Raw genomic sequence first — 115,343 nt, forward strand, 5'->3', positions numbered from 1 at the left:
CGGACGCACGGCCCGGACCGCAACGCGTGCCCGCCCGCACCGAGCGGTCCGAATCCGTCGCGACCGCACAGCAGACCGAGGCCAAACCCGCGAGCGCGAATTCGCGGTTGCTCAGCGCCACCGGTTCGATCGCGATCGCCACGCTGATCAGCCGCATCACCGGATTCGGCAAGCAGGCGCTGGTGCTCATGGCGCTCGGCCCGGCGGTCGCGAGTGCGTACACGGTCTCCAGCCAGATCCCGACGATGATCGAGCAGCTGGTGCTGGGCGCGGTGCTGACCGCCTTCGTGGTCCCGACCCTGATCCGCGCGCAGAAAGAGGATCCCGATCACGGCGCGGCGTTCATGCGGCGGCTGTTCACCACGGCCGCCGCGCTGCTGGGCACCGCGGCGGTGGTGTGCACCGCCCTCGCCCCGGTACTGACCAAATACCTGTTCCTCACCCATGACGGCAAGGTCAGCACCGGACTGACCACCGCGCTGGCCTACATGCTGATACCGGCGGTGCTGTTCTACGGCATGTCGTCGCTGTTGATGGCGGTGCTCAACACCCACGAGATCTTCAAGCCGGGCGCCTGGGCCCCGGTGCTGAACAATCTGACCACGTTGGTCGTGCTGGGCCTGTACATGCTGTTGCCCGGCGAGATCTCGCTGGATCCGGTCCGGATGGGTCAGCCGAAACTGCTGGTACTGGGCTTGGGTATCACCTTCGGCGTCTTCGTACAGGTCGCGAGCATGGTCCCGGCGATCCGGCGAACCGGTATCGACCTGCGGCCGCTGTGGGGTATGGATGCCCGGCTCAAGCAGTTCGGCGGGATGGCCGCCGCCGTCGTGCTGTACGTACTGATCAGCCAGGCCGGATTCGTGTTCGCCACCCGGGTCTCCTCGCACTGGGATGTGGCCGGGCCCGCGATCGTCAACCAGGCGTGGCTGCTGTTGCAGCTGCCCTACGGCGTACTGGGCGTCACCGTGCTCACCGCGATCATGCCTCGGCTGAGTCGCAACGCCGCCGACGACGACACCCCCGCGGTCGTCGACGATCTCGGCGCCGCCACCCGTTTGACCATGATCGCCCTGGTCCCGGTGGTGCTGTTCCTGACCGTGGCCGGGCCGCAGGTCGGCGAGGTGCTGTACGGCTACGGCCATTTCGGTCACGACAACGCGCATCGCCTGGGCGAGGCGGTCAGCTGGTCGGCCTTCACCCTGATCCCGTACGCACTGGTACTGATCCATCTGCGCGTCTTCTATGCCCGCGAACAGGCCTGGACGCCGACCTGGATCATCCTGGGCATCACCGCGGTGAAGATCCTGGTGTGTGTGATCGCACCGCTGGTCGTCAGCCCGGACCAGGTGGTGATGGCGCTGAGCATGGCCACCGGGCTCGGCTTCCTCGCCGGCGCGATCATCGGCGGCTGGCTACTGCACCGCAGCCTGGGTGATCTGCGAATGTCGAACGTCGGCCGCACGGTGACCCGCGTGGTGCTGGCGTCGGTCGCCGGCGCGGCGGTCACGCTGATCGTCGATCAACTTCTGGGCCTGTCGCGGCTACATCACGGGATCGGCGCGCTGTTCCGGGTCGGCGTCGACGGCATCGTGATGTTCGGCGTCGCCTTCGGTCTGATGCGTCTGGTCGGTATTCCGGAGATCGTCGCGATCACGGTCGCGATCTCCCGCAAGCTGGGCTTCACTCCGCCCGCGCCCGACCTCGACCTCGACAGTCCGGCGGGCGACGACCACGCGACAACCCTGCTGCCGCGGCCCGAACTGGCACAGCCGTACTACTACCGGTACGACCCCTACACCGACGCGCAGACCATGGTCCTGCCGGTCATCCGGCCGGAAGCGGTTGACCGTACCGGCGGGGGTGAGTTCCCGTACCCTGTTCGGCAGAGAAACGCAAATGCCGATCCCGGCGGCCGCGGAGAAGCGAATGTCACTTCTTCCGCAGCTCACGGGCCCGGCCGGGTCGGCGACGGGCCAGGTGCGCCGCCGGCATATGGGACTTCGACACACCAGGGCGAAGGAGGAACGAGGGTGAGCGACGATGCGGCGGGCGGCGTCCCTGCCGCGCAAGCCGATGCCACCGCGGCGAGCGCGGTGCGCACCGAGGACGTCGTGCCCGGCGAGGTTCCCCCGGATGATCCGGGTGAGCAGGCGGAATCGGGCGAGGCGCAGAACTACGCCGAAGCTGCTTACGATTCCGCGGACGACGGGCATGCGCAGGACCAGCCGCCACATGATCAGACCTACGACACCGGCATGCTGCCGGTGGGTTCCCCCGAGATGCCGCCGATGCGCGTCGAATCGCCGTCCAAGCGGTCGCAGCGCGGTCCGAAGCTGATCCCGGGCGCCTCGGTGGCCGGTGGCCGCTACCGGCTGCTGGCCGACTGCGGCGGTGCCCGCGGTCTGCGGTTCTGGCAGGCGTTGGATGTGAAGCTGGACCGCGAGGTCGCGCTGACCTTCGTGGACGCCGATCAGAAGGCCGCGGACAATTCCGGGCACGACGGCCCCCAGGCCATCCTGTCCCGCACCCTGCGGCTGGGCCGGATCAACTCCCCGGGCCTGGCCCGCGTGCTCGACGTGGTGCGCGGCAGTTCCGGCGGCATCGTGGTGGCCGAGTGGACCCCCGGGCGGTCACTGCGCGAGATGGCCGAGACCAGGCCCTCGCCGATCGGCGCCGCGCGCGCGGTCCGTGCCCTGGCCGCCGCGGCCGAGCTGGCCCATCGCGGCGGCGGTTCGCTGTCCATCGACCATCCGGACCGGGTGCGGATCAGCGCGTCCGGGGACGCGGTGCTGGCCTTCCCCGGAACGCTCGGCGATTCGGACGCGCAGTCCGATGTGCGCGGTCTCGGCGCGATGCTGTACGCGCTGATCACCGCGCGCTGGCCGATCCGGACCGGTGGGGTGAGCGGTGCGGCCGCCACCGTGGGCGGGCTGAAACTGGCCGATTCCGGTCCCGACGGCACGCCCGTCGAGCCGCGGCAGATCCGCCCGGAGACCCCGTTCGAGATCTCCGCGGTCGCGGTCCGCTCGCTGGAGTCGAACAAGGGCGTGCGCACGGCAGCGACGGTTCAGCACGTGCTCGAACAGGCCTCGGTGGTCGATCAGAAGACCGATTTCATCCCGGTGCTGCGGTTGGGTCAGCGCGCGCAGGCGCTGCCCGACGAAACCCTGGCCGATCCGGAACTGCTGGCCGCGGAGAAGGAACGCTCGCAGCGGATGATGTGGATCCTGGTCGGGCTCGGTGTGCTGGCGGCACTGGTGGTCGGCGTGATCATCTGGTGGCTGCTGAGCGTCTTCGCACCGCCCACCTCCAACGCACCCCTGGACGACCAGCGCAAACTCGGCCTCACCACGGCGGCGGTGGCTCCGGCACCGTCGAACGCGGCCACCTCGGCGCCGGCGAGCAGCGGTCCCGCCGGCGCCGGGGTGCCGGTGCCGACGACCGCGGCCACGGTGTTCTCCCCCGAGGGCACCCCCGACGACCCGAGTCACGTCTCGGCGGTGCTGGACGGCAATCCGACCACGATGTGGCGCACCGACCAGTACTTCCAGCAGTTCCCGTCCCTGAAGAAGGGCGTGGGCATCCTGACCACGCTCGGCAGCCCCAGCAAGCTGACCAAGGCGACCATCAATTCACCGAGTGCGGGCACGGTCGTCGAGGTGCGCACCTCGCCGACCGCCTCGCCCACGCTCGATCAGACCCAGCTGATCGGCCAGGTCACCCTCGGCAACGGCGTGACCAACATTCCCTTGCACAGCGATCAGCCGGTCGGCTACGTCCTGATCTGGATCACCTCGCTGGCCCACACCGGTAACCAGTACCAGTCGCAGATCGCCGACATCCACTACGAGGCCGCCCGCTGATTCGCTCTGGTTGCCTGCCCTTCGAACCTGCCGATATGATTTCCACCGCGCTCTCAGCAGGGGAGCTTCCCGGGATCTGACGTCGCGGTTCCGGACGAGCGGTATGGGCAGATGTCCGATTCCGGGCATGTGTCGTCGAGAGCGCTGTGCCGAGGGGTATGTGTTGCCGTTTGAAGCGATCGAGCGATCCAGCGGGGGGACGTCGGAGGCGTCCGCTGTAGGCAGGCGCCCGATCGATCTGGACGCAGCCACCGATGTCGAACTCCTCGATGCCCACGTCGCGGGCGATCGCGACGCCTTCGGCGTCCTGTTCCGCCGCCACTACAACCACCTGTGGCAACTGGCCGTGCGAACCTGCCGGATCCAGGAGGATGCGGCGGATTCGCTACAGGATGCCCTGTGGTCCGCGCATCGAAACGCCGCCCGATTCCGCGGTGATGCGGAAGTGCGCAGCTGGCTGCATCGAATCGTGGTCAACGCCTGCCTGGATCGCATGCGGCGCAACAAGTCCCGCTACAGCGTGTCGCTGTCGGACGAGAGTATCGCCGAACCGGTCGTGGAACGCGACGACATCGCTCGGCTCGAGGTGTCGATGCTGGTCGACAGCGCGCTGATGCGGCTGCCCGACGATCAGCGCGCCGCGCTGGTGGCCATCGATATGGAAGGGTATAGCGTGGCGGAAGCGGCGCAGTTGCTGGGCGTCGCCGAGGGGACGATCAAGAGCCGGTGCGCGCGCGGCCGCAAACGACTCCAACAGGAGTTGGAATTCCTGCGGAATCCCGGGAACCGGATGTAGTCGAGATGCGTCATTACTAGTGACGGACAAATTCCGTCATACTGGCAGGCTCCGTCCGTTACGGGGCGGCGAGTACCACTGTTCACACGGCCCACCCCGGAGAGGCGATGGATGACAAGGGCGAAGCCGCCGACCATCGGCGTCGGCCCGGGGTGAGCGGTTCGGACGACCCTGGAGGTTCGATGGCGGCACGCTCAGCTCCGCAACCTCCGTTCTCCACGGATCTGCTGGCCGATCTCCATGCCGACAATGTCGCCCCCGATCTGTCCGACCAGCTCTGGCCACAAGTCCGGCGCGATCCGGAAGCTCTGCGATTCCTGTGCTCGCTCGACGATGTCACCACCGAACTGCGGAATCTGGGCCAGCAGCCCGCGATCCTGCATCCGATGCCCACCCAGGTCACCGCGCGGCTGGACGCATTACTCGATCAGCTCTCCTGCGGTAACGCGGCGATAGCCACCGACCCTGCCGCACCGGATGTCGAACCGGCCGAACACGTCGCCACCGTGCATCGCCTGCCGCTGGCCCGCCCGGCCCAGGGCCCCCCGAGAACGCATCCCCTGCCCGTCCTGGACGTCGAGGCCGACGACACCGAGGTCTCCGGCGACGAGACGGCACCCCTGCGAGCCGACCGCAGACGCTGGCGTTGGCTCGCCGCCGCGGCCGCGGCCGTCGTCGTCGTCGGGGCCTCCCTGATCGCGGTGGATGCCGTACGGAGCCAGCAGAGCCCGCCGACCGCGCTACCCACCCAGCAGCCCGGCGACAACGTCCAGATCTCCGACGATCTCCCGGTCTCCCAGCTGCTCGGCGCCATGGGCCGCCGCGATCTGAGCGGTCCGCTCGCCGACCACGCCGCCCTGGCAGGCTGTGTCACCGCTGCCGGTCTGGACCGGTCCGTGCTCGGCGCGATGAACGCCACCTACCACGGTCAGGCCGCGGTATTGATCCTGCTCACCGGCCCGAATTCGCCGAAGATCACTGCGCTCATCGTCGGCCGGGACTGCGGTCCGGGCAATCCGCACGTGCTGGTGACGCAGGACATCGGCTGAGCGAATCCGGCCGAGCACCCGCGGTGCGGTCCGGCTCACACCCGATGCGCTGGTCGTTCGGGGGCGGGAACAACAGCGTTTACCCTGTTGTTGACCGACACGCCTGTTGAAACATTTCTTCGGAAGGGCCTCATGAGTACGCAAGTTCGCGACCTGATCATCGTCGGCTCCGGCCCCGCCGGCTACACCGCCGCGGTCTACGCCGCACGCGCCGAGCTCGAACCGCTGGTGTTCGAGGGCACTCAGTTCGGCGGTGCGCTGATGACAACGACCGAGGTGGAGAACTTCCCCGGCTTCCGCGACGGCATCATGGGCCCCGACCTCATGGACGAGATGCGCGAGCAGGCCAAACGTTTCGGCGCGGACATCCGCACCGAGGACGTCGAGTCGCTGGACCTGTCCGGCCCGATCAAGAAGGTCACCGTCGGCGGTGAGACCTACGAGGCATACGCGGTCATCCTGGCCATGGGCTCGGCGGCCCGCTACCTGGACGTTCCGGGCGAGCAGCAGCTGCTGGGCCGCGGCGTGAGCGCCTGTGCCACCTGTGACGGATTCTTCTTCAAGGGCCAGGACATCGTCGTGGTCGGCGGTGGCGACTCGGCCATGGAGGAGGCGACGTTCCTCACGAAATTCGCCTCGAGCGTCACCATCGTGCACCGGCGCGAGGAGTTCCGCGCCTCGCGCATCATGCTCGAGCGCGCCCGCGCGAACGAGAAGATCCGCTTCGTGCTGAACTCCGAGGTCACGCAGGTGCACGGCGACAGCAGCGTCACCGGCCTGACCCTGCGCGACACACGCACCGGCGAAACCTCCGAGCTCGCCGCGACCGGCCTGTTCGTCGCGATCGGCCACGACCCGCGCAGCGAATTGGTCCGCGGCCAGGTCGATCTCGACCCCGAGGGCTACGTGCTGGTCAACGACCCGAACACCTACACCTCGCTGCCCGGTGTGTTCGCCGCGGGCGATCTGGTCGACCACACCTACCGTCAGGCCATCACCGCGGCCGGCACCGGCTGCCGCGCGGCGATCGACGCCGAGCGCTGGCTCGCCGAACAGGGCGATATCGCCAGCAACACGCTCGACAACGCCGGCCAGCCGGTCGAAGTCTCCGCCAACTGATTCACCGCTCGAGGAGTTCATCACGATGTCCGATTCCACGAAGACCGTCACCGACGCCACCTTCAAGCAGGACGTGCTGGGCAGCGACAAGCCCGTCCTGGTCGATTTCTGGGCGGATTGGTGCGGCCCGTGCAAGATGGTCGCCCCGGTGCTGGAGGAGATCGCGGCCGCGCACGGCGACAAGCTGACCATCGCCAAGGTCGACGCCGACGCCAACCCGACCACGTCGCGGGACTACGAAGTCATGTCGCTGCCCACGATGATCCTGTTCTCCGGCGGCAAGGAGACCAAGCGGATCATCGGCGCCAAGGGTAAGGCCGCTCTGCTGCGCGAGCTCGACGGCATCATCTGACACGCATTCACCTCACGGCGGCGGCGGCGCGGGTTAGGATTTCGTCGCCGTCCGCCGGCGGTGTGTACTGTTCGCACGGCCGGCGAGGCTCCGTGGTTACGCAAAGGCGCGCCATCTCCGGGGTACGATCCTCTGCACTCGCCAGAATTGCAGAAATTCGGTCCGGGTCTGAGACAATCGACCGACGTTCCGGACGTGCGCCCCGCGGGGATCGCGCCCTGGCACACCCCCGAAAGAGCTTCGGGAGTGGACGGTCCCAGAAATGGGTACCCGGGTTGGCGGAAGGAAAGGGCTCTCACGCATGCACCGACTTCGTCACGGCGATACCGGTCCAGCCGTAACAGAGGTTCGGAGCACCCTCGCAAGTCTCGGTTTCCTCCACATGCATCCGCACGGAGCAGACCGTTCCGACGGCCATGGTGAGTTCTGGAAAGAGACGGACGGCGTCTTCGACCACGATCTCGATTCCGCTGTGCGCGCTTTCCAACAGCATCGCGGCCTGCTCGTCGACGGCGTGGTGGGCCCGGCCACCTATCGCGCGCTCAAGGAGGCGTCCTACCGCCTCGGTGCGCGCACTCTGATCTATCAACTCTCCGCCCCGCTGTACGGCGACGATGTGGCCACGCTGCAGCGCCGTCTGCAGGATCTGGGCTTCTACGTGCATCGCGTCGACGGCTATTTCGGCCCGCAGACACACGATGCGCTGACCGCGTTCCAACGCGAGATCGGCCTGTCCGCGGACGGCATCTGCGGCCCCGACACGCTGCGTTCGCTGGATCTGCTGGGCGCGCGCGTCACCGGCGGCAATCCGCACCGGATCGCGGAGGAGGAGGTCGTCCACCGGGCCGGTCCGCAGTTGACCGGTAAGCGGATCGTCATCGATCCGGGGATGGGCGGCCCCGACAAGGGCGTCACCGTGCCCACCGAATTCGGCGACGTCTACGAGTCGGAAATTCTGTGGGACCTGGCAAGCCGGCTCGAGGGCCGGATGGCGGCGACCGGCATGGAGACGTTCCTGTCCCGGCCGTGGGGCGCGAATCCGACCGACGCCGAACGCGCGGAGATCTCCAACACCTTCGACGCGGATCTGATGATCTCGCTGCGTTGCGCGACCAACCCCAGCACCCTCGCCAGCGGCGTGGCCAGCTTCCACTTCGGCAATTCGCACGGTTCGGTATCGATGATCGGCCAGGTGCTGGCCGGATTCATCCAGCGCGAAATCGTCGCCCGCACATCACTGCAGGACTGCCGCACCCATTCGCGCACCTGGGATCTGCTGCGCCTCACCAAGATGCCGACCGTCCAGGTCGACATCGGCTATCTCACCAACGATTACGACGCATCCGTCCTGACCAACCCGCGGATGCGCGATGTGATCGCCGAGGCCATCCTCATCTCGGTGAAGCGCCTGTACCTGCTCGGCCAGGACGACCAGCCCACCGGCACATACACTTTCGCCGAACTCCTCGCCGAAGAACTGGCAGCAGCCGATTCCGCCACATAACCGCCTTCCCGCGACCTCAGCGTGTCGTTGAGTGCAGGGGAGACTGTTGCTTCTGGCCGACATTCGAGTGGTCGGCTACCTATTGCGCGTGCCCGGTGAGTTACCCGTGTGCATCCGAAATCAGTTGTCACGTTGGAGTGCCACGGAGAATACGCTGGCGGCCGGGCGTCGATGACACGATGAGATGTTATCCGAGTGCTTGCCAGATCAGTCGATGCGTTCGGGGTTGTCGTTCGCGGAGTCGGGGCGCCGCCTCCATCATCGGGAATGAGATGGCACCAGAGCGCGATCGGTACCGCGGGCTTGATGGCGACCGCCGGATACGTACTGCCTTGTGGCGGTACGTATCCGGGGCGTCCGTCTTATCGGCAGCCGACTCGGGTCGGGGTGGTGCTTGCCGCTGCGGCGGCCAGGAGTTGGTCGAGAGCGCGTTCGACGTCCTCTTTCCAGAGATGGTCGCTGTCGAGTTCGAGGCGCAGGCGGGGGAAGCGCTGGTGTGGGGCGACGACCGAGAAGCCGACGTCCTCGAGGAATTCGGCGTCGATCATGCAGCCCTCGGGGGAGCAGGCGCCATTGGCCCGCGAGGCCGAGGGCGTTCCGGCCGAAGGGGTTCCGCTGGCGGGGGTATCGATCCGCTCCATCAACAGCATCGAACTGATCGAACGGGTGGGCAGCATCGTGGCGGCGGGATCCTTGCGAATGCCGAACGCCTCGATCGCGCGAACACCACGTCGCATCAGATCGGCCACCACGGCCTGCATCAGCCGATGCGCGACACCGGTGTCCTGGTAGGGGGTTTCGGCGCCCAGCGTGGTCAGCAGGACCGCGTCCGGGCTCACCGGTGAGGTGGGGAACAGGCCCGCCCGCGGTACCGCACTCGGTGGTGAGTACAGCGCACATCCGGCGGGCAGGCCGTCGACGAGTGCGACCTGTCCGCACGAACCCCATTCGAGCATGACAGTGGACAGCCATGCTTCCTTCTCGAAGACCGGATCGCTGAATCCGCGAGAGTCTTCAGCCACGGCGGGGTCGATCTCCCAGAATACGCATCGGCGTGCGTGTGCCGGGAGTTTGTCGAGTCCGCCGAGGGTCAGTGCGGTCACGCTGGTCGACACCGCTCTGCTCAGCCTCCAGCTGTCGGATTCATCCACGCTCACGTGGCATCAATATCTACTCGCCAGCAAGAATAAGCGATCAACACGAACGGCCTCATTTCCGTCGCTGCGCTCGATGGCATACGCCGTCACTGTGACGTTTCAGCGTCAGGGCAATAGTCATCGGGTGCTCATGGATTTTCGCCCAAATATTTACGGTGTCAGACTACTGCTGCTGTTTTTCCATCAGTGTCACGATTCGCTCGAGATCTGCGAGATCCCCGAACTCGACGGTGATCTTGCCCTTCTTCTTACCCATGCTCACAGTGACACGGGTATCGAACGAATCGGCCAGGCGCTCGGCCAGACGATCCAGACCGGGGGCGTAGACAGGCTTGCGCTCCGGAGCGGGCTTGCGCTCCTGTTCCGGATACCGGTTCGCCAGTGTCACGGCCTCTTCGGTCGCACGGACCGAAAGTCCTTCCGCGACAATCCGTTCCGCCAGCTTCTCCTGTGCCTCGGCGCCCGCATCCAACCCCAGCAGCGCACGCGCATGGCCTGCCGACAGGACCCCGGCCGCGACCCGACGCTGCACCGGGATCGGCAGCTTGAGCAGACGGATCATATTGGTGACGACCGGTCGGGATCGGCCGATCCGATTCGCCAGTTCCTCGTGGGTGACGTCGAATTCCTCGAGCAGCTGCTGATAGGCGGCCGCCTCTTCCAGCGGATTGAGCTGCACGCGGTGGATGTTCTCCAGCAACGCGTCGCGCAGCATCGCATCGTCGGTGGTCTCCCGGACGATCGCCGGAATCGTCGCCAGCCCGGCGTCCTGGCAGGCACGCCAGCGACGCTCGCCCATGACGATCTGATAGCGGGCGGGGGAGCCGGATTCGGTCACAATGGGCTCGCTCAGCGCGCGCACCACGATCGGCTGCATCAGGCCGAATTCGCGAATCGAGTGGATCAGCTCATCCAGCGCGTCCTGTTCGAAGACCTGACGCGGCTGCTTGGGATTGGGCTGAATCTCCTCCGCCGGGATCTCGCGGTAGACGGCCCCGGCATCGGAGTCGGCAGCCGGATCGGGGACCCGGTGCAGATATGCCTCCGCAGGATGCGGTCCGATCGGATCGAGGCCGATAACAGCGTTCGCAGCGGCACTTCCGAGTCCCTGTACCTCGGCGGGACCGGTCGGGATCAGCGCGGCCAGCCCGCGCCCTAATCCACCCTTCTTCGCCTGACTCATCGGCTTATCGGCCCCTTTCCTCATTCACATCGCCGTCCTCGGCAACCGGCGTTGCCGTCACCGGACCCGGCGCATAGGTCGCACCGACGGCGCGAGCCGCCATTTCCCGACCGGCATCCAGATAGCTCATGGCACCACGAGAACCGGGATCGTAATCGAGAACCGTCATACCGTAGCCCGGCGCTTCGGACACCTTCACACTGCGTGGAATGACCGATCGCAGCACCACATCACCGAAGTGTCCGCGGACCTCTTCGGCGACCTGATCGGCCAGTTTGGTACGGCCGTCGTACATCGTGAGGACCACAGTCGAGACGTGCAGTTCCGGATTGAGATGCGACTGGACCAGGCCGATATTGCGCAGCAGCTGTCCCACACCCTCCAGCGCGTAGTACTCGCACTGGATGGGGATCAGGACCTCTTTCGCGGCCACCATGGCGTTGACCGTGAGCAGGCCGAGCGACGGCGGGCAGTCGATCATCACGTAATCGATCTCATAGCCGGCCAGATTCGCTTCCTGGATCGCGGTCTTGAGGCGGCCCTCCCGGGCCACCATGGAGACGAGTTCGATCTCGGCGCCAGCCAGGTCGATCGTGGCGGGAATGCACAGCAGGCGCTCGTTGTGCGGACTCTGCTGGATCGCGTCCTGGACAGGGATCTCGCCGATGAGGAGTTCGTAACTCGACGGGATACCGGAGTGATGGTCGACGCCGAGAGCGGTGCTGGCATTGCCCTGCGGATCGAGATCGATGACCAGGACGGTCATTCCCTGCAGGGCGAGCGCGGCGGCGAGATTGACCGCCGTGGTGGTCTTACCGACGCCGCCCTTCTGATTGGCGATGGTGATGATGCGTTGCTCGCGCGGCTTCGGAATGTTCATCGAACCAGGGTGCAGGACCTGACTCGCACGTTGCGCCTCCGCCGCGATCGGCGTGTCGGCGGAGATACTTCCGAAGGGCGTGCGGCTGAAGTCCTCCGAGTCGAAGGCGTTACCCTCCAGCATTCCGGGGACCCGCGAGGTTGTTTCCCGTGAAACTTTTGCCGGACCGTTCGACATGCAGGCTCCTAACCCGAGAACTTCAGACACGTGCCGGGCGTGGCTTCGGCGCCACGCGGCTCGAGTAGGCGGAGCGCCGCCATGTTGCGAGACCGATAGCCATCCGGCGAGCTGCCGGGCACCGATAAAATGCGCTCACACTCAACGACACTTAGCTTGCCAGTACCGGACGCAATACGGAAGTTGAACCGCGGCAATCCTTCTCCAACACGCCGATAATCGGACATTTCGTCTGCGCACTTCGCCCCCGCGCACACCCTTCGCGATGTTTCACATGAAACCAACACCCCCGAACCCCGCGTCCAGACACCCACCCACCCTCCACCACAAGACCTCTCACCCTTCCACTGCCGCACGGATAGGGGAGTGGCTTACCCATCAAGCCCAGTCGTCATCCCAGCCGGAATCGTCATCTACCGCTGCCCCTCGGGCACTGCCTCTTCGGCTCACTACCCCTCGCTCTCACTCACTCTCAGGCCCACTGACTCTCAGACCCACCGTCCGACTCGCGGGCCCACCGTCCTTCGGGTCCACCGACTCTCAGCCCCACCGACTCTCAGCCCCGCCGACTTTCGGGCCCGCCGACTTTCGGGCCCGCCGACTTTCGGGCCCGCCGACTTTCGGGCCCGCCGACTTTCGGGCCCGCCGACTTTCGGGCCCGCCGACTTTCGGGCCCGCCGACTTTCGGGCCCGCCGACTTTCGGGCCCACCGACTTTCAGCCCCACCGACTCTCGGGCCCGCTGTACCTCAGACCGGCTTACCTCCCGCCTACCGCCCCTCCCGCCTACCGCCCCTCCCGCCTACCGCCCCTCCCGCCTACCGCCCCTCGCGCCTCTCCGACCCACCCCCCTCGGGCCACTCACTCTCGGCCCCCCTGTCCCTCAGTCTCAATGCACCTCAGTCTCAATGCACCTCGGCCACACTCGCCCCCGTGCCCACTCACGCTCGAACGCCACTGGCGATCCGCTGCCCCTTAGAGGTCTCCTGACCATCGAACTGGCTGCGAGAAAAGTAACTCGCGTTCACTGCCGCGGGACAAGATCGCGATCCCGGCCAGCTATGGACCGCCGCCCTGTTCGTCCGCGGACAGTCCCATGGCCCCATAGACCATCCGAACCCAACCTGTCCGACCTGTCTGCCGGCCACCGGTCAGCCGACCCGATGCTCCTGACACCGACTTCCCTGTCCGCTCTGGGTCCAGCTGTCCTCGGTCCACTTGTCCCCGGTCCGGCCGCTCCCTCTCAGTCAGAGACACTCCCGCTCGACTGGTCCAAACCCCTGAAGCACCTGTCAGATCCGGCGCATTTCACCCCGGCACGTCCCCGGACGAACCTGCTCTCGGCCACGACATCTCATGCAGCACGTCCCCGCCCCCGCTCCGCCCGCTGTACCTCCATAAAGGCTCACAACTCCACCCACGGTCCAACCGATCCACCACAGCCCGCCCCTGCTACCCACCTTGCATCTCGGTCCACCACGACGTTCACAAGGAACACCCCCCTTCACGACGCACCTGGACCGACAGCACCAATTCCGATCGAACCCACCCACTGACCTACGCATCCCGCAGTCCGCCACCTCCGGCACCCCAACACCACACCGCCCCTTGCTGACATTCCGCCGCCGGTCCGCCACATCGTTCAATTCGCCACATCTCTCCGTCGGGCGCACCACTAGGCCCGACGCACCGCCCACTCCGACGCACCACTCGGTCCGGCGTATCACTCGGCCGGGCACACCACTCGGTCCGGCGCATCGCTCAGTCGGACGCATCGCTCAATCGGACGCATCGCTCGGTCCGGCGCATCGCTCAGTCGGACGCATCGCTCAATCGGACGCATCGCTCGGTCCGGCACACCGCCCAGTCCGGCGCACCGCTCGGCCCGGCGCATCGCTCAGTCCGGCGCATCGCTCAGTCCGGCGCATCGCTCAGTCCAGCGCATCGCTCAGTCCGGCGCATCGCTCAGTCCAGCGCATCGCTCAGTCCAGCACACCGCTCGGCCCGGCGCATCGCTCAGTCCAGCACACCGCTCAGTCCACCGCATCGCTCGGCCCGGCGCATCGCTCGGCCCGGCGCATCGCTCAGTCCGGCGCACCGCCCAGTCCAGCACACCGCTCGGCCCGGCACACCACTCAGTCGAGCGCATCGCCCAGTCCGACGCGATGCTCGGCTCGGCGCACCACTCGGCTCGGCGCACCACTCGGCTCGACGCACCACTCGGCTCGGCGCACCACTCGGCTCGGCGCACCACTCGGCTCGACGCACCACTCGGCTCGACGCACCACTCGGCTCGACGCACCACTCGGCTCGACGCACCACTCGGCTCGACGCACCACTCGGCCCGGCACACCACTCGGCCGACGCACCGCCAAGTCCGACGCGACGCTTGGCTAAACGCACCGTTAGGCCCCACAGATCGCTCGGCGTGGTCCGACACATCACTCGGCCTGGCCCGGCGCACCGCTCGACCCGGCGCACCGCTCGGCCCACACAATTCGGTCTCCCATACTCAGTCCAGCGCGGCGCGTCCTTCAGCAGGATGTGTCCCTCAGGACGGTCGGTGCTGGCCTCGACGCTTCTCTCGCACGACCCGTTCCTCGGCTCCATGCGCCCGTCGGCTCGACGCTAACCGATCCGGGTCAGCCTCGGCGCGTACGCACGATCCGGTGCCACGTGGTCCGAGTGCGTGCCCAGCCGACGCACCCATTCCGGTCGACGCCTCTCACCGTCCAGACGGATGCTTCTCGAATCAGCACGACCTCGGGGCTCGATGTTCGCAATCCGACACTGCCTCGATCAACGTGTGCTCGCGCGGCATCGATCCCCTTGGAATGAGCGCAGCCGCAAGTCCAGCGTCTCTGGATTATCAGTGCGCCGCTGGAGGCGCGTGCATAACCCCGCCTCGCGAATTTCGGCTCAGGGCGTCTCTTCCTGTTTCGGTTGGTGCCTCGGTGCCGGAGAACTTCGATGTGGGCGGTACGTGCCGGACAAATCGCGGGCAGGTGAGTCTTGTGGTTCGGCAATGCCGATCGGAGGCGTAAGGGTTATTCGTGTGGTCCTGTCGGCCCGGAGTCCGATCGCTTCGGCGATGACGAGCTCTCCAACCAGTTACTCGTGAAGCGTTGAGCGGTCTCGGTCCTCGACACGGCCGGGCCACAGCTGTTGTCGATTCGTCGTTCTTGTGGCGCAGCACATCCACACCGGCACGGCACGCGTTGCGGCCGACGCGCTTTACGCTTGGTCACCAGTCTGTCGGCAGCATCGAATAAAGCGGCCCGTTCTCGAGAACGATCCGATCGCTCAGCACATCCATCACAGAAGGCTGCCAATCATGCTCGCCACCAATCGATGCAGCCGAACCGGAATCCGTTGGCGGCCCACGCGACGGGTCGTCAATGGCTCCGCGTAGAGGTTGGTGCGGAATCAGACCTGAAAGAGATCTCGTACTCGACCAGTCCGGCGTGACCGGTTCGCAGCTTTCATTCGAACGCTCCGTTGTCGCCTTGCGCGCGGAGGCTTGTCACGATCACCGAGCGGGGGAGTGGTCACCCGAGGAAAGAAATCCGCGCGAACTCGAATGGTCGACCACCATCCCATCCCTCGATCCATCTTCGTCACGGTGACGGGAGGAAATGCGCCGGCGCACGCGCCACTCGCGCCGGATGGAGGACCGACAGCCGCCCTTGCGGAGTCGCAGTGCCGGATGCGTTGGTCAGGCCGGCATCCCGATCCAACTCGAGTAGCCGCCCGTCATGTTTCACATGAAACACCCGACCACCACATCGGTTCGGAACAAGATTCCCGCAATCCTCGACAGCAGCGCGGCCCTCGACCGCGGTGTCGAGTTTCGGAACTCTGCGACCACTCGAACCTCCGTCGGGATGGGCGCTCATGTACGTGGCAACGTCACCGCGCGCGATCCGATCCCAACCGAGCCGAGGTTGACTCCTCTCATCAACAACCGCTGAATCAGACAGAGTTCCTCGCGATCTCAGATCACCATCCGAAGCCCCTACAAGCGCCCACCCCACACACAGCAGCGAACCAGTTCGATCCAGACGCAATCGGTCAACAGATCCAAACTGGACTCAGGCTCGCAGGAGCGAGCCCGACTGATCGCCCCCAATGATTCACGTGAAACCGTGCAGTCGCCCTCGAAACCTGCGCGCAGACAGGGCAGCAGTCGCTCAGCAGAGGCGTAGCTCCAGATCGCGTCGCCTCACCCAACCACATTGCAGCGCAGCGTGATTGCCAGTCGCACGCTCCTGCCACTAGCCACAGCAAACAACGACTGCGGTCGCCGTCCCCAGCGACACCACCGACCGCACTCACCGACTGCGCCTGCGACGGTCAACCACAGTCGCCCTATCAGCGGCACAGTCGCTTACAGGTCACGGTTCCACCCGCGCAACAGCCACCAGGTACGGCCGCGGCGGCTGTTACGAGAGTAAGCAACCATCAGAGCCATCGACTACTGCCACGGCAACCCACCATAGGACTCAGGGCTCGCGGCTCAGGCCTCGTGGCTGAGGGCTCGTGGCTGAGGGCTCAGGGCTCAGGCCACGAGCCGGGAGCCGGGCTACGGCTACGGCTACGGCTACGGCTACGGCTACGGCTACGGCTACGGCTACGGCTACGGCTACGGCTACGGAGGTAGGGCCCCACGATGTTTCACATGAAACCCGGCTCAGCCACCAAAAAGCCGCCGAGCCCGGTCGCGCATCCGTGACAGCACGACAGCCCGCCCAGCGTTTCACATGAAACATCCGGACCGGGTTATCGCGCCCGACGCACCCGCACACCTCGACGCCCCGGACGCTCGGAGCGGGGGAGTCGCTCCACACTCAGAACGACCGTCGGCGGCGTGACGAGTCCGGCGCCGCATTCGAGAACCTGCGCATTGCCACCCCCGGCTCGAGTCAACTCCTCGCGATCGCGCTGCAGTTCCTCCGCGACGCTCGATCCCTTCAGCGCGAGCATGCGGCCGTGGTCATGCACCAGCGGCAGCGACCACTGCGCGAGTTTGGCGAGGGGCGCAACCGCACGAGAGGTCACGACGTCGGCGCCGCCTGCCTCTTTCCGGACGCCTGGCTGCTCCGCTCGGCCGCGAACCACCGTCACATCGAGCCCGGCCGCCTCGATGAATTCCGCGAGGAATATGGTCCGGCGCAGCAGTGGTTCGACGAGCGTGATTCGAAGATCGGGCCGGGCGATCGCCAAGGGAATCCCGGGCAGTCCGGCACCGCTGCCGACATCGACCACCGCGGCCCCTTCGGCGATGAGTTCCCCGAGAACGGCGCAGTTGAGAATGTGACGATCCCACAGCCGCGGTAGCTCGCGCGGCCCGATCAATCCGCGTTCGACCCCGGCGCCTGCCAAGGCCGCGCAATACTGCCGGGCCAGCGGTAGCCGATCTCCGAATACCAGCGCCGCCTCAGCGGGCGGCTCCTCGACACCGGAAGCGGGGGAGGGGTTCGGATCATCGCCGTCCGTGCCTCGTTCCACGTGAAACTTCCTTCCCGACCGATATGAATAGATATCGGGCGCCCATCGATCGGTCCGCCCGCACTGCGGCTGCGTCCGTACAAGGGTAGGGCCCCCGGTTCAGCGAACCGGGGGCCCTACCCTCACACGACACTTCTACGACGGCACAACCACCACGTGCCGATTGGGCTCCACGCCCTCGCTCTCACTCTCGACACCATCGACAGCGGCCACGGCATCGTGAACGATCTTCCGCTCGAACGGAGTCATCGCCGCGAGCGGCTCGGGCTTGCCCGACTCGAGCACCCGCTGCGCCGCCGCGGCGCCCAGGGCGCTCAATTCCTCACGGCGCTTGGCCCGCCACCCGGCGACGTCGAGCATCAAACGGCTGCGGACTCCGGTCGCCTGCTGCACGGCCAGCCGGGTCAGCTCCTGCAATGCATCGAGCACCTCACCGCGACGCCCCACCAGCTTCGACAGATCGCGTCCGCCATCGATGCTCACGACCGCTCGATCACCCTCGACGTCCAGATCGATATCACCGTCGAAATCGAGCACATCCAGCAACTGCTCGAGGTAGTCACCGGCGATCTCGCCCTCCTCGATCAGCTCCTCTTCGGCATCACCGGCCTCATCCGCGGCGGCAGAGTCGGAATCACGCGCGGCACCGGAATCGGCCGAGCGCTCCTGCGCGGCATCGGATTCCCGGGGCTCGGTGGTCTCCGCAGCGGCTTGCTCGATCGTGCCGTTCGCGCTCAGCGCCACAGTGGCGTCCCCTCCATCGGTCTCAACAGTCATTGTTGTCGTTTCCTTCACTCCTGCCGCGAGTTATCAGCGACGTCGCTTCTGATTCGGACGACCACGGTTACCGGATCGCTTGCGATTACCCTGTCCGGTCGACTTACCCGAGGACGCCGTCGACTTACCTGACTTCGCCGTCCCGTTCTTCGACGGTGCGGTGCCATTCTTCGACTGCCCGGTACCGTTCTTCGATGCGGTCGAATCGTCCGTTACAGCGGCATCGACAGGGGTATCGGAACCATCCGCGGTCGCATCGACCGAAGCATCGGTCACCGCCGGACCACGCTTACGACGGGTGTCGGGCTTGGCGCCCGGCTTGGGAGCATTCTGCGCGCGACGCTCGAGCGCCTCCTGCTTCTTGTGCTCGTCTTCCTTCTCGATCTGCTTGAACACGATGTGCTGCTGAGCGAAGGTCCAGATGTTGTTCGACACCCAGTAGAGCAGAATCGCGATCGGCAGGAACGGACCACCGACGATCACACCGAGCGGGAAGACGTACAGCGCCAGCTTGTTCATCAGCTCGGCCTGGTTCGGCCCCATCGGACTCGGCGACCCGCCGCCGCCCATACCGGTCGGATCCACCGAGACGCCGGTCGCCCGCTGACGGGCCACCGAAGCGCGTGCGTTGAAATGCGTCGCCAGACCCGCGATCAGCATCAGCGGGACCGCAACGGCGATCATGTGCGAAAGCTCGGGAATGCCGCCGTAATCGGCGAACGCCTCCATCTGAGATTTGGGAGTGGTGATCGCCGCGGAGATCGGCGCACCGAAGATCCGCGCCCGCAGGAACGACTGCACGTCGGCGACACCGAACGCGTAGTTCGCAGTATGCGCATTCGCATACGCGCTCATCCCGCCGCTGTGCCCGATACCGGCGAATCCACTGGTGCTGCCGACCCGGTTGAACGAGCGCAGCACGTGGTACAGGCCGATGAACACGGGCACCTGGGCGAGCACGGGCAGACAGCCCATGAGCGGATTGAAGCCGTGTTCCTTCTGCAGCTTCTGCATCTCGACCGCCATCTTCTGGCGATCGTTCTTGTACTTCTTCTGCAGTTCCTTGATCTTCGGCTGCAGCTGCTGCATCTGCCGGGTGGTGCGCACCTGCTTCACGAACGGCCAATACAGCACCAGACGGAGAGTGAACACCAGGAACACCACGGACAGCGCCCAGGCGAGCCCGTTGTCATTGCCCAGTGCCAGCCCGAAAGCTTTGTGCCAGAACCATAAGATCCAGGACACCGGGTAATAGATGAAATTGAGCACGGCTCTAAGTACTCCCGTCGGTCGTGTCGCCGGTCGCCGCGGGCGGCGACCCCTTCAAAGGCTCGTGTTCGGCCGCCGCGTCGGTCGCCGGGCTCGGCTCGGTCGCAGAGCTCTCGGGCGTTGCCGGATCGGCAGCAGCCCCTTTCCGTTTGCGCTCCGGAACGGGGTCCCACCCTCCAGGGTGCCAGGGCGCACATTTGGCCAAACGCACGGCCGTCAGTCCGAGACCGATGAAGAGCCCTCGGGTGCGCAACGCTGTCACCGCGTATTCACTGCAGGTGGGCGTGAATCGGCACACCGGCATCCGAGTCGGGGAGACATAGGTCCGGTACAGCTCGATCAGAAAGATGAGAAGTTTCGCCGGTAGTGCGGCCAATGTCCGCAGCCGGTTCATGAGGACCTGCCGTATTCCGGCACCCCATTGTCCGCCGAGGTCGGCGGCGGAAGAAGTTTGCGCAGCGCGGAACGCAGCTGCCGATCCAGTTCGGTGCTGTCGGCGTCGGCCGCGCCGGGCAGGGCGCGAATCACGACGTTCGCGGCGGTGGGCAGTTCATCGATCACACCGGCGCAGATATGACGCAGGCGGCGAGCCACACGGTGACGCACCACCGCGGGACCCACCGCCTTGCTGACGATCAGACCGAACCTCGGCCCGCCGTGCCGGACGGACGGTGTTCTGCCGTCCGCCTGCTGTGCGGGTGTGAGGTATATGTGCACGACAAGATCATGTCTCCCGATTCGTCGGCCGTGCCGCACCGTCCGGGAGAAATCGGCACGATGATGCAGCCGATACGGCTCAGGCAGCACCTGAGTGTCCGAGCACGTAACGGGTGGAAACGAGCGGACCGAACGGCGAACAGAGCATGACGCCGATACCGGTACCGATGGATCAGGCCGTGAGCTTGGCGCGGCCCTTGCCGCGACGCGCCGACACGATGGCGCGACCCGCGCGGGTCCGCATCCGGAGACGGAAGCCGTGGACCCGCGCCCGACGACGGTTGTTCGGCTGGAACGTCCGCTTGCCCTTGGCCACGGTCGACACTCCTCGAGTAGGTGGGCGCCCAGTGGCGCCCGAAGCTGGTGGGTGTAACTCTTGTGTGCTCGCGACGGCGGACGATGTCCGTGTCGGAACAACTCCCATCGGGGTGCGCCAGCCTCGCTACCAGGGCAGCAGGCATTCGACACCACGTCAATGGGTGACTGTACGAGGGTACTGATCAGCTCCGACAGGGTCAAACTCGGGTCCCTCGATGCGAGCTGCGCCACTTCGTGAGATCCGGGCGCCTGCGGTGCGGATCGGCCCCGCGGCAGAGGCCGGAACCGCCCTTGCCGGACGGTCGCCGCAGCATATAGGGTGCATAGCTAGCAGATTGCTACAGAAGCGCTGGTCTTGGCGCCGCAGGGGGAATGTGTACAGCGCGACTCACCCGGATAGGGTTTTCCACATCTGTGGATAATTGTGTGGAAAGACCAGTGGGGTGGCATATTCTTATGACCCCCAGCCACCCAGACGGCCACGTCGACGCTCATGCCACCGGGGGTTGCGGACGATGCCGACCGTCGACTCCTAGCGACCTGTATCGGGGAGGAAGTATACGTGGACGACGAGCAGAACGTGTTGACCGCCGTGTGGCCGGAGGTGGTCGCCGAGCTCACCACGGGATCCGGTGATGGTGCCATATCGCCGGTGTCCAATGCCCAGAAGGCATGGTTGGGCCTGGTCAAACCGCTGACGGTGGCACAGGGATTCGCGCTGCTCTCGGTGCCGTCCTCACTCGCTCAGGAGGCGATCGAACGCGATCTGCGCGAGCCAATCCTCCGATCGCTGGCCCGCCGGCTCGGCCCACAGGTGGAGGGACTCGGTGTGCGCATCGCCGCACCGGCCGCGCCACCGTCCGATCGCGCGGGCGGCCCGCCCCGACACGCCCGGCTCACTTCGCGTCCGGATCGGCTGCGCGAGCATCCGCGCGCTCCCCGCGAGCCTGTGAATTACCCCGCACCGACCGACTACCAACCGGCCCCCGACTATGCCGCGCCGCGCTATCACACCCCACCCGAATACCCGGGTCACGACGACTATCCCCAGCCCGAATACGTGACCGCGCCGATGGCCGGAGAATTGCCGAGCATCCCCAACCACGGTCAGGCAACCCCCCAACGACGTGATATCGATCTACCTCCGGTGCGGAACGTCCCCGTTCCGCCCGGACAGGAGTCGTTGTTCGCACCAGATCCCGAGTCCGCGCCGCAGCATCGTCCGATGCCGACCGAGCAGGAGGACGACGAACCCATCGTCAACGCGCACAACTCGTGGCCGACCTACTTCGCCAAATCGCCCGAACCGCCGGCCCCGGCGCCGGCCGCGTCGACGTCCTCGTCGGCGAGCCTGAACGCCAAGTACACCTTCGAGACGTTCGTCATCGGTGCGTCCAACCGGTTCGCACACGCGGCCGCGGTGGCGATCGCCGAGGCGCCCGCGCGGGCCTACAATCCGTTATTCGTCTGGGGCGCTTCGGGTTTGGGTAAGACGCACCTACTGCACGCGGCCGGTCACTACGCCCAGCGACTGTTCCCGGGCATGCGGGTGAAGTACGTCTCGACCGAGGAATTCACCAACGACTTCATCAACAGCCTGCGGGACGACCGCAAGGTCGCGTTCAAACGCCGCTATCGAGAGACCGACATCCTGCTGGTCGACGACATCCAGTTCATCGAGGGCAAGGAAGGTATCCAGGAGGAGTTCTTCCACACCTTCAACACCCTGCATAACGCGAACAAGCAGATCGTGGTGTCCTCGGACCGGCCGCCCAAGCAGCTCGCGACCCTGGAAGAGCGGCTACGCACCCGTTTCGAATGGGGGCTGATCACCGATGTGCAGCCGCCCGAACTCGAGACGCGCATCGCGATTCTGCGCAAGAAGGCGCGGATGGACCGGCTCGATGTCCCGCACGACGTGCTCGAACTCATCGCCAGCCGGGTCGAGCGCAATATCCGTGAGCTCGAGGGCGCGCTGATCCGGGTGACGGCGTTCGCCTCGCTCAACGGTCAGCCACTGGATCTGTCACTGGCCGAGGTGGTGCTGCGGGATCTGATGCCCGACACCACCACCCTGGAGATCACCGCCTCGACGATCATGGCCGTGACCGCGGAGTACTTCAACACCACGCTCGAGGAGCTGACCGGCCCGGGTAAGGCGCGCCCGCTGGCACAGGCCCGGCAGATCGCGATGTATCTGTGCCGCGAACTCACCGACCTGTCGTTGCCGAAGATCGGTCAGGCGTTCGGCCGGGACCACACCACGGTCATGTACGCGGAGAAGAAGGTCCGCAAGGAGATGACCGAACGTCGTCGCGTGTACGACCAGGTTCAGGAACTCACAGCCCGAATCAAACAGCGCTCCCGCTGATTCGCTCCACAGGCCCCTTCACCTCGTTGACCAGGGTGAAGGGGCCTTTTCGTGTGTGGAGTCCTCGAGGAATTCTTGTGGAGTCCTCGAGGATTCCACCGGCTGTCCACCGAGTTGCGCACAGCTCTGGGGAGGAATCTGTGCACGAGCTACTCACAGCGGTTAGTACACAGATTGCACACCCTGATTCATCCTCGAGGGCTGACCAGCGCAGATGTCCGATTCGGCTTGTGGATTCCTCGAGGACTCCATGTCAGGTCCTCGAGGAATCCACCCGTTCTACACCGGATGGTGCACATGTGTGCACAACAGGGTGATCGTCATGGAAGAACTCGAGGATGGCTCGAGGATGGGCCTGGGACAGATTCGCGGAGTCCACAACGACTCGATGTTCATCCTCGAGTCACCCGCTCGACATCCCCATGCCGCCACGCCTTCCCAGCAGGGGATTCGGCGGGAGTCCACAGAATCCACAGCGCCTACTACTACTTCAGTTCTTCTCCTTGAGATCTCTCTTTTAAAACAGGTGGTGTGGAAAGTCGGTTCGGGACGGATCGATGCGACGGAGCTTCGTCCCCAACCCGTATCGATGGCAGGGAGAAAGAGGAACCCGAACCGAACATCGGAGCCGAACATCGCTGACACCCCGGACGGCGTCGAGCCGCGCCCGAGTGCGCATCGACGTATCCGACGCACCGGGAGGGGTGGCGTAGTCGGTAGGCTCGTCCGCGGGTACGGTTTGGTGTCGGTCGCCTGTGTCACACTCCTGTGAGACGAATGCGGGCGACCGATCGAGCACCTCCTGCATGAACCCGCACTGCCGAGCCGAAGAAGATCACGACCGATCGAGACTGGGAAAGGAAATACCGGGCGATGGAGCTTGCAAGCATGAAGTTTCGGGTCGCTCGCGAGGATTTCGCCGAATCCGTCGCCTGGGTGGCCCGGAGTCTGCCCTCGCGGCCGCCGGTTCCCGTGCTCGGCGGCGTCCTGCTCGTCGCGAGCGAGGACGGGCTCACGGTGTCCGGTTTCGACTACGAAGTCTCCGCGCAGATGCGAGTGGCCGCCGAGGTCGCCGGTCCGGGTCAGGTCCTGGTTTCCGGCCGCCTGCTCGCCGACATCACCAAGGCCCTGTCCAACAAGCCGGTCGACGTCTCCGTCGACGGCACCCGCGTGCTGATCGCCTGCGGCAGCGCCAAGTTCTCCCTGCCGACCATGCCGGTCGAGGATTATCCCCAGCTTCCCGAACTGCCCCCGCAGACCGGTGAACTCGGTGTGGATGTATTCGGTTCGGCCGTCGGCCAGGTCGCCGTCGCCGCCGGCCGCGACGACACGCTCCCCATGCTCACCGGCATCCGGGTCGAGATCGAGGGCGACAAGGTCGTGCTCGCGGCCACCGACCGGTTCCGGCTCGCGGTTCGGCATCTGGAATGGCAGCCCGGTCGTCCCGATGTGGAGACCGCGGTGCTCGTCCCGGCGCGCACGCTGTCCGAGTCGGCCAAGACGCTCGGCGCTTCCGACGCCCCGGTGCAGCTCGCCTTCGGCACCGGCACCGACGGTCTGCTCGGCATCGTCAACGGCGGCCGCCGCACCACCACCCGGCTGCTCGATGCGGAATTCCCCAAGTTCCGCCAGTTGCTCCCCAAGGAGCACACCTCCATCGCCACCCTCGAGGTCGCGGCGCTGATCGAGGCCATCAAACGTGTTGCGCTGGTCGCCGAACGCGGTGCCCAGGTGCGTCTGGAATTCTCCGAGCAGGGCCTGCAGCTGTCGGCCGGCGGTGACGACGCGGGCCGCGCCGAGGAGTGGCTCGGGGCCGAGTTCCGCGGTGAGCCGCTGACCATCGCCTTCAACCCGGGCTACCTCAACGACGGCCTGTCCGCACTGCACTCGGACCGGGTGACCTTCGGGTTCACCACGCCGAGCCGTCCGGCGGTCCTCACCCCGACCGGTGAGGACGAGCCGGAGGTACTGGATTCCGGTGCGTTCGCCGCGCTGGCCACCGACTACATCTACCTGCTGATGCCGGTGCGCCTGCCGGGCTGAGTCCACACCGGCGATTGCCCGGATATCTGTGGATGAATGTTGACAAGGACTGAGCGATGTACGTGCGGACGTTGACGCTGCGTGATTTTCGCTCCTGGGATCAGGTCGATCTCGAATTATCCCCAGGCCGAACAGTTTTCCTGGGTGCGAACGGCAACGGCAAGACCAATCTGGTCGAGGCGGTCGGCTATCTGTCCACACTCGGCTCACACCGGGTGGCCGCGGACGCACCGCTGATTCGCCTGGGCGCGCAGCGGTCTCGGCTCGGGGCGACAGTGGTCAACTCCGGACGCGAACTGCGCATCGACGTGGAGCTGAATCAGGGGTCGGCCAACCGCGCGCAGATCAATCGCTCCCCGGTCCGGCGCACCCGGGAAATCCTCGGCATTCTGCAGACCGTGCTGTTCGCGCCGGAGGATCTGGCCCTGGTCCGCGGCGACCCGTCCGAGCGACGTCGCTTCCTCGACGAGTTGTGCACAGCTCGCCTGCCCCGCCTGGCCGGTGTCCGCTCGGATTACGACCGCGTGCTGCGGCAGCGTTCGGCGCTGTTGAAAACCGCTGGCAGACAAGCCCGTTCACGCTCGGGCCAGGCGACGGAACTGAGCACCCTGGACGTCTGGGACGGACACCTGGCCACCCACGGCGCCGAACTGCTGGCGCAGCGGCTGCGCCTGGTGAACGATCTGTATCCCCATCTGGAACAGTCGTATCGCTCGATCGCCCCGGAGTCGCGCACCGCGTCGATCCGCTACCGCAGCGGATATCTGCCGCCGGAATTCCTGGACCCCGCCCGCCCGCCCGAGGCACAGGACGTCGAGGTCCTGGAGGCGATCATGCTGCGCGAGCTGTCCGAGGCCCGCCCGAAGGAACTCGAGCGCGGGGTGTGCCTGGTCGGCCCGCATCGTGACGACCTGGAGCTCATGCTGGGCTCGGCGCCGGCGAAAGGCTTTGCCAGCCATGGGGAATCGTGGTCGTTCGCCCTGGCGCTGCGGTTGTCGGCCTTCGAGTTGCTGCGCGGTATGGGCACCGACCCGGTCCTCATGCTCGACGACGTCTTCGCCGAACTGGACCGTCATCGCCGCAGCGCCCTGGCCGCCGTCGCCGCTACCGCCGAGCAGGTGCTGATCACCGCCGCGGTCCCCGAGGACGTCCCCGCGGAACTCGAGGCGACCCCGTTGCGAGTGGAAACCGATGGCGCGGCCGATGAACGAACCTCACATATCGCGGATCAGGTGTCGCCCACCACATCCTGACCTTCCAGGGATGTCACAACCACGTCATGTGACACTCCCCGGCGTCGCGGCGTGTCTGTTCGCGGACCCGCTAGCCTACTTATCCACAGATCGACGAAAGGCAGCGCGATGACGGAAGAATCCGGATACGACGGGCCCGCCGCGTCGTCCGGTGACTCCGGCCCGGAGCTACGCGGAGTCGATCTGGCTCGCCGCGCGCTCGAGGAGGCGCGCGCCGCCGCCAAGGCCAGTGGCAAGGCGGTGGGGCAGGGGAGAGCCTCGCCGCGTAAGGGCGGCGTGCGGGCGCTGCGCCGGCGCGGCTGGTCGGGCGCTCGTCCGGACGAACGTGATCCACAACTGCTCTCCGCGGTCGCCGGTGCGCTGGCCAAGAGCCGGGGCTGGTCCGGGAAAGTCGCCGAGGGCATGGTGTTCGGCCGCTGGTCGAGTGTGGTCGGTGAGGATATCGCCACCCACGCGACGCCCATCTCGCTCACCGACGGCGTCCTGAGCATCCAGGCCGAATCGACCGCCTGGGCCACCCAGTTGCGCATGTTGCAGGCTCAACTGCTGGCCAAGATCAACGCGGCCGTGGGACAGGGTGTGGTCAAAACTCTCAAGATCAGCGGCCCGGCCGCGCCCAGCTGGCGTAAGGGCGCACGTCACGTCAAGGGGCTGGGCCCGCGCGACACCTACGGCTGATCCGTTTCACGTGGAACCGAGCGGTCCGGCGGGGAACAGCGAGTGCCGCAACCCATCCCGTGTCCGGTCCGTTCGAGTGATCGGCGACCCCGGGCGCACGGGCATCCGATCGGCCACGGAGGCTTACGGGACATTCGGACCTATAAACGGACCCGGTGCGGTTCGATTTATCCCACTCACGGCGCTGTCAGGGGTGTCATAGGTGCATCCTGTGCCGGGCGTACCAGTAGGATGGTGAGGTAACTAGCGGCGATACCCTCGGTGCGTACCGTGCTGCCGCCCGCTGGACCCATAATTCTCGAGCGGTTCGACATCTCGAGCAGAGACCATCTGGGGTCCGACGTGTGCCGTGGCCGTGCCGAGAGATCAGCAAGTAAGGAGAGCTACCGAGCAGTGGCTGCCAACGACTCCAATGCAAGCGGCTCGACCAACCCGAAGTCAGGTAAGCAGACCTACGGTGCCGACTCCATTACCGTTCTCGAGGGACTCGAGGCGGTACGCAAGCGCCCCGGTATGTACATCGGTTCCACCGGTGAGCGCGGTTTGCACCACCTGATCTGGGAGGTTGTCGACAACTCCGTCGACGAGGCGATGGCCGGCTACGCCACGCGCGTCGACGTCACTCTGCTGGCCGACGGCGGTGTCGAGGTCGTCGACGACGGCCGCGGTATTCCGACCAGCATGCACGCGCAGGGCATCCCCACCATCGAGGTGGTCATGACCCAGTTGCACGCGGGCGGCAAGTTCGACTCCGAGTCCTATGCGGTGTCCGGCGGTCTGCACGGTGTCGGTATCTCCGTGGTGAACGCGCTGTCCACTCGCCTGCAGGCCGAGATCGACTACGACGGACACCACTGGAGCCAGGAGTACAAGGACGCCAAGCCCGGCAAGCTGATCCAGGGCGAGTCGACCAAGCGCACGGGTACCACCATTCGCTTCTGGGCGGATCCCAACATTTTCGAGACCACCCTGTTCAACTTCGAGACCGTGTCTCGCCGCCTGCAGGAGATGGCCTTCCTCAACAAGGGCCTGACCATCACCCTGACCGATGAGCGCGTGACCGACTCCGAGGTCACCGAGGAAGTGGTCAGCGAGCACGCCGAGGCGCCCAAGCACGCCGAAGAGGCTCCGCCGGTCGAGCACAAGGTCAAGACCCGCACCTATCACTACCCGGGTGGCCTCGAGGATTTCGTCAAGCACATCAACCGGACCAAGCAGCCGATCCACAACACGGTGGTCGCGTTCACCGGTAAGGGCACGGGCCACGAGCTCGAGGTCGCGATGCAGTGGAATTCGGGTTATTCCGAATCCGTCCACACCTTCGCCAACACCATCAACACCCATGAGGGCGGTACGCACGAGGAGGGTTTCCGTGCGGCCCTGACCACGGTGGTGAACAAGTACGCCAAGGACAAGAAGCTGCTCAAGGAGAAGGACGGCAACCTCACCGGCGACGACATTCGCGAGGGCCTGGCCGCCATCGTCAGCGTGAAGGTCGGCGAGCCGCAGTTCGAGGGCCAGACCAAGACCAAACTGGGCAACACCGAGGTCAAGTCGTTCGTTCAGCGCACCTGCAACGAGCACCTGGCGCACTGGTTCGAGGCCAATCCGGCCGATGCGAAAACCATTGTGAACAAGGCGGTTTCCTCCGCACAGGCACGTGTCGCCGCACGCAAGGCCCGGGAGCTGGTGCGTCGCAAGAGCGCGACCGATCTGGGCGGACTGCCCGGCAAGCTGGCCGACTGCCGTTCGAAGGATCCGACGAAGTCCGAGATCTACATCGTGGAGGGTGACTCCGCCGGTGGTTCGGCCAAGTCCGGCCGCGACTCGATGTACCAGGCGATCCTGCCGCTGCGCGGAAAGATCATCAACGTCGAGAAGGCCCGCATCGACCGCGTGCTGAAGAACAACGAGGTGCAGTCGATCATCACCGCCTTCGGCACCGGCATCCACGACGAATTCGACATCGCCAAGCTGCGGTATCACAAGATCGTGCTGATGGCCGACGCCGACGTCGACGGCCAGCACATCTCGACCCTGCTGCTGACGCTGCTGTTCCGCTTCATGCGCCCGCTGGTCGAGCACGGTCACGTCTACCTGGCCCAGCCGCCGCTGTACAAGCTCAAGTGGCAGCGTTCGGATCCGGAGTTCGCCTACTCCGACCGCGAGCGCGACGGCCTGCTCGAGGCCGGTCTGGCCGCGGGCAAGAAGATCAACAAGGACGACGGCGTCCAGCGCTACAAGGGTCTGGGCGAGATGAACGCCAAGGAGCTGTGGGAGACCACGATGGACCCGGCGGTGCGTGTACTGCGCCTGGTCACCCTGGACGACGCCGCCGCTGCCGACGAGCTGTTCTCCATTCTGATGGGCGAGGACGTCGAGGCGCGTCGCAGCTTCATCACCCGCAATGCCAAGGACGTTCGCTTCCTCGACGTGTAGTCCGGTGCGAAACACACTGCCGCGCAACAGGACTACAAAGGAGACTTCATGACTGAGACGACACTGCCGCCCGGCGGTGGTGGCGACCGGATCGAGCCGGTCGACATCCAGAACGAAATGCAGAGCAGCTACATCGATTACGCGATGAGCGTCATCGTCGGTCGTGCGCTGCCCGAGGTCCGTGACGGCCTCAAGCCGGTGCACCGCCGCGTGCTGTACGCGATGTACGACAACGGGTATCGCCCCGATCGCGGTTATGTGAAATCCGCGCGACCGGTTGCCGAAACGATGGGTAACTACCACCCGCACGGCGACGCGTCGATCTACGACACCCTCGTCCGCATGGCGCAGCCCTGGTCGCTGCGGTATCCACTGGTCGACGGTCAGGGCAACTTCGGTTCTCGCGGTAACGACGGCGCGGCCGCCATGCGTTACACCGAGTGCCGCCTGACGCCGCTGGCCATGGAGCTGCTGCGCGAAATCGACCACGAGACAGTCGATTTCACGCCCAACTACGACGGTCGTTCGCAGGAACCGGTGGTTCTCCCCAGCCGGGTGCCGAACCTGTTGATGAACGGCAGCAACGGCATCGCGGTCGGAATGGCGACCAACATCCCGCCGCACAACCTGAACGAACTCGCCGAGGCGATCTACTGGGCGCTGGACAATTACGACGCCGACGAGGAAGCCACGCTCGCCGCGTGCATGGAGCGGGTCAAGGGCCCGGACTTCCCGACGCACGGTCTGATCGTCGGCACGCAGGGCATCCACGACGCCTACACCACCGGGCGCGGTTCGATCCGCATGCGCGGTGTGGTGGAGATCGAGGAGGACAATCGCGGCCGCACCACGATCGTCATCACCGAGCTGCCGTACCAGGTCAACACGGACAACTTCATCAACGCGATCGCCGAGCAGGTCAAGGACGGCAAGATCGCGGGCATCTCCGATATCCACGACGAGTCCTCGGATCGCGCGGGTATGCGGATCGTGATCACGGTCAAGCGCGACGCCGTGGCCAAGGTGGTGCTGAACAACCTCTACAAGCACACCCAGCTGCAGACCAGTTTCGGCGCCAACATGCTGTCCATCGTGGACGGCGTGCCGCGCACGCTGCGCCTGGATCAGATGATCCGGCTCTACGTCGAACACCAGTTGGACGTCATCGTCCGGCGCACCCGCTACCTGCTGCGCAAGGCCGAGGAACGCGCGCACATCCTGCGCGGACTGGTCAAGGCCCTGGACGCGTTGGACGAGGTCATCGCCCTGATCCGGCGTTCGGCCAATACCGACACCGCGCGCACCGGCCTGATGCAGCTGCTGGATATCGACGAGATCCAGGCCACGGCCATCCTCGATATGCAGCTGCGTCGCCTCTCGGCCCTGGAACGCCAGAAGATCATCGACGAGTTGGCCAAGATCGAGCTCGAGATCGCGGATCTGAAGGACATCCTGGAAAAGCCCGAGCGGCAGCGCGCGATCGTGCGCGACGAGCTGAAGGAGATCGTCGAGAAGTACGGCGACGACCGCCGCACCCGGATCATCTCCGCCGACGGCGACGTCGCCGACGAGGATCTCATCGCCCGCGAGGACGTGGTCGTCACGATCACCGAGACCGGGTACGCCAAGCGCACCAAGACCGATCTGTACCGCAGCCAGAAGCGCGGTGGCAAGGGTGTGCAGGGCGCCGGGCTCAAGCAGGACGACCTGGTCAAGCACTTCTTCGTCACTTCGACACATGATTGGCTGCTGTTCTTCACGAACCTCGGCCGGGTGTACCGGACCAAGGCGTACGAGCTGCCCGAGGCCGCCCGCACCGCGCGTGGTCAGCACGTGGCGAACCTGCTGGCCTTCCAGCCGGAGGAGAAGATCGCCCAGGTCATCCAGATCAAGACCTACGAGGACGCGCCGTATCTGGTGCTGGCCACGCGCAACGGTCTGGTGAAGAAGTCCAAACTGACCGATTTCGATTCCAACCGGACCGGCGGCATCGTCGCGGTGAATCTGCGCGACAGTGACGAACTGGTCGGCGCCGCACTGTGTTCGGCCGACGACGATCTGCTGCTGGTCTCCGCGCACGGTCAGTCGATCCGCTTCCCGGCCAACGACGAGGTGCTGCGCCCGATGGGCCGCGCCACCTCCGGCGTGCAGGGCATGCGGTTCAACACCGATGACGAACTGTTGTCGCTCAACGTGGTTCGCGACGACACGTATCTGCTGGTCGCCACGTCCGGCGGCTATTCCAAGCGAACCGCGATCGAGGAGTACACCGCACAGGGCCGTGGCGGAAAAGGTGTCCTGACTATCCAGTACGACCAGCGTCGTGGCAGTCTGGTGGGTGCGCTCATCGTCGATGATGAGGACGAGCTCTATGCGATTACTTCCGGTGGTGGTGTCATCCGGACCGCGGCGAAGCAGGTTCGCAAGGCAGGCCGCCAGACCAAGGGCGTGCGATTGATGAATCTCGGTGAGGGAGATACGTTGCTTGCGATCGCTCGTAACGCGGACGAGCCCGACGAGGTTCCCGGCGAAGACGACACCAGTGGTTCCGAGAAGAAGTAGTTTTAACCGAGCAGCGGCGGCACAACGGATCTAAGGAATCCCCATTGACCACTCCGAACCAGCCGAACGACGAGCGGCCCCACGCCAACGGTGTGACCGAGCGGATAGCATCATCACCCATTCCGCCGCGTCCCATTCCGCGGCCGGCGTCCACCGACGGCGGGTCGGGCAGTACGCCCGAAAACACCGAGCAGTCAGCCGATTTCGCGAGTGAGGAGAAATCGGGCGAGTCCGCTGAAGCGGACACCAACTCCCGATTCGAGGAGGGGTGGTCGCAGTTGCCGCAGCGCGAGCCACAGTCGAATCTGAGCCGTCCGGGCCATGCGCCCGTGACGGGTCGGCCTTCGGCGGTGGGCCTAGGCGGTTCGGGTAATGCCCGCACCACCGCGGATCTGGCGGCCAAGGCCGCGCGCAAGGAGGCGGCGATGGTGAAGTCCGTCGGCATCGACGGACCCACCCGCAGCATCGCCCGCCCGGAGTTGGTCAAGGACATGCCGGACCTGTCCGAGCTGCGTCATCCGCTGCCACCCTCGGAGCACATCGCCGCGCAGCAGCCCGTCTCGCCCGCTGCCCCGCAGGCCGTGGTCCAGGCCGCGGCCACCGGTCAGCCGCTGCGCGCGACCGTTCAGCTGCGGCACATCGACCCGTGGTCGACGTTGAAGATCTCGCTGGTGATCAGCGTGGCGATGTTCTTCGTCTGGATGCTCGCGGTGGGCTTCCTGTACATCGTGCTGTCCGGCATGGGTGTCTGGGACCGTCTGAACAGCACGTTCACCGATATGGTGTCCGACAACAACTCGAACTCCTCGGCTCTGATCGACGCCGGCACCGTCTTCGGCTACGCCGCCGTCATCGGCCTGATCAACGTCGTGCTGATGACGGCCCTGTCCACGGTCGGCGTCTTCATCTACAACCAGTGCACCGACCTCGTCGGCGGCATCCAGGTAACCCTGGCCGACCCCGACTGACCCTCTCCACCTCGAGGCCGGACCTGCTCAGCAGGTCCGGCCTTTCTTTATCTCCACCCCTCCTACCAGCAGTTTTGGTTGTTCCCGGCATGGTCGGGTAATCTTTGCTCTCGGTTCGGGACAACAACCCAGCCCCTACGGGCCTATAGCTCAGGCGGTTAGAGCGCTTCGCTGATAACGAAGAGGTCGGAGGTTCAAGTCCTCCTAGGCCCACACTCCACGAAAAGCCCTTGACCAGTGATTCGGTCGAGGGCTTTCGTCGTTCCTGAGGCCTTCCCGAGTCGATTTCACCGGATCAGGCAGCGAAAGGCAGCATCAGTTTTCGAATCTGGTTCGTGGCCGAGGGCTCGATATTTCGACTGTTCTGCCGCGTGGATGAAATCTATTGCGGCCCATCGGAATTCTGGTGCTCATCTGTTGGGGCCTCGCTGCTGGGCGAGCGGTAGGTTCGGAATCTTTCGGGTGGGTGGTCAGCGTGCCATGAGGGCTTTGTGTGCGGTGGTGACCAGTTGGTCGCGGTAGCGGCGGCCGAACAGCGCGACGTGTACCAGTAGCGGGTGCAGTTGGTGCAGGGGGATTCGTCGCCGCCAGCCGTCGGCCAGGGGTGCTGTCTCGTGGTACGTGGCGAGGATCCGGTTCAGGTGGGGTGCCCCGAACAGGCTGAGCATCGCGAGGTCGGTTTCGCGGTGGCCGCCGTGGGCGGCCGGATCGATCAGGGTGGCGTGGCCGCCGGTCCAGATGATGTTGCCGGACCACAGGTCGCCGTGGATTCGGCTGGGCGGTTCGGGTGGTCCGGCGAGCTCGTCGATGTGGGTCATGACGTTTTCCAGCAGTTTCACATCTGTCCCGTCGAGATGCGGTGCCGCGGCGCTCAGCGGCGGAAGCAGCCGTCGTTCGGCGTACCAGTGGGACCAGGGGCCGTCGGATCTGGTGTTGTCCAAGGGAAGGTCGGCGATGAATCCGGGCCACTCGGCACCGAAACGGTCCGGGGTTCGGGCGTGCACGGCGGCGAGTTCACGCCCGAACCGTTCGGCGGCGAAGACTCCCGGGCAGTCGCGCGCGGCCTTGACGAACAGGTCACGCCCATCGCGGAGAGCCACGCGGTGCAGTGTCCACGAGTGGTTCGCGCCGAGATCGTCGACCTGCGCCACCGGGGTACCGATCAAGTCGGACAAGTGATTTCGATCCAGCATCACCCCTCCTGCCGCTGGGGTCGGCATTTGTCTCGACAGTAGCGTCCGCGAAATTTGGGGATTCCCAGCACACTGCTGGCATCGATCCGGAGAACGGGTCCCATCCCGAGTGGATCGCGCGGTTCCACGCACTGCTCGACGAGATCGAGGCGCAGGACGGGCCGCGGGCGCTGGTGACGACCGGTGCGGGCAAGTACTGCTTTTCGCCCGGTTGCTGGTCGCGCCGCTGCCCACGGTCGCCGTACTGCAGGGGCATACGTTCGGTGCGGGTGCGTTTCTGGCGCTCGCCCACGATCGCGCCGTGATGCGGGCGGACCGCGGGTATTTCTGCCTGCCCGGTATCACCGTCGGCGCGTCGTACGCGCCCGGAACCGTGGCGCTGGCCTCGGCCCGGCTGGCGCCGCGCGCGGCGCACGAGGCGATGGTCAGCCGGGGGATATCTCAGAGCAACGCGAGGACGGCGCCGAGAACCACTCCCAAGGTTGCAACGGCGAAACCAGCGGCACTACCGACGCCTGGCAGAAGCACAATTCCTCCTGGTGACAACTGATGGTGATCTTGCGGGTGCGATCTTGCCCCGGATCGTGTCTTTCTCTTCGGGCCGTCTCGGCGGGTCGGAAAGTTGTTCAGCCGGAAATGTCCGGACGAATATCCCGGGAAAGACCGGCTCAGTATCGGTGGCAGGAATCGGCGATCCGCGACATCATCGAGCCTGCCGCCTGGTCCGCGCCCAACTCGGGGACGTTCACCCCGGCCATGTTCCGCTGTGCCGCGAGCTGTTCGAACATCGACGTGCGCTTTTCGGCCGGTTGGGAGAAGGCGAATCGCAGTGCGGCTTTCTGTACCGGTGCGGCATCCAGGCGGGCGGCCGATGTGGGGTCGACCTGGTGCCATGCGGCATCGATCTGATCGAAGGAGCAGGTCGAGGTCAGCAACGGACCGAAATCGTCGATCATGTCCGCGGCCGCGGCCGCCGATCCGAACAACGCGGCGCCCGCGGCGAATCCGCCCAGAGTGACGGTGACAATCGCGTACCGGGCGTTGAGCATCCTCATGAATTCACCCTTCGTGGAGTCCGATTGAATATCGGGGCCTTTACCCCGGCCGTGATCGTAGTCAACTATCGGCCGATGACGGCGACGCGCCGACCGCGCGCCGGGGTAAAACCCGTCCGCTCACCTACGGTGATGCCCGGATACGGCGAATCCCACGCTGTTTCGATATCGAATTCGCCGTCGTCAGCCATCGAATTTCGGGTGCCGGAACGCGCATGTGACCGGCCGGTCGGCGTATTGGGAGGCGAGGGATTCACGTGTTGCGGATCGAGGGTCTGTACAAACGGTACGGCGAGGTGGTCGCGTTGTCGGACATGACATTCGACGTGCGAGCCGGTGAGATATTCGGATTCGTGGGGGCCGACGGCGCGGGCAAGACGACCACCATGCGCATCGTGATGGGCGTGCTCGGCGCGGACGGCGGCGTGGTGCGCTGGTCGGGGCGGCCGATCGACCGGGACGTGCGGCGCCGCATCGGCTACCTGCCCGAGGAACGCGGTCTGTATCCGCGCATGCCGGTGGGCGGACAGCTGACGTATTTCGCTCGGCTGCACGGACTCTCGGCGTGGGAGGCGGAGAAATCCGCACGCCGCTGGATGCTGCGGCTCGGCATCGGTGCGCGCGCCCAGGACGATGTGCTCGAGCTGAGTCCGGGCGATCGACAACGGGTGCAGCTGGCAACCGCGCTGGTACACGACCCGGACATCCTGCTGCTGGACGAGCCGTTCGCCGACCTGGATCCGGTGGCTGCCGAGGTGTTGACCTCGGTGCTGCGCGAGCGTGCCGCGGCCGGGAACGGTCCCGTGATGTTCTCCTCCCATCAGCTCGACCTGGCGGAACGCCTGTGCGACCGGGTCGGCATCGTCCGCAACGGATCCGTGGTGGTCTGTGGAACGGTCGAGGAGCTGCGCAGTCTGGGCCCGGACCGGATCGCGATCGACGCGCCCGGTGTGAGCGGGGACTGGACCGCGCGGCTGCCCGGGGTACAGGTGGAACGGCGCGAGGGGACGCGCTGGATTCTGCGATTGGCCGACGGAGCCGACGATCAGTGGGTGCTGGGCGCGGCCGCGGCGGTGGGGCCGGTGCGCGAATTCATCAGGGTCAGGCCCACTTTGACCGAATTGTTCCATCCTGTGGTCGCCGACGAGGAACAGGGAGTCGTCGCATGAAAAGGATGTCGTCGGTCCGGGCGATCGAGTTGGTCGCCGAGCGGGAGATCGGTGCGCGGCTGCGGTCTCGGTCGTTCGTGGTGATCACGGTCGTCCTGGTGGCCGCGGTGGTGGGCACGGTGCTGCTGTGCCATCTTCTCGGCCGGACTCAGCGGTACTCGACGCAGACGGTCGGGGTGACCGCGCAGACCGCGCCCTACCGGCAGATGCTCGTCGGTGCGGGGCAGGCAGCGGGACAGCGCATCGAAACCGTGATGGTCGATCGCGCGTCGGGGGAGGGCCGGGTTCGGTCGGGCGATCTGGCGGCGCTGTTCACCGGCGTCTCGGACGGGCGGTTACAGGTGGTGGTGAAATCCGCGCTGCCGGACGGGCTGCGAGCCGGATTCGACCTGCTGGCCCGGCAGATCGCGTTGAACAAGCAGGTCAGTGCGATGGGCGGGGATCCCGCGGCGGTACGGCGCGCGATGTCCACCGCGACGGTGGACTCCCGCGTCCTGCGATCGGCCGACGACCATCGCGCCGAGCGGGCGGCTATCGCCGGCGTCATCGGCGCGCTGACCTGCATCATGTTGCTGATCGCCATTCAGCTCACCGGGCAGGGCGTGGTCGAGGAGAAGGCCGATCGCATTGCCGAACTGCTGCTGGCCGCTGTTCGGCCGTGGGAGTTGTTGATGGGCAGGGTGATCGGCGTCGGAGTCGTGACCATCGGGCTGGCGGCGGCGTCGGCCGTTGCGGGTGCCGGGGCGGCGAGCGTCCTGGGTGTGCTGCACATGTCGGCCGCCGTGTTCACGAGTGCGGTCGGCTGGGCGCTGCTGTGGTATTTGCTCGGCTGTTTCCTGTATGCGCTGGTGATCGCCGCGGCCGCATCGTCGGTGTCGCGGCGGAAGGACCTGGCCTCGGTGGCTGCGCCGGTCATCGTGATCGTCCTCGCGGCCTATCCGGTCGGCCAGGCCGTTGTGCCCGACCATCCGAATGGTCCTGCGGCGGTGGTGTTGTCGTTGATTCCGCCGCTGTCACCGGTGGTGATGCCGATGCGCGCGGTCTACGGCGTGCCCGGCCGGCAGATGGGGGTCGCGGTGGCGATCATGCTGGCGGCGATCGCGTTCACCGCGTGGTTCGCCGGGCGTTTATACGCGAATACATTGCTGCACAGAGGAAGTCGTTTCTCGCTGAGCACCGCATCGATGCGGGCGCGTGCGATGTCCGGTGGGCGTGCGGCGGCCTCGGCGAATCCCGATCGGGATATCCGGCGAGGCGGGGAATCTGCCGAAGATCACTCGAAAACAACTGCGGAACTGAGTATTTGATCGTTCACCTGGTCACCACACATTCGTCGCATTCGGTCAGGAGGCAGTTCGTGGAATCGGGATCTCGCGTACGCAACCTCGCGCTGGGATGTTGTGCGGCAGCGGTGGTGGCCGGTTCGGCGGTGGTGCCCGCCGCGGCCGCGCCCGGTATCGCCTCGCTGCCCCCGGCGCTGGTCGAGGCAGTGCGGCGCGATCTGGGGATCGATGTGGATGAATATCTCGCCCGGGCGAACGCGGCGCAACGCCTGTCCGGGTTCGCCGATCTGGCACGCCGCACACATCCGACCGTTTTCGCCGGGGCGCGCATGGATGGTGCGCGCCCCATCGTGCTGCTGTCCGCCGGGCCGGATGCGGCCGATGCGCGAAGTGCCGCCGAACAGGCCGGATTCGGTGTGCAGACGGTCGCGGCCAGCGAATCGACGCTGAACGAGCGGATCGCCGGGATCGAGCACTGGCTCGACGATCAGCCCCAGTCGGTCGGCGCGGCCGTGGTCGGATATGGAATCGACGTGCCACACAACAGTATTGCGATGCGGATAACTCGGAATGTGCGCCTGCCCGCCGATCTCGGGCCGGTCCGCTCGGTCGTGGAGGACATGCCCGAGGCGCTGCCGGAGGACTATTCGTCCGCGGGTCCTGGCGAGGATGCCGGAGAGATGGGCGATCGGATCGGTGGTGAGCCGTATGCCGTCGAGGGCGGCGGCCAGGGGCATCGGTGTTCGTTCGGGTTCAACGGCGTCGATGCCCAGGGCAATACGATCGATATCACCGCTGGGCATTGTGATCCGGACAATCTCGTCGCCCCGGCCGCGAAATCCGTTCATCAGCAACCTGTTTACGATCTTCGGAATCGCAAGATCGGCCGGCGGCTCGGATATTTCGAGGCCACGAGTTTCGGCCCGCACGACTATTCGATCATCCGAATCGACGATGCGGAAGCCGCGAGGTTCCGGAACAATCTGGTTTCCACACAGCGGCTCGGTTCGGCATCACCGGCCGTTGCGGGACGTTCGATCGCCGCCCGCGACAATGCGTTGCGCATCGATGGCACCGCGGAGCCGGTGGTCGGTGCCGCGGTGTGTAAATCGGGCTCCACCTCGGGATATGCCTGTGGGACCGTACTTTCCGTGCGTCAGCGGGGGCGCCTGGGCGGGGTGCCGGGACACGGCGATCGGCCCGTCACGATCGAGGATGTGTTCTACAGCAGTATCTGCGCCCAGCGCGGCGACAGCGGCGGACCGATCTTCGCCGGTACCAAGGCGATCGGCATCATCAGCGCCATCGTCACCGCCGACGCCCCGGCGGATCACGGCTGCGGCCACTCACCCGTACTGTTGGGACAACCGATCAGCACTGTGCTGGCGGACCATCCCGGGGTGCGGATATTCACCGAATAGATTGCAGCCCAGCACAATTCGTCGAGGCGCTAGCAATCCGGCTCGGCTGCGCGCTGGCGGACCATGCCGACCAGAACGCGCTGAACGGTTTCCAGATCACCGTTGACGACACCGGCGATGTCGTCGGCGGAACAGGGATGCCGCCGCGGCGGCAGGCCCAGCAGCGATCGCAGGACGGTCAGATCGTCGGTTCCCCGGGCGAGCTGTTCCAGGGCGGGCAGCATCTGTTCGAATGCGGCCGTCGCCGCGGTTCCCGGCCCGCGCACCGCGACCTCCAGTCGCACGGTCTCGGCGAGATCGGCGGAGATCCCGGTCAGCCGCTCGAGCAACCGATGCCAGTCGTCGGGGTCCACAGGCTAAAGCTTTGCCCGGCGTGCGGGCTTTGTCCAGCATCATTCGAGCAACATCGCGTGTCGCTACCCGCCATGATCACGGGTTCACCGTTTGATGCCGACGCCGCCGAGCCAGTCCAGATAGCGGGTCTCCTCCGGCGTGTCCGAATCAGGCCGCCACAGCGGAACCTGGACCACGCCCGGCTCCACGAGTTCGAATCCGTCGAACAGCGCGGTGATTTCGGCCGCCGACCGCGGACGGCCGGGCGTGGTCGTCGAGCGGGTCAGTTCGAGCAGTTCCTCCAGCCGATCCGCGGACCAGCCCTCGTTGGTGAAATGTGAGATCGCCAGATGGCTGCCGGGCGGCAGCGTGTCGCGCAGACGGCCGAGCACGCCGTGCGGATCCATCTCGTCACCGACCACGTGCAGGATCGAAAGTACCAGTACGGCAACCGGTTTCGTGAAGTCGATATGTTGTGCGACCGCCGGGGACCGCACGAGCGTGTCCAGGTCGCGGAAGTCGCCGCGGATCGCGGTCGCCCACGGGATGTCGGCCAGGATCCGGCGGCCCATCAGGAAGGCGACCGGATCGTTGTCCACGTACACGACCCGGCCGTCCACACCCAGCTCGGTCAGGATCTCGTGGATATTGCCCGCGGTCGGGATGCCCGAGCCGATATCGAGGAACTGGGTGATACCCGCCTGGACGCAATAGCCGATCACCCTGCGCAGAAAGGCGCGATTCGCCCACGTCGCCCGCGTGATGCCCGGCCACCGGCGCTCCAGATCGTCCGCCCACTCCCGGTCGACCGCGAAATTGTGCGACCCGCCCAGCAGATGGTCGTAGATGCGCGCGATACTCGGCACCCGAGGATCAATGTCATCGTCCGCCCAGTCGGGAAGCTGTGGCACAGTGGACATTTCAGCCTCGCTTCATAACTCGCCAGTTCGGTTCGGAATACCCCACCGGACCCGTGACGCTCCGTCAGACGTTCACCAACCGCGTTCGACGCACGATACCTCGACTCGGCTGCTGCCGATGCGGCGCGGAAAGGGTGGCACGAAATCCCCGTGGACAGTACGCTTCTCGAAATAGCGGCAGTGGTTCGGCGATCGAAAGCAGGGATGCGCTGAAGACCGCGTCCCCAGAACACACGAACATCTGGAGCTCCATTCTTGAGTACGCCACAGTCCCGACTGGCCTGTCCAGTCGTCCACGGCTCGCCCACGGCTACCAAAGGCCCGAGGGTGTCGTTGTACTCGTCGGAATTCGCCGCGGATCCGCACCGCGCTTACGACGAAATGCGCAGACAGTACGGCTCTTTGGCTCCGGTTGAGCTGGCGCCGGGCGTGTCGGCCACGTTGGTGGTCGGATATGACACCGCGCTGCGGATCCTCAACGATCCCGAGCACTTCCCTGTCGATCCACGCACCTGGCAGCAGAACATCCCGGCCGACTGCCCGGTCCTGCCGCTTATGGAGTGGCGTCCCACCGGGAGTCGAAGCGACGGAGCGGCCCTCCTGCGCTATCGGCAGGCAATCACCACGAGTATCAACGCCCTAGATCTATATGCTCTCGATGCCACTGTGGAGAAGATCGCCATCCCGCTGGTCAACACCTTTTGTCAGGCCGGTGCAGCCGATCTGATCAGCCAGTACGCGCTCCCGCTTGCATTCGCGGTCACCGATGCTCTGCTGGGCTGCCCGCCGAAGATCGGACAGCGGGTCGCCGCAGGCATGGCCGCGATGTTCGAGGGGATCGATGCCGAGGACGGCAACAAGATGATCGTCGAGGCGCTGCTGGAACTGGTGGCCCTCAAACGGACCCATCCTGGCAACGACATCACTTCGCTACTGCTGCGGCATCCGGCCGAACTCGATGAACTCGAGATGATCCACCAACTGAACAGCGTCTACGGCGCCGGGATCGAACTGCAACAGAACCTGATCGGCAACACCCTGCTGCTGATCCTCACCGACGAACGCTTCGGCGGAAGTGTCGTCGGCGGGAACCTGTCCACCCGAGACGCCTTGGACGAAGTCTTGTTCAACAACCCGCCGCTGGCGAATCTTCTCACCACCTACCCCCGTCAGCCGATCCTCATCGACGACGTCTGGCTGCCCGCGCACCAGCCGATCCTCATCAGCATGGCCGGCTGCAACAACGACCCCACGATCCGGACCGAGAATCGCACAGGCAATCGCTCGCATCTGGCGTGGGGCATCGGCCCACACGCCTGCCCCGCGCAGTCGCTGGCCTACCTGCTCGCTCAAAACGCGATCGATCAGCTTCTCGATGCGCTGCCCGAGATCCAGCTAGCCATACCGGCCGACGCACCGACCTGGCGGCCTGGCCCCTTCCACCGGTCCTTGGCGGCTCTACCGGTCACCTTTCCGCCTTCTGCTCCGTTGAACGGATTCTGAGAATCTCGCAATCTCCCACGCGCGTCGGAAGCGACCAGGCGACCATCGCGATCGCCCGCCGCCATGCCAGGCGACCTGAATTCGATATCGCGTGGAGCGCAGTTGGAAACGACTTGTCCTGCCGCGGCTCGGTGAGGTGATCCACCACTGATCCGCGTGGATGACAGAGATTGTGACGACGCACTCCGACCGTCCCACAGAATGCACCCAATTCGGCATGAGCGTGCGTCTACCCTCGCTACATGGGCCGCCTACCACAAAACAGCGAAGCCACAGGCCAATGACCTGTGGCTTCGCAGAATGTGGCCCACGAATGGCAGCGGGTCCGGATGCGCTCGGTATCCCCGACGACGTGACCGCCCACAGCTTCCAAGGTGCGGTCGCGACGATCCTGGACGATGCCGGGTTGTCGGCAAGGGGCACGGCAGACGTGCTCGGCCACGTTGACCCGGCCATGACGCAGAGGCACTACATGGCGCGTGGCCGGGTCCATACGGCTGCTGCCGAAGCGCTGGACAGGGCGGTCAGCAGTGGAGACTGACCGGGACGCACTGAGCGACTTAGTTGGAAGATCGGCCGACACGAAGTGGGATCGGAAAGCAAAAAGCCCAGCCTGAGCTGGGCTTATGGTGGAGCCTAGGGGAATCGAACCCCTAACCCCTGCCGTACGGCTGGAGGCCACTACTGCGGACAACTATGAACAGTCAAGACGGGCCGAAAAATGCCTTTGAACAGCTGGAATGTCAATTATCCACAACTTACGGCAATCGAACGTGCATTCGATATGCATTGATGGTCGGGGAATTTGTTGGGACATAGTTGGACGCCCTCAAGGCCCGCGCTCGGCGTGTTGCTGTGGTGACACGCCGGACAGATGGTGCCCGCAGCGATCCGTTGGCAATCGATTTGGTCGGCCCTCCTTGCGTCGTTCTCGACATGAACGTATGGGCGGGTGCTCGGTGGCAAGCCCCGAAGGGGTGCGGCAGCCCGTTGCCGGGGAGAAGGTCTCGGTCCGTTCCGATCGTTGTCTGCCGTGGGATGGGTGCTGGCTGTGGTGGGTTCGGCCCCCATCCTGGTTCTGCGCCGGGTGCCCGCCCGGGAGCGGAGCGGTAGGGCGGGCGCACCGGGCGGCGCGCGCATGCGCGCCGCTCTTGATTCTGTAGAGAGAAATTCGGCAAGTTCTTCTTGGGGGGTTACCGTTTCTTTTTTTCTTTTTCTTCTTTTCCGGGGGGCTCCCAACCTTTCTCCCCACAACTACATGAGTCATCAAGCTTGTGGCCCAACAGATTTCGCGGGAATGATCGGTAATCCCGCCTCACCCGCGACGTATCCCGGCAGGTACCCCCGTGCGCAGGGTTCCGGGAGTGGGGCGGCCGAATGCGCCGCAAGTTGGAGCCTGCGGCGGGGAGAATGACGAACGCCCTGCCCCCACGTATTGGGGTAGGGCGTTCGCGGATGGCTCTCCGGGCTCACAGCCTGGTAAGTGCTCGGTGCTGTTTGACCGCCTGCCCCAGGTGCCGGGTCCAGAAGACGGCTTCAGGAATGGTGTCGATCATCGGTTCGAAGGTTTCGAGGCTGTCTGTCGGCAACCAGAGATAGTCTGAATACTCCTCGTTGATCTCGATTTCCCCGCCGCCGTACTCGGCATAGAAGTGTGGCAACACCATGGAGTTACCGTCGTTCTTCCGAAACAGCACGTTGTACGAGACGTCCTCCGCGATCGAGATTTCAGCCTTCTTGCCGATCTCTTCGTCTTTCTCTCGACGGATTGCATCGAGAATGCTTCCGTCCGTGGTCTCCATCTTCCCGCCGATAAACGAGTACACCCCATCGTAGTCGGCTTCACCCTTACGCCGCGCCAGCAAGACACTGTTGGTCGCGGGGTTGATGACAACGAGTTTCTGGCAATACTGGAAATGAGTTGTATCGGTCATGACGCTACCTTTCGGTCGTTATGGGTAAGTTCTTTGGGCTGCGCCGGATTGGTGCCGTTGACGTAGACGGTAACACCGCTCAGACCCGCCTCGTAGCCAGCCAGGTACACGGTTCGGACATCATCAACCGTAGAACAACTGGGAAGGTTTATCGTCTTCGATATGGCTTCATCGGTGTACCGCTGTAGTGCCGACGCCATACCGATATGCCCAGAGACGCTGATTCTCGTCGCATCCTTGAAATGCGGCTCGATGCCAGTTGACGCGTCGATTATCAGAGCGCTCCGGCCGGTAGGTGGAAGCGCGATTGTCGAGACGTTCCGAAGCATTCCGGTATCGGCCACGTATCTCGACAGTTCGCACCAGTCATGGCCGGAAACTGTACTCGACTCCAGGTGCCCGTACATCCGTTGGATATGCCCCGGATTCTCGCGGTGACGGTTACCGGCTATCGTTGTCAGCATTGCGCCGAACGGCCCTCGCTGTTCCGCGAGCCGAATAGATTCCTCTTTCGATGTGATGTTGATAAATGAAAGAATATCCTCCATCAAGGATCGTGCGGCGTCGGAGTCATAGGCCAGGCCGACGAAATCGAGCGCGTCGGCAACCCCGCACAATCCTATGCCGATCTTGCGCTTCTGTGCGAGAACGTGCCCTGAGTGCGTCTTCGCGAAATTCTTGCCGCTGATCTCGAGGCAGTTGTCCAGAGCGCGGGTCAATATCTTGGTCGTATGCTCCAGCCAGGGGAGATTAACGGCCACGCGACCGGTGTCACTGGTGTACACGAATTCGCCGACGTTGATATATCCGAATTGGCAGGTCTCACCGGGAATAAGCCCTACTTCGGCACACGGAGCAGTTGTCTGATAGGCCCCCAACCCTGGAACCGGGTTGCGGGCATTCATCCGATCCAAGAAAACAATTCCCGGATCGGCGCAGAGCAGGGCGGCGCGACAGATCTGATCGAACAGTACACGAGCCTTTATTGTCTGCCCATTGTCGAGATGCACCACCGAACCGGCTTCGACCGCCGTCATGAAGGCCCGGTCTATATCGACCGAGATGTTGAACTTCCACTCAGCCGCGGACTCGACCTTGGCATTGACGAAGTTGTAGATCTGCGGGTGTCGCACGCCAAGTATCGCCATATTGCCCACGGGCCGATCTTCCCGGCCGCTGTTCGCGCTGTCTATTGCTACCTTGTTGAGGAAGTCGAGAGCCGAGACCGGATCGTCGGTCTCGTTGAGGTTAAATCCGGTGCCCATGCCTTGTTCATGAAGTGCAATGATATTTTGGCGCAGCTGCTTCAACCGCAAGGTGCTGAAGTCGAATGCTGGCATTGTGCAGGCAGTCAACGGCCTATCGGCATACCGGCCGATATTCGTCATAACCGGCGTGCTCATGATGATTTCTTTGTTGTCTAGCGCTTGCCCGAAGGCTTCGGCAAATTCTTCCGATTCCGTGATCGTCGAATACGTGAGTTCTTCGCGGTACAACGCATCGGTGACGCGCTCCACCATTGCTGCCGGAGCCTCGTCCGCGCCGATGATTCGACCCGTATTCATTACTTTCAGGGCCAACGGAGACGGCGCAAACCGAGATTTGTATACGCTCATTAGCTACTAACCCCTTTATTCAGTTCTCGTCTGGAACAGGATTAACCTGGTATGTCTTCCCCTGCTAAATATTGCGCCTAGCGAATTCGGCTTCTACCTCGGAAAGAAACGCGCCGTCGAGGACCGTTTCCGAGCCGAGTATCAAATTCCACCCAAACGGAGCCTTACCCTTGGGCTTAAGCTCGTATCCCGCCGATTGAGCCCGGGTTATCATTGCCATGACTTCCGGATTCCAATCCGAATTATCTCCGGATGTCTTCATAGACCGAAGCTTCCGGGGCATAGGTTGGTTCTCCATCTCGGCTAAACGCCCTCCCCCCACCAATCAAACGAACCTATGCGGATACGATCCGGCATCGGCTCATCCGAAGCCGCTGCACTCCTTTCGCGCTTCAGCCCTTCGAGAGCCCTATGCACCACCGCCAGAGGAACCGGCGCGAATTTCTCGCCCGTATTCAATTGCGGGACCATGTAGGAGCCTGGTTCATCGCGCTGCTCGAGGTTCATCGTGCGCTCGCTTCAGCCGGAAGCCACCGTTTCGCAGTCGGGTGCTCGCGCGTGAACTCGATAGGCACCGACAACACTCGACCCTCCTGCAAATCTAGGTCGGAATCGGCACCCGTTTCGCTTGAAATCATCTGCGTAGCAATGGATCTGATCTCTTGCTTCGTGATCGCGAATGACCACAGATCGATCGCTGGCACGTACACCAGCCACCGGGAGCCACAGCAGTGCACCCGCACCAGGTATTGCCGCATCTCGCCCTCTCTCGGTCTTGGAAGACATCCCCTGCCCTGCGGCCGGAGGCAGACCGCGGTGGGCTTGTCGGTGTCGGATTGGCCGGTATGCATCGGTTCCTTTCGACTCGGCGTGTGGTCTGGCACCCGCCGCCGAGGGATGCGGTACGACATCGACCAGGGCGTCATAGTCGGGTTCGTCGATGTACCAGCCGGTTGGGGCACTGCATCACGCCCCGGCGGCGGGGCCTACAGAAATATTTGCGCTGACCTACCGGACATTTCCGGACATGGGCCGGACAGAAATCGGTCATCGCGCCTACAGTTGAGTTCACCACTTCCGCAGCAGGGGGTTGCAATGGCTATTGTCGCGATATGGACCAAGCAAGATTGTGTTGCGCTCCGCTTCGCCTACGGAATGAAACAAGCCGCATTTGCCAGAGCACTAGGGGCCGCAGAGCGATCGGTAAGGCGCTGGGAAAAAGGCGAAACGGCGATCGGCGGCCTTGGACAGGTCAGCTATTCGACAATGCTCGCGAAAGCGCCAGCAGACGTCGTCGCACGTTTCGAGCAACTGCGGGAAAATGAGGACGACGTGAATCGGCGGCAGCTATTCAAGGGCGGTGCATTCGGCGTTGCCGCATTGGCGACCTTGGGGCTCGGTGGTGATGCGGCCGAGCGCGCTGCGTGGCTGGGATGCGGTGCTGGCCGTCCGGACTCGACAGCAGTGGCGCTGGTGCGGGCGACTCTGCATCAGGCGATGCAACTGGACGACGCACTCGGTTCGCCTGCGGCGCAAGGCATTGTCATAGCGCAGCAGCAGTTCACGGCCGCCATGCTGAGCAACTGCCCGACTGGTCTACGTTCCGATGTGTTGTCGCTGTATGCCGAGTGGACCGGACTGGCCGGGTCGTTGGCCTGGGACGCCCGCGATCACGCGACGTCGGCCCGCCTGTACACCGAAGCGCGGGAAAACGCGCACGAAGCGGAGGACTCCGATCTCGGCAGTTACATGCTCTGCCACCTTTCCCAGTTGGCTACGTGGCAACGGCGTCCGCGTGTCGCGGTGGACTACGCCGTCGCTGCACGCAGTTGGGTATCCCAGAGCGAGGATCGTCATCTACGCGCCTACGTCGCGATCCGCAATGCTGAAGCGCTCGCACTCGCCGGTCAACGCTCACCCTGTCTTGCCGCGCTCGATGAGGCCCAAGGCGCATTGGCGGGTCTGGAACCGTGCCACCCGTCTCAGTCTCGTGCGTACTTCATGGGCGAGGGCATCATGCACTCATATCGCGGAAACTGTTTGGCAGTCCAAGGTGACGCACGCCCGGCGGCCGAGGCATCGCGACAGGCGCTGGCAACAATGCCGGCCGCGTACACGCGAGACAGGGCGGTGACACTGTTGGAATTGGAACGTGCCCTGATTCAACTCGATGAGATCGAGGAAGCAGCCGACGCCGTCGCGCATGCTGCGGAACTGGCGGACCAGAACCGGTCTCCTCGGCTTGCCGCCGCCATCATCGGGAGCCGTCACCAACTCTCCCCTTGGGCCGATACTCGATCAGTACGCGAACTTGATCAGCGGCTCGCTGCTCGGGATATCGTGGTCGCATGAACACCGACCGCGTATCCGAGGTTCTGACGAGGATCGCGCGTGCCAACGCTGCAATTCACGCAACGGGCGAACTCAACGAGATCGGCAGGGAAGGTCGAGCGCCGTCCAGGTCGGAAGCATTCAGGTCGGCATCGGAAGAACTCCACGCCGCCAAGCAGGCACGTAACCGGCTATTCGTGGAGTTGGCAAGCGACTCCGAGACCGTGCCCTTGGAGCTGGCGGAACGCTTCGGGCTCACCGGCCGCGAGGCCGCGACTCTTGTTGAGGTTGCGCGCGGCGGACCGCGACGGCTCCGGGGACACCTGTTCGGCGAGCTGGACACCACGCAAGTGGTTTGGACCTCGGACAGTCACAACAGACCGTGATTTGCTTAGTCGATTGGAAGGCTGCTGCCGCAGATTGTCGCAGGGGCACATCTTCGCTGCGATGAACAAGATCTTCGTTGGAAGATGGACCAGGCGGAGGGGCCGTCCCCCGGGTGCCACGGTGTAGATTCCGGTGTTTCTGATGCACTGGCGCAAATTCGGCGTGCCATCGCGAACTTTTTCGAGTGATCTCTGTCACTAACCTTCGAAGATATGCTGATTGTCTATAGTCGATTTCGAGAATGCGGCGCATTGCAGCGGGGGCATATGACTTGTGACTGCTGATGCGATGCTGTGTACGTCTCGCGCATTTGTTGATGTGTATCGCAGCTGATGAGAAGGGTCTGCGCCGTGTGCCGAGTATTTGCTTGATGAAATGTACGTAATGATTCCGATCGTGCAAGATCGAATCACTCGCAGGTGTCAAGCTTGCCACGCCGAAAAATGCGGCGGACTTTATTGTTCAATCGCGACAGTTAGCCGTTCTGTGGCTGGATTGTGTCGACACGATAACGGCCGACGTTGATTGAGGGCGACTCAATTCGCGAGGATGATCGAGGTCATGGGGACTGATCAGTTTCATCGGTGAGCGTTCGGAGTGCTTCAAGTATGCCGAACGGGAAAGGATTCGCAGTCGTGTCAGAGTCCCCTGCGTTGGTTCGGATCGGTCGGGGAGTGCTCGGGATGCTCCCGGTTCGGGCTGGCGGTGGCCCTGCATCCGCGTCGCTGAGTGAGTCGTGGCGTGTGATCGTCGGATATCGGCGAGCCCCTGTGCCGGGTATGGCATTCGGTAATCCTGTACGCCCTCGGCGTCTTTCGATCGTCTCGGATGACGGCGGCGCGGAGGTTTACGGAACCGGTCGCCACTCCTGGTGGTGCCACACACCGTGGGTGTGCATCGGGGTTCCGGAACGCGGCGGCGCGTGATGTCATGGTGAAGACGGACAAGAAAGGACGGTGATCCGACAATGGTGACATGACCTGATCGCTCTGGATACATTTCGTGGTTGCCCCCTCGGTGCAACGAGGGGACAACCGAAACGAAATGAACTCCGTGGAATTACCGGGTTGGTAGCCCCCTCCACCAGAGTTTTGACCTTTCGCTAGCAGTGCCGCCTCGGCTCTGCTGTGTCCAGAGTAGTGCATAGTTTGCGCTGTGCACCACCGACGGTGTCATTGCTGTCGGTGTGCGCGGACTCGTCGATATGCCGTCCCCAAGGGATGTTCGGTATCAGTGTCGTGTCCGTCGCGGTGGGTATAGCCGTGCTGTTTCTGCTGGTTAGCGCTTGTGTTTAGACGTTCGTGGGGGCGTGATCCGGCCGATCCGCACTCGGAACGCCAGACGATTGCTGGCGTTGTGCGGGTTCTGAAAGTCACAGATACATGCAGCAAATGCACAGAAACAGGAGTACGGCACTCATGGCCGAAAACACCTCGGCAGAGGTTTCCCGCAAAGACTACCGATACAAGATCGTATTCGACGAGTTCTTTCCGCTTCCCTTGTATCAGACGGGGCCGGTGGTCCCGGATACCGAATATCTCGGCCCGAATCGTCAGGGGCCGCAACGGCGCGATCCGGTGACCGGGCTGTTGGTCTGGCGGATCGCGGTGACCGATCAGAACGAGCCGAACACCAAGCGGCGGGCGTATGACGTGCTGCTGTTGTCGGATACCGAACCGGTGCCGACCACTGAGGAGATCGCGGATGGGCTGCGGCCGATCCGGCTCGAGGGTGTGACCGTGCAACCGCGTGTCGGCGGCACGGGTGAGTTCAAGTACCTGGATCGCATTGTGCGCGCGACGGGCTACGCCCCGGCTCCGGCGGCATCGGGGCGCGGCAGCGGGTCGGCGGCGGGTTCGGGCTCGGGTAAGTCCGCGGGCTGATCCCGGCGCGGCATCTCCACCGGGCGGGTTCGGCCCGAGCTTGATCCGGGCTGAACCCGCCCCATCACCGGACTGTCTCGTAATCGTTTGCGAGACAGCACTATTCGTGACACCTGATGAAGGAAAATGATCATGGTTCGATCTGCGAACTATCAGAAGAATCAACCACCACAAGGCCAATCGGATTTTCTGGACCAGATCGCCGAGTTGCTGGGCGAACTGCTGCTCAAGGTGTGCTTCGGGCTGCTGGTGCTGGCGTGGCTGGCGCTGCTGTTCCCGATGCTGTCGCTGCCGGTCGCTGGATCGGTGGCGCTGGGCTGGTGGCTGGGCTGGCCGTACGGCGTGGCTGGCGGAGTGACCACCGTGACGTTGTGGGGTGTGTGGTATCTGTGTTGGCCGGGCTCGTTCGACCGCTGGGTGAGCGGGCGTATGCGGCAGATGTATTGGAAGTGGTGGCGCTACACACGCCGCTGGACCTCGCTCATGGCGCTGCAACAGTTGACCGCCGAACTCGATAACCGAGTCCTGACCCCGCCGTTGATGTCCGCACGCATCGGGCGGGTGGTCGACGTCCTGGAAATCGGGCTGGTGCACGGTCAGAAGGTCGAAACCTGGGAACAGCGCGCCGAAGAGCTGCGGCACTCGTTCCGGGCGTTGGGGCTGCGCGTGCGGCACACCGCCTCGGGGCGGGTGCGGGTGGAGGTCATCCACACCGACATCCTGCGTAAACCGATCCCGCTGCCCAGAGTCCCTGGTGGCCCGAATTCGGTTGACCTGCAAGCGGTTACGGTCGGGATCACCCAGTTGGGGCAGCCGTGGCAGCTGGAATTGCTGGGTACTCACGTCCTGTGTGGCGGCGAGACCGGTGCGGGCAAGGGGTCGGTGGCGTGGTCGATCATCGCGGGCCTGGGGCCTGCCATCGCGGCCGGCATCGTGGTGGTGTGGTGTATCGATCCTAAAGGTGGGGCTGAAATGGGGTACGGGATGGGCTGGTTCGACCGGTTCGCCTACGACAACAGCCAGGGGGCGTTGGAGCTGTTGCGGGAAGCGGCGCGGGTGATGCTGGCCCGGCTGGCGCGCATCCGCCCCAAGCCCGATCGCAAGGTGCATCCCTCGACCGACGAGCCGATGATTCTGCTCATCATCGATGAAGCGGCGTCGCTGACCGAGTATTACGCCGACCGGAAGGTCAAGGAAGAGATCGAGCGCCTGTTGGGGCTGATCTTGACCATGGGCCGCGCGGCGGGCGTGGTGGTCGTCGGGTTCGTGCAGGACCCCAGTAAGGAGGTAAATCGCCTCCGTCAGCTGTATCCGACCCGGCTCGCGATGCGCGTCGGTGAGGCTACCCAAGTCGCGATGCTGCTGGGGCAGACCGCCCGCGAGCGGGGCGCGCTGGCCGATCTGATCTCGCGGCGGACTCCTGGTGTGGCGTATGTCCAGATCACTCCGGGCGCTGACCTCACCGACCCCGGCCGCAACGAGACCGAGGAACTGACCGCCGAAATCGAACGGGTGCGCGCGTTCAACGTGACCGACGACGATATCGGCTGGATCATCGCCACCTACACCCCGCCGCGTCGCTACTCCGGCGACACGGTACCGGGTGAACCGGTCGTGATCGACCTGGACGATTACCTGTCCACGAGACGCGACGACGGCGGCGACGGGAACCGAAACCGCAAGGGCCGCACCGGATAACAGCAGAACTCACGGAACCGTCACCACCTTGACGGTTCCGTGAGGCGCGGCCCGTGATTGTGGGACGCGCGTGCAATAGTCGACGGTCGCTAGAGAACTGGAACACCGAATGGTATGCGGCCCCAGCGCGATACAGCGCCCTGATATGCAGGCACCGAGTCGGCGGTGTCGAAAAACTTCTAATCCTGTTCCGGCAGTTGATATCTCACTTCTCCACGCGACCCCGGCCCGAGGTGGGCGTGATCGTCGCTCGGCGGTCGGGGCTCGCGTGTTCGACTACGGGACAGGTGATGTCATGAGTATCTCTCTGCGTGATGATGCGCCGCTGCCGGGTGCCCCGGACAATGGGGAGGCTGGCGGGCGGGGGCCGTCGTTTCTGGATATCGCCGTGGCTGCCGCTGAGCGGTACGGGGTGTGCGTGCGGCCGGTGATTCTGCAACAAACCGACACCGTGACCGGAGGCAAGTCGTTCTTGCCGGTGCCCTGCGGGGCCACGCGGGAGTCGGTATGCGGGCCGTGCGCCCGCAAGTACAAGGCACTGCGCAAAGCTCAGTGCCGCGAGGGCTGGCATCTGACCGAAGAACCCCGAATCGCTGGCTCGGAACCGGGCGATGAGCAACAAGACCTGCTCGCTATTCGGGCCGACCTGCTGGCCAACAGAGCCCTGGCGCGTGAACAAGGGCGTGATGCCCAGGTGGCTGACTGCTCGGCGGAAATCGCGTGGCTCGATACCCGGCTGGCGGCGCTGGGCATGCGAGGGACCACGCCCGCGGTGACCGACGCGACCGCGGTGGACATCCAGGAGCCGGACGGTTCGGCGCCTGCGGCACGCCGTCGTTCGACCCGTCGCCGTCAGGACGCGCCGGACCTGCCTCGGCACACGGTCTCCGAACGGACGGTGGGCCGCGAGTTCGGCGGTTACTACTCCTCGATGTTCGTCACGCTCACCATGCCCTCGTATGGGGCGGTGTTCGGCGACGGGGCCGCACGCAAACCCGAGGAGTACGACTACGACCGGGCGGCGTGGGACGCGATCACGTGTGCCCGCCTGTTCTCGCGGTGGATACAGAACTTGCGGCGGGCGGTTGGCTGGAACGTGCAGTATTTCGCGGTCGTGGAACCTCAGAAACGCGGCGCTCCCCACCTGCACATCGCGATACGCGGGCACGTATCCCGCGCGGTGCTGCACCAGGTCACCGAGGCCACTTACCACCAAGTGTGGTGGCCTTCCACCGCGCAGATGCGGTATCCGGGCGCGGTGGTCCCGGTCTGGGACACCGGGCGTGAGACGTTCGTGGACCCGCGCACCCGCCGACCGTTGACCGGGTGGGATGAAGCCCTGGACGCGATCGGCCCCGACGACGCCCCGGCACATACGGCCCGGTTCGGAGCGCGCATCGACATCCAAGGCATCGCGGCGGGCAGCAAGAACGTGGCCGACGCGATCGGGTACCTGTGCAAGTACCTCACGAAATCGGTGACCGAGGTACTCCAGGCGAAAACCGCGCGGGCACATGACCATTACGACCGCCTGCACGGCGCGCTGTGCCGTACCCCGTGTGGCCCGCGCTGCGGTATCTGGCTGCTGTACGGCATCGTCCCGAAAGGCGCTACAGCGAAAACCATTGCCGGAGTGTGCAAGTCGCGTGCACATCGCCGAGACACCCTGGCACTACCGGGAAACCGCGTGCTCACCTCCGAGCGGTGGACCGGTAAAACGGTCGGCGACCACAAGGCCGAACGGCTGGAATTCGTCCGGCGACGCTTGGCGGCGGTCGGCATCGACAAACCCGCCCGAGATCCACGCCGCTACACCTGGGCCACGATCGCCCCCGGCACCCGGATGCCCTCGCGGGCGCAACTACTCATGGCCGCCATCGCCGAACGCATCACCTGGCGCGGGGAATACGACCGGGCCATGCTCGCGGCCGACCCTCCACACGAACCGGACACATCAGCAACCCGCACCCCAGCGAACGGAGAGCTATCAAATGGGCATTGATCTTGCGAACGATTCCGGATCTCCTGAACCCAGCACACCACACATGCGGCGGTGGGCCACCACGAAGGACGCTGCGGCGCACATCCGCGTACACCCGGAAGTGCTGCGGCGCTGGAACCGGCACCGAGACAAGTACCCGTGGCTACCCACGCCCAAGCGGGTCGGAAAGGATTTCCGTTGGGACCTGGACGCATTGGACGCGGCCCTGGACGCACAAGGCACCGACTGACGCACCCCGGACCGGTGGACCGATGACCCGGGGCAGACCGGCCCGTCCCATCGGTGTCCCCGGCAAGCCGATGCTGACCGAGCTGTCCCCAGGGCATTGGGCCGCACGCCTGTTGGTCCGTGATGCCTCTGGCCGTCGCCGAGACATCAAACGAGTCTCACCGGTCAAGCTCGATGCACGCGGACGGAGGATTCCGGACCGCAACGGGGCTCGGGCGCTGGATGCAGTGATGGCGGCGGTCTCGGCGGTCCGGGTGGACCTGGGCGGGGAACTGTCCGAGTCCACAACTGTTCGGCAACTGTGGGACCTGTACCGCAAGTACCTGGAAGAACAAGAACGGGCTCCGGGCACGCTCGAACGTTATGACCTGGTGGCAGAGCTGTTCAACAGTGCGTTCGGCGAGCGGCGATTGCTCGAGGTCACCACATCCTCGGTGGAGATATTCCTGACCGACCTCGGCAAGTCCAAGGGACCGGCGTTGATGCGGACAGCGCGGCATGTGCTGTCCGGCATGTTCCGGTATGCGGTCCGCAAGGATGCGCTGTCCGTGAATCCGGTCCGGGAGTCCCAGTTGGCCAAGAACATCGAGGCCAAGGGGCGGACAGGTGGTGCGCGGGACATCACTGTGGATGAGATGCGGTTCATCCTGGCCGCTGTCCGGACCTCACAGCTGCCCTGTCCGCGCAAGCTGTCCAAGGCTGAACGGACTCGGGGACGGCCGGTGAAGTCCTACACGCCGCCGACCGTCGCGGACTACTGCGAGAGCGCGGATCTGGCGGACTGGGTGACCCTGCTGGCCGCAACCGGACTGCGCCGCAGTCAGATTCTCGGGCTGCTGTGGTCGGACTTCGATCTGGGGGAACGGACATTGCGGCTGAGTGGGAAGGTCGTGCGGACCAAGAGCACGGGACTGGTCCGCACCGACAAGGACGATGATCCGAAGAACCGGAAAACGGTGATCGCGCTGCCGGAGTTCGCGGTGGAGATGTTGAAGCGTCGCAAGGCTGTGCTGGCGGCTCGTCGGTTGAAGTCTCCGCCCGACCCGACGGCCGATGTGTTGGATCTGGTGTTCCCCTCGGCTGCGTGGACACTGCGTGATCCTCAGAACGTCGGGCACGAGTGGCAGCGCGTACGGACCGCACTGGACATCCCCGATGACGTGACCGTCCACAGCTTCCGGGGTGCGGTCGCGACGATTCTGGATGATGCCGGGCTGTCGGCGCGGGTCACCGCTGACGTGCTCGGACATGCCGATCCTTCGATGACCCAACGGCGCTATATGGCTCGCGGGCGAACTCATCAGGCGGCGGCGGACGCGCTGAACGTCGCCGTGACCGGCGAGGCTCGTCAGAGCAATTAGTTGGGATTTAGTTGGAAGATCGGCCGCTCTCCTCGCTCGTACCCGATGAGAAAAGCGGCCCTGACCTGCCGTTGGAGTGGAGCCTAGGGGAATCGAACCCCTAACCCCTGCCTTGCAAAGGCAGTGCTCTGCCAATTGAGCTAAGGCCCCGGTTGGTTGGCGTCCGCGTGGACAACCTCGGAAACGGTACCCCTCGGCGGGGGGTGGGGTCAAAACGGGGACCGTGCGGCGATCATGGCTCGGATCAGGCCGTCTTGTGCCGATGCAGTGCGAACCCTTGCTCGGCCGAGTGCTCGCGACCGGAGCGCAGGCGCAGGGTCGGCATCTCGTAGTCGCCGCCGTTCTGCGAGCGGTAGGGGATCGGTGCGGTGTCCGCGAGGGTCAGCAGACGTTGTTCCCAGGTCTTCGCCGCGACCGAGAAGTCCTCCGGGGAAACACGATTCGTGCCGTACAGGACGAACGGCGGCAGGATGTCCATGCCCGTGTAGTACAGGATGCCGTGTTGGATGGGAAAGAGCAGATCCTCGATCGGGCCGTTGATGCCGCGGTCGCTGTAGTGCGTCTCCTTGCCGCCGATCGTCACCGACAGCAGCGCACGCTTGCCCGCGAGCGTCCCCTCGCCGTAGCGGTCGCCGTACCTGTGTTCATCGTGTTCGCCTACGCCGTAACCGAATCCGTCGGTGAACACGCGGTCCACCCAGCCCTTCATGATCGCGGGCATCGAATACCACCACAGCGGGAACTGCAGGATCACCGCGTCGGCCCAGCGGAGTTTGTCCTGCTCGGCTCGGATGTCGGCGGACAGCGTCCCGGTCCGGTACGCGCGGCGCGAACTGTGCCCGACGTGGAGCGGATGCGTTGCGGCGGAACCGAAATCGTTCGCGTCGACGGTGGCCTTCCAGCCCATCGCGTACAGATCGCTGACGCGGACCTCGTGTCCGGCCCCGGTCAGCGTGGAGACCGTGATCCCGGTCAACGCCCCGTTCAACGAGCCGGGTTCGGGATGCGCGTGGACGATGAACACCTTCATGACTGCCTCCTGGCGGATCGGATGTCCTCGATGGTGGCCGCCGGTGGGCGCGGTGTTCAGGGGCGCTCGAACCGTCGGACCGGAGTTCCTGGTATCGGCAGGACCACCCGGGCCGTCCGGCCGCGTGGTGATACTGGAGACATGGACGACCTCGCCGATTTCCTGCGCACCCGCAGATCCCGGGTCGATCCGGTGACGGTGGGCATCACGCCCGATGCGCGTCGGCGGGTCACCGGACTGCGGCGGGAGGAGATCGCGCATCTTTCCGGGGTCAGCGTGGATTACTACGTCCGGCTCGAGCAGGGACGTGCCCGTCAGCCGTCCGAACAGATCCTCGACGCACTGGCCCGGGTACTCGGCTTGGACCGGGTGGAACGCGCGCATCTGCATCGGCTCGCACATCGCCCGCGGCGCGCGCCCGACGCGGCCGACGGTGCGGCTCGGCAGCGCCCGGAACTGCTGCGGGTGGTCGAGCTCATTCCGGACAGTCCGGCCTTCATCGCCGATCAGCGCCTGAACGTGGTCGCGGCCAACCGGCTCGCCGAACTGCTCTACGGGCGGCGACCCATGTGCGGATTGAATATCGCCCGGCACATCTTCCTGGAATCCGACGGCCGCGACCTCTACGCGGATTGGGAGGCCTGCACCCGCGACACCGTGGGCCAATTGCGTCTGGCGGCCGGTAAGGATCCGGACGACCCGCAGCTCACCGCCCTGATCGGCGAACTCGCCGTGCACAGCGAACGGTTCCGCAAACTGTGGGCTCAGGCGGATGTGCGCTGCCGCTCGCACGGCCGCAAACCCTTCGCCCACCCGCTGGTCGGCGACCTGGAATTACATCAGGAGAATTTCATGGTCCCCGGCGACAGCGGCACCGAACTGGTCATCCTGTCCGCCCGACCCGGCAGCAACGCCCACGACGGTCTGCGACTGTTGGCCAGCATCGGCGCAACCGACGATCAGGACCGGTCGATCCCGGAATCCCGGCCCTCGGCCTGAATCGTTCCCCCGCCGCGCGACGCCGACGGGAGTGCTTGCGCCAGAGTGACTTCGGACCCTCCTGGGCGAGATTCGGCGATGACAGTAGGGTGGGTTTCATGAAACTTCTTCTCACTCTGGGTGTCGTCGTCGGTGTCATCTTCGCCATCAACAAATTCCGCCAGCGCGGCGATGCGGATCTGTGGCACGAGGTGACCACTCGCTGAGCGCAGCCACCTGGGCGCCGGTCGGGGCATGCGGTGTGACCTCGCGGGAGGCCGCGCCACCCGGCCGGCAGGGCGTGCGCGGGATCGGATCGGTCAACGGCACGTCAGGATAGCCCACTGTGCTTGTCGCACAGTGGAATTCACCGGAGTGCTTGTGTTCGGCGTGCGGTGACGACGGTTCCGTCCGGCCATCGCGGGCGCGGGCGTCGGGCCGTGGCGTTGTGACACAGCACTATCGGGTGGGGATCGGCCGTGTACGGCCGTATGGTCGTTGACCATGGACCGCGCGGAGTTGTCGACATTGGTGCAGTCGGTCGTGGAGCCGTATCTGCTGGGCGGCCCGCGACTCTACGACCGGGCCGAGGTGGTGCGGCAGTCCGGGGTGCCGCAGGAGGTGAGCGGGCGACTGTGGCTCGCGCTCGGGTTCGCCGCGGATCCGGACGGGACCGCGATCGAGTACACCGACGCGGATGTGGTTGCGGCACGGGACTTTCGGAGTCTGGACGCGTTCAGCGGCGCCGATATCCGGCGGCAGTCCGCGGCCGTGCGGACCATGGGGCAGTCGATGGCGCGGCTGGCCGAATGGCAGGTCGATCTGGTGGTCGAGGAGATCATCAATCGAATCGCCTCGATCACCGCGCAGGATCCGGAACTGGACCCCCAGACGGTCGCGATGGAGGCGACCGAGGAGGTCGTCACGACCCTGCAGCGATTGCAGGCGTACGCGTGGCGGCGGCATCTGGCCGCCGCGCTGGCCCGGTCTCTGGGCAGCGACGGGGCGGGGGAGAGCGTTCGCGACCTCGCGGTGGGATTCGCCGATATGGTCGGTTACACCCGGCTGACCCGGCATCTGGATCGCGACGAGCTCTCGGATCTGCTGGAGACGTTCGAGACCGTAACCACCGAGGCGATCACCGCCAACGGCGGATGGGTGATCAAGAACGTCGGCGACGAGGTGATGTTCGCCGCCGAGACGGCGGTGGTGGGCGCGCGGATCGCGCTGGACATCCAGACCGCCGCGGCCGCCCAGACCGGGCGCGGCGAATCCGATGCCACCACCATGCCCGAACTGCGCGTGGGCCTGGCCTTCGGGCAGGTGTTGCAGCGGTTCGGCGATCTGTACGGCTCGACGGTGAACGTCGCCGCACGGCTGACCGGTGTGGCGCGTCCGGGGACCGTGCTGATCGATGACGGCGTGGCCACGCAGCTGGCCGGAGAGCCGGAATTCGCGATGCGACATCTGCGCAGCGTGCGGGTCCGGGGAATCAACCTGCTGCGCTCACATGTGCTGCGGCGCAACGGACGTGGGTGATACGCACCCGATTCGTGAAGGCTGTTCACCGTGCGCGGCGGTCGGCGTGGGACGCGCTGCCGCCGCTGTACGGAACTAACCCGAAAATTAGGAGCGGGCCTCGGCGAAGGGGGGGAGTTTGCCGAGGCCCGCGTAGGGTCGGCCCGGGGGGGAGGGGCCGACGTGAATGATCCTACGCGACGATCGGCGATTGTGTGAGTATGAGGGCTGCCACTTTTGGAAAGTTTTTCGGGCGGGCGTGTCGGTGGGGCTGCTGAAGCGTCGCTGGAGGGCTCACCGAGCATCGTGGATATATTGAAACCTGTTGTTACTCAGTCGGTTACGGTATGGAAAGCAGATACTTACCGGTTCGCTGAATGGTCGCCATCGACCGGTCGGTATGCGAGTTCGCGACACGGTCACAATTGAGAAGTGGATATTCCGGGCGTGTCCGGGGGCGGCTGGATCGGTCGACCGAGTAGCGCCCTGCGGGGAGTCGGGTAGTGCGGTACTCGCGCATACCGCGCCGCCGGACGAGACGATGACATCGGTCGCACCCCGCCGGCACCCCCGAGCACCCGCCGGACCCCCGGGGTGCGGCCCCGACTTCCCGCCCGCACCGCCGGTCCGTTGAAACGTTCGCCCTGGCAGAGGCGATATTCGATGGAACCTGTCGGTGGTCTGGGCAATACTTGCCGCGAGATCCGCAGATATCCGGTCCGCGGCCGGTGGGAACGTCAGGAGAGGTCATGGTCGATGCCATCATCGCCGAGGGCCTGGTCAAGAAGTACGGTCGTCTCGTCGCCCTGGACGGTCTGGATCTGCGTGTGCCCGAAGGCACGGTGACCGCGTTGCTCGGGCCGAACGGCGCGGGCAAGACCACGGCGGTACGGGTCTTCACCACCCTCCTGACACCCGATTCCGGCCGCGTCACGGTCGCCGGAATCGACGTCCTGCGCGAGCCGCGGCGGCTGCGGTCCCGCATCGGGGCCTCGGGCCAGTACGCGGCCGTGGACGAATATCTCACCGGTTTCGAGAATCTCGAGATGGTCGGGCGGCTCTACCACCTCGGGGTGGCCCGCAGTAAGCAGCGGGCGCGCGAGCTGCTCGAACGGTTCGATCTCGCCGATGCGGCGGATCGCCCGGTCAAGGGCTACTCCGGCGGTATGCGGCGGCGGCTGGACCTGGCCGGGGCGCTGGTCGCCAATCCGCCGGTGCTGTTCCTGGACGAGCCGACCACGGGCCTGGATCCGCGCGCCCGGCTGGATCTGTGGGACGTCATCGAGGAATTGGTCGCCGCCGGCACCACCCTGCTGCTCACCACGCAGTACATGGAGGAGGCGGATCGGCTGGCCGACGCGATCGCTGTCATCGATCACGGCAAGGTGATCGCCCGCGGTACCGCCGACGAGCTCAAGACCATGGTCGGCGGCGATCGCATCGAGTTGACCGTCGACCACATCGACAGCCTGGAGGTCGCGCGGGAGGCGCTGGCCGAGTTCGCGGTCGGGGAGATCCATCTCGAACCGGGTCTGCGCCGCATCACCGTGCCGGTCAGCGACGGCTCACAGGCCCTGGTCGACGCGATCGGGCGGCTCGCCGCCCGCGAGGTGAAGATTCACGACGTCGGGCTGCGCCGCCCCTCGCTGGACGACGTCTTCCTCACCCTCACCGGGCACGAGGCGCGGGGATCGGGTGCGGAGGATGGGGACACCGGGGAAGGAGTCGCCTGATGGCTTCCGCGACAAGCGTTTCCGACGAGCCCGCGGTGTTCCGGCGCGTCGCGATGCTGATCAGCGACAGCGTGACCATCACCAAGCGCAACGTCATCAAGATTCGCCGGGTACCCGACGTGCTGATCTTCTCCACGCTCTCGCCGATCATGTTCGTACTGCTGTTCGCGTACATCTTCGGCTCGGCGATCAAGGTCACCGGCACGTCCTATCGGGAGTTCCTGATCGCGGGCATCTTCGCGCAGACCGCGGTGTTCGGCGCGACGTTCACCGGTTCCAGCCTCGCGGAGGATATGCAGAAGGGCATCATCGACCGGTTCCGCTCACTGCCGATGGCCCCGGCCGCGGTGCTGATCGGGCGCACCGTCGCCGATGTGGTGATCAACGTGGTCAGCCTGGTGGTGATGTCGATCACCGGACTGCTGATCGGCTGGCGGATTCGCGGATCGTTCCTGGACGGTGTGCTCGGCTATGTGCTGCTGTTGCTGTTCGCCTACGCGGTTTCGTGGATGATGGCCGTGGTCGGTTTGCTGGTACGTGCGCCCGAGGTGTTCAACAACGCGAGCTTCATGGTGATCTTCCCGCTGACGTTCATCGCCAACACCTTCGTTCCCAGCGCCCAATTGCCAAGGCCGCTGAAGGTTTTCGCCGATTGGAATCCGGTGTCCGCGGTGACGCAGGCGACCCGCGATCTGTTCGGCAACACCAGTTCGCTGGCTCCGCCCCCGGAGGTGTGGTCCATGCGGCATCCGGTGCTCACCACGCTGATCTGGGTGGTCGTGCTGCTGGTGGTCTTCGTGCCGTTGTCGCTGCGTCAGTTCGAGCGCACCGTCAGCCGGTGAAGCCGCCGCCACACTGAGCAGTGCCTTCTGCGCGAAGCGCGCTGCTGTGACACAGTGGTCGTATGCAGTTGGGCAGTTCCCGGAAGGGCCGGTTGCGCAACCGGTTGATCGTCGCAGTTCTGGCCGCCGTAGCAGGCGGTGCGGCATGGCGGGTCGCCACCCGCCGTCCGCAGCTCCCGGCGCCCGCCCCCGAACCGCCCCGCCTCGGCTACAGCACCAACGGCGCGACTCCCCAACACGCCACGCACCGCTGAGCGGGTTTGCCGGCCTTGGCGCAGCAGCTCGATTCACCCTGCGGGACAATCGAAATATCAGCCACCAGGTGCAGTTTCCCAGCAAATCCGGCGGCTCCGGCCGGTGTACAGTGGAACATAGCCTCGCGTGTGCCAACATGTTCGACGTGACTTCACCGAATCAGACCTCCGTGGCAACGCTGCATACGAACCACGGTGATATCAAGATCGCGCTTTTCGGTAACCACGCGCCGAAGACCGTGCGTAATTTCATCACTCTGGCCGACGGCAGCGCGCCCTACTCGACGCAGAACGCCGGTGGCGGCACCACGGGCCCGTTCTACGACGGCAGCACCTTCCACCGGGTCATCGAGGGGTTCATGATTCAGGGCGGCGATCCGACCGGAACCGGCCGCGGTGGACCGGGGTACGAGTTCGGTGACGAATTCCACCCGGAGCTGCGTTTCGACCGCGGCTACCTGCTGGCGATGGCGAATGCCGGGCCGGGCACCAACGGCTCGCAGTTCTTCATCACCGTCGGCCCGCAGCCGCATCTGAACCGCAAGCACACCATCTTCGGCGAAGTGCTGGAGCCGGATTCGCGCAAGGTCGTGGACGCCATCGCCACCACCGCGGTGGATCGCAACGATCGGCCGAAGGAACCGGTGACGATCTCCGGCATCACGATCGACTGAATTTCTCCGCCCGGGATGAGCGGTCCGATTTGCGAGGGTAGCGTGCAGTTACCGCCCTCGCGCCGCTCACCGTCGATGAACACGGAGTTTCGTGAATCCCCAACCGCCCGCACCGACCTGTTTCCGCCATCACGATCGGACCACCGGTCTGGCATGCACTCGGTGCGGGCGGCCGGCCTGTCCGGAATGCCTGCGCCAGGCCGCGGTCGGACAGCAGTGCGTGGAATGCGTGGCCCAGGGGCAACATGATGTGCGGCAGGCGCGCACGCCGGTCGGCAGCCCGGCACCCACCCGGCCCACGCCGTACGTGACCTACGCGCTGATCGCGCTGAACGTCGCGGTATTCGCGATCACTGCCGTGCAGGCGCACAGCGTGGCCGCCAATAGTTCGTCGGCGCTGTTCCACGACTGGGTGCTCTGGCCGCAGGCGGTGGCCCACGGCCAGTGGATTCGCGTGGTCGGAGGTGCGTTCCTGCACTACGGTCCGCTGCATCTGGCGGTCAACATGTTCGCGCTGTATCTGCTCGGGCGCGACGCGGAGACGGTGCTGGGCCGCTGGCGCTATCTGGCGATCTATCTGACCTCGCTGTTCGGCGGTGCGGCCGCGGTGATGTGGCTGGCCCCGAATGCGCTCACCGCGGGGGCCTCGGGGGCCATCTTCGGACTGTTCGGCGCGTTGACCGTCGTGCTGCTGCGACTGCGGCGCAGTCCCACGCAGATGCTGGTCGTCATCGTGATCAACCTGATCATCAGCGTTTCGGTGCCGGGCATCTCGCTCTGGGGGCACCTCGGCGGCCTGGCCGCGGGCACGCTGGCCACGGTCGGGCTGCTGTACGGGCCGCAGTGGTTGCGGGTCCGCACCCAGGAGACGGGACTGCGCGTCGGGTGGGGCGCGGTGGCGCTGGTGGCGGTGCTGACGCTCCTGCTGATCGGTGCGGCCGCGGCCTCGCTCGGTTCCTGACCCGACAGCCGGTCACATGGCCAGGCCGTGTGCCACGAGCGCGTCCATGACGTCCTGGGGATGCGCGCCCAGATCCCAGCGGCCGAAGATGAGCAGCCGGTCCTCACCGTCGTGCTCGACGTCGATCTCCAGATTGGGCGATTTGCGCCCGAGCCGGCGGAAACTCACCACCCGGGCCCGCAGGATCCGCTCCCGGGGATACTCCACCGCGCCGAGCAGCCCGCGCACGACCAGCACAGGGCGTTGACCGGGCACGATGGTGATCCGCGGACGCTGCCGCAGCCCGAGTGCGGCCAGCCCGAGCAGCAGGATCGCCGCCAGTCCGACCAGCAGGCGGCTCGGCGCGTCGCCGGTGAACACGGCGGCCGCGGCCAGCACGATTCCGCCCACGGCGGCCGTCACGAGGGCCATGGGCGGTGTGGACCATTGCAGGCGGGACACCGGTTCGGATGCGGTCACGATCCCCACTCGCTCCTCAAGTTGTCCACAGGCTCATCCACAGGTGTGCATGAATAACACAGGTGTAAGAACACTCCGCGCCGGGTCAGCGCCACCGCATCGTCATGACCAGGCCGACGACCATGAGTCCGAACCCGATCAGGAAGTTCCAGGCGTTGAGGTTCGCCATCCAGGTCAGCTTGTCGCTGGCCAGGTAGTACACGATCAGCCAGGCCAGCCCGGCCAGCATGAAGCCGAGCATGATGCTGACGTACCAGACCGAGGAGGGGCCGCCCTTGATCTTGACCGGGGTGCGACTGGCGGGGTTGATCGTATAATCGGTCTTCTTGCGGACCTTCGACTTGGGCATGACGTCCTCGTATTCGGGTGCGGGTCGTACCGGCGGGGGCGTGCGCGCGACGCCCTGCGTCGCCGGTCTGCCTTCAGGCTATCCCAGCTGGGTGTACGTGCGTGGCTCGCGGTGCTCGCGCGCGGGCCGACCGGGTCGCGAGATGGCCGTGCGCGGGGTATTCACGCGACGTCGGGTTCGGCACCCCGTAGGCTTGCGCCATGCGTGTACTGGTCGTCGACAACTACGACAGCTTCGTGTTCAACCTGGTGCAGTATCTGGGCCAGCTGGGCGTCGAGGCCACGGTGTGGCGCAACGACGATCCGCATCTGGCGAATCCGGACGCGGTCGTCACCCAATTCGACGGCCTGTTGATCAGCCCGGGACCGGGGACGCCGGATCGCGCCGGGGCCAGTATCGAGCTGGTGCGCGCCTGCGCTCGGCATCGGGTTCCGCTGCTCGGGGTGTGCCTCGGGCATCAGGCGATCGGTGCGGCGTTCGGCGCGACGGTCACCCGCGCCGCCGAACTGCTGCACGGTAAGACCAGCTCGGTGTTCCACGTCGGCGCCGGTGTGCTGGCCGGGTTGCCGGATCCGTTCACCGCGACCCGCTACCACTCGCTCACCGTCCTCGAGGACACCCTCCCGGAGGAGATCGAGGTGCTCGGCCGCACCGAGAGCGGAATCGTGATGGCCGTGCGGCATCGCACCCTGCCCATTCACGGCGTGCAGTTCCATCCCGAATCGGTGCTCACCCAGGGCGGGCATCGGATGCTCGCCAACTGGCTCGAGGTCTGCGGCGAGCGTCCGGCCGAAGCTCTGGTCGAGACGTTGGAGGCCGAGGTCGCGGCGCTGGTCTGAACCGCGTCGTGATGTTGTCGTCCCGTGCGGTCGCGGCGGGGAGTCGGGAGGATGCGGCGTGAGCGGCAACGACGGACGGCGACCGTATGTGCTGCTGTCCGTGGCGGTCAGCGTCGACGGTTATCTCGACGATGCGAGTCCGGACCGGCTGCTGCTGTCCAATCCGGTGGATTTCGATCGGGTCGACGCGGTGCGCGCGGATTCCGATGCGATCCTGGTCGGCGCGCAGACCCTGCGCAGCGACAATCCCCGGCTGCTGGTCACCGACGCGGATCGCCGTGCCCGGCGGATCGCCGCCGGGAAACCCGAATACCCGGTGAAGGTCACCGTCAGCGCGAGTGGTGACCTGGATCCGGCGCTGCGCGTCTGGCATCACGGCGGCGACAAACTCGTGTACACCACCGACGTCGGCGCGATCCGTCTCGGCGACCGTCTCTCCGGTCTCGCCGAGGTCGTATCCCTCGGCGCCGCAATAGATTTCGGCGCGCTGCTGGACGACCTCGGCCGCCGCGGCGTCACCCGTCTGATGGTCGAGGGCGGCGGCCGAATCCACACCGCCTTCCTGTCCGCCGACCTGGCCGACGAACTCCTCCTGGCCGTGGCCCCGATCCTGGTGGGCGACCCCGCCGCCCCCCGCTTCCTGCACCCTGCCGCCTATCCGGGCGGTTCCGCGCGCAGGATGGAACTCGCCGACCTGACCCGCGTCGGGGACATCGCGCTGCTGCGTTATCTGCCCAAGGCGCACAACACGGTCGGCGATGCCTGAACCGGTTCCCTTCCACAACGTCAGGGGTGCAGACTTGTCCACAGAAGCCGCCGAGCCACAGGGCAGCGAAAGGGGTACCGACGTGTCGGCAGAAGACCCGGAGGATCGGGACAGTTCGGTCTTGCGGCAGCGCATGCGGCATGCGATCGAATTGGCTCGGTTGTGCCCCAAGAGCCCGGGGGCGTTCTCGGTCGGGGCGGTCATCGTCGACCAGGACGATGTCGAACTCGCGCACGGGTATTCGCGGGAGACCGACGCGAAGGTGCATGCCGAGGAGTCCGCGCTGGACAAACTCGGCGACGATCCCCGCCTCGCGCACGCCACGCTCTACAGCACCCTGGAGCCCTGTTCACAGCGCGCGTCCAAGGATCGCGCGCCGTGCACCGACCGCATCCTGGCCGCCGGGATCCGGCGGGTGGTCATCGCGTGGCGGGAGCCGTCCACCTTCGTCACGGACTGCGTCGGGGTCGAGAAACTGCGCGAACACGGCGTCGAGGTGATCGAGCTGGCCGATATGGCCGAGGAGGCGATGTCGATGAATCGCCACCTCGAGCTCGACTGAATCACGGCGGGCCGAGTACCCCCGTGACGATCGTTATCGTCGCGTCCTTGGAGATGGTCGAATTGGCCTTCGGCTGCTGATCGACGATCCGCCCGACGTTGCCGGCGTCGAAGGTGCCCTGGGTGGTCTGGGTGATCTGGCCTACGCTGCCGGTCCACCCGGCCGAACGCAGCTTGTCCAGGACCTGTGAGGTGGTCAGTCCTACCAGATTCGGCATGGTGATCTGATCGCTGGACACCTGCACGGTCACGGTCGAGCCCTTGTCCGCCATCGACCCGCCCGGCGGATCGGTGGCGATCACCTCGCCGCTGGGACGCGAGGAGGGCACCTTCTGCACGACGACCTTGAAACCACTGCTGTCGGTCAGATTCGGCTCGGCCACGGTGAGCGACTGGCCCACCACCTGCGGCACCCGCACCTGTTCCGGACCTTTGCCCAGGGAGATGGTGACCTTACTGCCCGCATCGGTCTTCGAGCCCTCGGGCGGATTCTGCTTCACCACCTTGTCCTTGTCATCGACGCTGGACGGATCGTGACCGATGTTCGGATCCAGTTGCAGGCCCAGCGCGCTGAGTTGCTGTTCGGCCTGCTGCTGGGTCAGCCGGGCCAGCCGGGGCACCGGAATCTGCGCCGGACCGGTGGACACCTGCACGGTGACGGTGCTGCCCTTGGGCGCGCGCGACCCGCCCAGCGGCTGCGTCTCGATGACGTTCCCGTTCGCGGTCCGGCTGTCGGACTTCTGCTGGATGGCCACCGAGAATCCGGCCTTCTGCAATTCGTCCTGCGCCTGCGCGGCGGGTTTGTTCGCCAGATCCGGGATGCCGATCTGATTGAAACTGCTGCCCGGACCGAGGAACACCCAGTACAGCGCGATCAACACCACCACGACACCGGCGGCGATCCCGCCGATCAGCATGTTGCGGCGCGGATCGCGCGGGCGTGGGGCCACGGCGTCGGCGGAATCCTCCTCCGAGCGCGGCGCGTCGACCGCGCCGAGGAACGTCGTGCGATCCTCCTCGGTCATCACCGTCGGCGCCTGCGGTTTCTGCCCGCCGAGCACCCGGATCAGATCCGAACGCATCTCCGCGGCCGTCTGATAGCGGTTCGCCGGATTCTTGCTCATCGCCTTGAGCACGACCGAATCCAGCTCGCGCGGGACGCCCTCATGGACGTTGGACGGCAGCTTCGGATCCTCGCGAACGTGCTGATACGCCACCGCGATCGGCGAGTCGCCGGTGAAAGGCGGTTCGCCGGTGAGGATTTCGTACAGCACACAGCCGACCGAATAGACGTCCGAACGCGCGTCGACCTGCTCGCCGCGGGCCTGTTCGGGCGAAAGATATTGCGCGGTACCGATGACCGCCGCGGTCTGGGTCATCGGATTGGAGCTGTCGGCGATCGCGCGCGCGATGCCGAAGTCCATCACCTTCACCGCGCCCTGCCGGTTGATCATGATGTTGGCGGGCTTCATATCGCGGTGCACGATGCCGTTCTTGTGGCTGAAGTCCAGTGCCGCACAGACATCCGCGATGATCTCCATCGCGCGTCGCGGGGCCAGCGGGCCGTTGCCGCGCACCATGTCGCGCAACGTATCGCCGTCCACGTACTCCATCACGATGTACGGCAGCGGACCGCCGTCCACCTCTGCCTCGCCGGTGTCGTAGACCGCGACGATGGCCGGATGATTCAGCGCGGCGGCGTTCTGCGCCTCGCGCTTGAACCGCAGATAGAAGGTGGGGTCCCGGGCCAGATCCGCGCGCAGCACCTTGATGGCGACATCGCGGCCCAGCCGTTCGTCCCGAGCCCTGTGGACCTCGGACATTCCGCCGAATCCGATGATCTCGCCCAGCTCATAGCGAGAAGACAGATTCTTCGGGGTGGTCATGGCAGTCCTTGCGAGGAGGTGTCCGGCGGGCTGATGTCGGTGTACTGGCTGTGCGAGCGGCGGTCGGGATAGCTGTTCTGGCTGTATCCGTTGTGGTTGTACCCGTTCTGGCTGTATCCGTTGACTCCCGGAACACCCGGCAACGATGGTATGTCCACCGAGGGGTAAGTCGAGTCATCCGTGTCCCACGGCATCGATGAATGACGCCGACCGGTGGTCGTCGTGGTCCCTTCGGTGCTCGACGTCGTGTCGCTGGTCGAGGGCGGCGCGGTCGTCGTCGTGCTGGGCGGCGTCGTGGTGGTCTGCACCGGGGGCGCCACATACCTGGTCGTGGTCGGCTCCTCGGTGGTGGTCGGCGCCTCGGTCGTTGTCGTCGCCGGGGCGGTAGTGGAGTGGGTGGTCACCGGTGTGACCGACTGCTGCGGCGGACTGCCGGCGAGCAGCACGTACGCCGCCGCGCCGCCCAGCACCAGCGCGCCGATGCCCAGGCCGAGCAGCCATTTGGTCGTGCGGCTCATGCCGGGCTCGTCCTCGTACGGCAGATCGTCGTCCGGGTGTCCGGGCATCGCGCTGGTCGCGTTGGCCGGACGTGCCCCCGCCCGATGGGCATTCGTGTAACGCCCGGAATCCTCGTAATCGCGCGGCAGGACCGTCGTGGCGCCCGTCGGCGGCGGCAGCACCCGCGCCGCGCCGCCCTGCGGAGTGTTCGGACCACCCATGGCGCGCGGCATCGGGGGACGTCGCCCGGACCGCACCGCGGCCACCGCGTCGGCGAACTCCCCGCCGCTGTGGTAACGCCGCGACGGATCCTTGGTCATGGTGATCTCGATCAACTCGCGCACATTCGGCGGCAGATCCGAGGGCATCGGCGGCGGGGTGTCGCGCACATGCTTCATCGCGACGGTCAACGCCCCGTCACCGCTGAACGGGCGATGTCCGGCCAGCGCCTCGTAGCCCACCACGCCCAGGGAGTACACGTCACTGGACGAGGTGGCGTCCTCGCCGGTGGCCTGCTCGGGCGCGATGTACTGGGCGGTGCCCATCACCATGCCGGTTTTGGTCACCGGTGACGCGTCCACCGCCTTGGCGATGCCGAAGTCGGTGATCTTCACCTGACCGGTCGGGGTGACCAGGATGTTGCCGGGTTTCACGTCGCGGTGCACGACGCCCGCGGCATGCGCCACCTCGAGCGCGCGGCTGGTCTGTTCGAGCATGTCCAGGCCCTGCACCACGGACAGGCGGCCGAGCCGGTTGAGCACCGCGTTGAGCGGTTCGCCCTGCACGAGTTCCATGACCAGATAGGCGGTTTCGCCGCCCTGCGGGTCCAGGGTTTCGCCGTAGTCGTAGATTCCCGCGATACCCGGGTGGTTGAGCTGCGCGGTCGTCTTCGCCTCGGTCCGGAACCGGTGCCGGAACGTCGGGTCGGCGGAGAATTCGGCCTTGAGCACCTTGACCGCCACCCGGCGGTCCAGCCGGGTGTCCAGCGCCTCCCACACCTGGCCCATACCGCCGGTGGCGATCAGGCGTTGCAGTCGGTAGCGGTCCGCGATCATCGCACCGTTGGTCAACATGGGAGCCCCCGTAGGACTTCGTACTTGGTCATCGTCGTTCAGCTCCCCTGCAGACCGGCCTCGAGCACGGCTCGTCCGACGGGGGATGCCACGAAACCTCCGGTGCCCTTCAGGCCCATGTTGCCGCCGTTCTCCACGACCACCGCGATGGCGATCTTCGGGTTCTGCGCGGGCGCGAATCCGATGTACCAGCAGTGCGCCGGTGTGCTGCCCGGATTGGCGCCGTGCTCGGCGGTGCCGGTCTTGGATGCGATCTGGAACGGGGTGGTGTTGCCCTGGAACGTGTTCTTCTCCGAGTCGATCATCATGCTCGTCAGCGTCGAGGCGACCTGGGGACTGATCGCCTGGCCGACCGACACCGGTTTGGTCTTGGACAGCTCGGACAGGTCCGGGCCCTGAGTCTGGTCCACCAGATGCGGTTCCATCCGGACGCCGCCGTTGGCGACGGTGGCCGCGATCACCGCGTCGTCGAGCGGGGTGATCGCCACGTCGCGCTGACCGATGCTGCTCTGGGCGAGGGACGCCTCGTCCGGGATCGTGCCGACGGTGCTGTCGGCCACCGGCAGCGGAATACCCGAATGCGTGCCGATGCCGAACGCCGCCGCGGTGTCCTTGAGTTTGGCCGCGCCCACCTTCATGCCGATCTGCGCGAACGCGGTGTTGCAGGACAGCGCGAAGGCCAGTTCCATCGTCGCGGTTGCGCCGTCGCCGCAGTGCTCGCCGTCGAAGTTCTCCAGCGTGGTGTTGGTGTCGGGCAACGTGATTCGCGGGTCGGCGGAGAACTGGTCGGTGGTCTGGATGCCCGAGGCCAGGGCCGCGGCCGAGGTGATCACCTTGAACGAGGAACCCGGCGGATAGGTCTGCGAGATGGCGCGGTTCAGCAGCGGCTGCTTTTGATCGGAGCTGAGCTGCTCCCACGCCTTGGTGCTGCTCGCACCGTCGTGCGAGGCCAGCTGATTCGGGTCGTAGCTCGGCGTGGAGACCATGGCCAGGATGCGGCCCGTGCTGGGTTCGATGGCGACCACCGAACCGGTGTACCCGTTCTTGGTCAGCTGGTCGTAGGCGACCTTCTGCATCACCGGGTTGATGGTGGTGACGACGTTGCCGCCGCGCGGATCACGGCCGGAGATGAGGTCGATCAGGCGGCGGCCGAACAGCTTGCTGTCCGATCCGTTGAGCACCGAGTCCTCGGCGAGTTCGAGTTCGGTGCGGCCGTACTGCATCGAGTAGAAGCCGGTCACCGGCGCGTACGCCATCGGATCGGTCGGGTAGGTGCGCAGGTACTTGTACCGGTCGTCGGTGGAGACCGAACTGGCCAGCACCGTGCCCGAGGCCGAGATCTGCCCGCGCTGGCGGGAGTACTCGTCCAGCAGCACGCGCGAGTTGCGCGGATCGCTGCGCAGGCTGTCGGCCTTGATCACCTGGACGTAGGTCGCGTTGAGCAGCAGGGCGACGGTCATCAGCATCACGGCCATAGCGACGCGGCGCAGTGGAGTGTTCATGCCGGTTCCCCCTTCGCCTTCCGGCTCGAGTCGGTGTTGTCCGTGCGGATGATCGCCGTTTCGGCCGGGCGCAACGTCTCGGTGGGCGGGTTGCTGGTCGGCGCGGTTTCCTTCCTTCGGCTCGGCGCCGGTGCGCGGGCGGCATCGGAGATCCTTATCAACAATGCCAGCAGTGCGTACTCGGCCAGCAGCGCAGATCCCCCGTACGACAGAAAAGGCGTGCTCAGGCCGCCGCGCGGAATCAACTTGGTGACGCCGGCCACAACCACGAACACCTGTGCGGCGATAGTGAAGGCGAGTCCGGCGGCGAGCAGTTTGCCGAAACTGTCCCGCACCGCCAGCGCCGTGCGCAGTCCGCGCACCACCAACACGGTGAACAGCACCAGCACCGCGGTCAGCCCGATCAGCCCGAGCTCCTCACCGACCGTGGCGATGATGAAATCGGTCTCGGCGAAGGGCACCTGATCGGGACGCCCGTTACCCAGCCCGGTACCGGCAAGCCCGCCGGTGGCCAGACCGAACAGCGACTGCGCGATCTGGAAACCGGTGTTGTTGTAGTCCGAGAAGGGATGCAGCCAGGTGTGCAACTGCGCTCGCATCGGTCCGAACGTGTTGTAGGCGAAGATCAATCCGATGATCAGAAGTACCCCGCCGACGACCAGCCAACCCACCCGCTCGGTCGCGATGTACAGCAGTGCCAGCACGGTGCCGAAGACCAGCAGGGACAGGCCCAGATCCCGCTCGAACACCAGCACCCCGACGCTGACGGCCCAGACCAGCACGAGCGGGCCCAGATCGCGCAGCCGCGGCAGCTCGATACCGAACGCGTGCCGTCCGGCCGCGGTGAACCAGTCGCGTTTGGACACCAGCAGCGCCGCGACGAACACGACCAGCAGGACCTTCGCGAATTCGCCCGGCTGCACGGTGAATCCGGGCAGCCGCAGCCAGATCTTCGTGTGGTTCGTCGTGGCGAACCGTTCCGGCAGCACCGCGGGCAGCAGCAGCGTCACCAGGCCCAGCGCCCCGATGGAGTAGTTGTAGCGGGCCAGGGCGCGATAGTCGCGCACCACCACCAGCACCGTGGCCAGGATCAGGATTCCGGCCGCGGTCCACAGCACCTGGCGGTCGGCGTCGGGGGAGGGGATCGGCCAGGAGTTGCTGCGCGCGGTCTGTGCCGCGGCCAGATCAAGGCGGTGGATCAGCACCAGGCCCAGGCCGTTCAGCAGCGCCGCGATCGGCAGCAGCAGCGGATCGGCGAACGGTGCGAAACGTCGCACGGCCAGATGGGCGACCGCGAACAGCGCCAGATAGGCCAGCGCTAGTTCGGCGCATTCCCACCAGGCGCCCTGATCCTGAGCGGCCTCCACCAGAACCAGTGCGACGGTTGTCACGACGACCGCCGTCCCCAGCAGCAGAAGTTCGACGTTACGACGAGTCGAGGGCGGTGGCGCAGGGGCGAACCCGCCCGGAGGACTCGGGAAGGCCCCCGCAGACAGCGGTGCCGGAGCGGACATCAGTCCGCCTTCCTGCAGTTCTCTCCCGGAGTTTGCGGGGCCTGCGACGCGGTCGTCGGCGTGGCGGGCGCGGTGGTGGTGGGGGCGGGCGCGCCGGGATGTCCGTCGCCGCTGGCGGGCGCAGGCTGCGCCGGCGTGGGACCGGTCGGCGCGGCGGGGGTTGTCGTGGGTGCGGGATTCTGCGCCGGCTGCGGCGTCGCGGCCGGGGTGCTGCACGCGGGCAGCAGATCCTGCTGGGCGAGTTTGGCGAGCTGGCGGCGCGCGTCGTCGAGGGCGCCCGGCGGAAGTCCGTTGTTCACCTTGTCGCGGCCGGTCTGCTCGAGGTCGGCGACCTGCAACTGCTTGCAGCCCGACGGAAAGCCCTCACCCGGACTTGCCAGGCTGAGCTGTCCGTCGCGCTGCACGCACGCGATCTGGTCCACGTCGTGGATCGAATAGCCGAGCACCGATCCGGGTAACCCGCGCACGATCACGACGTTGCCGCCGTCCGCCCCGACGTAGTAGTTGTTGCGAATCATCTTGTAGCCCACCACGAGTCCTACCGCCACGGCCGCGATCAGCGCGAGCGACAGCAGGATCCAGCGCAGTTTGTGGCTCTTGCGTGGCTCGGGCTCCGCGGTCACGGGGGCGCGCCGGGGGGCCGCCCGCGGTGGGCGCATCGCCGCGGCCCGGCCGGCGGCGGTGTTGGGCGGCGGGGTGTCCTCGTCCTCACCGGAGGCGGCGCCGGCCACGATCGGATGGCTCTGGCCGTAGTCCAGATCGATGACGTCCGCGACGACGACGGTGACGTTGTCCGGGCCGCCGCTGCGCAGGGCGAGTTCGATGAGGCGATCGGCAGCCTCGTCGGTGCTGCCCTCCCGCAACGTATTTCCGATCGTCTCGTCGCTGACCACGTCGGACAGGCCGTCGGAGCAGAGCAGGTAGCGATCGCCCGCCCGCGCCTCCCGCATGATCAGTGTGGGATCGATCTCATTGCCGGTGAGCGCCCGCATGATCAGTGACCGCTGCGGATGGGTGTGTGCCTGTTCGGGCGTGATCCGGCCCTCGTCGACCAGCGACTGCACGAACGTGTCGTCGCGGGTGATCTGAGCCAGCTCGTTGTCGCGGAACAGGTACGCACGCGAATCGCCGATATGCGCCAGGCCGAGTTTCTTGCCCGCGAACAGGATCGCGGTGAGCGTGGTGCCCATGCCGTCCAGTTCGGGCTCTTCCTCGACCTGATCGGCGATGGCGGCGTTACCCGCGTGCACCGCGCGGTCCAGCTTGCCGAGCAGATCGTCGCCGGGCTCGTCATCGTCGAGATGCGCGAGTGCGGCGATCATCAGTTGGGAGGCGACTTCACCGGCGGCGTGGCCGCCCATTCCGTCGGCCAGCGCCAGCAGGCGCGCACCGGCGTAGACGGAATCCTCGTTGTTGCCTCGGACGAGTCCGCGGTCGCTGCGCGCCGCGTAACGGAGAACAAGTGTCACGATCGCAGCTCGATCACTGTCTTACCGACACGGACGGGGGACCCGAGCGGAACCCGCACCGGGGTGGTGACCTTCGCGCGGTCGAGATAGGTCCCGTTGGTGGAACCCAGATCTTCGACGTACCAGTCCTCGCCTCGCGGCGAGAGTCGCGCATGCCTGGTCGAGGCATAGTCATCGGTGAGTACCAGCGTGGAATCGTCGGCGCGCCCGATGAGCACCGGTTGGGTACCCAGGGTGATGCGTGTGCCGGCGAGTGAACCTTGAGTCACCACTAGATACTTGGCGCCCTTCTGGCCACGGCTGAAGGATGGCAGCACCGCGGAACCGCGTGCGGCCCGGGGCTGGATCCGGATGCCGGATGCCGCGTAGATGTCGCTGCGCAGGGTTCGAAGCACCGCCCACACGAACAGCCACAACAGCAGTAGGAACCCCGCACGGGTCAATTGCAGGATCAGTCCCTGCACGGTGCTCCACCTCCTGTTTCGGCCGATGTGGGTACGACGTTCGACCCCCAACCGGCTTGCTGGTCAGCACGGACCTGCCGCCGACCGAGGGTTGGCAGCATCATAGGGCCGATGACCGGTTGCGATCACGATAAGGGCGAGTTTTTCGCGCCGCATCGTGACCTGCATCGGCGAGCTTACGGGATCAGACGATTCGGATCAGGATCTCGGAATGTCCGGCGCGGATGATATCGCCGTCGGCGAGCTGCCAATCCTGCACCGGCGAGCCGTTGACCAGCGTTCCGTTGGTGGAACCGAGGTCCGAGAGCATCGCGACCTGACCGTCCCACCGGACCTCGATGTGACGGCGGGACACCCCGGTATCGGGGAGCCGGAAGTGCGCATCCTGGCCGCGGCCGATGATGTTGCTTCCCTCACGCAGCTGATAGGTCCGGCCGCTGCCGTCGTCGAGTTGCAGCGTGGCCGAGTACCCCGAACCGCCCGCGGGCGCCTGGCCGGGCGCGGCGTATCCGGGCTGCTGTCCGTAGCCGCCCTGCTCGTAGCCCTGCTGCTGTCCGTAGCCGCCCTGTTCGTACCCGGCCTGCTGCTGGCCGTAGCCCTGCTGGTAGCCCTGGTCGTAACCCTGCTGCTGCTGCCCGTAACCCTGGTCGTAGCCGCCCGGCGCCTGGCCGTATGCCTGCTGTTGGCCGTAGCCGCCCTGGTCCGCGTAACCCTGGTGTTGCCCGTAGGCCTGGTCGCTGTAGCCCTGGTGGCCCTGTTCGGCGTAACCCTGCTGGTCGTAGCCCTGCTGCTGGCCGTACCCGCCCTGGTCGTAGCCGCCGCGCTGGTCGTAGCCCTGGTCGTAGCCCGGCTGGCCGTAACCCGCGGCGCCGCCCTGCTGGTAGTCCTGACCGTTCTGGTAGTCGCCGTACCCGTGCTGCGCATCGGGTGCGGCATATTCGCCACCGGCCGGAGCCTGATAGTTACCACCCTGCGGCGCCTGATAGCCGCCACAGCCGTAGTCGTCGTAGCCCTGGGCGGGGCGGCCCGCCGGCGGCGGCGCGTACCCGCGGTTGCGTGGATCGGACTCCGCGGGCTCACGGCTCGGGTCGTAGCCTGAGTTCTGCGTCATGGGGCCAGCTCCTGGTTGCGGGTTTGCGGTTCTCTGTCGGGGGGGTCCAGGTCGGCCGGGTGAGGGGCCGCGGGCCGCCGGATTACGGCGATCCGCGTCGGGATCGACCCGACCGCGAGTCCTGAACTGCCCGGTGTGCAGCGTAGGGGATGGTTCGAATTCGACGTGCACATCACCGTAGGTCTGCCAACCCTGTTCGCGGATGTAATCCTGCAGGTGTTTGGCGAAGGCCCGGGTGGTGAGGTCGTGATCGGCATCGAGTTGCTGCAGGTCCGACGCGTTGATGGTGATGGTGTAGCTGTTGGGAGCCAGCAGATGGCCACCCTCTAGTTCGGTGACCTGATCGGAAGCCTCACGCTGCAGCGCCGCCTCTACTTCCTGCGGGACGACGCTACCGCCGAAGACGCGCGCGAACGCGTCCCCGACCGCGCCCTGCAGGCGGCGTTCGAAGCGGGTCACGAACCCCATCTCGGCCTCCTCCGGTACATGCGTCGGTCGTCTGCTCAGGATTGACGACACGCCGATAGGGCGTGTCGACGTAGGGACACGGTCACTGCATGATATCCACGATCGTCCACACCTGTAACTCCCGATGCTTCCCCAGGGTTCCCGTTCCGCCGGAACACCCCGTGCAGGCCTGTGAACAGGCGATTTCTTCTCGCCCCCGCCCCCGTGCTACTGTCTTCCAGTCGCTCGGGCGAGTGGCGGAATGGCAGACGCGCTGGCTTCAGGTGCCAGTGTCCTTCGGGACGTGGGGGTTCAAGTCCCCCTTCGCCCACCAGAACGAGGAAGGGTCGGAGTTCTAGCTCCGGCCCTTCCTCGTTTCTCGTTCGACGAGCATCCGGTCCGGTCGGTCCGCCGCTGATTCCGGTCGAATCGGCTTGTCGGGAATTTCACAAACTTTCGTGGGGCGCGTTTGTCAGCTATGGCTATAGGTCCTTGCGCGGAACTGTCGGCGGACCGGAACTGATCATCCGACCAAGTTGGTTCGGTACGCTGCCTCGGTCGTGGATGATCGTGTCGCGGCTGGTCGGGAATGCGGAACAGGCAGGTGGCAGCCATGAGACGAGCTTTCTCCGGACGTCGGCGCGGTGTGGGTCGTGCCTTCGCGGCGCTGTGTGCGGCCGGGGCGCTCGTCGCCGGGACGCCCGCACAGGCGGCGACGTTCTGGGGGCCGTTCGCCGCGCCGAGTCCGGCATTGGGGCCGCAGGGGAGCGCGACGATGCACGCCGATGCCGGATCCTCCGATGCCACGCCGCTCGCCGGCCCGGGTGCGCGCGCGGTGCGAACGACGGTGTATCCGCTCGCCGCGGCCTGTCCGACGTTGTTGCAAGGGTCCGATGGCATGGTGGTGGCGCTGTGCACCACGATCGCGGGGCGCACGCCCACGGTGGAGCTGATCGATCCGAATGCGACCGGGGCGCTCGCAAGCGCCTCGGCCACACTGCCTTTGGTGAAGGGCGGCCTGCTCGGCGGGGTGTACGCATATCTGGACAACGCGAACCGGCTGGTGCCCGCCGGGGACAGCGTCGTCGGGCTGGTTCCGGATCCGTCCGGCGGGGTGTGGTTCGCGACCGAACACGCGGTGGCCGGGCGGGTGGATCCGTCCGGACATGCGGCGGCGATCACGCTGGGCGGCGGGGAGATGGTGGAGAACAGCATCTCCGCGACGCCGGACGGCCGCATCGCCGTGGCCACCACGCATGCGCTGTACGAACTGCGGTCCGTCGCGGCGGGACATCCGGAAGTATTGTGGCGCAAGGCTTACGACCGCGGCCCGGGTCGCAAGCCCGGTCAGCTCAGCTGGGGTACCGGATCGACACCGGTGTACTTCGGCCCGGAGACCGGCGCGGACTACGTGGCCATCGTCGACAATGCGGCCGAGGCGGCGCACCTGCTGGTGTTCCGTTCCGGCACAGGGCAGTTGGTGTGCGTGCAGCCGGTTCTCACCCGTGGCGGGCCCGGCAGCGAGAACGCTCCGATCGGGCTGGGCCGCACGGTGGTCGTGGCGAGCACCTACGGCTATCCGTATCCGACGCTGCCGCAGGGCGCCGGTCCGGCGGTGCCGCCGATGGCTCCGTTCACCGGGGGCATGACTCGTGTGGACGTCGGCGCGTCCGGCTGTCACACGGTCTGGGACAACGAGGTTCGCAGTTCGGCGGTGCCGATGCTGTCCGCCCCCGACGGCCTGATCTACACGGTGAACCGGATCGGCCCCGCGGCCACCACGCCGCTGGACGGTTTCGAATTCACCGCCGTGAACGCCGACACCGGTGCGATTGCCGCGCGCAGCCCGCTGCCCGGCACGATCGTGGCGGATCCGTTGCAGACCGCGCCGTTGATCACCCGGGATCGTCGGGTGCTGCAGGGCACTCTGAGCGGGATCGTGCGCATCGGATAACGCGCTCAGCCGCCCTCGGCCCCGGCCTGTTCGCGGAGCGTACGGTGTGATCTTCGCCGCACTCCAGGCCGCTGATCAGGGGCTCCGTGGGCTCTTCGGGGTGATAGCGGGCTGATCTGAAACGGTCGCAGATCAGTATCTGAGCTCGAATAATCGACTACATATGCGTCGATTGCCTGTTACTGCTGAACTGCTTTCCGGGACCCGCCGGAGATAACAAACTTCAGGTTTGTTTACTGATTGGCTACCTTTTTGTCATCGCTTGGAGATCTAGAAAATGTCCAGGTTGACAGGCATTTTTAAGATGCATTGACATCAAGTGAACAGAATTGGCAAACCTTACCTCGAGACTCATCGGGTGAATCCGTCTCGCCGATTCCGGGGAATGGGAGAGTTCGGGCAATGGTCGGATCAGTCGGTCCTGTCAACTGCATTTATGCCGACGCCACGCGTTTGCCGGAGGTGTCGGACACCCTGTCCGACATGCGGTTTTCGAGCCGCGGCCTATACGCCGGTCCCGCATGACGAGCATTGCGTCGCGATAACGATTGTGTAGAGTTGACGGTAACGCTGGCCGCAGCTGAGCTGGACTCGCTGCGGCCAGTGGCTCTCAAATTTCCCGCCTGGATCGTCCGTCCGGACGCCGCGGATCCCCTCTTGTCAACCGGCTGTGCGCCCGCTGGTAGCTGCCGACTCCCGCACCGCGCGCCGGCCCACGCCGAACACATAGGTCAGGAAGGCCAGCTCGGCCAGCACACCGATCCCGATCCGCACCGGGGCGGGCCAGCCGCTCGGCGTGATGAAGCCCTCGATCATGCCCGATACGGCCAACACGCCCACCAGGCCCAGCGCCACCGTCGCCGAGGCCCTGCCCTGCCGGGCCAGCGCCTGCGCGCGGGAGAACCGGCCCGGGTCGATCAGCGTCCAGCCCAACTTCAGACCCATGCCACCGGCCACGAAAACCGCTGTCAGTTCCAGCATTCCGTGCGGAAGGATGAATCCGAAGAAGGCGTCCAGGCGGCCCGCGTCGGCCATCAGACCCGCGGAGATGCCCAGATTGAGCGCGTTCATGAACAGCGCGTACACCGCCGGGATGATCAGCAGCCCCGTGAACAGGGCGACGGCGGAAACCCAGGCGTTGTGCGTCCACACCTGCGCGGCGAACGCCTCGTGCGGATGCTCGGAGTAGTAGGTCTCGAACTCGCCGCCCGGTCCGGTCAGATCGCGATTGTCATCGGACAGACCCAGAATCCTTCGGGCCGAACCGGATCCGGACACCCAGACGCCGAGTCCCAGGGTTACCGCCAGGAAGACCGCGGCCACGCCGAGCCACCACGCCCGGACGCGATACAGCGCCGCCGGGAAGGTGTGTGTGAAGAATCGCCCGACCGCGCGCCAAGCCTCGACCCTGGTGCCCAGCACCCGTCCACGCGCCCTGGTCAGCAGTGCGCTCAGGCCGCCGATCAACTCCGGATCCGGGGAATGCGACTGCAATCGGGACAGCTGCTGTGAGGTACGGCGGTACAGCGCCATCAGCTCATCGGCCTCGGCGCCGGACAGGCGGCGCTGCCGGGTCAGCTGATCGAGCCGATCCCAGGCAGGCCGGTTGGTATACGCATACGCGTCCACGTCCATCGGATACCTCCCGTACCGCCGATTCCGGCCGCTGATCGGATACGAGGCTAGCCTGTCGCACCGACAATCCGTTCCCGACCGGGACGACCCGGGCGCGCAACACGATTAGGCTGTCGAGATCATGGCCGTATTCACCACCGGCGAGGCCGTCGCCCTCGACTTGCCCATCGCGCGAATTCCCACGCGGGCCGCGGCGATGCTGATCGATCTGCTGTTCCAGGCGTCGCTGGGCGCGCTGCTGGTTCTGCTGATCGGCGCGGTCATGGCGGAGTTCGAGCCGGACACCGCCTGGTTGCAGACCGTGGCGCTGGTCGTCTTCGTCGCCGTCCTGGTCGGATATCCGGTCACCTGCGAGACCCTGCTGCGCGGGCGCACCATCGGCAAGATCGCGCTGGGCCTGCGAGTGGTCCGCGGGGACGGCGGGCCGATCGATTTCCGCCACGCGCTCACCCGCGGCCTGACCTGGGTCATCGTCGACTTCTGGAGCCTGGGCGGATTCGGCGTGGTCGCGGTGCTCACCTCGCTGTGCTCCCCGCGCGGCCGCCGCGTCGGCGACGTACTCGCCGGCACCGTCGTCGTCCACGATCGCGCGCGAATCCCCATGCCCGCCTTGGCCGTCGCCCCACCTTGGCTGCAGGACTGGGCACAGCACCTGGACCTGTCCGGCCTCACCGAGGACCTGGCCCTGCCCATCCGCCAATACCTCACCCGCTACCCGACCCTCACCTTCGAGGTCCAGTACACCCTGGGCACCACCCTGGTCAACGCGGTCTGCACCCAACTCCGCGTCCCCGTCCCCAGCGCCTACCCACCCCTGCAAATCCTCGGCGCGCTGATCTCCGAACGCCAACGCCGCACCCTGACCCGTCCCCAAACCCGTACGGCCACACCACTTCTCATCGGCGCCTCATCGTTCACCCCGACGCCGTTGGCCCCGGGACCTGCCGACACGTCCTGGACGCGTCCGGCCTGAACCCGCCGCCGACGACTACCGACGAGAAACGAACCGCGCCACACCTTCTCCCGCGGCGACATGCAGGTGAAGGTGCCGGTTGTGCTGCTCATCGCCGAGAGTGGTCAGCACCTGGCAACCACCATGTGCATCGACGAAACCTCGCGTGACCTCCTGCACGACCTGCAGCAGGTCAGCGCTCAGTCCAGGCTCCAACTCCAGCAGCGACCGAACATGCCGCTTCGGAACAACGATCACGTGATCGGTCCCGAACCCGCGAACCGGCGGGCGAAAGGCCAGCACCTGCTCGGTCTCTCGGACCACATCCACATCGATCAGCTTCGGGACGACCTCATCGCAATACCAATCCGGCTCTCGCATCTCCGCAACCCTACGACCGGGACCGAGATCGATTGGGAGAGCCGACTTTCGGCCCGCACGGTCGTTCAATCGAGTCTGGTCGCGGTTGTGGGCCTGGAATGGGCTGCCGCGGGTTGCTCGGCACGGCTGCCGAAATCGCGGTGTTCGGCGAGGATTTCGTCGATCAGGCGCCGGGTTCGGGTCTCGGTGCCGGGGGCCGAGGTGTCATGTTCGGTCAGGGTCAGCAGTGCTTTCCAGAGCGCCCAGCCGCGGGCTCGTGCCCACGTGCCGGTGTCGTGGCGGACGGTTCGGCGGAAGGCTTCTCGGCTTCGTCCGGACAGTTTCGTCCAGGCGAGGACGAGGTCGCAGGCGGGGTCGCCGACTCCGCAGGTGCCGAAATCGATGACAGCTGTGAGCTTTCCGTTGTCGATCAGCAGGTTTCCGGGGGCGATATCGCCGTGGAACCATACCGGACTTCGGTTCCATCGGCCGGCGACGGCGGTGTTCCAGACGGCGGTGGCCAGGGTGACGTCGATGCGATCGGTGAGAGAGTTCAGGCGGTCGCGGGTCTCCCGGTCGTAGTGGCTCAGTGAGCCGCCGCGATAGAAGCTGTGCGCGCCGGCCATCGGTGCACCGGCGGTGTCGCAGGCTTGCAGGGCACGGATGAATTCGGCGACCGAGACGGCGAATTCGGTCGGGTTGTCGATGCGGGCATGGTCGGCCGACTCGCCGGGGATCCAACGGCGCACCGACCACGGGAACCGGTATCCGAGGTCGGGAACGCCGACGCCGACGATGGTCGGAACCGAGGCCGGCAGCATGGGGGCAAGGCGCGGTAACCAACGGCTTTCCTTCGAGACCGCGGGCGCGTAATCGGCGGCGGTAGGCAGTCGCACTGTCTTGGCTTCGCCGAGGCGGTAGGTCCGGTTGTCCCAACCGTCGCTCGCCACCGGTGTCACCGATAGGTGCCGCCATTGCGGAAACTGTGCTGCGATCAGGGCCGCGACGAGGTCGGCGGTGATCCCCGCCCGGCCGTCCGCTGAATCAGCCATCGGGTCATCCTCGGGCCTGGTCGGCGGTCCCGGCAACCGATTTCCGACCGGACGGCGCGTGGCGTTGCGCGGTCTCTGCTTCGCACCTCAACGTGGTACCCGGCCGCACTGTCGCATCGATTCTCGTCGGCCCGCTGGCTCCCATGCCGACTCCGTTGCTTCGTGGAGTGTTGATGACGCTCGGTGTCGCCCCTGTCGCCAATGGGGGTCCGCGTCGGGGAAGTGGTGTAAGGATCTGTGGAGCGGGCTGTCCGTCTTCGTCGAGGAGGAGTTCATGTTGCGGGTGGTCTACTCGATGGGCGTGTCGGTGGATGGTTTCATCGCGGGGCCGGGGGACGACATCGGCTGGACCGCGCCTGATGCGGAGCAGTTTCGGTTTCATGTCGAGCAGACTCGGGAGATCGCCGCGCATCTGTGTGGGCGGGGGCTCTACGAGGCGATGCTGGTGTGGGAGACCGCTGAGGAGACGATGTCCGATGCGACGGAGTTGGAGTTCGCGCGGATCTGGCGGCCGATTCCGAAAGTGGTGTTCTCCCGGACGTTGACCTCGGTGGCGGGCAACGCTCGGCTGGCCACCGACGACATCACGACGGAGATCGATCGGCTCCGCGATCAGCCGGGCGAGGGCGTGGTGGCCATCGGCGGGGCGCACCTGGCCGCGGCGGCCATCGCCGAGGACCTGATCGACGAATACCGCCTGTTCGTCAACCCGATAGTGCTCGGTGGCGGGACCCCTTACTTCACGCCGTTCGCCGGATACCGCGATCTGCGGCTGATCGAATCCCAGACCTTCAACACCCACGTCGTCTACCTTCGCTACCAGCGCATACGCTGACCTCGGGCGTCGAGTCATACTTCCCGATATTTGCGCGCCCAGCCGTTCCAGCGGGAAGGTCGACGTCCGGGATCTGCCGCCATCGTCGATCGCCTCAGCCCTGTTCACCGGGCAGCGATCGACCGCATCCGCGGGATGGACATCGGCCATGGTCCGGACCGGCGTATTACGCCCGGCGGGTTACATGGCTCCGGATTTCTTCAGTTCGAGGTATTCGTCGGCCAGGGCTTCGGGGAGGCGGCTGGGTGAGGTGGCTACCACGTCTATTCCCTTGCGGCGCAAGGATTCCTGGACCAGGGCGCGTTCGGCGAGCAGGTTTTCGGCGGCGGCCGCGGTGTAGATCTCCGGGGTGCTGGCGCGGTGGGTGGCGGCGGTCGCTATATCGGGGTCGGTGACCGAGACGAGCAGCACTCGATGACGCTGGGCCAGGACGGGCAGGACCGGGAGGAGATTCTCCTCGACCATCGCGCCGTCGAGACCGGTGAACCAGACGACCAGGCTGCGGCGGCGGGCGCGTTGGACCGCGGCGCGAACCATGGCCTCGGTGTCGGTGTCGACCAGGGCGGGCACGATGCCTGCCAGGGCGTGCATCAGTTTGGGTTGCAGGCCCCGGCCGCTGCCGGTGCGGACCTCGGCGCGGACCTGACGGTCGTAGGCGAGCAGGGCCACGGTGTCTCCGGCCGCGGCGGCCAGTCCGCCCAGCAGGAGCGCGGCCTCGATACTCGTTTCCAGACGGGTGGCCTCGGCGCTGCCGGAGGTGCCGCCGCCGACCAGTCCGGCGCTGTATCGGCCGGTATCGAGCAGCAGCAGGACGTGCCGATTGCGTTCCGGACGCCAGGTGCGCACCAGGACGTCACTGGCGCGGGCGGTGGCGCGCCAATCGATCGCGCGCACGTCGTCACCGGCGACATACTCACGGAAGGAATCGAATTCGGCTCCCTGACCGCGGATGTTCACCACATTGCGGCCCTCGAGCTGCTGTAGCTGGCGGACCTTCGAGGCGAGGACGCGTTCACTGCGGAACGGCGGCAGCGCGCGCACGCGAGCGGGGACCTGCTTGCGGATCTGCCGTCCGGCCAGGCCGAGTGGGCCCAGCAGGCGAACGGTTACCGGTCCGGCCGCGCGATCACCGCGACCAGCTGGGGTCAGGGCGGTGACGAGTCTGGTCCGGGTGTTCGGACCGAGCTTCAGCCGGTGAGTGCGGCGGTCGGCGCGGACGCTGTCGGGCCAGTCGTCCCACAGCATGCCGCGCGCGGTGCGGTGGCCGCGGTTGGTCACCGTGAGTTCCACCGCGGCCTCGTACCCGACGCGCACGGTGGTCAGATCCGCGCGGGCGAGTTCCAGATCCGCGCCGCGGGCCGACGCACTCGCATCGATCACGATCAGCAGAGCCAGCAGCGCGGTCATCGCTACCACGCCCACCCACGAGGGCAGCACGACCATGACGAGCACCGCGGCGACCGCCGCGATCACGGCCAGTCGGCCGGTGACAACCATTGCGCTACACCGGAACCGGGACCGACAGCAGCAGCGAGGACATCACGGCCTCGGCCGTCACCCCGTCCAACTCCGCCTCGGGCCGCAGTTGCAGCCGATGACGCAGTGCCACGATCGCGACGAGTTTCACGTCGTCGGGAGTGACGAAGCCGCGTCCGTTGAGCCAGGCCAGCGCGCGGGAGGCGGCCAGCAGCGCGGTCGCGCCGCGGGTCGAGGCGCCGTGCTGCACCGCGGGGGATGTGCGGGTGGCGCGGCACACGTCGACGATGTACGCGAGCACCTCGGGACTCACCGCCACCCGCGCGACCGCGGCCCGCGCCGCGGTGATGTGCGAAGGCCCGGCCACCGGGTGCAGCCCGGCCGCGGTCAGATCGCGCGGATCGAATCCGGCGGCATGACGTTGCAGAATCCGGAATTCGTCCTCGCGTTCGGGCAGCCGGATGTCGACCTTGAACAGGAACCGGTCCAGCTGCGCCTCGGGCAGCGGATAGGTGCCCTCCTGCTCGATCGGGTTCTGGGTGGCGATGACCATGAACGGGTCGGGCAGCGGCTGCGGTGTTCCCGCGACGGAGACCTGCCGCTCCTCCATCGATTCCAGCAGGGCCGACTGGGTTTTGGGCGGGGTGCGGTTGATCTCGTCGGCCAGCAGCAGATTGGTGAACACCGGCCCGCGGCGGAAGGTGAACTCGGCCGAATGCGGATCGTAGATCTGCGATCCGGTGACGTCGCCGGGCATCAGGTCGGGGGTGAACTGGACGCGGGAGTGCTCGAGTTCCAGACCCATCGCCAATGCGCGCACCAGCAGCGTCTTCGCCACTCCCGGAACACCTTCCAGCAGGACGTGCCCGCGGCACAGCAGGGCCAGCACCAGGAACATGACCGCCTGGTCGTTGCCGACCACGGCCTTGCCGATCTCGGTGCGCAACGCGCCGAAGGCCAGCAGGGCGTCCTGCGCGGTCGGTGCGTGATTGGTCTCGGCCTGTGTCATGCGATCTCCGACTCGATTCGGTCCAGTTGTGCGGCAATCATTTCCAGGGTGGCGTCATCGGCCACCGGGCCGAACAGCACCGCACCCAGCAGGTTCGGGTCCGTGCGGGTGCGGGCGCCGACGGCCGCGATCACCCGATCCGGTGGTGCGTCGGCGGTCAGGCCCAGGATCGGGCGGATCCGGCGCATGGTGGCCGCGCGCAGTTTCGCCGCGGTGTGGTCACGATCGGACGATCTGCGGTACAGCGCGGCCTGACCGGCGAGCAGTTCGTTCGCCGCGACCTGGACCGGGCGTGGTTCGCCGACCAGCGCGCCGCGTCGGCGGGCCCGCCACCACACCACGATGGCGGCGCAGATCAGCCATTGCAGGCCGCCGTAGGCGAGCCAGTGCGGCAGCCGGTCGAAGATCGAATCATCGCCCGCGCCGCCCGGCCTAGGCGTCGGCGGTGGGGGCGGCGGTTCATCGGGGAACGGATTGTGCTGCGGCGGTGGGGGTGTCGGTGGGGCCTTCGGCGCGCCGGACAGGTGCAGCAGGACGTAGACGATCACCGCCAGAAGTACGACGCCCAGCACCGCGGCCCAGAACTTGGGGTTGCGCAGCAGTTCGGGCAGCGGCGGGATGCGCCATTGCCTCGGGCGGCTTTCGGGTGTGACCGTGTCGACCGGCTCGTCCGGTGGCGGTGGGGCGAGCGAGTAGCGGTCGGCGTGTTCCAGGAGACGGTATTCGGCCTCGGTGGCGGGACGGCCGCCGTAGACGACCTCGTCGAAATTGCGTGCCGCATCGGGAAGTTCGGTGGCCTGGGCGGTTGTCGCGGCATTCGCGGCGGTCTCCCGGGCGGTGCGGGAACGCTGGACCTCGAGCAGTCCGCCCTGTTCCAGACCGCGTACGACCGCGCGGAACCGCTCTCGCAACGCGGTGGTGAAATCGCTGTGCAGGGCGGCCTGTTCGGCGGCGCCGCGATGTGCGCCCGCCGGGCCGAGCTGCGGTGGCGGGGGCGCCGCGCCCGGATCCGGTTGTCCGGGAACGGATTCCGATTGCGGGAGGGGAGGCGGATCGTCGCGGCTCACCGCGCAGTCTCCGTATTACGGTGTGCCGGAACGGGAATGCGCACATCCCAAGCCTCGCGGCGGCAGCGCCGATCGATGTAGCCGACCACGCTGGTCGCCGAATCGACGACCTCGGCGAAGGCCGCGATCAGCAGGACGCTCGCGGTGGCCAGCACGATCACCGCCCAGCGGTGTGTACCGGAGAAATTCGAGACGAACAACGGCAGCCCGAGCAGCGGCACGGCGACCCCCAGCAGCAGCGCGCGCAGCGACGACCACAGCCCGGTGAGCCGCCATTCCGCCCCGGCGGCAAGGATTTTCGCCCTCCCCACGGCACCACCATACGATGCGGATTCCGCGAACAGCACCGGGACAACGCACATTCGCCGCGCCCGCAGCCAGCCCACCAGCGGTACCGCGCCGAGCACCCCGATGAACGCCAGGGCCAGGCCCACGGCCGGAACAAGCACGCCGATCACCGTATACAGCAGCCGATCGAGCACCAGCGGGCCGAACTTCTCGCCGAACCGGCGCAGCGCCGCACGCCAGGTGAGCGAACCACCCTGAATTCGCGCCACCCCGATCGGCACGGTGACTCCGCGCAGGAACAGCCGTAGCAGCCAGGCGGCGACGGCCGTGGAAAGGATTGCCGACCAGGCGGTTCCGGTATCCGAACCGTCGGTGAGGATGGAAAAGCCGGACGTTGTCGCGATGACCAGATCCTCGGCCAGCACCAGCCCGGCGACGACGAAGACGATCAGTTTCCGTACGTCCGCCTGAATCACCGCGAACGGCAGATCCACCGATTCCCGAAACGACAGCGGCCGCACCGGAATGGATTCGGCCCCGTCGAGCCCCGATATCGGCGCGCCGGACACCGCACTCGACCCGGTCCGACTCGGGGGCGGACCGGCGTGATCGGCGGCGGCAGCGGGAAACACGGGCCCGAGTCTAACCGTGATTCGCCGCCTGAAAACCTTTCCGCCGTACCCGCACCCCTTGCACGAATTCGCACCCCTTCCAGCGCACAACCGCACCCTCTATATGGGTTCGCCGCACCCCGACTACGCCTTGGGCGCGGCGGCCGTCATCGCCTGGCGTGCTGCCAAACCCGGCCGCCGACCTCGATCCAGCCGTCCGGCCGCGGATCGGTCATGATCTGCGATCCGCGGCCCTGCGTGATGGTCAGCGACCGTCCCAGAGCCGCGGTGAGCTGGATCGCGGCCGCGCCGGTCGCCTCGTCCTCATCGATGGCGTCACCGCGCCCCGGGAACGCGCGCGCCCGGACCCGCCCGGCCGCCTCGTCCTGCCAGGCCCACGCGTAGATCCACGCACCCGGCGGCGGCACCTCGAGCGCGTCCACCGCGGCGGCGGAATCGTATCGGCGCAGCGTGCGCGTAGGCGCCCACTCGGGACGTGCTGTGATCCAGGTGAATTCGCCGTCGTGCCGCACCCCGACCCGCCCTGACCTGGTCACGAGTTCGGCCGCGTCGAGCAGCCAGGCCGTCCCGACACACGGATGCCCCGCGAACGGCAGCCGCATCGACGGCGTCCAGATATCCATGACACCTCGCGCGGCGTCATCGAGAAATACCGTCTCGCTGAATCCCAGCTCCCGCGCCACCTCGAGCCGCCCGGCATCCGCCGGGACCACCGACCCGTCCCGAATCACCCCCAGCTCGTTCCCGAATTGCCCGCCGGGGCCACAGAACACGCGAACCACGTCGAAATCGATCACCCGACCAGTGAACCGCAAAACGAATGCCGATCAGAGCGGAACGATCTCCACCGTGTCGTCCAAGCCGCGGAAATCCACGACATTTCGGGTGAACAGCGGCAGGGACCGTGCCGAAGCGATCGCGGGATCAGCAAATCCATCCGTCGCGGGCGTGGGTCACGCTCCGCCGCGATCGTCAGAGCGACCAGAGAGCCGCAGCGAATGGCGGCGGCTTCGTCGAAAGGAAGTGGATCCAACTCGACGAGGGCAGCGCCCAGTTGTTCGTCTCGGGCTGCACGGGTTGCGGCGTCCTTTGCCATGACTACACATTTCAGGATTCCGATCCACCTGGACAAGAGGCCGGACAGGCGTCGATCGAGCTGTCGACGATAGGGGGTCGAACTGGACCCCGATGTAGCTGTCATCCTCCGTTCGAGCGATCCGGGCCATCGTTCGTATCGGCTCGAGTGCGGGCAGGATTCGCCTGCTGACGCCTTCGGTCGACCAGGTTCGGGTATCCGTGGACGAGTCTGAACGCACAACTCGAGATCCTGTCAGGGTGCGGCGAGGGTGATGCCGCGTCTGGTGCAGGAATGCGGGGTGGGTTCGCGTTGTATCACTTGGTTACGACGATTACCTGATTTCAGCGGGTGGATTTCGGTCCATCGTGGGAAGGTGCTGGGCCGATGACGCTTCGTCAGTACGAATACGCCCTGGCTGTTGCGGAGACGGGGTCGGTGACGGCGGCGGCGGAGTTGTTGCATGTCGCACAACCGTCGATGTCCCAGCAAATTCGGGGGTTGGAGCGGGAGCTCGGGGTGCAGTTGTTCGCGCGTACGCCAACGGGGCTGGTGCCGACCGTGGTCGGGCGGGCGTTTCTGCGGGAGGCGCAGGTCGCGGTGAGTGCATCGCGGCGGGCGCGGGCCACGGCGCGGGCGGCTGCCGACGAGCTCGAGGGAGAATTGCTGGTCGCGGTGCAGATGGGGTTGGGCACGCAGCAGTTGCCACGGGCGCTGGGGGCTTTGCGCAACCGGTTTCCCCGGTTGGAGGTGACCGTGTTCGAGGAGCCGAATCCGGCCGAGCTGGAACGCCTCGGGCGACGGGGTGTACTGGATCTGGTGCTGGTGGCCGCGCCGTGTGAGGAGGGTGCGGCGCAGGCTCACCACCTCGGTGACGAGGAATTCGTCGTGGTGCTCGGTGAGGGCCACCGGCTGCTCGCGGCGGAACGGGTCGACCTGCGGGAGCTCGAGGGGGAACCGTGGGTGCGGTTCGATCGGGACGGTGCGCTGGACGGTGTGCTGCGAGACGCGTTGCGGGACAACGAAATCGCCCCGATGACGGTCGCGCGGGTATCCCAGGCGGCGACGGCCGTGCGCTGGGCCTCGCACGGGATGGGGGTCACGCTCGTCCCGGCTTCCGCTGTGCCGCACGGATACTGCCATCTCGCGCGCCCGGTGTCGCCGGTCGTATCCCAGCCCGTCGTCGCCGCGGTCCGGCGCGATCCCGGCCCCGCGGAGCGGGCATTGCTGGAACTTCTGCTGCGCGAGGACTGGTGCCGAGCCGTCCCCGAAGACGTGCTGCGCGCCTCTTCGAGCGCCGTTGTCGAGCACGGGAATAACCGCGGCCCCGCCCGTGTCGGATGAGCCATGACCTTCGTACTCGTGCACGGCGGCTGGTTCGGCGGATGGTGGTACTCCGAGCTGGCATCCGAATTGCGCCGACACGGACACGACGCCTACGCGGTGAGCCTCACCGGAGTCGGTGAACGCAACCACTTGCTCACGGCAGCAACGAATTTGGACACCCATATCGAGGACGTCCGCGCGGTGCTCGAGTACGAGCGGATCGACGACGCGATCCTGGTCGGGCACAGCTACGGCGGCATGGTGATCACCGGCGTGGCCGATCGTGCCCCCGAACGGGTGGCGGCGCTGGTGTACTCCGATGCCTATGTCCCCGAGGACGGTCAGTCCTGCTTCGAGCTCACCTCCGAGATGTACCGGCGGAGGTTCCTCGAGGGGGCCGCCGCGGACGGTTTCGCCGTGCCGCCGGGCCCCGGGGCCGACCCGCGCGCGACCAGCCATCCGCTCGCCTCGTTCCTTCAGCGGATTCGGCTGGATGGTCGTGCGCGGGAGGACATTCCGCGCGAATACATCTATCTGTCCGGGTGGGAGGGCACGCCGTTCACGGAGGTGTACGAGCGGTTGCGCGACGACCCGAAGTGGCGTACCCACACGCTTCCCACCGGGCACAATGTTGTCGCGGAGGCGCCCGAGGAGTATCGGGAACTGTTGCTGGACATCGCTGTTCGGGTTAAGCAACCGCATGGGACCGGCGACGGGCCGGATCGCCCGGGCGTCCGGACCGGTGGAAAGTAGCGTCGCCGGGGTCGGTGTGGTTCAGAGTTGGGTCGCGCCTCCGTCCACGACGAGTTCCGCGCCGGTGGTGTAGGTAGCCTCGAAGGCGAGAAATGTTGCTGCCCTGGCAATTTCGTCGGATGTTCCGAAACGTCGCATGGGATTGGCGGCGACCACCGGAGCCTTGAATCGCGCGGCGGCCTCCTCGGACACGCCGTTCTCCAGAATTCCCGTGTCGACGGGGCCGGGGCCGATCGCGTTGACACGGATGCGGCGCGGGAGCGGATCGGCGGCGAGAGTGCGCGCCATCGAGCGCACGGCCGCCTTGCCCGCCGAGTACACGCTGGTCGACGGAAGGCCTGTGACGTTCGCGTTCGAGGTGGTCAGGACGATGCCCGCGCCCGTTCTCAGCAGTGGGGCGAGCTTCTGCACGGTGAAGAACGCGCCCTTGACGTTGATCGCGAACAGTTCGTCGTACTCCTGCTCGGTGGTCTCCTCGAGGGATGTGGCCCGCGCGATCCCCGCATTGACGAAAAGTGCTTGGAACGTGCTGAATTCGTGCTCGGCGCGGTCGGCCAGCCGCCGGTGATCACCACGTTCTTATCGCTGTATCTGCCCATGTCGGAATTCCTGCGTTCTTTCTTGTTCGATGACGCGCTATCGGTGGAATTCGCCGCCGTCCACGACGAGACTGCTTCCGGTCAGCCAGCTGGCGCGGTCGGACAGGAGGAACAGCACCGCGTCGGCGATATCGTCGGGGCGGCCGTCGCGGCCCAGCGGCACGCCGGACGTGTCGCTCTGACCGGGGGCGATGCGGGCCCATTGCTCGCGCGTCTGCTCGCCGCCCGGGGTCGCGGTCTTACCGGGGGAGACGGTGTTGACCCGAATTCCGAAGGGCGCCAATTCGGCCGACAGCCCACGGCTGTAATTCTCCAGCGCCGCCTTCGCGGCCGTGTAGTGCAGAAATGGCGCTACCGGCGCGGGCACCACGGCCGAGGATATGTGCACGATCATTCCCGAATGCCGTTCGCGCATCTCCGGTGTGAGAAGCGCGTCCAGACGAACCGCGGCCAGCAGGTTCAGATCCAGCGCATCGCGCCACTCCTCGTCGGGAATGCTCGAACTCCCCGGAAAAGGCCGCGCACCGCCGGCGTTGTGAACCAGAATGTCCACCCCGCCCAGTATTTCCCGCGCGGCTTCGGCGAGTGCCTCGGCCCCGGCCCGGGTCCGCACATCGGCCGCCACGAAACCGGCCCCTTCCGGCACCGAATTCGTCGCTGATCGCGCCGTGGTGAGCACCTCGGCTCCCGCGTTCAGCAATTGCCGCACCACGGCCGCCCCGATCCCACGAGAACCACCCGTCACCAGGGCCCGCTTTCCCGCGAGTTGTTTCGTCCCCGAACCGTTCTCGATTGTGGTCATGCCACGGATCCTCTCGATCGCATAGTCGTCCGTTCGACCGAAAAAGATGAATATGGCCCGTCGCGAATATTCGGATTTTCACGGTGGGTGTCTCGTCGAACCATTTCACGGTAAGTCCGGAAAGGAACCGAAGACAAAGACCAAATTTCAGTAGCGACCATAGGAAATCCCTATGCCGCCCACATCGCGGACCGAGATCGGCTACGCCGGTCCGGCGGTACACGAATTCCAGGGCAAGGAGTGCGCCATGGTGATCAGCGGATTCGGAGCCTCAGGGAATCGCGGAAGTCGGATCGGCTTCGTGGCTGTTCCGGATCCAGGCTCTCGATTGTCGAAGCGCTGTCCGATTATCGTCGCAACGAGCATCGTTGGCGCACACCGTCAGACGGACGGGACGTCGCAGTGCACGGATTGTTGCCCGAGAAGTGTTGTGGCAGTTCAGGTTTACAAGGCTAGCGAGAGCTCGGGGGAAGTTGGCGGGAAGTCCGAGGGTCGAGTTCGGCGGGGGTGACGGCGCCGGTGACAGAGGGTAGGCGGTCGGCTCGAGGAGCTGGGGGCTGGGGGGTGGAATCTACGACGGTGGTGGGGAGTTGGGGGTTGGAGTCCGAGGAGTCGATGGTTACCTTGCGGGTGCGGCGGAGGGTGAAGGTTATTTCTTCGGTTTCCTCGAATACCTGGCGCACTGTGCGCAGGGGGTGGGTGGCGGTGTCGATGGCGTCGGTGACGAAAGAGGGGACCAGGGGGCGGATCCAGCGGGCGGCGGTGTCGGTGAAGGGGACGGTGCCGATGATGGGGAGTTCCAGGCCACCGGATGCGGGGGCGACCGCGTTGTGCGGTAGCGGGGCGGGGAGGTTCGACGGCTGAGACATGGTGTCCCCCTCGGAGTTCGACGTCGGGCTGGCCGGAAGTTCCGCCAGCGCTTCGAATTCGGCGACGGCGCGCTGCTGGGGTGCGGTGACGCCGATTTCCACCGCGCCGATCGAGGCGATGACGCGTCGGCGCTGATTCTCGCGATCGATGACGGTGTCGGCGTGGACGGCCAGGCGCGCACTCGCCAATTCCTGGTCGGCGCGCAGCTTTTCGGATTCGGCGCGGACCTCGGCGCGTTTGACCGCGATAACGGCCTCGGCATCCTGCTCGGCACGATCGGCGGCGGCCCGCGCCGAGACGCGGCGGTCGAAGGAGGTCTCCCCGCGCCACCACCGTGACAGCAGCGGCAGCAGGGCCAGGGCCACGGTGATCACCAGGGCCGCCAGGCGCAGCAGGAAGGCGCCCGCATGTCCGAAGGTGTAGCCGTTCAACGCGATCCAGCGTGCGCCGAGACCGCGATCACCGGTTCGGAAGGCGGCGGTGCGGGCCTGATCCAGGGCCTGCTGCCGCTGAGTGAGGCGATCCTGCGTGGGCCGCACCTGGGACTGCGCGGCGGCGAGACGGGCGCGGGCGTCGTCGAGCATGCTGTTGTCGGTGCGGGTCTCCGGGCCCTGACCGGGCACGCCGGTGATCATGTTCTGCGGGCATTCCGGGGTCGGGTTGTATTCGCAGCGAGCGATGATCAGGGCCTGCTGGATGTCCGACTGCGCGCCGGTGATCGTGCGATTCAGCGCGTCGCGGTCGGATTCGGCCTGGTCCAGAGCATTTCGAGCGGTGATGACAGTGGCCGCGGATTCCGCCTCGCGCCTGGCGTTGTCGTCCAGGCGGTGATCGATCGTGCCGCCGAGCAGGACGGTGCTCGCGAGTTCGGCGACGACCACACCCGCCAGCACGGCGACGGCGACGCGGCCGATCAGCTCACCGCCGAAGCGAATTCGCGAACCGTCGCGGCCGGGCAGCGGCGCGGTCGCCAGGGCCCGCGAGATCGTGCCGATCAGCAGCGCCGCGAGCATCGCGACGATGATCACGACGATCGCGGCCCACTGCGCCGCCGCTGAGGCCAGCGCGACGACCGTGCCCGATATCGCGGCGAACAGCAGCGCCATCGCGCCGGTCACCGCGTATCCGGATCGTTCGTGATCGTCGGCGACTCCCGTCCCCGCGCCGCCGAGCCAGGTCAGCAGGCTGATGGTCCGGTCACGCAGTGCACGGATGCCTACCGCGCCTCGGCTGTTCGTCCCGGTGGACCTGATCGAGGTTGTGCTGTCCTGTCGGTCCGAAGCGGCCGTCCGGGCTTCGACCGTGGCCGAGTCCGTCGGGTCGTGATCGATCGGTTCCGAGATGTGGGGGCTGGTCAAGGGATCTCACATCCTCTGCATCCCAGGCGGTTCGCATTCGGCGAAGTCGTCGGTATTCGTGGTCGCCGCAGGTCGGTGGGGCGAGAAGACGGCCGGGTGAGCGGATCCGGTCGCACGAATCGGCTCCAGCGTGACAGGCCGACGGCGCTCGCGCCGAGTCGCGTCCGCAGGTTGTGGCCATCCTCACAGTGCCGACGCGGCAGACGCGAATCTCGGCCGGGGAAACGAAGATTCGCATCGGAAATCCGATACTCGCTCGTACCGTGGTGATGTGGCGCTCGTCTCCGCGATGGCGAGATGCGGGCGGCACACGTTCGCATTTCCGCACAACAGCCCGTCAGGAGTGTTCCAGGTGCGTACGTCCGTGTTGATGATGGCGGCCGCGATCGGGCTGATGTCGCTCGAGGTGGTACCCATGACGATCGATCCGGCGGTCTCGGCCGCTCGCGCTCAGGCCCCCGCCGATGCCGCCCCGGCGAGCCCCGATCCGCTGATCGATCTGTTGCTCGAGCGTCTGAACACCGCCGACGCCGTGATCGCGGCCAAATGGGTGGGCGCGCGGGGGCAGTATCCGGCGATCGACGATCCGATCCGCGAACAGCAGGTCTACGACTCGATGAGCCGCGCGGGAGCCGCGCTGGGACTGCCGGAGGACTGGGTGCGGCAGGTCTTCGCCGGGCAGATCGAGGCCAACAAGATGGTGCAGCGCGGCCTGCTCGCGCGGTGGCGGCTCGATCCGGGCTCGGCGCCGCGGACCTCGCCGGATCTGGGCGCGGTCCGGCCGATCATCGATCGGGTGAACGCGCAGATCCTGCGGCAGCTCGCGCAGCGGCGGGCGGAATTGCGCGGACCGAACTGTGCCGAACAACTCTCGACAGGAGTGTTCGGGGTATTCGCCGGTGGGCGTTCGGATGCCCTGCATCAGGCGGCGTTGGTACGTGCCGCCGCTTCGGTGTGCGGGTGAGGCATCCGCGGCGAATCCCGCCGTCAAGGCCCATTCCGATGTGGCCGCAGTGTGACATACCCAACACGCGCGGTTTGCTGAGCGTATGCCAAAATGTGAGATTGCGAATCAGACCGTACGGTCTGAACATTGCAATGGCTCGTAGTCTCCGTGTCCGAGACATCTCCGCCGTGTGTCCGGAAAGTTAGCCGCATAACAGTCGGTTTGTCCGGACGCGAGCCTGGGAATTCCTTATCGATGCAGGTTAGAGGGCACCTAGCAGCCTACTTGCGGGCTGCGCGTGCGCGGTCCGGGCGCAACGGGCAACAGTGGCATACACGACTGAGCGATCACCGATCTCTGCTTTACACTGGAGAACGCGTAGTTAGTGGAGGACCAATGGAGAAGCCCAGGTAGACGCTGTTCTTAGTGGAACCTAAGTTGGTTGGGCACGGGTCCTGACTTATCGTTTGCTCTTACGCTGGGCACGAAATGCCCGGTTGAATCGCCCGATTCGGTCACGAACCGATGGTCGTGGAGACCCTCGGTCCGCACAGCCGGACCGGTCGGGCGACCACGGGCGCGGCGAGTGGAACACGGAAGGGCTCCGCAACCGCCGAGCACCCGACTACGGAACCGGAGCGGGTGGACAACTGGAGAGTTGACTGCACGGTACGACCATCAGCGTCGCTGGTCTGACGGACCCCTCCGGGGCGCAGTCTAGACGGAGGCGTTCGACGAAGGCCATATTTCTTCGAAGGCCTGATTTTGAAGGCAGAGGCATGACGCAACTACCTGGCCACAGGTCACCTGGACCCATCGGTCTGTACGACCCGGCGAACGAACACGACGCCTGCGGCGTCGCGTTCGTCGTCGACATGCACGGCCGCCGCAGCCGCGACATCGTCGACAAGGCTATTACGGCGTTGCTGAACCTGGAGCACCGCGGTGCCGCCGGCGCCGAACCCAACAGCGGTGACGGCGCGGGCATCCTGATCCAGCTCCCGGACAAGTTCTTCCGGGCCGTGCTGGCGGAGAACGGCGCATCCTTCGAGCTGCCGCCGGAAGGCTCCTACGCCTCCGGTATCGCCTTCCTCCCGCAGGCCCGCCGCGAGGCCGCCCGCGCCTGCTACGGCGTGGAGCGCATCGTCAAGGAAGAGGGCCTGGCGGTGCTGGGCTGGCGCGAGGTGCCGATCGATGAGACCTCGCTCGGCGCACTGGCCCGCGACGCCATGCCGACGTTCCGGCAGTTGTTCATCGCCTCGCCCAAGGACTCCGCCGAGCAGCTCTCCGGCATGGACCTGGACCGCCGCGCCTACGTCGTGCGCAAGCGGATCGAGCACGAGCTGGGCCAGTCCGGCGCGGGCGAGGGCTCGGTCGGGCGCGAGACCGTCTACTTCCCGAGCCTTTCCGCGCAGACCTTCGTCTACAAGGGCATGTTCACCACCCCGCAGCTGCGGGCGTTCTACCTGGATCTGCAGGACGATCGGGTGGAATCGGCGCTGGGCATCGTGCACTCGCGCTTCTCCACCAACACCTTCCCGTCCTGGCCGCTGGCACACCCGTACCGCCGCGTCGCGCACAACGGTGAGATCAACACCGTCACCGGTAACGAGAACTGGATGCGCGCCCGCGAGTCGCTGATCAAGTCCGAGGTCTTCGGCGTCGACAGCCAGGGCCGCAACCGGCTGGAGAAGATCTTCCCGGTCTGCACGCCGGGCGCATCGGACACCGCGCGCTTCGACGAAGTGCTGGAGCTGCTGCACCTGGGCGGGCGCAGCCTGCCGCACGCCGTGCTGATGATGATTCCCGAGGCGTGGGAACGTCAGGAGGCGATGGATCCGGCGCGTCGCGCGTTCTACCGCTACCACTCCTTCCTGATGGAGGCGTGGGACGGCCCGGCCTCGGTGTGCTTCACCGACGGCACCGTGGTCGGCGCGGTGCTCGACCGCAACGGCCTGCGCCCCTCGCGCATCTGGGTGACCGACGACGGCCTGGTCGTGATGGCCTCCGAGGTCGGCGTGCTCGATATCGAGCCGTCCAAGGTGGTCAAGAAGGCGCGCCTGCAGCCGGGCCGGATGTTCCTGGTGGACACCTCCCAGGGCCGCATCATCGATGACGACGAGGTCAAGACCCAGCTGGCCACCGAACATCCGTATCAGGAATGGCTCGACGGCGACGCGGAGAACGCGGGCCCGATCAAGCTGTCCGATCTGCCCGAGCGCCAGCACGAGCACATGGTGCACGACCGGGTCAAGATCCGGCAGCAGATATTCGGGTACAGCACCGAGGATCTGAACATCCTCATCTCGCCGATGGCCACCACCGGCGGCGAGGCGCTCGGCTCGATGGGCACCGACACCCCGATCGCGGTGCTCTCCGCCCGGCCGAGGCTGCTGTTCGACTACTTCTCGCAGCTGTTCGCGCAGGTCACCAACCCGCCGCTGGACGCGATCCGCGAGGAGGTCGTGACCAGCCTGCGCAGCATGATCGGACCCGAGTCCGATCTGCTGCATCCCGGACCGGAGTCCTGTCGGCAGATCACGCTGCCCCAGCCGATCCTGGACAACGACGAGCTGTCCAAGCTCGTACACATCAACGACGACGGATCGCGGCCCGGGCTGCGGTCGGTGGTCGTGCACGGCCTGTACCCGGTCCGCAAGGGCGGCAAGGGCCTGCGCAAATCGCTGCAGGCGATCAACGAGCAGGTCTCGGCGGCCATCGCGGGCGGCGCGCGGATCATCGTGCTGTCCGATCGCGAGTCCAACGAGAAGCTCGCGCCGATCCCGTCGCTGCTGCTCACCGCGTCGGTGCATCACCATCTGGTGCGCGAGCGCACCCGCACCAAGGTCGGGCTGGTCGTGGAGGCCGGTGACGCGCGCGAGGTGCACCACATGGCTCTGCTGGTCGGCTTCGGCGCGGCCGCGATCAACCCGTACATGGTGTTCGAGTCGATCGAGGACATGATCGAGCGCGGCGCGCTGAACATGCCCGGCAGCGCCGGTGTGGTCTGCGACGACTACGACGCGGCGGTGCGGAACTACAACAAGGCGGCCGGTAAGGGCGTGCTGAAGGTGATGTCCAAGATGGGCATCTCCACCATCGCCTCCTACCGCGGCGCGCAGCTGTTCCAGGTCGTCGGCCTGTCGCAGGAGCTGTGCGACCGGTACTTCACCGGACTGAAGTCCCCGCTGGACGGTATCGGCCTGGACGAGATCGCCGGTGAGGTCGCCGAGCGGCACCGGATCGCCTTCCTGGAGAACCACAACGAGCGCGCGCATCGCGAACTCGAGATCAGCGGCGAGTACCAGTGGCGGCGTGAGGGCGAGTACCACCTGTTCAACCCGGACACGGTGTTCAAGCTGCAGCACGCGACCCGGAGCGGTCAGTACAAGGTCTTCAAGGAATACACCAAGCTGGTCGACGATCAGTCCGAGCGGCTGGCCTCGCTGCGCGGTCTGTTCAAATTCCGTGGCGACGAGCGCAATCCGATTCCGATCGATCTGGTCGAACCGGCCACCGAGATCGTCAAGCGGTTCTCCACCGGCGCGATGAGCTACGGCTCGATCTCCGCCGAGGCGCACGAGACGCTCGCGATCGCGATGAACCGCCTGGGCGGACGCTCCAACTCGGGTGAGGGCGGCGAGTCGCCGGCCCGCTTCGAGCCGGAGGAGAGCGGTGACTGGCGGCGCAGTGCGATCAAGCAGGTGGCCTCGGGACGTTTCGGCGTCACCGCGCACTACCTGAGCAACTGCACCGACATCCAGATCAAGATGGCCCAGGGCGCCAAGCCCGGCGAGGGCGGTCAGTTGCCCGCGCACAAGGTGTACCCGTGGGTCGCCGAGGTGCGGCATTCGACGCCGGGCGTCGGGCTGATCTCGCCGCCGCCGCATCACGACATCTACTCGATCGAGGATCTGGCACAGCTGATCCACGATCTGAAGAACGCGAATCCGCAGGCTCGGATTCACGTGAAACTTGTCGCCGAGCCGGGTGTCGGCACGGTGGCCGCGGGTGTGTCCAAGGCGCATGCCGATGTCGTGCTGATCTCCGGCCACGACGGCGGTACCGGCGCCTCGCCGCTGACCTCGCTCAAGCACGCGGGCGGCCCCTGGGAGCTCGGCTTGGCCGAGACCCAGCAGACGCTGCTGCTCAACGGCCTGCGCGACCGCATCGTGGTGCAGGTGGACGGTCAGATGAAGACCGGCCGCGACGTCATGATCGCCGCGCTGCTCGGCGCCGAGGAGTTCGGTTTCGCCACCGCGCCGCTGGTGGTCTCGGGCTGCATCATGATGCGCGTGTGCCATCTGGACACCTGCCCGGTCGGTGTCGCGACGCAGAATCCGGTGCTGCGCGAAAGGTTCACGGGCAAGCCGGAATTCGTCGAGAACTTCATGCTGTACATCGCCGAGGAGGTGCGCGAATACCTGGCCTCGCTGGGCTTCCGCACCCTCGACGAGGCCATCGGCCGGGTCGACCTGCTCGACACCACGAGGGCCAAGGAGCACTGGAAGGCCGCCAAGCTCGACCTGTCGCCGATCCTCGACGACGTCGAGACCGCGTTCATGTACCAGGACCGGCGCAACACCAAGGGCCAGGACCACGGTCTGGACCGGGCGCTGGACAACCAGCTCATCGCCGAGTCGGCCGATGCGCTCGAGCGCGGCAAGCCGGTCAAGTTCGAGACCCGGATCACGAACGTCAACCGGACCGTCGGCACCATGCTCGGCCACGAGGTGACCAAGCTGTACGGCGGCGCGGGCCTGCCCGACGACACCATCGACATCACGTTCACCGGTTCGGCGGGCAACAGCTTCGGCGCGTTCGTCCCGGCGGGTATCACCCTGAGGGTGTTCGGCGACGCGAACGACTATGTGGGCAAGGGGCTTTCGGGCGGTCACCTGATCGTGCGGCCGCCGCTGAACGCACCGGGCGAGTTCGTCGCCGAGGACAACATCATCGCCGGCAACGTGATCCTGTTCGGCGCGACCAGTGGTGAGGCGTTCATCCGCGGTGTCGTTGGCGAGCGGTTCGCGGTGCGCAACTCCGGTGCGACCGCGGTCGTGGAGGGCGTCGGCGATCACGGTTGTGAGTACATGACCGGCGGCCGGGTCGTCATCCTCGGTGAGACCGGGCGCAACTTCGGCGCGGGTATGTCCGGCGGCGTCGCCTACCTGTACAACCCGCACGGGACCTTCGAGAAGAACGTCTCGCCCGAGCAGGCCGACGAGATCGAGCCGCTGTCCGGTGACGATTTCACCTGGCTGCACGATGTCGTCGCCCGGCACCGCGAGCAGACCGGTTCGGCCGTGGCCGACGCCATCCTGAGCGACTGGTCGCAGCAGGTGACGCATTTCGTGAAGGTCATGCCGCGGGACTACAAGAAGGTCCTGCTGGCCATCTCCGAGGCCGAGAAGGCCGGCCGCGACGTGGACACCGCCATTATGGAGGCCGCGCGTGGCTAGGACGGCTGGGCCCGAAATGACGTGGACGCCGCGCTGTGACTACTCGAGGCCGCGCGTGGATAGAACTTTGGTGCGACGCACCGGAATTGACAGGTGCGCCGAGGCGGCGCTGACGTGTGGAGTCGAGAATGGGTGACGCACAGGGCTTCTTGAAGCACACCAAACGTGAGCTTCCGACGCGGCGGCCGGTGCCGCTGCGGCTGATGGACTGGAAAGAGGTCTACGAGGAGGGTTTCTCGCACGAAACCCTGCAGACCCAGGCCAGCCGCTGCATGGACTGCGGAATTCCGTTCTGCCACAACGGATGTCCACTCGGGAACCTGATTCCCGAGTGGAACGACCTGGTCTACAAGGGCCAGTGGCGCGACGGTATCGACCGCCTGCACGCGACCAACAACTTCCCGGAGTTCACCGGGCGGCTGTGCCCCGCGCCGTGCGAGGCGTCCTGCGTGCTGGGCATCAACCAGGACGCGGTGACGATCAAGCAGGTCGAGGTCGAGCTCATCGAGAACGCCTTCGACGAGGGCTGGGTGACTCCGGTCTACCCGACCCGGCTGACCGGTAAGAAGGTCGCCGTCGTGGGTTCGGGCCCGGCCGGACTGGCCGCGGCCCAGCAGCTCACCCGCGCCGGTCATACCGTGACGGTGTTCGAGCGCGACGACCGCATCGGCGGTCTGCTGCGCTACGGCATTCCGGAATTCAAGATGGAGAAGCGCTTCATCGACCGTCGTCTGGCGCAGATGGAGGCCGAGGGCACCATCTTCCGGACCGGCGTGAACGTGGGCGTGGACATCACCGCCGAGCAGCTGCGCGAGCAGTTCCACGCGGTGGTGCTGGCGGGCGGTTCGACCATCGCGCGTGACCTGCCGGTGCCCGGCCGCGACCTGGACGGCATTCATCAGGCGATGGAATTCCTGCCGCTGTCCAACCGGGTGCAGCTCGGCGACCCGATCACCGACGAGAACGGTCTGCCGCCGATCCACGCCAAGGACAAGAAGGTCGTCATCATCGGCGGCGGCGACACCGGCGCGGACTGCCTGGGTACCTCGCACCGCCAGGGCGCGGCGAGTGTGCACCAGTTCGAGATCATGCCGCGTCCGCCGGAGGAGCGCGCGAGTTCGACCCCGTGGCCGACCTATCCGCTGATGTACCGGGTGTCCTCGGCGCACGAGGAGGGTGGCGAGCGGGTCTACTCGGTCAACACCGAGCGGTTCGTGGGTGAGGACGGCAAGGTCACCGGTCTGCAGGCGCACGAGGTGCAGATGGTGAACGGGCGTTTCGAGAAGATCGAGGGCACCGATTTCACGCTCGAGGCCGATCTGGTGCTGCTGGCCATGGGCTTCACCGGCCCGCAGAAGCCGGGTCTGCTCGAGGATCTGGGCGTGGGCTATGACCAGCGCGGTAACGTCAAGCGGGACAAGGGTTTCCAGACCACGGTCCCCGGCGTGTTCGTCGCGGGCGATATGGGCCGCGGCCAGTCGCTGATCGTGTGGGCCATCGCCGAGGGCCGTTCCGCCGCGGCTTCGGTGGACAGCTTCCTCGAGGGCGAGTCGGCGCTGCCCACGCCGATCGAGCCGACGGCCGTTCCGCAGCGCTGATCAGGCCGGACGGGTAGCTCGTACCCGAGGAGCGCCCGCGAACCCTGTTGTTCGCGGGCGCTTTTCGCCCTTTCGCCCCGATCTCCGGCCGCTCCGGAACGGAAATCAGACGTCTTCGTGACGTCGAATGGCAATGCCGAGCCCGCCCATCTATTCTTGATCACGGTGCGGTGTCGACGGGCAAACGGTCTGATTCCGGTCTCGCAAGAGTTCGGTAGTTTGTTCGCCCACGGTTAACCAAACTGCAATCCGGCTACCACACCATTGTCTGGAAGAAACTCGGGATGCCCGTGGCTGGGCAGGCTGGAACTGGAGCGGTATGCGGTTGAAAAGGGTTGCTGCGGCTGCGGCTGCCGTTGCGCTGTCGGGGTTGTCGGGTGTGGTCTTCGGAAGTGGTTCCGCGGCAGCGGCTCCCGCTTGCCCGAATCTGTATGTCGTTGCGATTCCCGGTACCTGGGAAACCGGCCCGGACAAGGCCGAGCACATGCACGGTCCCGGCATGCTCGCGGGCGTTACCCGAAATATGCCCAGCGGCACTCGGGTCGACTACGTCGACTACGCCGCGACCGCCTTCCCGTGGGAGGGCGATATCTACGGCAAATCGAAGGCGCAGGCGGTCAACAAGGCCAACGGCATGATCAAGGCTGTGGCCGCCCGGTGCGCGGCGGCCAAGATCGCGATCGTCGGTTACAGCCAGGGTGCGGACGCGGCCGGTGACGTGGCCGCCGAGATCGGCACCGGCCTCGGCGTGGTGTCCCCGATCCGCATCGCGGGCGTCGGCCTGATCTCCGATCCTCGTCGTTCGCCCACCGACATCCAGGTCGGTCCGCATGCGGGCGGCGCGGGTGCGAGCGGTCCCCGCCCGGGTGGTTTCGGTTTCGTCAGCGACCGGGTGCGTACCATCTGCGATCCGCAGGATCTGTACTGCTCCACCAAGTCCGACGATTTCGTCACCCGTTTCGCGGGCTTCCTGGCGGAGACCTCGGATCCGAACCCGGCGAGCATCTGGCGCTACCAGCTCGAGGCCGGTTCCATCGTGGGCGATCTGATGTCCAGCGGCGGTATCGGGACGCTGGGAACCCAGTTGAGCGAGGGCGCGAACAAGAAGCGTGTGCAGCAGCTGGAGAAGTTCTACGGGTCCGGCGCGCACACCTCCTATGGCAGCTACCACGTCGGCGGCGGTCAGACCGCGCTGTCCTGGATGCACAGCTGGATCGCCGGAATGGCCTAGCGCCAACGTGATCCGGGCGGATTGATCCGTTTCAATCGGCGAGGGCCACATTCCCGTACCGGGGATGTGGCCCTCGCCGCGTTCGGGATGCGATCAGCCCGCGGAACCGGTCGGCGGACGCAGCGGTCCCGGTCCACCCGGCTGCCCGCCGCCGTGTCCACCCGGGCCACCCTGGTGTCCACCCGGGCCGCCGGGGCCGCCCTGGTTGTGCCAGTCGATGACGCTGGCGCTCGGGGCGGAGGCGAAAGCGGTCCCGGCGACAGCGGCGACGGGCAGCACGGCCAATGCCCCGGCAACGGCCACCCGGGTGACGATGCGGCGGGTGCGATGTGTCTTCACAGTGGCAGACAACGACTTACCTTTCCGTAGTTCCCGGCCACCTCTTCGGTGGCCATGGACTCCATCAAAACGTGTCGGACTAGGTCCGCCATAAGTCTCAGCTGGCAATTCCCTGGGACCGTGCTCTCGGCCGTCGTGAACAGGGTGGGCATCGCTCGAATTGTCCTACGGCCGTGGTGAATTCGCGTCCGGCGGCGATGTCGAAGCGCGATCCGATCGGCCCGGTGCACCCGCGCACGGAAACGACGAGGGCCACTCCCGGTGCGGGAGTGGCCCTCGTTCACTCGGTGGCCGTGTCGTCGGCGGTCACCGAAGGATTATCAGCCGGCGGAACCGGTGGGCGGGGCCCACGGACCCGGGTTCCAGCCCGGACCACCGTGGTTCCAGCCGTGATCCCAACCGTGCGGGAAGCCGGGGCCCGGAAGGCCGCCGGGGAACCCACCGGGGCCGCCGGGGAACCTACCCGGGCCAGGGAGGCCGGGGCGATCCCAGTCGGGGCCGCCGTGCCAGTCGACCGCGGTGGCCGAGGGCACCGAGGTGGTGGTGCTGGCCAGCGCCGGGCCGGCGACTGCCGCGAGCGGAACCACGACGAGGGCGCCGGCGACGGCGACACGGGCCGCCATCCGCCGGGATTTGGTCGGTTTTCTCGTAGAGAGCAACGAACTGCCTTTCTCTTGGAACATGAACCACGCATCGCGGCGGCTCACGGTGTTCCATCGAACGGCCGTGCTCTGAGACGACCATCCGATAAACCTCACAGTCGGCTGTGAATTTCGCGCCGACTGTTTCGCCGCAATCGTACGAGGGTAAATCCGGGAACCGACCGCTCGGGCCGTTCTGGCGCAAATGTGACGGCCGCTGCGCGCGTGGAGAATTCGCGTGATCGAATATTAGCCGACGGTGCTTCCGGTCGCACATCGGTAATCGATCATCTTCCGCGCGCGGAACGCATCGGGCCCAGATTACCTGCCGTGATCCGAATTCGACGCCAGCTGGATTGTGCGGCAATGGATTTCGTCCACTATGCTCGCCATCGAACTATTCGCCGTCAGGGGGGATCCCCGGTTCATGACCGATTCCGCGCCACCGTCCGAGTCGCCATGGGTTGTCCAATCCGTGCCGCCCGAGTGGCAGCCGCCACAGGACCTGGTCGCCGCCGCGGCGGCGAATGCCGGTGGATCGGTGGTCGACATCGATCCGGCCTGGGTCGACGATCCCACCGGATACGTACCGCCCGGCGCGGTTCGCGGGTTGTTCCCGGTGGACGAGCAGGGGCAGCTGGTCCGCGAATATCACAGCAACCCCACGCACACACCGCCGCGGGACGACTTCCGGAATCTGTATGTGGACAACGAGATGCCGTTGCTGGTGCTCGGCGACGATCCCGAGGGCACGATCCGCGCATACCTGCTGAACACGCTGACCTCACAGGTCGAGGGGGCCGAGGCGGACTGGATCTGGGTCTCGGACGCACCGGCCCATCAGGTCGCCGGGAAGCCCGTCGAGAACGACCGCGTCGTCGTCAGCCGGGTCGCCCTGGGCATTCCCTTCGCTAGTTCGGTAAGGGCTCCCGGACGTGACCGTGCGGTGATAGCGGGGACGTTCACCATCGTCTGGGGCGGCCTGGACGAATCCGAGCGCCGCGTGCGGCTGTGGCTGGATCTTGGGGAGTCCCTGGAATGGGCGGTGGAACAGTTCCCGACCCGCATGCACGAGGTGTAGCGGGCGAATTCAGCGACCGGGCAGATTGCGGGGCAGCAGATCCCAGACGTGGCCGTTCTCGTTGATCGTGGCCACCGTGCGATTGCCGGTGCGCGAGTAGAGGATTCGCGTGATCGAGCAATAATCGATCGGAAAGGTCAACGGACGCTCCAGGTTCAGGATCTGCTGCGCCAGCATATTGATCACTCCGCCGTGCGCGAACGCCACCACGGTTTCGGAATGATCGGCCGCCGCGACGATCTCCTCGATCGCCCCGGAAACCCGCGCGAAGAATGCCGCGCCATCGATCTGCTCGGGCAGATATCCCGCCTTGATCCGCCGATAGACCGCGGCGAATTCCGCCTGCGCGGAATCGGATCCCTCCGCGGCCCGGCGGGCGTCCTCGATCGGCAGGTAAACCGGTAGCTCCCGGTCGTATTCGGCGAGCCCGTCGAAAATATCCACCGGCAGACCGAATTTCGCGGCGCTCGGCGCGGCGGTCGAGCGGGCCCGGCGCTGCGGACTCGACACGATGCGGGCGATGCGGTGACCACCGGCCTCGAGCCGGGCCAGCGCGTCCGGGACGCGCGCGGCCTGTGCGCCGCCGATCTCGGTCAGATCCGGGTCGGCGGGACCGTCGGCGGTGACCAGACGCTCGGGTTGGGCGTGACGTACGAGTACCAGCTGCACGTCATCACTGTGCCGCATGCTCGATCACCGCCGCCATCCCGGCGGGGCCGGCGGCGGTGACCGTGCTCAGGTACGCGGTTTGACCAGCGGGAACGGCAACGTCTCGCGGATACTGCGCCCGGTGATCAACATGACCACCCGGTCCACGCCGACGCCCAGGCCACCGGTCGGGGGCATGGCGTGCTCGAGGGACTGCAGGAAGTCCTCGTCCAGTTCCATCGCCTCCGGATCGCCGCCCGCGGCCAGCAGGGATTGTTCGGTGAGCCGCTTGCGCTGTTCGATCGGATTGGTCAGCTCGCTGTAGGCGGTGCCCAGTTCGACGCCCCACGCCACCAGATCCCAGCGTTCGGCCACGCCCTCGATGCTGCGGTGGGCGCGGGTCAGCGGGGAGACCGAGGTGGGGAAGTCGATGTAGAAGGTCGGCTCCTCGGTGCGGTCCTCGACCAGATGTTCGTACATCTCCAGCACGATCTGGCCCGCGTCCCAGCCGAACTGATAGGGCACCCCGGCTTTTTCGCACAGCGAGCGCAGCCGCTCGACGTCGGTTTCGGCGCTGATCGTCTCGCCCAGGGCCTGGGAGATCGCATCGTGCACCGTCTTGACCGGCCAGTCCCCGGAGATGTCGACCTCGGCCAGCGAACCATCCGGCTGCGGCCGCATCGCGACCATCTTGCCGTTCGCGGCGAGGGCGGCGTCCTGGATGAGCTGACGGCAGGCGTGCATCATCCGCATGTAATCGCTGTGCGCCTCATAGGCTTCCAGGATCGTGAACTCGGGATTGTGGCTGTAGTCCACACCCTCGTTGCGGAACACCCGGCCCAGTTCGAACACCTTCTCCATACCGCCGACGCACAGCCGCTTGAGATACAGCTCGGGTGCGATGCGCAGATACAGGTCCAGGTCGTAGGCGTTGATGTGGGTCTGGAACGGGGTGGCGTTCGCGCCGCCGTGCACCTGCTGCAACACCGGGGTCTCCACCTCGAGGAAACCCCAGCCGTTGAGCGTGTCCCGCAGCGAGCGCACCACCGCGCTGCGCTTGGCCAGCACCTCGCGGGTGTCGACGTTGATCGCCATGTCGACGTAGCGCTGCCGCACCCGGGCCTCGGGATCGGACAGGCCGCGCCACTTGTCCGGCAGCGGATGCAGGCATTTGCCGATCATCCGCCAGTCCTGCGCCAGCAGGGACAACTCGCCGCGGCGGCTGTGGCCGATCTGGCCGCTGACCTCGATCAGATCGCCCAGATCGAAGAATTCGTCGAATTCGTGCGCCCGGTCCGCGCCCACCCGGCCGCGGTCGATGACCAGCTGGATATCGCCGGACCAGTCCCGCAGCACCGCGAAGATCACCCCGCCGTAGTCGCGGATCCGCAGCAGCCGACCGCATACGCGCACGGTCGTGCCCTTGGGCGAGCGTCGCGCGTCCTTCACCGAATGGGTGGGCGGATAGGCGACCGGATACGAGTCGATCCCCGCAGCCTCGAGCCGGGCCACCTTGTCCATCCGCACCCGGACCTGTTCCGGACGTCGCGGACCGTTCTGCTCGAGTTCGTCCGGGGGCGGCTCCGGCGGGCTGCCGTCGGCGTGCAGACCGGTCATGGTAGACGGGACGGCCGAGCGAATTCCGGTGTGCTGCATGGGATCCGGCTGTTTGCCGAAGCGCGGCAGGAAGCCCTCGGCCAGGGCGCTGGCCAGGGCGACCCGGACCAGCTGGCGACGTTCCTCGAACAGCGAGAACCGTGGCACCCACTGCGGCTGATACTTCACGTTGGACCGGTACAGCGCCTCGAGCTGCCACCAGCGCGAGAAGAACATCAGCACGCCGCGCCACAGTCGCAGCACCGGACCGGCGCCGATCCGGCCGCCCTCCTCGAAGACCGCGCGGAACACCGCGAAGTTCAGCGAGACCCGGGTGATGCCGTACTGCTCCGAACTCAGCGCCAGCTGGGAGATCATCAGCTCCATGACGCCGTTGGGGCCCTTGGGATCTCGCCGCATCAGCTCCAGCGAGACACCGGTGCGGCCCCACGGGACCAGCGAGAGCATGCCCAGGACGCGTTCGTCGGATTCGGACACGCCGGGGGAGACGGCCTCCACCAGCAGGCATTCGCCGTCCAGCGGATCGCCCAGACGGCCCAGCGCCATCGAGAATCCGCGTTCGGTCTCGGTGTCGCGCCAGGCGTCGGCGTTCGCGATGACCCGGGCGAATTCCTCGGTGGTGAGTTCGTTGTGCCGCCGGATGCGCACGGTGATGCCCTGTTTGCGCAGCCGGTTGGCGGCCTGACGCACCTGTTTCATCTCCGGGCCCGCCAGGGAGAACGTGCGAGTCTCCAGGATCGCCTCGTCACCCAGCCGCAATGCCGACAGCCCGGCCCGGCGGTACGCGGTCGCGCCCAGTTCGCTCGCACCCATCACCGCCGGAGCCCAGCCGTACTGATCGGCCAGGTGCAACCAGGCGTCGATGGCCTGCGACCAGGACTCCTTCGGTCCGATCGGATCGCCCGAGGCCAGACAGACGCCCAGTTCCACGCGATAGGTGACCGCGGCCTTGCCGTTGGGCGCGAACACGACCGCCTTGTCGCGCCGGGTGGCGAAATAACCCAGCGAATCCTCGACATCCGAACGTTCGAGCAGCCCGCGCAACGCCGATTCGTCCAGGCCGGTCAGCGCATTGGACGCGCGCTGGGAGCTGAACAGCACCATCGCGGCCGCCATCACCGCGAGGAAGCCGAAGAAGCCCAGCAGCAGATCCACGATGTGTCTCGGGTGACCGTCGAAATTGTCGGTGCTGACCAGGATCGCCGCGGTCACCTTGGACACCGCCCAGGCCGGGCGTTCCACGCCGCGCGGCAACGTCCCCGGCAGCAGCTCGACCAGTCCCCATCCGAGCAGGAAACCGGTGGTCAGGCCACCGGCCAGCACGCCGAGCGCCTTCCACACCGCCGCCCGGCGGACCTGGGTGTAGAACTCCGGCCAGGCCGCGATCAGCAGGCCGATCACCAGGACGTGGACGATCAGCGCGATCAGCGAGCTGATATCGCGTTCATCGCCGAATTCGACGGCGTTGGCCGCCGCGAACGACGCCATATAGGCCACCAGCAGCCACCACGCGATGCGTTTTCGGCTGGCGGTCGCGCCCGCGAGCAGGCCGATGATCAACGCCCACACCAGTGAGGTCTCGGGGGCGTCGAAGTAGTAGTCATCGATGTAGTGCCGCGGCACCTGCGTGATGAATCGCACGCCGGGAGAGATGCTCCACAGCATGCACAGCACCGCGAAGGTGCCCAGGACCAGCCCGGCCAGGTGTGGAACCTCGCTGAGGCGTCCGTGCGCGCGGTGCGGGACCTCCGGAGATCGCCCAGCGCGCTCGGCCCGGTGCTGTCGGTCGGATTTGGTGCGCCGGCGCTCGGAGGGCGCTACGCCGGATGTCGATGTCACCGAACCAGTGTGAATGTTGACCTCGCTCGAATGCGGAACGTCGGCGTGCATGTCCGTGCCGCGCGCGGGCGCGCCGAGGTCGCCGCGGGGGGTGGATGCGCCGCCGCGGGCGCGAAAGGTGAAGATGTTACCCATGTCGGATCCAGTCGATGTGCCGATCGATGACGAGGTCATTCGACTCGGACAATTCTTGAAGCTGGCCAACCTGATCGATAGCGGCTCGGAAGCCAAGACCGTTATCGCCGCCGGTTTGGTGCGCGTTAACGACGAGGTCGAACTGCGGCGGGGCCGTCAACTGCAGGCAGGTGACGTGGTCACCATCGCCGGACACCGAGCCCGGGTCGGCAAGGGGGCCTGACACCGCGGCGCGGGCTCATTCGGCGCGCACGACGATCCCGTCGGCATCGCTGTAGAGCATCTCGCCGGGGACGAAGGTGACGCCGCCGAATTCGACGGGAACATCGCGTTCGCCGGAACCGGTCTGGGTGCTCTTGCGCGGATTGGTGCCCAGTGCCTCGACACCGATGTCCAGGGTGCGCAGGATCGCCGAATCGCGGACCGCGCCGTTGACCACGACGCCGGCCCAGCCGTTGCTCACCCCGCGTCCGGCGATGACGTCCCCGACCAGTGCGGTGTGTACGCTCGCACCGCCGTCGACCACCAGCACCCGGCCCTCGCCCGGTTCGCCGAGGGTCTGTTTGACCAGGAGGTTGTCCTGGAAACAGCGGATCGTGACGATGCGGCCGGCGAATGCCTCGCGACCGCCGAACTGCGTGAATTGTGTGTCACAACTACGGATCTCGGGACCGATCTCATCGGCGAGGTCTGCGGTGGCGACGGTGTTGGCTGATTCGGTCACGGCTGCAAGCTTGCCATGGGGCCCATCAGTTATTCCCTGAGACCTTTCTGCGAGCTTCGTTCGGGATGGGTGGACGGCCGTGTGCCGGACCGACCGGATCCTGGCCGGGTCGTGTCCGGTGGCACGCACGGCCTGCGACGGACCCGGCCCGTACCCGGGCTCAGGTCGCACTGGGTGTGTTCGGCCGATGCTGGACCAGGTGCCGGGGGAGGCTGTTTCGGGAGGTGTCGAATCGGGGCGGTCAAGCAGTGACGGACAGTGTCGCGGCCAGACCGAACACCACTGCGATCACCACGACCTCGACGATCGCGCGTCGCAGGGAGGTGTCCGCGGACAGGCGATGGTCCGCGGCCGCGGGCACCCAGCTGCGCCGCCACCACCAGCCCAGGACCAGCAGTCCGCCCAGCAGGACCGCCTTGGCCAGCAGGATCCGCCCGTAGCCGGTGTCCACCAGCGGTGTCAGTCCGCCGATCTTGACCAGTCCGTCGATGACGCCGCTGACCGTGACCGCGGCCACCGCGGGCAGCGCCCAGGCCGAATATCTCGGCAGCACGAGCGCCCATTCCCCGCGTGAACGCAACACCAGGGCCAGGGCCAGCAGCAGTCCGAACCAGGCCGCCGCGGCCAGCACGTGCACAGCCGCGAAGACCGCGCCCAGCGGCTGCTGGGACATGTGTCCGGTGATCGGCCGCAGTTCCAGGGCCACCGCGGCGAACATCAGCACCAGATCGATCGCGGCCCGGTCCGGTTGCCGGTGGGCCAGGGCGCAGTACCCGGTCACCACGGCCGTCCCGATCAGGATCCCGACACCGATCTGTCCGCTGCTGACGTGGGCCAGATACGTGCCGAACTCCCCGATGCCCAACCGCCGCACCGGCACCCCGACGACCTGGGCCCCGGCGCAGGCCAGCACCGCGAATTCCAGGATGGTCCAGATTCCGCCGGCCACGGCCAGCTGCCGCCACGGCGGATCGATCCGGCGGTGCAGCCGGGGCAGCGCGGCCAGGCCGACCACGGTGGCCCCGGCGCAGTCCGCCAGGGCGCGGACCGGCGCCTCGGACTGCAGCGGGTCCGGTGCGGCCAGGGCCCAGGCCAGGACCGTGCCCAGGACCGCGGCCGGGACGACCAGCAACACCGCCGACCGCAGGGCGGGCGCGCCGCCGGTCGTCTTCCCGCTCACCGCTTACTCGGCTGTCTCCGACGGCGCCGTACGCGGGGCCCTCCGTGGTTACGCACGCTGCCTCCTCCGGGCCCGTCGCTCCCGGCGCGCTTTCCGCCCAGCAGTGCGAACGCCAGTCCGCCGCCGAACAGCACGACCGCACCCACGATGAACACCCAGACCGGAACCCCGCCGGACCCGCCGCCGGAACTGCTTCCGGCGTTCGCCTTCGGTCCGGGCGTGCCGTGACCGGCCGTGGTGAGGGTGAAGCTGCGTGTCCCGCTGACCGGATGGCCGTCCGCGGAGGTCACCCGGTAGGCCATCGTGTACTTGCCCGCCGGACCGAGTTCGCGCACCGCGATGCTGACGCGCGGACCGTCGACGACGGGCTGTCCCTCGGACCACAGATTGCCGTCCGGACCGACCACGGTCACCGACGGGAAACTGGGCTGCAGATTCTCGTTGAACGTGAACGTCACCCGGGCCGGGCCGGCGGACAGCTGTGCGCCGTCCGCCGGATCGACCGAGACGAGAATCGAATGCGCCGCGGCCGGACCGGCCCCCAGGACGGCCAGTCCGGCGGCCAGCAGCGCGATCGCGACCGCGCCGAACGTCCGGCGGATCATGAGCGCCGGCTCCGGACCAGCGCGCCCAGACCCAGGGCCGCGCCGAACGCGCCCAGGACCAGTCCGACGCCGCCGAGCCAGCGGGCCGTGTCATCGGACTCGGACTCCGACGCGGGCGCCGCCTCGGTCGCGTCGCTCATGGCGTGCTCGTGGCCGGATCCGGCGGCGGCCAGGCTCAGCGTCGGGACCGGATTGTCCGGTTCCTTGCCGTCCGGGCCGGTCGGCTGATTCCAGCTGACGACCTTGCCGTCGCTGTAGGTCTGCACGGCCGGGAATTCGGCGTGATCCTGTTTCGGCAGCGGCGCGACCAGCACGATGAACTGCTGGAACTGATCGGGTGCGATACCCGGGGTGCCGGGATCGGCGGTCCAGGTGACGGTCGTGTACTGATTCTTGTCGTTCTTGTCCAGCTTCGCGGTCCAGCCCGGCAGCGGCTGGGTGCGAGCCTCGTCCACCGCGGGCAGGGTGACCGCGAGGCTGGTGGTGGACGCGGTCTCCGATTCGTCGGGGACGCGGAAGGTCAGGACGGCGTCACCGCCCTGTGTCGCGCCCGGCGAGGTGACGTGGACGTGGGCGTCGGCGGTTCCGGTGGCCAGCAGGGCCAGTCCGGCCACCGCGCCAGTCGTGAGGAGGGCGCGCGAAATTCCGATGGGCATGAGTGTGTGCTTTCTGAGTGGAACGGGTGATGTCGGTTTCAGGCCGGCATCGGCGGCGCGCGCGAGCCGAGGGCTCCGGCACGCAGAAAGCGGTGCGCGTGGGAGGGGTCGGCGGGCCAGCGAGCCGCGCCTGCTCTCGGTAGCGGTCGCGCCGGACCGGTGATGGTCCGGACCGCCCGGGAGACAACGGTGTACAGCCGTTCGGCGATGACGATGAGCGTCGCGCAGACCAGCGTCGCGAGGGCATGCGCCGCGGCCATCGGACCGCTGGGCAGGCCCGCGGCGGCCAGGAATGTGCCTGCCGCGCCGCCGGATTCGCGGCCCATGGCCATCGCGTCCGGTCCGGCCGGGACGGACAGCGCCAGGTGGGCGGCCAGCTGTCCGGCGGCCAGGGCAGCCGGAAGGGCTGCGCGGGAAGGGGTTCCGGCCGGAGCCGGGAGCAGGGTCGCGATCGCGCCGATTCCGGCGGCGGCGAAAAGCAGCAGGGTCAGCGGTGCGGAGCCGGGCCAGCCGCCCCCGGCCAATCCGTGCGCGGCCACCGCGAGAGTGGCGACCGTCGCGCCGACCAGCACGCCGCGAAAAGGCCCGGCGGCCGTTCGGCCCCCGGACCCCGGAGCTGGCGTGCGGCGCATCGCCGGTCGATCGATCGGTCTGCGGGTCAGCGCACGCCCAGGCGCGCGAGCACGTCGGATTCGACGCCGGACAGTTCGTTGGAGATGGAGCTGTGCACCGCGCGACGGCGCGGGGCGGGCATCTGCTCGGCGGTGCGGACCGCGGCGGTCAGGCTGTTCAGCCGGTCCTGCGAGGCGGTGACGAACTGCTGGGTCTCGGCGTCCTTACCGGCCTTGTCGGCGATCTCGGACAGCGCCGACTCCGCACCGCTGATCCGCGCCTGCAGCCGCGCGCCGTGTCCGGAGTAGTCGCCGAGCTGGTCCAGGCCGATGCCAAGACGATGGGCGCGACGGGCATCGATCTGCCCGCGCAGGAAGGTCGCGGCCCGGTAGGCCAGCGGCGCCAGCACCGGAATCAGCACCCGCGCCACGCCCAGATACTTCTTGACCTGCCCGGCGCTGAACAGGTCCCGCTCGGCCTTCTCGGCGGTCTTGAGCGCGGCCTTCTCCTCGGCCTTGAGCGTGGAGATCTGCTGTTTGGTCACCGCGCGCTGGTTGCGTTCCTCGGCCCGATGACGTTTGCGCTCGTTGCGCGCGGAGAGCTTGGCCTCCAGCCCGGCCTTGTGCTTGAGGGCCTTCGCCTCCGCTCGGCGGTCCGCGCGCCGCTTGCGCTTGGTGAACAACCCCATTTGCAGCCTCCTGAATTTTTGGCTGTGTCCTCGGCCCCAGCCGCAAACCCGTTGTGGTCGCGCGGCGGGTTGCCGTTGGTTCGCGGTGGCCTACCGGCCAGTTCTGCGTGGTACGTACTCGGTGAAATTTATACCCGACTCGGGTCCCAGGAACACCACAGCATGCGAGTCGGCGTTCGCACGGCCGCTCGATGGACCGCAGGTCACCCAGTTCGCGCACCTCGCGAGGCCAGCACCGAGGTCATCCGGTTCGTTCACCTTCGATAACGCCGACTCCGAGGCCACGACCGGGTCGGTTCCGGCTGTCGGAGCGGGGAGGGCAGCCACCGAGCCGTGGAGGAGGCCGGGAACAACCCAGTTCCGCCCGCCCCGGACAACGTCAACACCAAAGGCCGCGGCCCGGGTCGATTCTGGACTGACCGGAGCGGAGGAGCGAAGCGGAGGCCGAAAATACAGCTTGTCGGGGGTGGGGACCATACTGCTAGGTGTGGATTCGGGCAAGGGTGACCGAGATGGTCGCGAGGACAACGGCAATCAGGCGCGGCGGCGATCGGCCTCGGTGCGCGATGCCGGGCCCGATTCGGGTGCGGGCGAACGGGAGCGGGTGGCCTTTCTGGACGCGCGGTCGCTGATCGGGTGCCGTCATCGGCTGCGTCTGACCGCTACGTATCCGGAGGTGCTGGCGGGAGTCGCCGAGGACACGGGTGTGCAGCAGCGGCGGGACGCTGCCGTCGCGCATCGGGAGCACGTGCGCGACACGCTGGTCGCGGCCCAGCCCGAGTGGTGGGTCGTGATCGATCCGGCGCAGCCGGCGGCGATCCGCGCCGAGGCGACGATGGAGGCGTGTTCGCAAGGGGCACAACGTATCTGGGGCGCGGTGCTGCCCCAGGAGTTCGATACCGGGCGGCGCGGGGGTTCGGAGATCCTGCTGCGGGACGAGATGCGCGGCGGTTATATCCCGGTGATCGTGGTCAATCACAAGGTGACCGACGCCCGCCAGCCCGATCCGGCCGACCATCACCCGGTGACTTCCGATCTCTACCAATGGAATCCGCAGCCGGACCGCCA

Annotated in this window: 95 protein-coding genes and 3 tRNA genes (1 of these 98 running past the window's edge); 51 read left to right on the top strand and 47 right to left on the bottom strand. The window is 66.5% G+C overall.

What is annotated here, in order from left to right; genetic code table 11:
• Positions 1 to 26: 26 nt before the first annotated feature.
• From NM2_RS02465 to NM2_RS02490, 6 genes are all read left to right on the top strand, one after another.
• The gene (locus tag NM2_RS02465) at positions 27 to 3,866 is read left to right on the top strand and encodes a lipid II flippase MurJ (RefSeq protein ID WP_084530423.1); all 3,840 of its coding nucleotides are present in this window, start codon (positions 27 to 29) and stop codon (positions 3,864 to 3,866) included.
• Between the two features lie 163 nt (positions 3,867 to 4,029).
• Positions 4,030 to 4,662, top strand: coding sequence for an RNA polymerase sigma factor SigM (gene sigM / locus NM2_RS02470; protein WP_439956828.1), 633 nt, complete (start codon positions 4,030 to 4,032; stop codon positions 4,660 to 4,662).
• 107 nt (positions 4,663 to 4,769) lie between these two features.
• The gene (locus NM2_RS02475) at positions 4,770 to 5,711 is read left to right on the top strand and encodes an RsmA family anti-sigma factor (RefSeq protein WP_157120847.1); all 942 of its coding nucleotides are present in this window, start codon (positions 4,770 to 4,772) and stop codon (positions 5,709 to 5,711) included.
• A 132-nt stretch (positions 5,712 to 5,843) separates the two neighbouring features.
• The gene (gene trxB, locus NM2_RS02480; protein WP_067663361.1) at positions 5,844 to 6,830 is read left to right on the top strand and encodes a thioredoxin-disulfide reductase; all 987 of its coding nucleotides are present in this window, start codon (positions 5,844 to 5,846) and stop codon (positions 6,828 to 6,830) included.
• Between the two features lie 25 nt (positions 6,831 to 6,855).
• On the top strand, positions 6,856 to 7,182 hold the full coding sequence (gene trxA, locus NM2_RS02485; protein ID WP_067663364.1) for a thioredoxin: 327 nt from the start codon (positions 6,856 to 6,858) through the stop codon (positions 7,180 to 7,182).
• Positions 7,183 to 7,483: 301 nt separating this feature from the next.
• Positions 7,484 to 8,686, top strand: a complete 1,203-nt coding sequence (locus NM2_RS02490; protein ID WP_067663368.1) for an N-acetylmuramoyl-L-alanine amidase — start codon at positions 7,484 to 7,486, stop codon at positions 8,684 to 8,686.
• A gap of 362 nt (positions 8,687 to 9,048) precedes the next feature.
• Here NM2_RS02490 and NM2_RS02495 read toward each other — a convergent pair whose 3' ends face one another.
• The 9 genes from NM2_RS02495 to rpmH form a co-directional block, all read right to left on the bottom strand.
• On the bottom strand, positions 9,049 to 9,801 hold the full coding sequence (locus tag NM2_RS02495; protein ID WP_067663371.1) for a GNAT family N-acetyltransferase: 753 nt from the start codon (positions 9,799 to 9,801) through the stop codon (positions 9,049 to 9,051).
• Between the two features lie 205 nt (positions 9,802 to 10,006).
• Entirely contained in the window at positions 10,007 to 11,026 is a 1,020-nt protein-coding gene (locus NM2_RS02500) for a ParB/RepB/Spo0J family partition protein (protein WP_067663374.1), read from the bottom strand.
• A 4-nt stretch (positions 11,027 to 11,030) separates the two neighbouring features.
• On the bottom strand, positions 11,031 to 12,029 hold the full coding sequence (locus tag NM2_RS02505) for a ParA family protein (RefSeq protein WP_245717813.1): 999 nt from the start codon (positions 12,027 to 12,029) through the stop codon (positions 11,031 to 11,033).
• Positions 12,030 to 16,861: 4,832 nt separating this feature from the next.
• The gene (gene rsmG / locus NM2_RS02515) at positions 16,862 to 17,590 is read right to left on the bottom strand and encodes a 16S rRNA (guanine(527)-N(7))-methyltransferase RsmG (RefSeq protein ID WP_067663379.1); all 729 of its coding nucleotides are present in this window, start codon (positions 17,588 to 17,590) and stop codon (positions 16,862 to 16,864) included.
• Between the two features lie 135 nt (positions 17,591 to 17,725).
• Positions 17,726 to 18,367: a Jag family protein gene (locus NM2_RS02520; protein ID WP_067663382.1), complete on the bottom strand. Its 642-nt coding sequence runs from the start codon at positions 18,365 to 18,367 to the stop codon at positions 17,726 to 17,728.
• 33 nt (positions 18,368 to 18,400) lie between these two features.
• Positions 18,401 to 19,636, bottom strand: a complete 1,236-nt coding sequence (gene yidC / locus NM2_RS02525; RefSeq protein ID WP_067663385.1) for a membrane protein insertase YidC — start codon at positions 19,634 to 19,636, stop codon at positions 18,401 to 18,403.
• Positions 19,637 to 19,640: 4 nt separating this feature from the next.
• A complete protein-coding gene (gene yidD / locus NM2_RS02530) occupies positions 19,641 to 20,030 on the bottom strand; it encodes a membrane protein insertion efficiency factor YidD (RefSeq protein ID WP_067663388.1) in 390 nt (129 codons plus the stop codon).
• Complete coding sequence (rnpA, locus tag NM2_RS02535; RefSeq protein ID WP_084530409.1) at positions 20,027 to 20,443, bottom strand: ribonuclease P protein component; 417 nt, start codon at positions 20,441 to 20,443, stop codon at positions 20,027 to 20,029. Before rnpA ends, yidD begins: the two co-directional genes overlap by 4 nt.
• Positions 20,444 to 20,525: 82 nt before the next feature.
• The gene (gene rpmH / locus NM2_RS02540) at positions 20,526 to 20,669 is read right to left on the bottom strand and encodes a 50S ribosomal protein L34 (RefSeq protein WP_033085250.1); all 144 of its coding nucleotides are present in this window, start codon (positions 20,667 to 20,669) and stop codon (positions 20,526 to 20,528) included.
• Between the two features lie 564 nt (positions 20,670 to 21,233).
• Here rpmH and dnaA point away from each other — a divergent pair.
• From dnaA to NM2_RS02580, 8 genes are all read left to right on the top strand, one after another.
• Positions 21,234 to 23,042 carry a chromosomal replication initiator protein DnaA gene (dnaA, locus tag NM2_RS02545; RefSeq protein ID WP_067663391.1) on the top strand — a complete coding sequence of 603 codons (1,809 nt, stop codon included), beginning with the start codon at positions 21,234 to 21,236 and terminating at the stop codon, positions 23,040 to 23,042.
• Between the two features lie 873 nt (positions 23,043 to 23,915).
• Positions 23,916 to 25,085: a DNA polymerase III subunit beta gene (dnaN, locus tag NM2_RS02550; RefSeq protein WP_067663394.1), complete on the top strand. Its 1,170-nt coding sequence runs from the start codon at positions 23,916 to 23,918 to the stop codon at positions 25,083 to 25,085.
• Between the two features lie 56 nt (positions 25,086 to 25,141).
• Positions 25,142 to 26,338 (top strand): DNA replication/repair protein RecF, encoded by a 1,197-nt coding sequence (gene recF / locus NM2_RS02555; protein ID WP_067663397.1) that lies wholly within the window; start codon positions 25,142 to 25,144, stop codon positions 26,336 to 26,338.
• A gap of 108 nt (positions 26,339 to 26,446) precedes the next feature.
• A complete protein-coding gene (locus tag NM2_RS02560) occupies positions 26,447 to 27,016 on the top strand; it encodes a DUF721 family protein (protein WP_067663400.1) in 570 nt (189 codons plus the stop codon).
• A 393-nt stretch (positions 27,017 to 27,409) separates the two neighbouring features.
• The gene (gene gyrB, locus NM2_RS02565) at positions 27,410 to 29,455 is read left to right on the top strand and encodes a DNA topoisomerase (ATP-hydrolyzing) subunit B (RefSeq protein WP_067663403.1); all 2,046 of its coding nucleotides are present in this window, start codon (positions 27,410 to 27,412) and stop codon (positions 29,453 to 29,455) included.
• Between the two features lie 48 nt (positions 29,456 to 29,503).
• A complete protein-coding gene (gene gyrA, locus NM2_RS02570; protein ID WP_067663406.1) occupies positions 29,504 to 32,017 on the top strand; it encodes a DNA gyrase subunit A in 2,514 nt (837 codons plus the stop codon).
• Positions 32,018 to 32,061: 44 nt separating this feature from the next.
• Positions 32,062 to 32,985 carry a DUF3566 domain-containing protein gene (locus tag NM2_RS02575; protein WP_067663409.1) on the top strand — a complete coding sequence of 308 codons (924 nt, stop codon included), beginning with the start codon at positions 32,062 to 32,064 and terminating at the stop codon, positions 32,983 to 32,985.
• A 139-nt stretch (positions 32,986 to 33,124) separates the two neighbouring features.
• Positions 33,125 to 33,198: transfer RNA gene (locus NM2_RS02580), tRNA-Ile, on the top strand.
• Positions 33,199 to 33,455: 257 nt separating this feature from the next.
• Here the strand turns inward: NM2_RS02580 and NM2_RS02585 are convergent.
• A complete protein-coding gene (locus NM2_RS02585) occupies positions 33,456 to 34,178 on the bottom strand; it encodes a fructosamine kinase family protein (protein ID WP_067663412.1) in 723 nt (240 codons plus the stop codon).
• 211 nt (positions 34,179 to 34,389) lie between these two features.
• Here NM2_RS02585 and NM2_RS02590 point away from each other — a divergent pair, with 211 nt between their 5' ends.
• Positions 34,390 to 34,728 carry an enoyl-CoA hydratase-related protein gene (locus NM2_RS02590; RefSeq protein WP_067663415.1) on the top strand — a complete coding sequence of 113 codons (339 nt, stop codon included), beginning with the start codon at positions 34,390 to 34,392 and terminating at the stop codon, positions 34,726 to 34,728.
• A 118-nt stretch (positions 34,729 to 34,846) separates the two neighbouring features.
• On the opposite strand, the gene NM2_RS02595 is transcribed toward NM2_RS02590, so the two are convergent.
• The gene (locus NM2_RS02595) at positions 34,847 to 35,233 is read right to left on the bottom strand and encodes a hemophore-related protein (RefSeq protein ID WP_157120848.1); all 387 of its coding nucleotides are present in this window, start codon (positions 35,231 to 35,233) and stop codon (positions 34,847 to 34,849) included.
• Between the two features lie 314 nt (positions 35,234 to 35,547).
• Here NM2_RS02595 and NM2_RS02600 point away from each other — a divergent pair, with 314 nt between their 5' ends.
• The 3 genes from NM2_RS02600 to NM2_RS52890 all read left to right on the top strand — a co-directional run bounded on the left by NM2_RS02600 (position 35,548) and on the right by NM2_RS52890 (position 39,106).
• Positions 35,548 to 36,402, top strand: a complete 855-nt coding sequence (locus tag NM2_RS02600) for an ABC transporter ATP-binding protein (protein WP_174575593.1) — start codon at positions 35,548 to 35,550, stop codon at positions 36,400 to 36,402.
• The gene (locus NM2_RS02605; RefSeq protein ID WP_084530410.1) at positions 36,399 to 37,709 is read left to right on the top strand and encodes an ABC transporter permease; all 1,311 of its coding nucleotides are present in this window, start codon (positions 36,399 to 36,401) and stop codon (positions 37,707 to 37,709) included. The genes NM2_RS02600 and NM2_RS02605 overlap by 4 nt, the downstream gene beginning before the upstream one ends.
• 656 nt (positions 37,710 to 38,365) lie before the next feature.
• The gene (locus tag NM2_RS52890) at positions 38,366 to 39,106 is read left to right on the top strand and encodes a S1 family peptidase (protein ID WP_369690296.1); all 741 of its coding nucleotides are present in this window, start codon (positions 38,366 to 38,368) and stop codon (positions 39,104 to 39,106) included.
• Between the two features lie 29 nt (positions 39,107 to 39,135).
• Here NM2_RS52890 and NM2_RS02615 read toward each other — a convergent pair whose 3' ends face one another.
• Positions 39,136 to 39,459 carry a hypothetical protein gene (locus NM2_RS02615; RefSeq protein WP_067663426.1) on the bottom strand — a complete coding sequence of 108 codons (324 nt, stop codon included), beginning with the start codon at positions 39,457 to 39,459 and terminating at the stop codon, positions 39,136 to 39,138.
• A gap of 84 nt (positions 39,460 to 39,543) precedes the next feature.
• Positions 39,544 to 40,359 carry an SAM-dependent methyltransferase gene (locus NM2_RS02620; protein WP_067663428.1) on the bottom strand — a complete coding sequence of 272 codons (816 nt, stop codon included), beginning with the start codon at positions 40,357 to 40,359 and terminating at the stop codon, positions 39,544 to 39,546.
• Positions 40,360 to 40,614: 255 nt separating this feature from the next.
• On the opposite strand from NM2_RS02620, the gene NM2_RS02625 reads away from it, so the two are divergent.
• Positions 40,615 to 41,862, top strand: a complete 1,248-nt coding sequence (locus NM2_RS02625; RefSeq protein ID WP_067663431.1) for a cytochrome P450 family protein — start codon at positions 40,615 to 40,617, stop codon at positions 41,860 to 41,862.
• 313 nt (positions 41,863 to 42,175) lie between these two features.
• The gene (locus NM2_RS02630) at positions 42,176 to 42,403 is read left to right on the top strand and encodes a site-specific integrase (RefSeq protein ID WP_067663434.1); all 228 of its coding nucleotides are present in this window, start codon (positions 42,176 to 42,178) and stop codon (positions 42,401 to 42,403) included.
• A gap of 928 nt (positions 42,404 to 43,331) precedes the next feature.
• Here NM2_RS02630 and NM2_RS02635 read toward each other — a convergent pair.
• Positions 43,332 to 43,796, bottom strand: coding sequence for an NUDIX hydrolase (locus NM2_RS02635; protein WP_067663437.1), 465 nt, complete (start codon positions 43,794 to 43,796; stop codon positions 43,332 to 43,334).
• The gene (locus tag NM2_RS02640) at positions 43,793 to 45,412 is read right to left on the bottom strand and encodes a ribonucleotide reductase barrel domain-containing protein (protein WP_084530412.1); all 1,620 of its coding nucleotides are present in this window, start codon (positions 45,410 to 45,412) and stop codon (positions 43,793 to 43,795) included. Before NM2_RS02640 ends, NM2_RS02635 begins: the two co-directional genes overlap by 4 nt.
• 1,095 nt (positions 45,413 to 46,507) lie before the next feature.
• Between NM2_RS02640 and NM2_RS02650 the strand changes: the two genes are divergently transcribed.
• The 7 genes from NM2_RS02650 to NM2_RS02680 all read left to right on the top strand — a co-directional run bounded on the left by NM2_RS02650 (position 46,508) and on the right by NM2_RS02680 (position 55,302).
• Positions 46,508 to 47,764, top strand: a complete 1,257-nt coding sequence (locus NM2_RS02650) for an NsdA family TPR-like regulatory protein (protein ID WP_157120849.1) — start codon at positions 46,508 to 46,510, stop codon at positions 47,762 to 47,764.
• On the top strand, positions 47,761 to 48,129 hold the full coding sequence (locus tag NM2_RS02655; protein WP_067663449.1) for a hypothetical protein: 369 nt from the start codon (positions 47,761 to 47,763) through the stop codon (positions 48,127 to 48,129). The genes NM2_RS02650 and NM2_RS02655 overlap by 4 nt, the downstream gene beginning before the upstream one ends.
• A gap of 1,419 nt (positions 48,130 to 49,548) precedes the next feature.
• The gene (locus tag NM2_RS02660) at positions 49,549 to 50,013 is read left to right on the top strand and encodes a hypothetical protein (protein WP_067663452.1); all 465 of its coding nucleotides are present in this window, start codon (positions 49,549 to 49,551) and stop codon (positions 50,011 to 50,013) included.
• A gap of 132 nt (positions 50,014 to 50,145) precedes the next feature.
• Positions 50,146 to 51,711: a cell division protein FtsK gene (locus NM2_RS02665; RefSeq protein ID WP_157120850.1), complete on the top strand. Its 1,566-nt coding sequence runs from the start codon at positions 50,146 to 50,148 to the stop codon at positions 51,709 to 51,711.
• 295 nt (positions 51,712 to 52,006) lie between these two features.
• Positions 52,007 to 53,713, top strand: coding sequence for a replication initiator (locus NM2_RS02670; RefSeq protein ID WP_218025841.1), 1,707 nt, complete (start codon positions 52,007 to 52,009; stop codon positions 53,711 to 53,713).
• Positions 53,703 to 53,942, top strand: coding sequence for a hypothetical protein (locus NM2_RS02675; RefSeq protein WP_157120851.1), 240 nt, complete (start codon positions 53,703 to 53,705; stop codon positions 53,940 to 53,942). The genes NM2_RS02670 and NM2_RS02675 overlap by 11 nt, the downstream gene beginning before the upstream one ends.
• A 22-nt stretch (positions 53,943 to 53,964) precedes the next feature.
• Entirely contained in the window at positions 53,965 to 55,302 is a 1,338-nt protein-coding gene (locus NM2_RS02680) for a site-specific integrase (protein WP_084530413.1), read from the top strand.
• Between the two features lie 77 nt (positions 55,303 to 55,379).
• Here the strand turns inward: NM2_RS02680 and NM2_RS02685 are convergent.
• A tRNA-Ala gene (locus NM2_RS02685) sits at positions 55,380 to 55,452 on the bottom strand.
• 94 nt (positions 55,453 to 55,546) lie between these two features.
• Entirely contained in the window at positions 55,547 to 56,332 is a 786-nt protein-coding gene (locus tag NM2_RS02690; RefSeq protein WP_067663461.1) for an NAD(P)H-dependent oxidoreductase, read from the bottom strand.
• Positions 56,333 to 56,473: 141 nt separating this feature from the next.
• On the opposite strand from NM2_RS02690, the gene NM2_RS02695 reads away from it, so the two are divergent.
• The 8 genes from NM2_RS02695 (at position 56,474) to NM2_RS02720 (ending at position 63,292) form a co-directional block, all read left to right on the top strand.
• Positions 56,474 to 57,331: a helix-turn-helix transcriptional regulator gene (locus tag NM2_RS02695; RefSeq protein WP_067663464.1), complete on the top strand. Its 858-nt coding sequence runs from the start codon at positions 56,474 to 56,476 to the stop codon at positions 57,329 to 57,331.
• Between the two features lie 98 nt (positions 57,332 to 57,429).
• Entirely contained in the window at positions 57,430 to 57,537 is a 108-nt protein-coding gene (locus NM2_RS50840) for a DLW-39 family protein (protein ID WP_218008718.1), read from the top strand.
• A gap of 277 nt (positions 57,538 to 57,814) precedes the next feature.
• Positions 57,815 to 58,849, top strand: coding sequence for an adenylate/guanylate cyclase domain-containing protein (locus tag NM2_RS02700; protein WP_067663467.1), 1,035 nt, complete (start codon positions 57,815 to 57,817; stop codon positions 58,847 to 58,849).
• Between the two features lie 728 nt (positions 58,850 to 59,577).
• A complete protein-coding gene (locus tag NM2_RS02705; protein ID WP_067663469.1) occupies positions 59,578 to 60,561 on the top strand; it encodes an ATP-binding cassette domain-containing protein in 984 nt (327 codons plus the stop codon).
• Positions 60,561 to 61,403 (top strand): ABC transporter permease, encoded by an 843-nt coding sequence (locus NM2_RS02710; RefSeq protein WP_067663472.1) that lies wholly within the window; start codon positions 60,561 to 60,563, stop codon positions 61,401 to 61,403. The genes NM2_RS02705 and NM2_RS02710 overlap by 1 nt, the downstream gene beginning before the upstream one ends.
• Before the next feature lie 62 nt (positions 61,404 to 61,465).
• Entirely contained in the window at positions 61,466 to 61,657 is a 192-nt protein-coding gene (locus NM2_RS47135) for a hypothetical protein (RefSeq protein ID WP_084530414.1), read from the top strand.
• Between the two features lie 146 nt (positions 61,658 to 61,803).
• The gene (locus NM2_RS02715; RefSeq protein ID WP_067663621.1) at positions 61,804 to 62,331 is read left to right on the top strand and encodes a peptidylprolyl isomerase; all 528 of its coding nucleotides are present in this window, start codon (positions 61,804 to 61,806) and stop codon (positions 62,329 to 62,331) included.
• A gap of 91 nt (positions 62,332 to 62,422) precedes the next feature.
• Complete coding sequence (locus NM2_RS02720; protein ID WP_067663475.1) at positions 62,423 to 63,292, top strand: rhomboid family intramembrane serine protease; 870 nt, start codon at positions 62,423 to 62,425, stop codon at positions 63,290 to 63,292.
• A 12-nt stretch (positions 63,293 to 63,304) separates the two neighbouring features.
• Here the strand turns inward: NM2_RS02720 and NM2_RS02725 are convergent, their stop codons facing one another.
• A complete protein-coding gene (locus tag NM2_RS02725; protein WP_084530415.1) occupies positions 63,305 to 63,703 on the bottom strand; it encodes a PH domain-containing protein in 399 nt (132 codons plus the stop codon).
• A 133-nt stretch (positions 63,704 to 63,836) separates the two neighbouring features.
• Complete coding sequence (crgA, locus tag NM2_RS02730) at positions 63,837 to 64,100, bottom strand: cell division protein CrgA (RefSeq protein WP_067663482.1); 264 nt, start codon at positions 64,098 to 64,100, stop codon at positions 63,837 to 63,839.
• A gap of 200 nt (positions 64,101 to 64,300) precedes the next feature.
• On the opposite strand from crgA, the gene NM2_RS02735 reads away from it, so the two are divergent.
• The 3 genes from NM2_RS02735 (at position 64,301) to NM2_RS02745 (ending at position 66,267) form a co-directional block, all read left to right on the top strand.
• Positions 64,301 to 64,939: an aminodeoxychorismate/anthranilate synthase component II gene (locus NM2_RS02735; protein WP_067663485.1), complete on the top strand. Its 639-nt coding sequence runs from the start codon at positions 64,301 to 64,303 to the stop codon at positions 64,937 to 64,939.
• A gap of 58 nt (positions 64,940 to 64,997) precedes the next feature.
• A complete protein-coding gene (locus NM2_RS02740; RefSeq protein ID WP_067663488.1) occupies positions 64,998 to 65,705 on the top strand; it encodes a RibD family protein in 708 nt (235 codons plus the stop codon).
• A gap of 82 nt (positions 65,706 to 65,787) precedes the next feature.
• Entirely contained in the window at positions 65,788 to 66,267 is a 480-nt protein-coding gene (locus tag NM2_RS02745; protein WP_245717806.1) for a cytidine/deoxycytidylate deaminase family protein, read from the top strand.
• Between the two features lies 1 nt (position 66,268).
• Here the strand turns inward: NM2_RS02745 and pknB are convergent, their stop codons facing one another.
• From pknB to NM2_RS02780, 7 genes are all read right to left on the bottom strand, one after another.
• Positions 66,269 to 68,152 carry a Stk1 family PASTA domain-containing Ser/Thr kinase gene (gene pknB / locus NM2_RS02750; protein ID WP_067663491.1) on the bottom strand — a complete coding sequence of 628 codons (1,884 nt, stop codon included), beginning with the start codon at positions 68,150 to 68,152 and terminating at the stop codon, positions 66,269 to 66,271.
• Positions 68,149 to 69,723, bottom strand: coding sequence for a protein kinase domain-containing protein (locus NM2_RS02755; protein ID WP_067663494.1), 1,575 nt, complete (start codon positions 69,721 to 69,723; stop codon positions 68,149 to 68,151). Before NM2_RS02755 ends, pknB begins: the two co-directional genes overlap by 4 nt.
• A 38-nt stretch (positions 69,724 to 69,761) precedes the next feature.
• Positions 69,762 to 71,225: a peptidoglycan D,D-transpeptidase FtsI family protein gene (locus NM2_RS02760; RefSeq protein WP_067663497.1), complete on the bottom strand. Its 1,464-nt coding sequence runs from the start codon at positions 71,223 to 71,225 to the stop codon at positions 69,762 to 69,764.
• Complete coding sequence (locus NM2_RS02765; RefSeq protein WP_067663500.1) at positions 71,222 to 72,739, bottom strand: FtsW/RodA/SpoVE family cell cycle protein; 1,518 nt, start codon at positions 72,737 to 72,739, stop codon at positions 71,222 to 71,224. The genes NM2_RS02760 and NM2_RS02765 overlap by 4 nt, the downstream gene beginning before the upstream one ends.
• A complete protein-coding gene (locus NM2_RS02770; protein WP_067663503.1) occupies positions 72,739 to 74,208 on the bottom strand; it encodes a PP2C family protein-serine/threonine phosphatase in 1,470 nt (489 codons plus the stop codon). Before NM2_RS02770 ends, NM2_RS02765 begins: the two co-directional genes overlap by 1 nt.
• Positions 74,205 to 74,672, bottom strand: a complete 468-nt coding sequence (locus tag NM2_RS02775; protein ID WP_067663506.1) for an FHA domain-containing protein FhaB/FipA — start codon at positions 74,670 to 74,672, stop codon at positions 74,205 to 74,207. The genes NM2_RS02770 and NM2_RS02775 overlap by 4 nt, the downstream gene beginning before the upstream one ends.
• 184 nt (positions 74,673 to 74,856) lie before the next feature.
• Positions 74,857 to 76,251: an FHA domain-containing protein gene (locus tag NM2_RS02780; RefSeq protein ID WP_067663509.1), complete on the bottom strand. Its 1,395-nt coding sequence runs from the start codon at positions 76,249 to 76,251 to the stop codon at positions 74,857 to 74,859.
• Between the two features lie 227 nt (positions 76,252 to 76,478).
• Here NM2_RS02780 and NM2_RS02785 point away from each other — a divergent pair.
• Together NM2_RS02785 and NM2_RS02790 are read left to right on the top strand one after the other, a co-directional pair.
• Positions 76,479 to 76,564 (top strand) — tRNA-Leu (locus NM2_RS02785).
• Positions 76,565 to 76,843: 279 nt separating this feature from the next.
• Positions 76,844 to 78,184: a hypothetical protein gene (locus NM2_RS02790; RefSeq protein WP_067663630.1), complete on the top strand. Its 1,341-nt coding sequence runs from the start codon at positions 76,844 to 76,846 to the stop codon at positions 78,182 to 78,184.
• 660 nt (positions 78,185 to 78,844) lie between these two features.
• On the opposite strand, the gene NM2_RS02795 is transcribed toward NM2_RS02790, so the two are convergent.
• Positions 78,845 to 79,819, bottom strand: coding sequence for a stage II sporulation protein M (locus NM2_RS02795; protein WP_067663512.1), 975 nt, complete (start codon positions 79,817 to 79,819; stop codon positions 78,845 to 78,847).
• Positions 79,820 to 79,940: 121 nt separating this feature from the next.
• Here NM2_RS02795 and NM2_RS02800 point away from each other — a divergent pair, with 121 nt between their 5' ends.
• Positions 79,941 to 80,792: an RDD family protein gene (locus NM2_RS02800; RefSeq protein WP_067663515.1), complete on the top strand. Its 852-nt coding sequence runs from the start codon at positions 79,941 to 79,943 to the stop codon at positions 80,790 to 80,792.
• A 15-nt stretch (positions 80,793 to 80,807) separates the two neighbouring features.
• On the opposite strand, the gene NM2_RS02805 is transcribed toward NM2_RS02800, so the two are convergent.
• Together NM2_RS02805 and NM2_RS02810 are read right to left on the bottom strand one after the other, a co-directional pair.
• A complete protein-coding gene (locus NM2_RS02805; RefSeq protein WP_067663518.1) occupies positions 80,808 to 81,152 on the bottom strand; it encodes an HIT family protein in 345 nt (114 codons plus the stop codon).
• Between the two features lie 65 nt (positions 81,153 to 81,217).
• A complete protein-coding gene (locus NM2_RS02810; RefSeq protein WP_067663521.1) occupies positions 81,218 to 82,183 on the bottom strand; it encodes an aminoglycoside phosphotransferase family protein in 966 nt (321 codons plus the stop codon).
• Positions 82,184 to 82,457: 274 nt separating this feature from the next.
• Here NM2_RS02810 and NM2_RS02815 point away from each other — a divergent pair, with 274 nt between their 5' ends.
• The gene (locus NM2_RS02815; RefSeq protein WP_067663524.1) at positions 82,458 to 83,018 is read left to right on the top strand and encodes a dihydrofolate reductase family protein; all 561 of its coding nucleotides are present in this window, start codon (positions 82,458 to 82,460) and stop codon (positions 83,016 to 83,018) included.
• Positions 83,019 to 83,198: 180 nt separating this feature from the next.
• Here NM2_RS02815 and NM2_RS02820 read toward each other — a convergent pair whose 3' ends face one another.
• The 5 genes from NM2_RS02820 to NM2_RS02840 all read right to left on the bottom strand — a co-directional run bounded on the left by NM2_RS02820 (position 83,199) and on the right by NM2_RS02840 (position 88,287).
• Positions 83,199 to 84,515 (bottom strand): DUF58 domain-containing protein, encoded by a 1,317-nt coding sequence (locus tag NM2_RS02820; RefSeq protein WP_067663527.1) that lies wholly within the window; start codon positions 84,513 to 84,515, stop codon positions 83,199 to 83,201.
• 4 nt (positions 84,516 to 84,519) lie between these two features.
• Entirely contained in the window at positions 84,520 to 85,503 is a 984-nt protein-coding gene (locus tag NM2_RS02825) for an AAA family ATPase (RefSeq protein WP_067663530.1), read from the bottom strand.
• On the bottom strand, positions 85,500 to 86,570 hold the full coding sequence (locus NM2_RS02830) for a DUF4129 domain-containing protein (RefSeq protein ID WP_067663533.1): 1,071 nt from the start codon (positions 86,568 to 86,570) through the stop codon (positions 85,500 to 85,502). The genes NM2_RS02825 and NM2_RS02830 overlap by 4 nt, the downstream gene beginning before the upstream one ends.
• A complete protein-coding gene (locus NM2_RS02835) occupies positions 86,567 to 87,490 on the bottom strand; it encodes a hypothetical protein (RefSeq protein ID WP_245717807.1) in 924 nt (307 codons plus the stop codon). Before NM2_RS02835 ends, NM2_RS02830 begins: the two co-directional genes overlap by 4 nt.
• Positions 87,491 to 87,636: 146 nt before the next feature.
• Positions 87,637 to 88,287 (bottom strand): PhzF family phenazine biosynthesis protein, encoded by a 651-nt coding sequence (locus NM2_RS02840; protein ID WP_067663536.1) that lies wholly within the window; start codon positions 88,285 to 88,287, stop codon positions 87,637 to 87,639.
• Positions 88,288 to 88,952: 665 nt separating this feature from the next.
• Here NM2_RS02840 and NM2_RS02845 point away from each other — a divergent pair.
• Both NM2_RS02845 and NM2_RS02850 read left to right on the top strand, forming a co-directional pair.
• The gene (locus NM2_RS02845) at positions 88,953 to 89,909 is read left to right on the top strand and encodes a LysR family transcriptional regulator (protein WP_067663539.1); all 957 of its coding nucleotides are present in this window, start codon (positions 88,953 to 88,955) and stop codon (positions 89,907 to 89,909) included.
• A gap of 3 nt (positions 89,910 to 89,912) precedes the next feature.
• Entirely contained in the window at positions 89,913 to 90,644 is a 732-nt protein-coding gene (locus NM2_RS02850; protein ID WP_067663542.1) for an alpha/beta fold hydrolase, read from the top strand.
• 21 nt (positions 90,645 to 90,665) lie between these two features.
• Here NM2_RS02850 and NM2_RS02855 read toward each other — a convergent pair whose 3' ends face one another.
• The 3 genes from NM2_RS02855 to NM2_RS02865 all read right to left on the bottom strand — a co-directional run bounded on the left by NM2_RS02855 (position 90,666) and on the right by NM2_RS02865 (position 94,273).
• The gene (locus NM2_RS02855) at positions 90,666 to 91,202 is read right to left on the bottom strand and encodes an SDR family oxidoreductase (protein ID WP_084530416.1); all 537 of its coding nucleotides are present in this window, start codon (positions 91,200 to 91,202) and stop codon (positions 90,666 to 90,668) included.
• 78 nt (positions 91,203 to 91,280) lie between these two features.
• On the bottom strand, positions 91,281 to 92,045 hold the full coding sequence (locus tag NM2_RS02860; protein ID WP_067663545.1) for an oxidoreductase: 765 nt from the start codon (positions 92,043 to 92,045) through the stop codon (positions 91,281 to 91,283).
• Between the two features lie 452 nt (positions 92,046 to 92,497).
• On the bottom strand, positions 92,498 to 94,273 hold the full coding sequence (locus NM2_RS02865; protein ID WP_245717808.1) for a DUF4407 domain-containing protein: 1,776 nt from the start codon (positions 94,271 to 94,273) through the stop codon (positions 92,498 to 92,500).
• A gap of 352 nt (positions 94,274 to 94,625) precedes the next feature.
• Between NM2_RS02865 and aroQ the strand changes: the two genes are divergently transcribed.
• The 4 genes from aroQ (at position 94,626) to NM2_RS02885 (ending at position 103,510) form a co-directional block, all read left to right on the top strand.
• Positions 94,626 to 95,237, top strand: a complete 612-nt coding sequence (gene aroQ, locus NM2_RS02870; protein WP_169816091.1) for a gamma subclass chorismate mutase AroQ — start codon at positions 94,626 to 94,628, stop codon at positions 95,235 to 95,237.
• 761 nt (positions 95,238 to 95,998) lie between these two features.
• Complete coding sequence (gene gltB, locus NM2_RS02875) at positions 95,999 to 100,681, top strand: glutamate synthase large subunit (protein ID WP_067663548.1); 4,683 nt, start codon at positions 95,999 to 96,001, stop codon at positions 100,679 to 100,681.
• 128 nt (positions 100,682 to 100,809) lie between these two features.
• Positions 100,810 to 102,279, top strand: a complete 1,470-nt coding sequence (locus NM2_RS02880) for a glutamate synthase subunit beta (protein ID WP_067663551.1) — start codon at positions 100,810 to 100,812, stop codon at positions 102,277 to 102,279.
• Between the two features lie 319 nt (positions 102,280 to 102,598).
• Positions 102,599 to 103,510, top strand: coding sequence for a cutinase family protein (locus NM2_RS02885; protein ID WP_084530418.1), 912 nt, complete (start codon positions 102,599 to 102,601; stop codon positions 103,508 to 103,510).
• Positions 103,511 to 103,603: 93 nt separating this feature from the next.
• Here NM2_RS02885 and NM2_RS02890 read toward each other — a convergent pair whose 3' ends face one another.
• Positions 103,604 to 103,861, bottom strand: a complete 258-nt coding sequence (locus tag NM2_RS02890; RefSeq protein WP_245717809.1) for a hypothetical protein — start codon at positions 103,859 to 103,861, stop codon at positions 103,604 to 103,606.
• A 308-nt stretch (positions 103,862 to 104,169) separates the two neighbouring features.
• Complete coding sequence (locus NM2_RS02895; protein WP_157120852.1) at positions 104,170 to 104,556, bottom strand: hypothetical protein; 387 nt, start codon at positions 104,554 to 104,556, stop codon at positions 104,170 to 104,172.
• A gap of 361 nt (positions 104,557 to 104,917) precedes the next feature.
• Here NM2_RS02895 and NM2_RS02900 point away from each other — a divergent pair, with 361 nt between their 5' ends.
• Positions 104,918 to 105,571: a hypothetical protein gene (locus NM2_RS02900; RefSeq protein ID WP_067663648.1), complete on the top strand. Its 654-nt coding sequence runs from the start codon at positions 104,918 to 104,920 to the stop codon at positions 105,569 to 105,571.
• A gap of 9 nt (positions 105,572 to 105,580) precedes the next feature.
• Here NM2_RS02900 and NM2_RS02905 read toward each other — a convergent pair whose 3' ends face one another.
• Entirely contained in the window at positions 105,581 to 106,258 is a 678-nt protein-coding gene (locus NM2_RS02905; protein ID WP_174575591.1) for a histidine phosphatase family protein, read from the bottom strand.
• A 48-nt stretch (positions 106,259 to 106,306) separates the two neighbouring features.
• Positions 106,307 to 109,810: a bifunctional lysylphosphatidylglycerol synthetase/lysine--tRNA ligase LysX gene (lysX, locus tag NM2_RS02910; RefSeq protein WP_245717810.1), complete on the bottom strand. Its 3,504-nt coding sequence runs from the start codon at positions 109,808 to 109,810 to the stop codon at positions 106,307 to 106,309.
• Here lysX and NM2_RS02915 point away from each other — a divergent pair.
• Positions 109,809 to 110,033 (top strand): RNA-binding S4 domain-containing protein, encoded by a 225-nt coding sequence (locus NM2_RS02915; protein ID WP_067663560.1) that lies wholly within the window; start codon positions 109,809 to 109,811, stop codon positions 110,031 to 110,033. The genes lysX and NM2_RS02915 overlap by 2 nt on opposite strands.
• Positions 110,034 to 110,048: 15 nt before the next feature.
• Here the strand turns inward: NM2_RS02915 and rraA are convergent, their stop codons facing one another.
• From rraA to NM2_RS02945, 6 genes are all read right to left on the bottom strand, one after another.
• Positions 110,049 to 110,534, bottom strand: a complete 486-nt coding sequence (gene rraA, locus NM2_RS02920; RefSeq protein WP_067663563.1) for a ribonuclease E activity regulator RraA — start codon at positions 110,532 to 110,534, stop codon at positions 110,049 to 110,051.
• Positions 110,535 to 110,775: 241 nt separating this feature from the next.
• Entirely contained in the window at positions 110,776 to 111,714 is a 939-nt protein-coding gene (locus tag NM2_RS02925; protein WP_084530420.1) for a CopD family protein, read from the bottom strand.
• Positions 111,711 to 112,319, bottom strand: a complete 609-nt coding sequence (locus NM2_RS02930; protein ID WP_067663566.1) for a copper resistance CopC family protein — start codon at positions 112,317 to 112,319, stop codon at positions 111,711 to 111,713. The genes NM2_RS02925 and NM2_RS02930 overlap by 4 nt, the downstream gene beginning before the upstream one ends.
• Positions 112,316 to 112,975: a YcnI family copper-binding membrane protein gene (locus NM2_RS02935; RefSeq protein ID WP_067663569.1), complete on the bottom strand. Its 660-nt coding sequence runs from the start codon at positions 112,973 to 112,975 to the stop codon at positions 112,316 to 112,318. The genes NM2_RS02930 and NM2_RS02935 overlap by 4 nt, the downstream gene beginning before the upstream one ends.
• A gap of 38 nt (positions 112,976 to 113,013) precedes the next feature.
• Positions 113,014 to 113,607 (bottom strand): hypothetical protein, encoded by a 594-nt coding sequence (locus tag NM2_RS02940; protein WP_067663573.1) that lies wholly within the window; start codon positions 113,605 to 113,607, stop codon positions 113,014 to 113,016.
• Between the two features lie 26 nt (positions 113,608 to 113,633).
• On the bottom strand, positions 113,634 to 114,275 hold the full coding sequence (locus NM2_RS02945; protein WP_067663576.1) for a DUF6474 family protein: 642 nt from the start codon (positions 114,273 to 114,275) through the stop codon (positions 113,634 to 113,636).
• A 559-nt stretch (positions 114,276 to 114,834) separates the two neighbouring features.
• Here NM2_RS02945 and NM2_RS02950 point away from each other — a divergent pair.
• Positions 114,835 to 115,343, top strand: partial view of a TM0106 family RecB-like putative nuclease gene (locus NM2_RS02950; RefSeq protein ID WP_439956829.1) — the 5' end (the start) only. It continues 1,186 nt past the right edge of the window; only the first 509 of its 1,695 coding nucleotides appear in the window; the start codon lies at positions 114,835 to 114,837; the stop codon falls past the right edge of the window.

Origin of the sequence: Nocardia miyunensis NBRC 108239, from assembly GCF_001613065.1 — a bacterium.
GTDB classification, from domain to species: Bacteria; Actinomycetota; Actinomycetes; order Mycobacteriales; family Mycobacteriaceae; genus Nocardia; species Nocardia miyunensis.

Coding starts and splice junctions, on each gene's coding strand:
- NM2_RS02475 (WP_157120847.1), top strand. CDS start 4,770: ATGGATGACAAGGGCGAAGCCGCCGACCATCGGCGTCGGCCCGGGGTG.
- NM2_RS02800 (WP_067663515.1), top strand. CDS start 79,941: ATGGCCGTATTCACCACCGGCGAGGCCGTCGCCCTCGACTTGCCCATC.
- NM2_RS02825 (WP_067663530.1), bottom strand. CDS start 85,503: ATGACACAGGCCGAGACCAATCACGCACCGACCGCGCAGGACGCCCTG.
- NM2_RS02810 (WP_067663521.1), bottom strand. CDS start 82,183: ATGGCTGATTCAGCGGACGGCCGGGCGGGGATCACCGCCGACCTCGTC.
- NM2_RS02755 (WP_067663494.1), bottom strand. CDS start 69,723: ATGTTGACCAACGGTGCGATGATCGCGGACCGCTACCGACTGCAACGC.
- NM2_RS02780 (WP_067663509.1), bottom strand. CDS start 76,251: ATGGGGTTCGTGACCCGCTTCGAACGCCGCCTGCAGGGCGCGGTCGGG.
- NM2_RS02850 (WP_067663542.1), top strand. CDS start 89,913: ATGACCTTCGTACTCGTGCACGGCGGCTGGTTCGGCGGATGGTGGTAC.
- crgA (WP_067663482.1), bottom strand. CDS start 64,100: ATGCCCAAGTCGAAGGTCCGCAAGAAGACCGATTATACGATCAACCCC.
- NM2_RS02660 (WP_067663452.1), top strand. CDS start 49,549: ATGGCCGAAAACACCTCGGCAGAGGTTTCCCGCAAAGACTACCGATAC.
- pknB (WP_067663491.1), bottom strand. CDS start 68,152: ATGACCACCCCGAAGAATCTGTCTTCTCGCTATGAGCTGGGCGAGATC.
- NM2_RS02915 (WP_067663560.1), top strand. CDS start 109,809: ATGTCGGATCCAGTCGATGTGCCGATCGATGACGAGGTCATTCGACTC.
- NM2_RS02725 (WP_084530415.1), bottom strand. CDS start 63,703: ATGGCCCTCGTGACGGCCGCCGTGGGCGGAATCGTGCTGGCCGCGGCC.
- NM2_RS02520 (WP_067663382.1), bottom strand. CDS start 18,367: ATGACTGTTGAGACCGATGGAGGGGACGCCACTGTGGCGCTGAGCGCG.
- gyrA (WP_067663406.1), top strand. CDS start 29,504: ATGACTGAGACGACACTGCCGCCCGGCGGTGGTGGCGACCGGATCGAG.
- lysX (WP_245717810.1), bottom strand. CDS start 109,810: ATGGGTAACATCTTCACCTTTCGCGCCCGCGGCGGCGCATCCACCCCC.
- NM2_RS02705 (WP_067663469.1), top strand. CDS start 59,578: ATGGTCGATGCCATCATCGCCGAGGGCCTGGTCAAGAAGTACGGTCGT.
- NM2_RS02710 (WP_067663472.1), top strand. CDS start 60,561: ATGGCTTCCGCGACAAGCGTTTCCGACGAGCCCGCGGTGTTCCGGCGC.
- NM2_RS02795 (WP_067663512.1), bottom strand. CDS start 79,819: ATGGACGTGGACGCGTATGCGTATACCAACCGGCCTGCCTGGGATCGG.
- NM2_RS02630 (WP_067663434.1), top strand. CDS start 42,176: ATGGCAGCGGGTCCGGATGCGCTCGGTATCCCCGACGACGTGACCGCC.
- NM2_RS02935 (WP_067663569.1), bottom strand. CDS start 112,975: ATGCCCATCGGAATTTCGCGCGCCCTCCTCACGACTGGCGCGGTGGCC.
- NM2_RS02560 (WP_067663400.1), top strand. CDS start 26,447: ATGACGGAAGAATCCGGATACGACGGGCCCGCCGCGTCGTCCGGTGAC.
- NM2_RS02670 (WP_218025841.1), top strand. CDS start 52,007: ATGAGTATCTCTCTGCGTGATGATGCGCCGCTGCCGGGTGCCCCGGAC.
- yidD (WP_067663388.1), bottom strand. CDS start 20,030: ATGAACCGGCTGCGGACATTGGCCGCACTACCGGCGAAACTTCTCATC.
- NM2_RS02640 (WP_084530412.1), bottom strand. CDS start 45,412: ATGAGCGTATACAAATCTCGGTTTGCGCCGTCTCCGTTGGCCCTGAAA.
- NM2_RS02905 (WP_174575591.1), bottom strand. CDS start 106,258: ATGCGGCACAGTGATGACGTGCAGCTGGTACTCGTACGTCACGCCCAA.
- NM2_RS02585 (WP_067663412.1), bottom strand. CDS start 34,178: ATGCTGGATCGAAATCACTTGTCCGACTTGATCGGTACCCCGGTGGCG.
- NM2_RS02635 (WP_067663437.1), bottom strand. CDS start 43,796: ATGACCGATACAACTCATTTCCAGTATTGCCAGAAACTCGTTGTCATC.
- NM2_RS02690 (WP_067663461.1), bottom strand. CDS start 56,332: ATGAAGGTGTTCATCGTCCACGCGCATCCCGAACCCGGCTCGTTGAAC.
- trxB (WP_067663361.1), top strand. CDS start 5,844: ATGAGTACGCAAGTTCGCGACCTGATCATCGTCGGCTCCGGCCCCGCC.
- NM2_RS02595 (WP_157120848.1), bottom strand. CDS start 35,233: ATGAGGATGCTCAACGCCCGGTACGCGATTGTCACCGTCACTCTGGGC.
- NM2_RS02490 (WP_067663368.1), top strand. CDS start 7,484: ATGCACCGACTTCGTCACGGCGATACCGGTCCAGCCGTAACAGAGGTT.
- NM2_RS02885 (WP_084530418.1), top strand. CDS start 102,599: ATGCGGTTGAAAAGGGTTGCTGCGGCTGCGGCTGCCGTTGCGCTGTCG.
- NM2_RS02675 (WP_157120851.1), top strand. CDS start 53,703: ATGGGCATTGATCTTGCGAACGATTCCGGATCTCCTGAACCCAGCACA.
- NM2_RS02700 (WP_067663467.1), top strand. CDS start 57,815: ATGGACCGCGCGGAGTTGTCGACATTGGTGCAGTCGGTCGTGGAGCCG.
- NM2_RS50840 (WP_218008718.1), top strand. CDS start 57,430: ATGAAACTTCTTCTCACTCTGGGTGTCGTCGTCGGTGTCATCTTCGCC.
- NM2_RS02680 (WP_084530413.1), top strand. CDS start 53,965: ATGACCCGGGGCAGACCGGCCCGTCCCATCGGTGTCCCCGGCAAGCCG.
- NM2_RS02620 (WP_067663428.1), bottom strand. CDS start 40,359: ATGTCCACTGTGCCACAGCTTCCCGACTGGGCGGACGATGACATTGAT.
- NM2_RS52890 (WP_369690296.1), top strand. CDS start 38,366: ATGGGCGATCGGATCGGTGGTGAGCCGTATGCCGTCGAGGGCGGCGGC.
- NM2_RS02760 (WP_067663497.1), bottom strand. CDS start 71,225: ATGAACACTCCACTGCGCCGCGTCGCTATGGCCGTGATGCTGATGACC.
- NM2_RS02505 (WP_245717813.1), bottom strand. CDS start 12,029: ATGCTGGAGGGTAACGCCTTCGACTCGGAGGACTTCAGCCGCACGCCC.
- NM2_RS02650 (WP_157120849.1), top strand. CDS start 46,508: ATGGCTATTGTCGCGATATGGACCAAGCAAGATTGTGTTGCGCTCCGC.
- NM2_RS02930 (WP_067663566.1), bottom strand. CDS start 112,319: ATGATCCGCCGGACGTTCGGCGCGGTCGCGATCGCGCTGCTGGCCGCC.
- NM2_RS02765 (WP_067663500.1), bottom strand. CDS start 72,739: ATGTCCGCTCCGGCACCGCTGTCTGCGGGGGCCTTCCCGAGTCCTCCG.
- NM2_RS02880 (WP_067663551.1), top strand. CDS start 100,810: ATGGGTGACGCACAGGGCTTCTTGAAGCACACCAAACGTGAGCTTCCG.
- NM2_RS02605 (WP_084530410.1), top strand. CDS start 36,399: ATGAAAAGGATGTCGTCGGTCCGGGCGATCGAGTTGGTCGCCGAGCGG.
- NM2_RS02665 (WP_157120850.1), top strand. CDS start 50,146: ATGGTTCGATCTGCGAACTATCAGAAGAATCAACCACCACAAGGCCAA.
- gltB (WP_067663548.1), top strand. CDS start 95,999: ATGACGCAACTACCTGGCCACAGGTCACCTGGACCCATCGGTCTGTAC.
- NM2_RS02735 (WP_067663485.1), top strand. CDS start 64,301: ATGCGTGTACTGGTCGTCGACAACTACGACAGCTTCGTGTTCAACCTG.
- NM2_RS02945 (WP_067663576.1), bottom strand. CDS start 114,275: ATGGGGTTGTTCACCAAGCGCAAGCGGCGCGCGGACCGCCGAGCGGAG.
- dnaN (WP_067663394.1), top strand. CDS start 23,916: ATGGAGCTTGCAAGCATGAAGTTTCGGGTCGCTCGCGAGGATTTCGCC.
- NM2_RS02655 (WP_067663449.1), top strand. CDS start 47,761: ATGAACACCGACCGCGTATCCGAGGTTCTGACGAGGATCGCGCGTGCC.
- NM2_RS02500 (WP_067663374.1), bottom strand. CDS start 11,026: ATGAGTCAGGCGAAGAAGGGTGGATTAGGGCGCGGGCTGGCCGCGCTG.
- NM2_RS02845 (WP_067663539.1), top strand. CDS start 88,953: ATGACGCTTCGTCAGTACGAATACGCCCTGGCTGTTGCGGAGACGGGG.
- NM2_RS02805 (WP_067663518.1), bottom strand. CDS start 81,152: ATGCGAGAGCCGGATTGGTATTGCGATGAGGTCGTCCCGAAGCTGATC.
- NM2_RS02790 (WP_067663630.1), top strand. CDS start 76,844: ATGAGACGAGCTTTCTCCGGACGTCGGCGCGGTGTGGGTCGTGCCTTC.
- NM2_RS02815 (WP_067663524.1), top strand. CDS start 82,458: ATGTTGCGGGTGGTCTACTCGATGGGCGTGTCGGTGGATGGTTTCATC.
- NM2_RS02820 (WP_067663527.1), bottom strand. CDS start 84,515: ATGGTTGTCACCGGCCGACTGGCCGTGATCGCGGCGGTCGCCGCGGTG.
- NM2_RS47135 (WP_084530414.1), top strand. CDS start 61,466: ATGCAGTTGGGCAGTTCCCGGAAGGGCCGGTTGCGCAACCGGTTGATC.
- NM2_RS02900 (WP_067663648.1), top strand. CDS start 104,918: ATGACCGATTCCGCGCCACCGTCCGAGTCGCCATGGGTTGTCCAATCC.
- NM2_RS02695 (WP_067663464.1), top strand. CDS start 56,474: ATGGACGACCTCGCCGATTTCCTGCGCACCCGCAGATCCCGGGTCGAT.
- NM2_RS02600 (WP_174575593.1), top strand. CDS start 35,548: ATGACATTCGACGTGCGAGCCGGTGAGATATTCGGATTCGTGGGGGCC.
- trxA (WP_067663364.1), top strand. CDS start 6,856: ATGTCCGATTCCACGAAGACCGTCACCGACGCCACCTTCAAGCAGGAC.
- NM2_RS02940 (WP_067663573.1), bottom strand. CDS start 113,607: ATGCGCCGCACGCCAGCTCCGGGGTCCGGGGGCCGAACGGCCGCCGGG.
- NM2_RS02860 (WP_067663545.1), bottom strand. CDS start 92,045: ATGACCACAATCGAGAACGGTTCGGGGACGAAACAACTCGCGGGAAAG.
- recF (WP_067663397.1), top strand. CDS start 25,142: ATGTACGTGCGGACGTTGACGCTGCGTGATTTTCGCTCCTGGGATCAG.